Raw genomic sequence first — 112,774 nt, 5'->3', positions numbered from 1 at the left:
CCGATCGGCACCCCGGTGTCCACGCTGACCTGGGTGAGGCCCTGGGTGACGCCCTGGCACACATAGTCGAAGTGCGGGGTGCCGCCGCGGATCACGACGCCCAGGGCCACGACCGCGTCGAAGCCGCGGTCGGCGAGGGACTTGGCGACCACCGGCAGCTCCCAGCTGCCCGGCACCCGCAGCAGGGTCGGCTCGTCGATGCCCAGCTCGCGCAGGGCGCGCCGCGCCCCGTCGACGAGGCCGTCCATCACCTGGGCGTGCCACTGGGCGGCCACCACGGCCACGCGCAGGCCGCCGCTGTTCTCCACGGTCAGCTCGGGGGCTCCCTTACCGCTCACGTCTGCATCTCTCCTTGGTACGGGTGTTGCTCTGGTGCGGGTGTCGCTGGTGGTACGGGCCGCGGCTACTGGTTGCCGCAGGCGGACATCGGCTGGGGGCGGCCGCTCTCCAGCCACGGCAGGTCGTGGCCCATGCGGTCGCGCTTGGTGCGCAGATAGCGCAGGTTGTGCTCACCGGCCTGGACGGGCATCGGCTCCCGGCCGGCGACCCGCAGCCCGTGCCGGACCAGGGCCGCGGTCTTCTCCGGGTTGTTGGTCATCAGGCGCAGCGAGCGCACGCCGAGGTCGAGGAGGATGCGGGCGCCGGCGGCGTAGTCGCGGGCGTCGGCGGGCAGGCCGAGTTCGAGGTTGGCGTCGAGGGTGTCGCGGCCCAGCTCCTGCAGCTCGTACGCGCGCAGCTTGGACAGCAGCCCGATGCCGCGGCCCTCGTGGCCGCGCAGATAGACCACCACGCCGCGGCCCTCGGCGGTGATCCGCTCCAGGGAGGCGTGCAGCTGGGGGCCGCAGTCGCAGCGCTGCGAGCCGAGGACATCGCCGGTCAGGCACTCGGAGTGGATGCGGACGAGGACGTCCTCGCCGTCGCCGATGTCGCCCTGGACGAGGGCGATGTGCTCGACGCCGTCGGTGGTGGAGCGGTAGCCGTACGCCTGGAAGTCGCCGAAGGCGGTGGGCAGCCGGGTCTCGGCCTCGCGCCGCACGGTGGGCTCGATCGCCCTGCGGTAGGCGATCAGGGCCTCGATGGAGATGATCGCCAGCCCGTGCCGGCGGGCGAAGGAGACCAGTTCGGGCAGGCGCAGCATGGTGCCGTCCGCGCCCGCGATCTCGCAGATCGCGGCGGCCGGGCGCAGCCCCGCCAGCCGGGCGAGGTCGACGCCGGCCTCGGTGTGGCCGTCGCGGGTGAGCACGCCGCCGGCGCGGGGGCGCAGCGGGAAGATGTGGCCGGGGCGCGCGAAGTCGTCCGGGGCGCTGTGCGGATCGGCCAGCAGGCGCAGGGTGGTGGACCGGTCGGCGGCGGAGATGCCGGTGCCGACGCCGTGTTCGGCGGTGGCGTCGACCGAGACGGTGAAGGCGGTGCGCATGGACTCGGAGTTGTCCTCGACCATCTGCGGCAGCCGCAGCCGGTCGAGGTCGGCGGCGTCCAGGGTGGCGCAGATCAGCCCGCGGCACTCGCTCATCATGAAGGCGACGATCTCGGGGGTGGCCTTCTCGGCGGCGACGATGAGGTCGCCCTCGTTCTCCCGGTCCTCGTCGTCGACGACCACGACGGGGCGCCCGGCGGCGATCTCGGCGATGGCCCGCTCGACGGAGTCGAGCGCCACCTCGTCGGGCCATTCGGAGGCGTTCTGCGGGCTCGGGACGGCCTGCACGCTCTGCACGGGGGTCATGTGTCGCTTCCTGCTGTTCCTGCTGTCCGTGGGCTCCTGGACGTCGCCGGCCGGGGCGGTCATGCGACGGCCTCCCCGCCCGGGGCGGCCGGGGCGCCGGCGCCCTTGCCCAGCAGCCGCTCGACGTACTTGGCGAGCACGTCCACTTCGAGGTTGACCGGGTCGCCGGCCTGCTTGACGCCCAGGGTGGTCAGGGCGAGGGTCGTCGGGATGAGGCTGACGGTGAAGTAGTCGGGGCCCGCGTCGACGACGGTCAGGCTGATGCCGTCGACCGTGATGGAGCCCTTCTCGACGACATAGCGGCTCAGGTCGGCGGGGAGCGAGATCTTGACGATCTCCCAGTGCTCGGAGAGCTTGCGCTCGACGATGGTGCCGGTGCCGTCGACGTGACCCTGCACCAGGTGGCCGCCCAGGCGCCCGCCGAGCGCCATCGGGCGCTCCAGGTTGACGCGGGAGCCGACGGCGAGGGTGCCGAGGCTGGAGCGGTCCAGGGTCTCGGCCATGACGTCGGCGGAGAACCGGCCGTCCTCGAGGTCGACGACGGTGAGGCAGACGCCGTTGACGGCGATCGAGTCGCCGTGCTTGGCGCCTTCGGTGACGACGGGGCCGCTGACCAGGAAGCGGGACGCGTCGCCGAGGTTCTCGACGGCGACGATCTCGCCCAGTTCTTCGACGATTCCGGTGAACACTCAGCTCTCCTCGGGTGCGACGGGGACGGTGGGGGCCGGCACGGCGGTGACGCGCAGATCGGGGCCGAGCCTGATGACGTCGGTCAGCTCCAGGCGCAGCGCCTGGGTGATGGTGGTGATTTGGGCGTCGGCGAGGGCGGGGGTGCCGGCGCCGAGCAGTGCGGGGGCGAGATAGCCGACGACCTTGTCGACGGCGCGGGCGGCGAGGAAGGCCCCGGCGAGCGTGGGGCCGCCCTCCAGCAGGACCGAGCGGATCCCTCGCGCGTGGAGCTCGCCGAGCAGCGCGGGGATGTCCAGGCCGGGCCCGGAGGCGGCGCGGGGCAGCCGTACGGTCTCGGCGCCCGCCAGCCGTACGGCGGGGGCGTCTTCGGCGACGGCGACCAGGGTGGGCGCGGCGGAGTCCAGGACCCGGGCGTCCGGGGCGATGGTGGCCTTGGTGTCGAGGACGACGCGCAGCGGCTGCCGGGCGCCGTCCTGGCCGCGCACGGCGAGGTGCGGGTCATCGGCGCGCAGGGTGCCGGAGCCGACCACGACGGCGTCCGACTCGGCGCGCAGCCGGTGCACATCGGCGCGGGACTCGGGGGAGGTGATCCAGCGGCTGGTGCCGTCGGCGGCGGCGCTGCGCCCGTCCAGGGTCGCGGCGTACTTCCACAGCACGAAGGGGCGGCCGCGCCGCATCGACGTCAGCCACGCCTCGTTGACCGCGGCGGCTTCCTCGGCGAGCAGTCCGCTCTCGACGGCGGTCCCGGCGGCGGCCAGGGTGGCGGCCCCGCCGGCGGCCTTGGCGTTGGGGTCGGCGACCGCGTAGACGACGCGGGCGATCCCGGCGTCCAGCAGCGCCTGGGCGCAGGGGCCGGTGCGGCCGGTGTGGTTGCAGGGTTCGAGGGTGACGACGGCGGTGCCGCCGCGGGCCCGCTCTCCGGCCGCGCGCAGGGCGTGGACCTCGGCGTGCGGCCCGCCGGCCCGCTGGTGCCAGCCCTCGCCGGCGGTGCGGCCGTCGGCGTCGAGGATGACGCAACCGACCACGGGGTTGGGGCTGGTGTGGCCGAGGCCCCGGGCGGCGAGCGCTATGGCACGGCGCATCGCTTCGGCTTCGGCGGTGGTGGCCACCGGGTCCTCCTGCCTCTTCGGGCACGGACTCCGGGGCTGTCGAGATGACAGAAGCGGAAAGACGGCACCGGGGAACGCCTAGCCGGGATACGGTCCGTCGCGAAAGACGGGCCGCCGAGCGCGGCGCACCGGTGCACTACTCCCGCCGCGCACTGCCTCCCATCCGGACTTTCACCGTCGGTCCAGGAATTTCACCTGGTCAACCGGCCGCTGGCAGCGGACGGGTCGCGGACTGTAACCGCCGGTTCGGATTTTCACCGACCCCGGAGTGCGCTGACGTCACTGGTACGGCCCCAGTGTGCCATGGGACCTCGGCACAGCTGGAGCCGCGGGAGTGTGGCCTGCCTCACCCGTCCGTCAACCCGTGGTGGCGATGCTGTCAAGTTGCTCGACGGCCGGCCGCAGCGCCCACAGGTCGCCGCCGGGCGGCGCCTGGAGCGCGGGGAGCGCGGCCCTGGCCCTGCGGTCGCCCGCGTCGGCCGCCGCGTGCACGATGTCGCTGGCCGCGTAGGCGCGGAAGTCCAGCTCCGGGTACGGCCAGGGCTTGGCCCCGGTGGCCGCGGGGAGCAGCACGTCGACGGCCTTGAAGAGGTTCGCCCCGTTCGGCCCCGTGTAGTGCCACAGGTCCACGCCGACGTGGTCGCCGACGGCCGCGAGGCGGCTGAAGGCGACGAGGTTGAAGGTGGAGTAGTGGAAGCTGCGGGTGCGGGACAGCTCGCCGGGCTGGGTGCCGTCCGCCGCGATCTGGGCGTCCACGCGCTTGGTCCGGGCCTCGCGGACGACCTGGCGGGCGAGGTCCCGGTCGCCGACGGCGGTGGCGATGGCGGCGACCTGCATGTCGTAGAAGGTGCCGTGGTTGTTCTCGGCGGCGCCCTCCTCCTTGCCGAAGTCGCTGTTCACCAGCCAGTCCAGGAACTGCTCGTTCCAGGTGCGGAAGCCGGCGTGGTCGCCGCGGGTCCAGCCGGGGGCGCCGGTGTCGAGGATGGCGGCGGCGTCCAGCAGGCTGGTGAAGCCCTGGGAGAAGTCGATGATGCCGATCGAGCGGCCGTCGTACTTGCAGGGGATGAACTGGGCGTGTTTCAGGCTGGGGTTCATCCGGGTCGCGGGGTCGACGAACCAGGTGCGCAGGATCTCGGCGGCGTGCTCGGCGTAGCCGCGCTTGCCGGTGTAGTACCAGGCCAGGGAGAGCTCATAGGCGGACTCGAAGACCTTGCCCACCTCGGGACGGTCCATCATCTTGTCCACATCGGGGTTCCGTTGGCCATCCTTCTGAACATAGGGGCAGCCGTACGGATTGTCCTCGGTCTTCGGCTGGGTGGGCCACCAGTACGGGGCCTGGCTGAAGTAGTCGTGTTTGTCGCCGCTGGGCGGCACCTGGTCCTTGTCGGTGACCGTCCACGGGCCCTGGTCCATCCACTGGTCGGCCCGGTCGGTCAGATCGCGTACGGTCCGCTTCAGCCGCGCGTCGCCCAACTGCAGCTTCACCTTGGTCACGGCCAGCCGTGGGCCGTCGAGCACCACGGTCTTTGGCACCGGGGCCGGGTGACGGGCGGGCTCGGCGCCATGGGCCGAGGGGGCGGCGGGGAGGGCGAGGACGGCGAGGAGCGCGGACAGGGCGACGGCGGCGCGGGCGATCGGGCCGCGTGCCGGAGAGGTTGCACCCATCGAGGACCCCAATCAGCTATCTGAACAAAATTCAGGAGCACGATCGTGGCTCAGGCTATGCGGAGGCCATGCTCACGACAAGAGACCGCACACAACTCCGCAGCGGTGAGAGCGGCGGCGAGAAGGGCAGGAGAACGCGGGAGACGGGGCGAGGGGGGCGGTGCGGCATCCGGCCGCGGGGCCGCTAAGGGGCGCCGAACAGCTGGTTCTGGGCGGCGTCCATGGCGGTCAGGACCGCGCCGCGCAGCACCCCGCCGCCGCCCACCACCCCGGCCCGCACCTGGGTGCGCAGCGGCGACATGCGCCGTATCCGGTCCGCGACGCGGCCCGCCAGGGCGGTGCCCCCGGCCCGCCCCACCTCTCCGCCGAGCACCACACATCCCGGGTCGAGCACCGCGCACACCGCGGCCGCCCCCACCGCGATCCGGCCCGCGAGCGCGTCCAGGAACGGCTCGCCCCGCTCCCCCTCGTCCACCGCGGCCCGTACGACCGCCTCGGCCGCGGGCGCGTCGTCCGCCGCGTCGGCCGGCAGCCCCAGCTCGCGGGCGAGTTCACAGACCGCGGGGCTGCTCGCGAGCGAGTGGAAGCCGCCGTCGCAGCCGGTCGCGGACGGCAGCCCGGACGTCCCCGGCACCGGCATGAAGCCGATCTCCCCCGTCCCTCCGGAGGCTCCGCGTCTGAGCACCCGGTCGAGGACCACGGCCGCACCGACGCCGTGGCCCAGCCACAGCAGCACGAAGGTGTCCCGGTCGCGGACCACGCCGAGCCGCTGCTCGGCGACGGCGGCCAGATTGACCTCGTTCTCCAGCAGCACCGGCGCCCCGAGACCGGCGTGCAGGGCGGCGCTCAGCTCACGGTGCCAGCGGGGCAGGGCGTCGGTGGCGGCGAGCTCGCCGGTCGACGGGTCGACGAGCCCCGGGGCGCCGATGCCGATGTGGTGCAGCCGCTCGGCCCCGGCCTCCCGGGCGGTGCGCCGCACCAGGTCCACCGTGGCCTCGGCGGCCCGCGCGGGCTCGGCGTCGGCGGCGACCGGCAGCGACGCCTCGGCGCGGGGGTTGCCCAGCAGATCGGCCACGCACACCGCGACGCTCCGCGCGCGGACGTCCACGCCCGCCACATGCGCGCTGTCGGCGACGATGCCGTACACCCGGGCGTTGGGCCCCCGGCGCTCGGCGCCCGCCTCCCCCACCACCGCGATCAGCCCGGCGTCCCGCAGCCGCTCCACCAGGTCCGCGATGGTGGGCCGGGACAGCCCGGTCAGCGCCTTGAGCTGGCCGGCGGTCAGCGGCCCCTCGTCCTTGAGGAGGTGCAGGGCGAGGCGGTCGTTGATGGCCCGCGCCGTACTCGGGGAGGCGGTACGGCCCGCCAGGGGCGCGCGCGTCGACGTCATGGCGGGATCCTTTCAGAGGTACCACTCATAGGGACCCTATCTATCAGGGACCCTTCCTGATAGTTTCCGTGGTCGAAATCGCGCGTCTCGGGGTCTCAGGGAGGGTGGGCAGCAGGTATGGACAGCGATACGGACGCGAAAGCTCTTCGTCGGGCGCGGATGGCCGTGGCGGCCGTGTTCGCCGTCCACGGCGCGGTCACCGGCAACTTCGCCACCCGCGTCCCGTGGATCCAGGATCATGTGGACCTCGGCGCGGGCCTGCTCGGCCTCGCGCTGGTCTTCCCCGCGCTCGGGGCCTCCGTCGCGATGCCCCTGGCCGGGCGGATCAGCCACCGCTTCGGCGCCCGCGCCGCCCTGCGCGGACTGATCGCGCTGTGGTGTCTGTCGCTGGTGCTGCCCCCGCTCGCGCCCGGCCTGGTCTGGCTGTGCGCCGCGCTGTTCGTCTACGGCGCCTCCGCCGGGATGGCCGACGTCGCCATGAACGCCCTCGGCGTGGAGATCGAGACGCGTCTGGGCCGCTCCATCATGTCCGGGCTGCACGGCATGTGGAGCGTCGGAGCGCTCCTCGGCTCGGCGGCGGGCACGCTCGCCGCCCACGCCGACGCGGACGCCCGGCTGCACCTCGGTCTCGCCGCCGCCGCGCTCACCGCGATCGGCGCGGTCGCCTGCCACTGGGTGCTCGACCTGCGCAGCGCCCCCGAGGAGCACCCGCCGCCCCGCTTCGCCCTGCCGCCCCGCTCCGCGCTGATCATCGGGGCGGTCGGCTTCTGCGCGGTGTTCGCCGAGGGCGCGAGCCTGGACTGGTCGGCGGTCTATCTGCGGGACGTCCTGGACTCCTCCCCCGCCCTCGCCGCCGCCTGCACCACGGCCTTCTCCTGCACCATGGCCGCGGCCCGGCTCGTCGGCGACGCGGTGGTGGGCCGCTTCGGCGCGGTGCGGACCGTACGCACGGGCGGCGTCCTGTCCACGGCCGGCGGCGTGCTGGTCGTGACCGCAAGTGGTCCCGCCCTCGCCATCGCCGGATTCGGCCTGCTGGGCCTGGGCGTCGCGGTGGTCGTCCCGCTGGCCTTCGCGGCGGCGGGGCGCAGCGGGCCGAACCCCAGCCAGGCGATCGCGGGCGTCGCCACGATCACCTACACCTCGGGTCTGATCGCCCCGGCCGCGATGGGCTCGATCGCCGACGCGACCTCGCTGACGGCCTCGTTCGGCGTGGTGGCGGTGCTGGCGCTGGGGCTGGTGGCCGGGGCGGGCGTGCTGCGGAACGCATCGTCCGGGCACGCGGGCGCTGCGGCACCCGACGGCCACGCGGACTCCGCGGCGTCGAGCACCACGCCGCGCTGACGGGGCGCGGCACGCCGCCCGCGGGCGGGCGGTCGTTTCGGCCGGGGCCGAAGTTTGGAGGGCCCATGATGGGCGTATGTCCCAGCCCCATTCCCGCGGTCCGCAGCTCGCCCGGTTCGCCGCGCTGCTCGCCGACGAGACCCGCGCGTCGTTCTGTCTGGCGCTGCTCGACGGGCGGGCCTGGACCGCCGGGGAGCTGGCGCGCTTCGCCAAGGTGGCCCCGTCGACCGCGAGCGAGCATCTGAGCCGGCTCGTCGAGGGCGGCCTGCTGGCGCAGGAGCGGCAGGGCAGGCACCGCTACGTACGGCTGGCGGGGCCGCAGATCGCCCAGCTGATCGAGGACCTGTCCGGCCATGTCGCCCCGCCGCCCGCGCCCCGGACGCTGCGCGCCGCCAGCGCCGGTGAGGCCATGGCGCGGGCCCGCACCTGCTACGACCACCTCGCCGGGCGGCTCGGCACGGCGATCACCGACGCGATGCTGGAGCGGGGGCTGCTGCAGGGCGCGACGGGCTTCTCGCTGACCGACGCCGGTCTGGTCTGGTTCGGGGATCTGGGCGTCGATCTGTCGAGCGCGCCGCGCGGCCGGCGGCCGATGGCCCGCAGCTGTCTGGACTGGACCGAGCGCAGACCACATCTGGCGGGCGTGGCGGGGGCCGCGCTGTGCCGGCATGCGCTGGAGGCGGGGTGGTGTGTGCGGATCGGCAGCCAGCGGGCGCTGCGGGTCAGCGAGGAGGGGCGGCGGGCGCTGCACGAGCTGCTCGGGGTGCGGACCGCTGATCTTCAGCTGGACCACTGATCTTCAGGGGGACCGCTGATCTTCAGCTGGACCACTGATCTTCAGGGGGACCGCTGATCTTTAGGGGGATGAAACACACTTTCGACCCACTAACATTGCTGCGATCCCCCTGAGCAATGAAGTGGAGCACAACCATGGGCCTCGGCGTGCGCTGGACCCTGCACGGCGACGGGCGCACGCCCGCCCCCGGAGCCGTCGTCAAGCCGGATGAGCGGCTGTCCTGGCCCAGGACGGCGGGTCTTGGCGCTCAGCACGTCGTGGCGATGTTCGGGGCGAGCTTCGTGGCCCCAGTGCTCATGGGCCTCGACCCCAATCTCGCGATCATGATGTCCGGGGTCGCGACCATCCTGTTCCTGCTGGCGACCCGCGGGCGGGTGCCCAGCTATCTGGGCTGCAGCCTCTCCTTCGTCGGCGTGGCGGCCGTGATCAGGGCGCAGGGCGGGGGCAGCGCCGCCGTCACCGGCGCGATTCTGGTGGTCGGCGGGGTGCTGTTCCTCAGCGGCCTTGCGGTCCGTACGTTCGGCGCGCGCATCATCCACGCGGCGATGCCGCCGGTGGTCACGGGCGCGGTGGTGATGCTGATCGGCTTCAACCTCGCTCCGGTGACGGCGAACACCTATTGGCCCGCCGACCAGTGGACCGCGCTGCTGACCATGCTCTTCACCGGCCTCGCCGTGGTCTGTCTGCGCGGCTTCTGGTCGCGTGTAGCGATCTTCCTGGGCCTGGTCTTCGGCTATGTGATCTCCTGGATCTTCGACCGCGTCTTCGGCAAGATCCACTCGCTGGACGGCAGTGGACGGGTCACCGACCACTGGCGGCTCGATCTGTCCGGGGTGTCCAAGGCGGACTGGATCGGGCTGCCCTCCGTCCACGCGCCCAGCTTCCAGTGGTCGGCCATCCTGGTCGCCCTGCCGGTCGTCATCGCGCTGATCGCCGAGAACGCCGGGCATGTGAAGGCGGTCAGCGAGATGACCGGCGACCCGCTCGACGACACCCTCGGCACCGCCATCGCGGCGGACGGCGCGGCCTCCATGCTCTCCACGGCGGTCGGCGGCCCGGCCACCACCACGTACTCCGAGAACATCGGCGTCATGGCGGCCTCCCGCGTCTACTCCACCGCCGCCTACTGGGCCGCGGCCTGCTTCGCGCTCCTCTTCGGGCTGTGCCCCAAGTTCGGGGCGGTCGTCGCGGCGATACCCGGCGGTGTGCTGGGCGGGATCACCGTCATCCTGTACGGCATGATCGGGCTGCTCGGCGCCCAGATCTGGGTGCACAACAAGGTGGATCTGCGCAATCCGCTCAATCTGGTGCCGGTCGCGGCCGGTGTGGTCATCGGCGTCGGCGGGGTCGGCCTCAAGGTCAGCGACAACTTCGAGCTCAGCGGGATCGCGCTGGGCACGCTCGTCGTGCTCAGCGGTTACCACCTGCTGCGCGCGCTGGCCCCGGCCCATATGAAGCGGGAGGAACCGCTGCTGGACGCGGGCACCAGCGCGTACGACGACGAGCCGACGGCGGCCGAGACCACCACCAAGGCCTGAGGGCCCGAGGAGGGCGCGCGGCGCTAGTCGCGCGCCGCGAGGTCCTGGAGGCCCACCACCCGCAGCAGCTCAAGACGCTCATACGACTCGGTACCCGGGCGGGCCGAGTGGACGATGAGCCGCTGGGCGTGCTCGGAGCTCAGCAGCACCTCGCAGTCCAGCTCCAGCAGCCCCACCACCGGGTGCAGGAAACGCTTGACCGCCGAGCGCCGCACCGCGACCTCATGCGCCTCCCACAGCGCGGCGAATTCCTCGCTGGCCGCCCGCAGCTCGGCGACGAGCGCCGCCGGTGCGGGGTCGTCGGGGCGGGCGGCCAGCACGGCTCGCAGATTCGCGACATGGTTCCGCGCGTGCTCCTCCTGGTCCTCGGGCGGGCAGAGCCGGCGCGTGTCCGGATCGGTGAAGTAGCGGCGGATGACGTTGCGCTGCCCCGGCGGCCGGGCGCTGATGTCGCCGGACAGGGCGGCGGCCATCGCGTTCTGCGCCAGCACCTCGCCCCAGTCGTTGATCACCATCGCCGGGGTGTCGTACAGCCGGTCCAGGACCAGCAGCAGACCGGGCCGCACATGCCCGGAGGACGACCGGTCGCGCGGCGGCTCCTCCCCCACCAGATGGAAGAGGTGGTCGCGCTCGTCGTCGGTGAGCCGCAGCGCCCGGGCCAGCGCGGTCAGCATCTGCCGGGACGGGCGCGGGCCGCGGGCCTGCTCCAGCCGGGTGTAGTAGTCGGTGGACATACCGGTCAGCTGGGCCACCTCCTCGCGGCGCAGCCCGGGGGTGCGGCGGCGCGCGCCCGGGCCGAGCCCGACGTCGGCGGGTGAGAGCCGGGTGCGGCAGCGGCGCAGGAAGTCGGCGAGTTGAGTGCGGTCCACGCCTCAAGGATCGCCGGTCCCCGGCTCCTCAACCAGGGTCTGCCAATCCCTGGATCGGCGGTGCTCTCCCGGTCGGCTCTGGACTCCCGCAGGGTCGTGGTCGACGAACACCGATGAGAGGAGTCAGGACATGCTGACGTTGGTGACCGGGGTGACCGGCCAGGTGGGACGGCGGTTCACGCCACGGCTGCTGCAGTGGCGCGCGCCCGGCGACGAGGTGCGGGTGCTGGTGCGCGACGAGGCGAAGGGCGCGCCCTTCGCCGCGCTCGGCGCGCAGGTGGCGGTCGGCGATGTGCGTGAGGAGCAGGACGTGCGCAAGGCGCTGGCCGGGGTGGACGCGGTGGTCAATGTGGCGGCGGCGTTCCGGGGGGTGCCGGACGAGGAGGCGTGGGCGGTCAACCGCGACGCGGCCCTCGGGCTCGCCCGCGCCGCGCTGGAGGCGGGCGCCCCGCGCTTCGTCCAGGTCAGCACCAATCTGGTCTATGGCCTCGGGCGCGGTCGGCCGCTGGTGGAGGAGGACGAGACGGTGCCGGGCGGGGAGATGTGGGGCGCGTACCCCGCCTCCAAGGCCGAGGCCGAGCAGGGGCTGCTCGAGCTGCACCGCGAGCACGGTCTGGACCTCCGGATCGGCAGTCTGCCCTTCGTGTACGGGGAGGGCGACCCGCATCTGGCGGACTCGCTGCGGTGGGCGGCGCGGTGGGCGGGCCACCAGCGGCTGCAGATGGTGCATCACGCGGATGTGGCGCGGGGGCTGCTGCGGCTGCTGACCGTGCCGGGGGTGGCCGGGCGGAAGTACAACATCGTCGATGACGCGCCCGTCACGGCGGTGGATCTGCACCGGGTCAACGGCGTGCCGCTGCCCGAGGGCATGGCGGACCGCACCGACCCCGACCCCTGGTTCGGGGTGTGCTCCAACGCCCGGCTCCGCGCCGAGCTGGGCTGGCGGCCCCTGTACCCGACGCTGTGGACGGCCCTCGACGCGGGGGCGCTGTGAGGGGGGCACGGTGGTGACGAGACGGCGGTGACGGGGGCACGGCATACGAGACGGCGGTGACGGGGCTCGTTAGCCCGTTCCGGGGAAGCAGCGGCGTACCGCCGGACGGGCCGCGGCCGGGCTGCGACGCTTGCGTCCATGACGACGTCGGCCGAGCGGCGCGCGCCGCGGACCGTGGAGGGTGTCGTGGCGCGGATGCGCGCGCTCGGCGCCGCGCTGCCGCCCCGGGACGGGGTGGCGGTCTTCAACCGGGTGTATCTGGCGGTCACCGAGGAGGTCGGCCGCCGGCTCACGGACGGTTACTTCCAGGATCCCGCCGCCACCCAGGACCTGGATGTGCGCTTCGCCGCCCGCTATCTGACCGCGGTCGAGGCGGTGACGGCCGGGCGCCGGCCGCCCGCCTGCTGGCGGCCGCTGTTCCAGCTGCGCCGCCATCCCGGCGTCCGTCCGCTGCAGTTCGCGCTGGCCGGGATCAACGCGCACATCGGCCATGACCTGGCCCTCGCGCTCGTGGAGACCTGCCGGGAACGGAAGGTGGAACCGGAGGAGCTGGAGGGCGACTTCGACCGGGTCGGCACCCTGCTCACCGGTCTTGAGGAGCGGATCCGCGAGGACCTGATGCCCGGCCCCGATCTGCTGGACGTCGCCGATCCGCTCACCCATGTGGTGGGGGCGTGGAGCCTGGACAAGGCGCGGGGCGCCGCGTGGGCGGCGTTCCGCGCCCTGTGGGGGCTGCGCGGACTGCCGGAGCTGGCCGAGGAGTTCGTCGAGCGCGTCGACGAGAGCGTGGGGCTGGTGGGGCGTTTTCTGCTCACCCCGCTGCCCGGCGCCACCGCAGACGCACCGGCTCAGTCCTCGGGGAGTTCGACGGGCGCGATCTCGTCGTAGACATCGCCCGGGCCCGGGTTCTTCGGGTCCGTCCGCCCGCCGAAGTGGGTCATCACGCCCCACACCGCGTTGAGCGCGGTCTGTACGGCACCCTCGGCCCACCCCGCGGTCCAGGAGATGTCGTCGCCCGCGAGGAAGACGCCGCGCCGGTCGGCCGGGAGGCGGTCCTGCATGAAGTGGGTGAACAGACGGCGCTGGTAGCGGTAGTGGCCGGGGAGGTTGGCCTTGAACGCGCCCATGAAGTACGGCTCGTTCTCCCAGGAGACGGTGACCGGGCTGCCGATGATGTGCTTGCGGATGTCGACCTTCGGATAGATCTCCGACAGCGACTTGAGCATGACCTCCATGCGCTCGTTCGCGGACAGCGGCAGCCACTTGAGGCTGTCGTCGCACCAGGTGTACGAGAGGCAGATGACGGCCGGCCGGTCCGGCCCGTCGTCCAGCAGATAAGTGCCCCGGGTCATGCGGTCGGTGAGCGTCATGCTCATCACGTCCCGCCCGGTGACCTCGTCCTTGTCCAGCCAGAAGGGGCGGTCCACCGGCACGAACAGCTTGCTGGACTCCATGTAGTGGGTGCGCTCCATCGCCGTCCAGTGGTCGATGGGGAAGAGCGAGTCATCGCAGTCGATCTTCGAGAGCAGCATCCAGGACTGCGCGGTGAAGACCACCGCCTTGTAGGAGCGGATGTCGCCCGCCGCGTCGGTGACGACGACGCGGTCCCCCGCCGCGCGGTGCAGCCGGGTGACGGCCGGGCGCGGCCGGCCGCCGTGCAGGGAGGCCAGCGAGGTGCCCGGCGCCCAGTGCACGAGCTTGCGCGGCTCGCGCTCCCACAGCCGCAGCGGCAGCTGCTGGCTGCCGCCCACGATGCCGCGGTGGTCGTCGTCCGCGCCGGTGTAGACGACGCGCAGGATCTCCAGGATGGAGTTCGGGAAGTCGGTGTCCCAGCCGCCGGTGCCGAAACCGACCTGACCGAAGATCTCCCGGTGCCGGAAGGAGGCGAAGGCCGGGGAGTCGCAGAGATAGCCGTAGAAGGTCTGGTTGTCGAGGAGCGCGACCAGGCGGGACCAGATCTCCCGGATCCGCGGGACGTCGCGCTCGCGGATGGCGCGCTGCATGGCGGAGAAGTCGGCGCCCTCCTCCAGGCAGGCGTTCCAGGCGTCCATCACCTGGTGGTAGACCTCGGGCAGGTCCTCCAGCGTGCGCGCGTAATGCGACTCGCCCTTCAGGTCGACGACGGTCGAGGGGGTGGCGGGCGCGAGGGGGTTGGGGAAGGGCCGGGTCTCAAGGCCCACCAGGTCGATGTAGTGCTGGAGGGCGGTGGAGCCGGGCGGGAAGCGCATCGCGCCCATCTCGGCGGTCAGCGACGGGTCACAGCCCTCGAAGCCGACGGTGCGCAGCCGCCCGCCGATCCGGTCGGCTTCGTAGACGACCGGCTTCAGGCCCATCTTCATCAGCTCGTACGCGGTGACGATGCCGGACAGCCCGCCGCCGATCACCGCGACCTCGGTGCCGTGCTCGGTCGCGGGGATCTGGCCGAGGCCCGCGGGGTGGGCGAGGTAGTCGTCGTAGGCGTAGGGGAAGTCCGGGCCGAACATGGTCAGCGGCGGATCGGGCTGCCGGTCGTCCTGCTGGTCGTCCTGCTGGGCGTGGACGGCGGTGGGCACCATGGACGTCATCGGGTACGGACTCCTTGCGGGGGTGAGCGAGGGCGCGCGCGGGGCGGCGGTGTGCGGAGGGCGCGAAGGGGCGGGGTCAGGTCAGGGGCGTGTACAGCTCGGGCCTGCGGTCGCCCAGATACGGGTTCGCGGTGCGCGAGGCGGCGAGCAGCCCCGGGTCCACCTCGCCGAAGGCCAGCTCCTCGCCGCGCCCGGCGCGGGCCTTGACCGTGCCGTCGGGCCCGGCCAGGCAGCTGAGACCGATGAAATCGAAGTCACCCTCGGGCCCGGTGCGGTTGACGTACGCGATGTACAGCTGGCTCTCGAACGCCCGGACCGGGACGAGGGCTTCGGCCACGAACTGGAAGGGGTGCATCTGGGCGGTGGGCACCAGCAGCAGATCGGTCCCGGCCAGGGCGTGGGCCCGGACGTTCTCGGGGAACTCCACGTCGTAGCAGATCATGATGCCCAGGCGTACGCCGCCGAGCTCGGCCTGGACGACGGGGGTGTCGCCGGGGGTGAACCACGCGCGCTCGAAGTCGCCGAAGAGGTGGGTCTTGCGGTAGTTCGCGAGCTCCGCGCCGTCGGGGCCGACCAGTCGCGCGGAGTTGAAGACCGCGTCCCCCGCGCCGCCCGCGCGCTCCGGGTAGCCGTAGAGGACGGCCAGCCCGTGGGCGGCGGCGATACGGGCCACCGCCCGGCCGCCCGGCCCGTCGGCCGGCTCGGCCAGCCGCCGCACGCCGTCGCCGATCGCGTATCCGGTGAGGAACAGCTCCGGGGCGATCAGCAGCCCGGCCCCGGCCGCCGCGGCGCGCCCGGCCGCCTCGTCGAGGACCTTGAGGTTATGGGCGGTCTCGCCGGGGTGTCCTGAGCTCTGGAGCAGGGCGGTGCGCAGCGCGGGCATGGGCGAACCTCGGGAGGGAGGGGGAGCTGGGAGGGAAGGAGCCACGTAACGGCACAAAGACGGTACGTCGGCCCGAGATCGGCGGACAAGGCGCGACCGTTGCGCACCGGGCGTCGATTCATGACGTCTTCCGGGCCCACCGCGGCGATTCGTTGCGCCGCCCCCCTCCGGCTACGCCGGAGCCCCCGAGCCGAAGCGGCGCAGGAGGGGCGAGAGGACCAGGACGGACTTGGTGCGCTCGACGAAGGGCTCGCCCGCGATCCGCTCCAGGACGCGTTCGAAGTGCCGCATGTCGGAGGCGAAGACCTGGACGATGGCGTCCGCGTCGCCGGTGACGGTCGACGCGGAGACCACCTCGGGGTAGCGGGTCAGCCCCCGGTGGATGTCCTCGGGCGAGGTGTTGCGGCGGCAGTAGAGCTCGATGAAGCCCTCGGTCTCCCAGCCGAGGGCGGCCGGGTCGACCCGTACGGTGAAGCCGGTGATCGCCCCCTCGGCCCGCAGCCGGTCCACCCGTCGCTTGACGGCGGGGGCGGAGAGGCCGACCTCCTCCCCTATGTCGGCGTAGCTGCGGCGGGCGTCCTCGGCGAGGGCGTGGACGATGCGTTCGTCCAGATCGTTCAGTCGCACTGCGGGGATGTCACTTTTCTGCCGTGGCCAGTCGGGAGCGGCGCATGCCGTATGCGAAGTACAGCACAAGGCCGACGGCCATCCAGACGCCGAAGACCATCCAGGTCACCCGGTCCAGGCTGCCCATCATCCACAGGCACAGCCCGAAGCCGACGAGCGGGAACAGCGGCGCCAGCGGCACCCGGAAGGTGCGCTCCATCGCGGGCCGGGTCCGGCGCAGCACGATCACGGCGATGTTGACCAGCGCGAAGGCGAAGAGGGTGCCGATGCTGGTGGCGTCGGCGAGCTGGCCGAGCGGAATGGCGGCGGCCAGCACCCCGCAGAACAGGGAGACGATCACGGTGTTGGCGCGCGGCACCCCGCTGCCCGGGTGCACCCGGGAGAAGACCCCCGGCACCAGCCCGTCCCGGGACATCGCGAAGAGGATGCGGGTCTGCCCGTACAGGACGGTCAGCACCACCGAGGCGATGGCCACGACCGCCCCCGCCGCCAGCAGCACGGCCCAGAAGCTCTGCCCGGTCACCTCCTTCATGATCCCGGCGAGCGCGGCCTCGGAGCCCGCGAACCGCTTCCAGGGCAGCGCGCCCACCGCCACGGCCGCGACCAGGCAGTACAGGGCGGTGACGATCACCAGCGAGAGCATGATCGCGCGCGGCAGGTCACGCTGCGGGTTCTTGGCCTCCTCGCCGGCCGTGGAGGCGGCGTCGAAGCCGATGTACGAGAAGAAGAGGGTGGCCCCGGCGGCGCTGACGCCCGCCATGCCCAGCGGCATGAACGGCGTGTAGTTCCCGGCGCGGACGCCGGTGAAGGCGACGGCGCAGAACAGCACCAGGGCGGCGATCTTCACCCCGACCATGATCGCGTTGGCCCGGGCGCTCTCCTTGGCCCCGCCCAGCAGGAACGCCATGGCCAGCAGGACGACCAGCAGCGCGGGCAGGTTGAACAGACCGCCGTCGCCGGGCGGGGCGGCCAGCGCGTCGGGGATGGTGACGCCGAGCGTGCCGTCGAGGAGTTCGTTCAGGTACTGGCCCCAGCCGACCGCGACGGCGGCCACCGACACCCCGTACTCCAGGATCAGACACCAGCCGCAGACCCAGGCGACCAGCTCACCGAGGGTGGCGTAGGCGTAGGAGTACGAGGACCCGGAGACCGGGATGGTGCCCGCCAGCTCGGCGTACGACAGGGCGGAGAACAGCGCGGTCAGCCCCGCGATCACAAAGGAGACGATCACCGCGGGCCCGGCGTCCGGCACGGCCTCGCCGAGCACCACGAAGATGCCGGTGCCCAGCGTCGCACCGATGCTGATCATGGTCAGCTGCCACATGCCGAGCGCGCGCCGCAGCTTCCCGCCCTCGCCCTGACCGCCCTCGGCGACCAGCAGCTCGACGGGCTTGCGCCGCGTCAGCCGGGAGGAGAGACCCCCGGACCCGAGTCCCCGGGAGCCGGGCGTCCGAGTGCCGGGCCCCGGCCCGGATCGCTCGGCGGTGGGCAGGGCTGCGCCGTGGTCCAGCAAGTGAATGACTCCTTATCGCTGCCGGCCGGGTGGTCGGATGGCGGTGACCGGCGGCGTACACACAGCGCACCATTGTTGCGCATACCCGTACGAACGTTGCACACGGGGTGGCTGTACGGCGAATCGTTGCGGGAGGCCGGGCCGAGCCGACGCGCGTTTCACCCGAATGCCACGATACGGCACCAATTTGGCCCTCGTTGGTGGGAACGTGACCCCAGACAGCCTGCAGAGCACCGATCATGACCCTCACGGCCCGGACGGCGGGTGCCGCCCCGGAGGCCACGGGGGCGAGGATGAGCGGCTTCCGCTCGAGTACTGCGCCCGGGTGTGGGAGGACTTCCTGCGGACCCTGAACCGCATCGAGACCGACTTCGTCCACCGCTGCGGCACCACGGAACCGGGCGTACAGGCATGACATACACCGAGCCGAGGCCGGGCGGCTACGGCCCCCCGCACCCCGCCGGCCACCGGTCCGCTCCCGGCGAGCGGTTCGACATGGCCCCCGCCGACTCGCTGGGCTTCCCGCTGCCGGACCCCGAGACGATCGAGAGCCGGTGGGATCTGGAGGGGGACCTGGCGCGGCTGCTGCAGACCTCCGCCCCCGCCTCCTCCCCCTTCGAGTCGCCCCTCGACTCGTCCGTCGGCCCGCCCGATGGCTCCCTGCTCGACCAGCCTGCCGAGCGGACCACCGGCAGCTTCCCCGCCGCCCGGGCCCCCGCGCACGTCCGCGGCCGCGGGCGGCGCCGCCGGGTCCGCTTCCGGCTGCCGACCATGCCGTGGCTGCAACTGATCAGCCTGATCTTCGCGGCGGTCACCACGGTGATCGTGGCCATGCTGAGCGTGCTCGGCGGGATGATCTCCTACGGCCCGCTGCGCTATCTGGCCTCCCCCAGCACCTCGGAGTCCATGGCGGCGTGGTGGCCGCTGCTGGTCTACGGGCCCTGGCTGGTCGCCTCGCTGTCGGTGCTGCGCGCCGCCCTGCACCACCGGGGCGCGGCGCACTCCTGGGCGGTGGTGGTGCTCTTCTCCACCATCGCGGTCTTCCTCTGTGTCGCGCACGCGCCCAAGGACCCGCCCAGCATGGCCGTCGCCGGGCTGCCGCCCGTCGCCGCGCTGGTCTCGTTCCACCAGCTGGTGCGCCAGATCACCCTGACCAGCCCACCGCGCCACGCCCTGCCCCGCAACCGGGGCGCGGAGCCGCGCGACAAGCCCCGCGCGTGAACGGTCCCCGCTCGTCCGAGCGGGGACCACGGCGCTACCGGCGCGGGGCTCAGTCCCAGCTGGCGTGGAGGGGCTTGCCCTCGGCGTAGCCCGCGGCGCTCTGCACGCCGACGACGGCCCGCTGGTGGAACTCCTCGACCGTGCCCGCGCCCGCGTAGGTGCAGGAGCTGCGCACGCCCGCGACGATCGAGTCGATCAGGTCCTCGACGCCCGGCCGGGCCGGGTCCAGGAACATCCGGGAGGTGGAGATGCCCTCCTCGAACAGCGCCTTGCGGGCCCGGTCGTACGCCGACTCCTCGCTGGTGCGGTTGCGCACGGCGCGGGCGGAGGCCATGCCGAAGCTCTCCTTGTACGGCCGACCGTCGGCGGTGTGCTGCAGATCGCCCGGCGACTCGTACGTCCCGGCGAACCACGAGCCGATCATCACATTGGACGCGCCCGCGGCCAGCGCCATCGCGACGTCGCGCGGGTGCCGTACACCGCCGTCCGCCCACACGTGCTTGCCGAACTTCCGCGCCTCGGCGGCGCACTCGAACACCGCGGAGAACTGCGGCCGCCCCACGCCCGTCATCATGCGGGTGGTGCACATGGCGCCGGGGCCCACCCCCACCTTCACGATGTCGGCGCCCGCCTCGATCAGATCGCGCACGCCCTCGGCGGCGACGACGTTGCCCGCGACCACCGGCACCCCCGGGTCGAGCGCCCGGACCGCCTTCAGCGCGCTGATCATCGACTCCTGGTGGCCGTGCGCGGTGTCCACCACCAGCGTGTCCACCCCCGCCGCGAGCAGCGCCTTGGCGCGCCCCGCCACATCGCCGTTGACCCCGACGGCGGCGGCGATCCGCAGCCGGCCGTCCGCGTCCACCGCGGGCCGGTAGAGCGTCGCGCGCAGCGCGCCCTTGCGGGTCAGGATGCCGACCAGCTGCCCGTCCGCGTCGACCGCGGGGGCGAGCTTGCGGTGTGCGGCGTCGAGGCGGTTGAAGGCCTCGCGCGGGTCGATGTCCGCGTCGAGCACCAGCGGCTCCCGGGACATCACCTCGGTCAGCTGGGTGAAGCGGTCCACGCCGGTCAGATCGGACTCGGTGACCACGCCCACCGGGCGGCCGTCCTCCACGACCACGCCCGCGCCGTGGGCCCGCTTGGGCAGCAGCGACAGCGCGTCGGCGACGGTCCCGCTGGGGCCGAGCACGATCGGCGTGTCCAGCACGAGGTGGCGCCGCTTGACCCAGCCGACCACATCGGTGACCACGTCCAGCGGGATGTCCTGCGGTATGACGACCATCCCGCCGCGGCGGGCGACGGTCTCGGCCATGCGGCGCCCGGCGATCGCGGTCATGTTGGCCACCACGACCGGGATGGTGGTGCCGCTGCCGTCGGACGAGGACAGGTCCACGTCCTGACGCGAGACGACCGCGGAGCGGCTGGGCACCATGAAGACGTCGTCGTAGGTCAGGTCGTAGGGAACCGGAGATGACTCGACGTGGCGACCCGTGCCGGGCTCGATGAAACGCATAAGTCTCACATTTTCACGCGAAACGGCGCAGGCCTCACCCGCAGACACAGCAAAACGCCCCCGCGTTATTCGTTCCTCCGTGTCGGAGGGTGTCGGAGGGTGCGGAGACCGTGCCGGGCAGTGGCACCTGCCTTACCCCGAAATATTACCGCCCGCGCCGGCGGTCCGTCCGGGCCGCAGCGGCAGGGCCAGGGACAGGTACTTACCGTCCTCCTCCAGACAGATGCCGTGTTCGACGGCGGTCCGCAGGAAAGCCTCCACGGCCTGTGCGGCGACCGGCTCGCCGTCCGGACCCGCGGGCTCCCCCGGCGCGGCGAGTTCGCGGTGCACCCGTGAGGCGCTGCGGGGCGCGTCGCCGACCAGTTCGTACGCCCGCGCCCGCCAGCCGTCGAGCGTCGTCTTGCGCCGGCGGCCGCCCCGGGTGTCGAGCAGGGTGAGCCAGCCCGGTCCGCGCCGGTACGCCAGCATCGGGCGGTCGTCCGACTGCCACGCCCGCTGCCAGCCCTCCACGGCCTCGGCGAGGCGCGCGACGACGTCGGGCGCGGCGACGTCGGGCGCCTCGTAGTCGAAGAAGTAGGCGATGCGCCCGTGGTCGAGTCCTGGCACGGGGTAGGCGAACCGGTAGGCGCTCTTGGGCGTGATGCCGGCCATGCCGAAGGAGGGGTCGGTGAAGTAGGGGCTTCGGATCCTGTCGTGGACCGCTTCCATTTTCTTGTGAACGCCCCGGCCCTGTTCAACGCCGTGGCCACCGCGGTAGCTGGCGGCACATCCTCATCGGCTGGAAAGAGATCTACTACCCGGCGTTCGGGCAGATGACGGGCCGGCACCAACACCGCCCTGGCCGACTACCCCGGCGACGAGCCCACGCTCTACCAGCGCCTGTCCCACCAGCCCGAACGCGAGGCGCTGTTCCACGCCGCGATGAGCGCGTTCACCCTGCGGTCGCTGCCCGCGCTCCTCGACCACCCCGAACTCTCCTCCGTCCGGCACCTGCTGGACGTCGGCGGCGGCGACGCGACGACCACCTCGCACCTCGTGCGGCGCCACCCCGACCTGCGGGTCACCGTCTTCGACCTGCCGAGCGTCTCCGGGCTCGCCGAGGACACCACGGCCGATCTGGGCGACCGCGTGCGGCACCATCCCGGAGACCTGTTCGAGGACGACTTCCCCACCGGGGTCGACGGCGTCCTGTTCAGCCATCTCCTGGAGATCTTCTCCGGTGAGCAGATCGTCGCCCTGCTCACCAAGGCCTACCAGGCCCTGCCGGCGGGCGGCCGGGTCTTCGTCTACGGGTACCACGTGTCCGACGACGAGACCGCGGGCATCTTCTCCGCCCGGCTCTCCCTCTACCTCAACGTCCTCGCCAGCGGCCAGGGAATGGCCTATCCGGCCAGAGACTACGAGAACTGGCTGGGCATGGCCGGTTTCGAGGACGTGCGGACCACCTCGGGCCTACCGTACGAACACGGGCTGACCTACGGCGTCAAGAAGTAGTATCCGACTCCGCCGTATCCACCGCTCCCTGGCTCATGTCCGGGGCCACTTGCTGGCCCATGTCCGAGGCCACGCGACCACTGTTGGGTGACATGCGTCCCATCCCAGATCCCCGTCCGGGCACCCCGGACACACGCTCGCCACTTCGCTATCTGGTCCACCTCATCGCCGACCGCCGGGGCAGCGTCCTGCTCGCCACGGTCAGCGGGATCGTCTGCGCCCTCGCCCAGGGACTCGTCCCCGCCGCGGTCGGCCGGGGCGTCGACGCCGGTCTCATCCCCCGGCAGCGGGACGAACTGCTGCTGTGGGGCGGCACGGTCCTGGCCCTGGGCGTCGTCCAGGCGCTCTCCGGGATGCTGCGCGACCGCAGCTCGGAGAACAACCGGTTCGGCGCCGGCTATCTGACCATGCAGTACGTCACCCGGCACGCCACCAGGCTCGGCGCCACCCTGCCGAAGCAGGTGTCCACCGGCCAGGTGGTCAGTGTCGGTGCCGCCGACATCACCCGCATCGGGGCGGCCCTGGAGAGCACCGCCCGGGGCAGCGGCGCGGTCGTCTCGACCGTCGTCGTCGCCGGGATCATGCTCGCCACATCCTGGCAACTGGGCCTGGTGACCCTGGCCGGTGTGCCCCTGATGGCCTGGCTCATGACCCTGCTCATGCGGCGTCTGCACGGTCGCCAGCGGGAACTGCGGGAGAGCCAGGGAGCGATGACCGACCTGGCCATGGACATCGTCGACGGCCTGCGCGTCCTGCGCGGCATCGGGGGCGAGGAGGTCTTCGCCCGGCGCTATCGGGAGGCGTCCCAGCGGGTGCGGCACCACGGGGTGCGCGTCGCCGGCGTGGGGTCCTGGATATCCGCCGCGCGGATCCTGCTGCCCGGACTGCTCGTCACCGTGATCGTCACGCTGGGCGCACACTACGTCGAGACCGGCCGGATCGGCGCCGGAGCGCTGGTGTCCTTCTACGGTTTCGCGGTGTTCCTCGCCGACCAGCTGAGCCGTATCACGGGCATGATCGACCAGCTCACCCGCGCCCTGGTGGCCGCCCGCCAGGTGACCGACTTCCTGACCCTGGAACCCGAGCCGACGACGGGCACCGCCACCGCTCCCGCCGACGCGGCCGAGCTGACCGACCCGGAGTCGGGGCTTGTCCTGCCCGCGGGGCGGTTCGTGGGCGTCGTCTGCACCGAGCAGGAGGACGCGGCCCTGCTCGCCGACCGGCTCGGCCGGTACACCGACTCAAAGGTCACCTACGGAGGCGTGGCGCTGTCCGCGCTGCCCCTGGCCGAGGTCCGCCGCCTGATCCTGGTCGCGGACAACGACTCGCCGCTCTTCTCCGGGCCGCTGCGCACCGAACTCGACCCCCGCGACCGGGCCCTGGGCGACGAGCGGCTGGTACGGCAGGCCCTGGACGACGCCTCGGCGCTCGACGTCCTGGACACGCTGCCCGGCGGCGCCGACGGGGACATCGGCGTCGGCGGGCGGGAGTTCTCCGGCGGCCAGCAGCAACGGCTGCGGCTCGCCCGGGCCCTGCTGGCCGACCCCGAGGTGCTGATCCTGATCGAACCGAGCAACGCCGTCGACGCCCACACCGAGGGCCGGATAGCCGCCCGCCTGGCGGCACACCGCTCCGGCCGGACGACCGCGGTGTTCACCACGAGCCCGATCCTGCTGGACCACACGGACCAGGCCGTACTGGTGGACGGCGGACAGGCCGTCGCCACCGGTCCGCACCACGAGCTGCTGGCCGATCCCCGCTACCGGTCCGTGGTCACCCGGGAGGTGGTCACCACATGAGCGTTGCTGGACTGAGGAGCCGCGCAGCGACAGAGCAAGCCCGCGCAGCGAAGCGCGCCGAGACCGAGCAGGAGGGAAGGGCATGACAACGCTGCCCGTCGCCGAGGCCGCCGAGGTGCGGGCCTACGCCCGGCGCCTCGCCCTGCTCCATCCACGCCAACTGGCCGCCTCGCTCCTGCTGTACTCCCTGGCCGCGGCCACCGGCCTGGTCGCTCCCTGGATGCTCGGCGACCTGGTCCAGGACGCCGGACGCCACGCGGGCACCGCCGCCACCGCGGGAGCCGTCATCTGTGCCGCGGTGGCGGCCCAGGCCCTGCTGGAACGCTGTGCGACCATCACCTCGACACGGCTCAGCGAAAAGATCCTCGCCCGGCTGCGGGAGGACTTCGTCAAGAAGGTGCTGGAGCTGCCGCTGGCGACGGTGGAGCGGGCCGGCGCCGGGGACCTGGTCGCGCGGACCACACGGGACATCGACGTCCTGGCGCGCACCGTGCAGCGCGCGGCTCCCGACACCCTGATCGCCCTGTGCACCATTCTGCTCACCCTGGGCGCGATCGCCCTGGCCGGCCCCCTGCTCCTGCTGCCCAGCCTGGTGGCCGTCCCGGTCCTGTGGGCGTCGACCCGCTGGTACCTCAGGCGCGCCCGGCCCGGGTATCTGCGCGCGAGCGCGTCGTACTCACGGCTCACCGAGGGGCTGACGGAAACCGTCGACGGGGCGAGGACGGTGGAGGGGCTCGCCATCGCGGACCGGCGCCTGGCCCGGACCGACCGTGACATCGCCGAGTCCTACGCCGCCGAACGCCACACCCTCTGGCTGCGCAGCGTGTACCTGCCGTTCGCGGACACCGCCTACATGCTCCCGGTGGCGGCCACCCTCGTCGTCGGCGGCCTGTTCTACGTCAACGGCGCGGTGAGCCTCGGGGCCGCGATCGCCGCCACCCTGTACGTCCAGCAGATCATCGGGCCCGTCGACCAACTGCTCTACTGGATGGACGAGTTGCAGGTGGGCGGCGCGTCCCTGGCCCGCATCCTGGGGGTGGGCCATGCGCTGCCCGACCGGCACACCGAGGCCGGGCAGGACGGCGTGCACACGCCCGCCGGCCAGGAGATCGAGGTCCGCGGTGTGCACTACGCGTACCGGGAGGGGCACGACGTCCTGCGGGAGGTGAACCTGGTCGTCCGGCCCGGGGAACGGCTGGCGATCGTCGGTCCCTCCGGCGCGGGCAAGTCCACCCTCGGCCGGCTGCTCGCCGGAATCCACACCCCGCGAACCGGCTCCGTCACCGTCGGCGGCGTACCCCTCGACGCGCTTCCCCTGACGGAGCTGCGGCGCCAGGTCGCCCTCGTCAGCCAGGAGCACCACGTCTTCCGCGGCACCCTGCGCGACAACCTGCTCATCGCCAAGCCGGAGGCCGGCGACGACGAGCTGGAGAAGGCCCTGAAGACGATCGACGCGTGGGAGTGGGCCTCGGCCCTCGGCCTCGACACGGAGGTGGGTTCGGGTGCGGCGCGGCTGTCGCCGGCTCAGGCCCAGCAGCTGGCGCTGGCCCGTCTGGTGCTCGCCGACCCGCACACCCTGGTGCTGGACGAGGCGACGGCCCAGCTCGACCCCCGGACCGCGCGTCACCTCGAGCGGTCCCTCGCGGCCGTACTGGAGGGGCGGACCGTCATCGCGATCGCGCACCGGCTGCACACCGCCCACGACGCCGACCGGGTCGTCGTCCTGGACGGCGGTCGCATCACCGAAGCCGGTCCGCACCGGGAACTGATCGGCCGCAGCGGCCCCTACGCGGCCCTGTGGGAGTCGTGGCACGGGCCGGACGGGGGCGCGGCGGAGCGGACCGGCGGCGCGTGAGTCCGCGGAGGTGTCCGCGGCTTCGGCCGGGCGGCGGGATGGGTGAGGAGGCGGTCGGCCACGTCCGCTCAGTCGGATATTGACGACCAGGCGAGCCAGTGCTGCACATGTTTGATACCGGACCCGACATCGACGGAGGGGGTCCAGCCCAGTTCGGTCTGCGTACGGGCCGGCGACAGAAGGGGCGGGGCGGCGCGGCTGTCCTCGTACGGAGGCGCCGGCGCCCGCGTCACGGTCCGGCAGATGATGTCCCACAGTCCGGCACCGCTGAGGCTGTCGGGGTTGCAGAACGCGACGCAGATGGTCTCGGACAAGCTGTTCACCTCCGCCGACACCGCATGGGCCCGGCACGGCACCCGCTTCTCGGTGGTCCGCTACGGCAATGTGATGGGCAGCCGCGGCTCGGTCGTCCCGCTCTTCCGCAAGCTGGCGCGCGAGGGGGCCAGCCTGCCGATCACCGACAAACGGATGACACGGTTCTGTATCCCCCTCGCCCAGGCGGTGAGATTCGTCGTGGACTGCTTCGACGAGATGCGCGGCGGAGAGCTGTTCGTCCCCCGCATCCCGAGCATGAAGGTCACCGACCTGGTCGAGGCCATCGCCCCCGGCTGCCCGAACTGCGAGGTGGGCATCCGCCCCGGCGAGAAGCTGCACGAAGAGATGATCGCCAGGGAGGACAGCCACCGGGCCTTCCGGGGCAAGGACCGGTACGTGGTCGTGCCCACGGTGGGAGGGGAGGAGTACGTCCCTCCGGAGGGCAGTCGCCCCGTGCCGGAGGGATTCGCGTACCGGTCGAACACCAATGACCTGTGGCTGTCCGTCGACGAGCTGCGCGCACTGCTCGACGTGGACGCCGTGTGAGGTCTACGGCCCGTCCGGGTCCGCCCGGTCCAGCGCGGGGCGCGGGCCGGGGCCGGTCTCCAGCAGCAAGTGGTCGGCGGCCGCGGTGTCCGTGACCAGGCTGGTGACCAGCCCGGAGCGGAGCACCGCGCCGATCGCGGGGGCCTTGCGGCGGCCCCCCGCGATGGCGACGACCTCCGGGATCCGCCGCAGCCGGTCGGCCTCGACCGTGATGCAGCGCTCGCCCAGGTCCCGGCCGATGCGCCGGCCCTCGGCGTCGAAGAGGTGGGCCGACATCTCGGCGGCGGCGCCGAGGCCCGCGTAGTGGGCCCGCTCCTGCTCGGTCAGCATGTCGTACACCGTCGAGATACCGGCCTCCCACGAGCCGATGGAGACGGCGGCGACGGTGACCTTGTCGAAGTACTCGAAGGCGCGGGCGATGCCGGTCTGGCCGCGCAGCACGTCCGCGGTGGCCGTGTCGGGCAGCAGCATGGGCGCGTAGATGGGGTGCGCCTCGCCGCCGGAGACGGCGGCGGCGCGCCGGACCGCCTCGACCGAGCCGCGCTCGGCGGTGCCCGCGTCGTACACGCCGGTGAGCTGGACGACGGTGCACGGGGGCAGCCGGTGCAGGGCCGCGGCCATGTGGATCGTGGACCGCCCCCAGGCCAGGCCCAGCACATCGCCCTCGGTCACCAGCTCGCCCAGCAGATCCGCGGCGACCTCGCCGAGGTTCTCCGGGTCCGGGGTGTCGGCCTCGGCGTCGGCCGGGGACTCGACGACGACCGCGTGGCGCAGCCCGTACCGGGCGCGCAGCGCGTCGGAGCGCTCCGCGTCGAGCTCGGCGGGCACCCGGATCTCAATGCGCACCAGATCGCGCTCGAGCGCGGTCTCCAGCACCCGCGCCACCTTGAAGCGGCTGACGCCGAACTCCTCGGCGATCTGGATCTTGGACTTGCCTTCGAGGTAGAAGCGGCGCGCCATGGCCGCCGCCTGCACCAGTTCGGCGGGTCCCATCCGCGTGCCTGAACGGCCCGTCGACACCGCGGTCTCCTCACTGCTTCCCATGTACCGGACTCACCGTTCATCCTGTCAGAAACGGCGGACTTGATCTGCCCTTTACCCATGAGTTCATCGCGCGGTCGCGGGCCCGTCTTCCGCACGCCGCGCGATGGGGGTGGCCTGGCGGGCCAGACCACGCAGCTCCTGCACCGCCTTGGCCGGGTCCTGTGCCCCGTAGACCGCGGACCCGGCGACGAACACATCGGCTCCGGCCTCGGCGCACCGCTCGATCGTAGAGGCCGAGACCCCGCCGTCCACCTGCAGCCAGATCTCCAGGCCGTGCTTGGAGATCAGCTCGCGGGTGCGCCGGATCTTCGGCAGCATGATGTCGAGGAACGCCTGCCCGCCGAAGCCCGGCTCAACCGTCATCACCAGCACCATGTCCAGCTCGGGCAGCAGGTCCTCGTACTGGTCGATGGGGGTGGCGGGCTTGAGCGCCAGCGACGCCCGGGCGCCCTTGGCCCGGATCTCGCGGGCCAGCCGTACGGGGGCGGCGGCGGCCTCGGCGTGGAAGGTCACCGAGCCCGCGCCCGCCTCGACGTACTGCGGGGCCCACCGGTCCGGGTCCTCGATCATCAGATGGCAGTCCAGCGGCGTGTCCGTCGCCTTGCCCAGCGCCTCGACCACCGGCACGCCGAGAGTCAGGTTGGGAACGAAGTGGTTGTCCATCACATCGACATGGAGCCAGTCGGCACCCTCGACGGCCTTGGCTTCCTCCGCGAGTCGGGAGAAGTCGGCGGACAGGATGCTGGGATTGATCTGCACGGCCATGGCACCAGCCTGCCACGACCGCCGCCGGTCCATGGACCCGGGTGATCACAGTCATGACGCGACACGGCACCTCCGCGACACCGCACCGGCCCCGGCTCGTCCGGGGCGCCCTGTCCGTGGCCCTGGCCGCGGGGCTGCTGGTGGCACCGGCCGCCGGGGCGGGGGCCGCCCCGGCGGCGGCATGGCGGCCGGTGTGCACCTCCGCCCGGCCGGGCCTGGCCACCAGGCTCTCCACGGACATCGCCACGGCGCTGCGCGGCAGACCCGAGGCGGCCGCGGTCGCCCTGCGCGACCCCGCCACCCACACGGTGTGCACCCTGCGCGCGGACCGGGCCTTCGACTCCGCGAGCGTGGTCAAGGTGACCGTCCTGGCCGCCTTGCTGTGGGACGCGGACCAGCACCACCGGCAGCTCACCCCGCGGGAGTCCGCCCTGGCCACCGCCATGATCACCAAGTCGGACAACGCCGCCACCAGCACGCTGTGGCGGCAGCTGGGCGCCGGGAGGGTCGCGGCGTTTCTGCGGGCCGCGCGGATGCCCCGGACCGTCCCCGGCGCCGACAACCACTGGGGCCTGACCCAGATCACCGCGCGCGACGAGATGAGGCTCCTGGACCTGGTGACCACCCCGAACCCGGTGCTGAGCGACGGCGCCCGCGCGTACGTCCTCGATCTGATGGGCAAGGTGGTGCCCTCCCAGCGCTGGGGCACCCCGGCGGGCGCCCCGGACACCGTGCGGGTCCATGTGAAGAACGGCTGGCTGTCCCGCGCCGCACACGGCTGGCGGGTGCACAGCATCGGCGTCTTCACGGGCGGCGGCCCCGGCTACACCCTCACCGTGCTGACCCAGGACAACCGCACCATGGCCGCCGGAGTCGCCACCGTCGAGGCCGTCGCCCGCGCCGTGCACCGGGACCTCCGGCCCTGATGTCCGGACGCATCGTCAGTCCGTACGCCGCAGCAGCGCCAGATACATCGCGTCCGTGCCGTGCACATGCGGCCACAGCTGCACATCCGGGCCGTCCCCGAGCTCGGGCACCCCGGGCATCAGCGGCCGGGCGTCGATCCACTCGGCGGCGGGCGCGGAGCCGCCGCGGCCCTTGAGGACGTCCTCGACCACGGCCCGCGTCTCGGCGAGGTGCGGCGAACAGGTCGCATAGCCGACCACACCGCCCACGCGCACCGCGGTCAGCGCCTCGCGCAGCAGCCCCCGCTGCAGCGGCGCGAAGCCCGCCAGGTCCTCGGGGCGGCGCCGCCAGCGCGCCTCGGGGCGGCGGCGCAGGGCGCCGAGGCCGGTGCAGGGCACGTCCACCAGGGCCCGGTCGAAGGTGCCGGGGCGCCACGGCGGCCGGGTGCCGTCCGCCGCGATCACCTGGTACGGGCCGGGGTTGCCCGCCAGCGCCCGCTCCACCAGGCCCGCCCGGTGCGGCTGCTTCTCCGAGGCGAGCAGCGCGGCGCCCCGCTCCGCGGCCAGCGCGCCGAGCAGCGCCGCCTTGCCGCCGGGGCCCGCGCAGCCGTCCAGCCAGCGCTCGTCCGGCCCGGTGAGCGGCGCGCCGGCCAGCGCCAGGGCGACCAGCTGGCTGCCCTCGTCCTGCACCCCCGCGCGCCCCTCGCGGACCGCGTCCAGCGCCCCCGGCTCGCCGCCCTCGGCGAGCCGCACGGCGTACGGGGACCAGCGGCCCGGCAGCGCGGAGCCCTCGCCGACCGCCGCCGTCAGCTCCTCGGTCGTGCTGCGGCCCGGCCGGGCGACGAGGGTGACCTCGGGCCGTTCGTTGTCGGCCTCCAGCAGATCCTCGACCCCGGCGCTGCCGCCGCCCAGCGCGTCCCACAGGGCGGAGACGATCCACCGCGGATGCGAGTGGACGATGGCCAGGTGCTCCTCGGGGTCCTCGTCGTACGGCGGGGCGACCTTCTCCAGCCAGCCGTCGAGGTCATCGGCCGCGATCTTGCGCAGCACGGCGTTGACGAACTTCGCCCGCCCGTCGCCGAGCACCACCCGCGCCAGCTCGACGCTCGCCGAGACGGCGGCGTGGGTGGGGATACGGGTGCCGAGCAGCTGGTGCGCGCCGAGGCTGAGCACATCCAGCACGGGCGGGTCCACCTCGCGCAGCGGCCGGTCCACGCACTCGGCGATGATCGCGTCGTAGGTGCCCTGGCGGCGCAGTGTGCCGTAGACGAGCTCGGTGGCCAGCGCGGCGTCCCGCGCGTCGAAGGGCTTGGCCTCCGTGCTGTCCTGGCGGGCCTTGCGCAGCAGCGGCGGCAGGACGAGGTTCGCGTACGCGTCGCGCTCGTCGACGGCCCGCAGCGCCTCGAAGGCGAGGATCCGGACGGGGTCCTTCTTCGGGCGCCGGTAGGACGTGCCGGGGGCGCTGCGGCGGGGACGGCCGGGCTGGGGACTCACGGGAAATGTGCTCCGGGGAGGGATGGGGCTTCGAGGTGTCCCAGCCTACGGCCGGGGCCGGGTTCAGTTCAGGGCGCCCTTGGCCGCCTGGGCCGGAGCTTCGATCAGCGCCGTCGCGTCATGCTGCTCGAACTGGGTGCGGTACAGCTCCTCGTAGCGCCCGCCAGCCGCGAGCAGCGCGGTGTGCGTACCGCGCTCCACGATCCGCCCGTCCTCGACGACCAGGATGAGGTCCGCGGCCCGTACGGTGGACAGCCGGTGGGCGATGACCACCGCGGTCCGCCCGTCCAGCGCCTCGGCGAGCGCCTCCTGGACCGCCGCCTCGGAGGTGGAGTCCAGGTGGGCGGTGGCCTCGTCGAGGATCACCACACGGGGGCGGGCCAGCAGCAGCCGGGCGATGGTCAGCCGCTGGCGCTCGCCGCCGGACAGCCGGTAGCCGCGCTCGCCGACCACGGTGTCCAGGCCGTCGGGCAGGGCCGCGATCAGCCCGTCGAGGCGGGCCCGGCGCAGCACCTCCCACAGCTCCTCCTCCGTCGCCCCGGGCCGGGCCAGCAGCAGGTTGGCGCGGATCGAGTCGTGGAAGAGGTGGCCGTCCTGGGTGACCATGCCGAGGGTGCGGCGGATGGACTCGGCCGTCAGGTCGCGGACGTCCACGCCCGACAGCCGCACCGCGCCGCCGTCGGCGTCGTAGAGCCTGGGCAGCAGCTGCGCGATGGTCGACTTCCCGGCGCCCGAGGAGCCCACCAGCGCGACCATCTGCCCTGGTTCGGCGCGGAAGGACACCGAGTGCAGCACCTGCTCCCCGCCCCGGGTGTCCAGGGTCGCCACCTCTTCCAGGGAGGCGAGGGAGATTTTGTCCGCCGACGGGTAGCCGAAGTCCACGTGGTCGAACTCCACCGACACGGGCCCGTCGGGCACCGGCCGGGCGTCCGGCTTCTCGGCGATCAGCGGCGTGAGGTCCAGCACCTCGAAGACCCGCTCGAAGCTGACCAGGGCGCTCATCACCTCCACCCGGGCGCCGGCCAGCGCGGTCAGCGGCGCGTACAGCCGGGTGAGCAGCAGCGCGAGGGCGACGACGGCGCCGGGGTCGAGCCGGCCGCGCAGCGCGTAGTAGCCGCCGAGGCCGTAGACGAGGGCGAGGGCCAGGGCGGAGACGAGGGTCAGGGCGGTGACGAAGGAGGTCTGCACCATCGCGGTGCGCACCCCGATGTCGCGCACCCGCCGGGCCCGCGCCGCGAACTCGGCGGACTCCTCGTCGGGCCGGCCGAAGAGCTTGACGAGCGTGGCGCCGGGCGCGGAGAAGCGCTCGGTCATCTGGGTGCCCATGGTGGCGTTGTGGTCGGCCGCCTCGCGCCGCAGCCGCGCCAGCTTGCCGCCGACGCGCCGGGCGGGCAGCAGGAACATCGGCAGAAGCACCAGTGCGAGCAGGGTGATCTGCCAGGAGATGCCGAACATCACCGCGAGCGTGAGCAGCAGGGTCACCAGATTGCCCACCACCCCGGAGAGGGTGTCGCTGAACGCCCGCTGCGCGCCGATGACATCGTTGTTGAGCCGGCTGACCAGGGCGCCGGTGCGGGTGCGGGTGAAGAAGGCGATGGGCAGGCGCTGTACGTGGTCGTACACGGCGGTGCGCAGGTCGAGGATGAGCCCTTCGCCGATGTTCGCCGACATCCAGCGGGTGAACAGCCCGAGCGCGGCCTCGGCGACCGCGATGACGGCGATGAGCGCCGCGAGACCGAGGACGGTGCCCTGGCTGGAGCGGTGCACGATCGCGTCGACGACCCGGCCGGCGAGCAGCGGGGTGGCGACCGCGAGCACGGCCGTGACGACGCTGCTGACCAGGAAGAAGGCGAGGCGGCGGCGGTGGGGTCGGGCGAAGCCGCCGATACGCCGCAGGGTCTCGCGGGAGAAGGGACGTCTGTCGTCGTTGGCCATCGCGGTCCGGTAGAGCGAATGCATGGCGGTGGCTTCCATGTCCATCGCGCACCTCCGTGGGTCTCGGGGTGCCGTCCCTGGATCGCGGCTCTTGCGGACCGGCGGCACACCTCAGGACCGTAAGACTTGAACCATTGTTGAGGTCAACTCACTCCGTCCCGCGCTCGAAGCACGGGACGCGATACGCGCTATCCGCCCAGCCGCTCGCCCTGGGCGATCCGCACCCCGCGCGCCCAGTCGGCCCCGGGCATCGGCCGCTTGCCCTGCGGCCGCACCCACGACAGCTCCACGGCGTGGCTGCCCGTGCCTGCGTACACGGCCTTCTTCGTGACAGCGAGTTCGCCGGGCGCCAGGTCCGTACGGTCCGTCACCAGCGCCGCCGCGTTCACCTTCAGCCGCTCCCCGCGGAAGGTGGTCCACGCCCCCGGCGCGGGGGCGCAGGCCCGTACCAGCCGGTCGACGCGGAGCGCGGGCGCGGCCCAGTCGATCTCCGCGTCCTCGACGTTGATCTTCGGCGCGAGCGAGACGCCCTCGGCGGGCTGCGGCTCGGCGCGCAGGGTGCCGTCCTCGATGCCGTCCATGGTGGCGGCCAGCAGCCCGGCCCCGGCCAGGGACAGCCGCGTCAGCAGATCGCCGCTGGTGTCCGTGGGCCGTACGTCCTCCGTCACCACCCCGTACACCGGACCGGAGTCCAGGCCCTCCTCGATCAGGAAGGTCGAGGCGCCGGTCACCTCGTCGCCCGCCAGCACCGCGTGCTGCACGGGGGCCGCGCCGCGCCAGGCCGGCAGCAGCGAGAAGTGCAGATTGACCCATCCGTGCGCGGGGATCTCCAGCGCCGCCTTGGGCAGCAGCGCGCCGTAGGCGACCACCGGGCAGCAGTCCGGCGCGATCCCGCGCAGCCGGTCCAGGAACTCCGGGTCGCGCGGCTTGGCCGGCTTGAGCACCTCGATCCCCGCCTCCGCCGCGCGCTCGGCGACCGGACTGGCCACCAGCCGCCGGCCGCGCCCGGCCGGTGCGTCCGGCCGGGTGACGACGGCCACCACCTCATGCCGGTCGGACGCGATCAGCGCGTCCAGGGCGGGCAGGGCGACCTCGGGAGTACCGGCGAAGACGAGCCTCATGGGTGGCGAACTACCTCTCAACGCGCAGCGGGAACAGCGCACCAGTCTAGGCGCCGCGCTCCGGGGGGCGTACGAAAGCGGTGGCGCACGCCCCCGGACCGTGACCGACGGGCGGGTGCCGCGTTGGTCAAGGCAGTCAAGGCAGATTGACCGCGTCGGGCCGCTGCGGCGGCCCGACGCGTTTCCGACTTCCCGTCCCCTGTCTTCGAGTATCAAACGCCGGATTCGAGAGGCTTGTTCATGGCCGACCACGCAACCCACGACGCCCAGGCACGGGCCAGCCTGCACCTCCTGGTCCGGGACATCGAGCGGGTCCGCCGACAGGTGGACGCGCTGCGCACGCTCACCGCCCAGCTCGGCAATGTCTACCGTCCGCGGCGCAGCGGCCCGTCCGCGGGCTTCGTCGTCTACGGGCGCGCCCCGGCGCCCACGGTGCGCCTGGCCCAGGAGCTGCGGGACAGCGTCGAGACGCTGGTCACCGCCGCCGTGGACTTCGACCGCTCGCTCGGCTTCTCCTGGGACGCGGTGGGCTCGGCGCTCGGCGTCACCAAGCAGGCGGTGCACCGGCGTTACGGGGCGCGCCGGGCCGCCGCGCAGAGCGCCGCCGCCGCCGAGGGCGCCGAGGCGTCGGTGCGCACCGCGGAGCCGGGCGCCCTGCCGGCGGTGCCCGCGGCGCGCTCGATGCCACCGCAGCCCGCCCCGGCGCTGCGCGAGGAGCCCCGCCCGGGCGCGCTCCCCAACCCGCGCAACGGCTGAGACCCCGCGGGTCACGTCGCGGCGCGTCAGCCGATGTCGAGGGGGTCGATCCGCACCGCCGGGTCCCTCTCGCCCCGGGCCATCCGCTGCGCCTTCGCCGCCTTGACCGCGGCCGCGAGGGCGCTGCCCTGTCCGGGGCGCACACGCAGCAGCGCCCGCTGCCACTCCTCCCCCGGCGGCGGCTGACCGGGGCGGCGCGGACGGCCGGGCTCGGTCAGGGGCAGCGGCACCGGGCCAAGGGTCTCGGTGCCCTCCGGAAGCCGGGCCGCGGCGATCAGCTCGGCTACCGCCTCGGCGGGGCCGGCGACCGAGGCCATCCGGGAGACCGGCGGAAAGCCCAGCAGGGCCCGCTCGGCCAGCTCCCGCGCCGCGTAACCGGCCGGGTCCCAGCGCACCAGCGCCTGCACCGGCCGCTGCGTCGGCTCGGCCGTCACCACGACAAGGCCGCCGTTCCCCTGGCCCCGCACCAGCGCCGCCGCGTCCAGCCAGCGGCGCAGCGCTTCCTCGCCCGCCCGCAGGTCGGGGCGGCCGAGCAGGGCCCAGCCGTCGAGCAGCAGCGCCGCCGCGTACCCGCCGTCGGCGACCGGCTCGGCGCCCGGGGTGCTGACCACGAGCGCCGGGCGGTCCGGCACCCGGTCCAGCACATGGTCGCGCCCGGAGGTCCGTACCGGCACCGCCGGGAACGCCCGGCCCAGCTCCTCGGCGGTCCGCCGGGCGCCGACGATCCGCGCCCGCAGCCGCACACCACCGCATTCGGCGCACCGCCAGGAGGTCTCGGCCCGGCCGCACCAGCCGCACGCCAGCCGGTCCGCGTCCCGGGCCTCCAGGGGCCCTGCGCAGTGCGCGCAGCGCGCGGGCTCGCGACAGCGCTCGCAGGCCAGCCGGGGTACGTATCCACGGCGCGGCACCTGCACCAGCACCGGGCCCCGGGTCAGCGCCTCCCGTACGGTCTGCCAGGCGAGCGTGGGCAGCCGGGCGGCGCGCGCCTCCGCGTCCCGGGCGACCTCGCCCTCGTCGACCGTACGGATCAGCGGGGCAGCGGCGCGGACCTGCTCTCGGTCGGCCTCCAGGGGTCTGGCCCAGCCGTTCTCCACCAGTTGGGCGGCCTCCACCGTGCGGCCGAGATCGCCCAGCAGAAAGCCCGTCCGCTCATGGACCGCGCGCAGCAGCAGGACGTCGCGGGCGTGCGGGCACGGCGCGTGGTCATCGCTGTGGCTCTGGTCGCCGTCGTCCCAGATCCCCACCAGCCCCAGGTCCCTGACAGGCGCGAACATGGCAGCCCGGGTGCCCACCACGGCCCTGACCGAGCCCCGGCTGACGGCCAGCCACCGCCGGTAGCGCTCCTCGGGCCCGAGGTCCGCGGTGAGCAGCACATGCCGCCCCGTCCCGCCGAGCACTTCGGTGAGCGCCGCGTCGACCCGCGCGGCCGTCCGCCCGTCGGGGACGACGACGAGCGCGCCGCGCCCCGAGGCGAGGGTGGCGGCCACCGCGAGGGCCCATTCGCGCGGCCAGTGCGGCCCGGGCAGCGCGGTCCACACCGCCCGCGGCGTCCCGCCGCCCGCGAGCGCGTCCAGAAACCGGGGTCCGGCCGGATAGCGCTCCCAGCTCCCGGCCGCGGGAGCCGCCGGGGGCGGCAGCGGCGGCGGGGAGGGCTCGCTCTCGGCCCGCGCGTTCCGCTTGGGCACGGCCAGCTGCAGCACGTCGGCGAGCGACCCCGCGTACCGGTCGGCGACCGCCCGGCACAGCGCGAGCAGCCCGGGCCCCAGCACCGGCTCCGGCGAGAGCACCTGCGCGAGGGCGGCCAGCGGCCCCCGGTAGTCGGACTCGGCGACCCGCTCGACGATGTACCCGTCGAGCAGCCCCCCGCCCTCCCGGCGCCCCTCGCGCACCTTCCCCGTGCCGGCCCCGAACCGCACCCGCACCCGCACGCCCGGCCTGGCCTCGGCGTCCATCTCGGCGGGCACGGCGTAGTCCCACAGCTTGTCCAGGTGCACCGGGCCCTTGTCCACCAGCACCTTGGCCACCGGCAGCTCCCGCGCCAGCGCGGCCCCCCGCCATGTCCGCGGCTTGGCCTTCGGCGCCTTGGCCTTGCGCACGCTCTCGCGGATGAGCGCGAGCTGCTCCCCCCGCGGCTCCCCCGCCGCGGGCCCCGGCCGCCCGTTGTCGCTGCTCACAGCTCCAGTCTTAGCAGACGACACGGACACCGGCCCGGGCTTGCCCCTTTCATCAGGGCGCCCGGGCCGGTGTCCGATTCGGTACAGGGGGCCCTTACAGACCCACGGCCGTGCGGAGCGCGTCCACCCGGTCGGTGCGCTCCCAGGTGAAGTCCTCCAGCTCACGGCCGAAGTGGCCGTACGCCGCCGTCGCGGCGTAGATCGGGCGCAGCAGGTGGAGGTCGCGGATGATCGCGGCCGGGCGGAGGTCGAAGACCTCGGAGATGGCCTGCTCGATCTTCTCGGGGTCGATCGTGGCCGTGCCGAAGGTCTCGACGAACAGGCCGACCGGCTCGGCCTTGCCGATCGCGTAGGCGACCTGCACCTCGCAGCGCGAGGCCAGGCCGGCCGCGACGACGTTCTTGGCGACCCAGCGCATGGCGTACGCGGCGGAGCGGTCGACCTTGGACGGGTCCTTGCCGGAGAAGGCGCCGCCGCCGTGGCGGGCCATGCCGCCGTAGGTGTCGATGATGATCTTCCGGCCGGTGAGGCCGGCGTCACCCATGGGGCCGCCGATCTCGAACCGTCCGGTGGGGTTGACCAGCAGGCGGTAGCCGTCGGTGTCCAGCTTGATGCCGTCCTCGACGAGCCCGTTCAGGACGTGCTCGACCACGAACTCCCGGATGTCCGGTGCCAGCAGCGAGTCGAGGTCGATGTCGGAGGCGTGCTGCGAGGAGACGACCACCGTGTCCAGGCGGACCGGCTTGTTGCCGTCGTACTCGATGGTGACCTGCGTCTTGCCGTCCGGGCGCAGGTAGGGGATGGTCCCGTTCTTGCGCACCTCGGTGAGGCGGCGGGAGAGCCGGTGGGCCAGGTTGATCGGCAGCGGCATCAGCTCGGGGGTCTCGTCGCAGGCGAAGCCGAACATCAGGCCCTGGTCGCCCGCGCCCTGCTTGTCCAGCTCGTCGTCATCGCCCTCGACCCGGGCCTCGTACGCCGCGTCGACACCCTGCGCGATGTCCGGGGACTGGGAGCCGATCGACACCGAGACGCCGCACGAGGCTCCGTCGAAGCCCTTCTTCGACGAGTCGTAGCCGATCTCGAGGATCTTGTTGCGCACGAGCGTGGCGATCGGTGCGTACGCCTTGGTCGTCACCTCACCGGCCACATGCACCAGGCCGGTGGTGATCAAAGTCTCGACGGCGACCCGGGAGGTCGGGTCCTCCTTCAGGAGCGCGTCGAGGATGGTGTCGCTGATCTGGTCAGCGATCTTGTCGGGGTGACCCTCGGTCACTGATTCCGAGGTGAACAGGCGGCGGGACACATCGCTCCCTGGGGTTGCAGCGGCTGCTGGCTGATCATGGGTGGGACCGCTCGGGAGCTGCGCCCGGTGCGGTTCCTCGGCCAGTTTATCCGGCATGGTTACCGGTCGAGCATCCCCGTCCCACAGGACGGGCAGGCCGTGACGTGGAACATACCTCTCCCTGACCGGAAATTCAGCCTTGTCAGGGAGGCAGGAAAATGTCATTCCCTCCGTTGGCCCGATGCTGACCGATCGGCCGGCCCGGCGCCGGCCGTGCGGGGCGCCGATCAGCCGAGGCGGGGGGCGACCAGATCCCAGACCGTGTCGGCGAGGACCTCCTTGGGCCCGTACGGCACCGGTGTCTCGGTGCCGTCGGCCGCCAGGACGACGGCCTCGTTGGCCTCCGAGCCGAAGGTCTTGTGCTCCCCGACCTCGTTGACGACCAGCAGGTCACAGCCCTTGCGGGCGAGCTTGGCGCGCCCGTTGGCGAGCACGTCGTCGGTTTCGGCGGCGAAGCCCACGACGATCTGCCCGGGCCGGGCGCGGTCGGCGGAGATCTCCGCGAGCACGTCCGGGTTGCGGACCAGGGCGATCGGGTCGGGCTCCCGGCCGTCCCGCTTCTTGATCTTTCCCTCGGCGTAGGTCGCGGGCCGGAAGTCGGCGACGGCCGCGGCCATCACCACGGCGTCGGCGTCGGCGGCGGCCTTGACCACCGCCTCGCGCAGCTGCAGCGCGGTGCCCACCCGCACCACATCGGCGCCGGCCGGGTCGGGCAGCGCGCTGTTGGCCGAGACCAAGGTCACCCGGGCGCCGCGGGCGACGGCGGCCCGGGCCAGGGCGTAGCCCTGCTTGCCGGAGGAGCGGTTGCCGAGGAAGCGCACCGGGTCCAGGGGCTCACGGGTGCCCCCGGCGCTCACCACGACATGGCGTCCGGCGAGGTCGAGGCGGCGCTCCCCGGCGCCGCCGGCGAGCACCCGGCGGCAGACCTCGAAGATCTCTTCCGGCTCGGGCAGCCGCCCCTTGCCGGTGTCCACGCCGGTCAGCCGCCCGACGGCGGGCTCGATGACGACGGCCCCACGGCGGCGCAGCGTGGCCACGTTCTCCTGGGTGGCCGGGTGCTCCCACATCTCGGTGTGCATGGCGGGCGCGAAGACGACCGGGCACCGGGCGGTGAGCAGCGTGTTGGTGAGCAGGTCGTCGGCGAGGCCGTGGGCGGCCTTGGCGAGCAGGTCGGCGGTGGCGGGGGCGACCACGACGAGGTCCGCGGACTGGCCGATGCGCACGTGCGGGACCTCGTGGACGGAGTCCCAGACCTCGGTGGCGACCGGGTTGCCGGACAGGGCCGACCAGGTCGCCGCCCCGATGAAGTGGAGCGCCGAGGCGGTCGGCACGACCCGTACCTGATGGCCTGACTCGGTGAGGCGGCGCAGCAGCTCACACGCCTTGTAGGCGGCGATCCCGCCGCTGACCCCCAGGACGACCTTGGGCTTGTCCATCGCTCGCCTCTCCGCCACGCGCGGCCCCGTTGCGTACGTACCCATGACACACCACGGGCCCGGCGGTCATGCCGCCAGGCCCGTGGTGGGAGTTCCAACTACTGGACCGGGCTACTGGGCCGGGCCCTCGATGGCCTCGGAGGTCAGCAGGCCGGCGTTGATCTCGCGGAGCGCGATCGACAGCGGCTTCTCGTGGACGTGGGTGTCCACCAGCGGACCGACGTACTCGAGCAGGCCCTCGCCGAGCTGCGAGTAGTACGCGTTGATCTGGCGGGCGCGCTTGGCCGCGTAGATCACCAGGCTGTACTTGGAGTCGGTGGCCTCGAGCAGCTCATCAATCGGCGGGTTGATGATGCCCTCGGGCGCGGTGATGGGAGAGGACACTCTCTGCCTTCCGAACGGGTGATGAAGAAGTGAGAAATTCGATCAGTGTTTTGATGACTGGCGACCGGCGCTTCGGCCGGGGCCGGCGCGGTGGAGGCCAGGGAAGATCAAACGACTCGCATCAAGGTTAGCAGCTCTTGCGCCACGTCCTCGACGGAGGTATTGACCAAGGTCACATCGAACTCGGGCTCGGCGGCCAGCTCGGTCTTCGCGGCCTCCAGCCTGCGCTCGATCACCTCGGGCGGCTCGGTCCCCCGGCCGGTGAGCCGGCGCACCAGCTCCTCCCAGCTCGGTGGGGCGAGGAAGACCAGCTGCGCGTCCGGCATGGACTCGCGGACCTGGCGGGCGCCCTGCAGGTCGATCTCCAGCAGCACCGGCTCCCCCGCGGCGAGGCGGTCCTGGACCGCCTCGCGCGGAGTGCCGTAGCGGTTGCCCGCGAACTCGGCCCACTCCAGCAGCTCACCGTTGGCGATGAGCTTGTCGAATTCCCCGTCGTCCACGAAGAAGTACTGGACACCGTGGCGCTCGCCGGGGCGCGGCTTGCGGGTGGTGGCCGAGACCGAGAGCCACACCTCAGGGTGTGCCTTGCGCATATGAGCGACGACCGTGCTCTTGCCGACCCCGGAAGGGCCGGAGAGCACGGTCAGCCGCGGACGTGCGTCCGGGGGTACGGGGGTCGCCCCCCGGGAGTGTGCTGCCATGCAGCGATTATCCAGGTTCCCCGGAGTGCCTGGAAACGTCAGCCGGCGGCGCCGCCGAACTCACGCTCAAGCGATGCGATCTGGTTGGAGCCCAGACCGCGGACACGACGGCTCTCGGAAATGCCGAGCCGCTCCATGATCTGCTTGGCGCGGACCTTGCCGACGCCAGGCAGGGACTCCAGGAGAGCGGACACCTTCATCTTGCCGATGACATCGTTCTCCTGGCCCTGCTTGATGACCTCGTGCAGGGAAGCGCCGGAGTGCTTGAGCCGATTCTTGACCTCGGCGCGCTCCCGGCGAGCCGCGGCGGCCTTTTCGAGCGCGGCTGCGCGCTGTTCAGGGGTAAGGGGCGGAAGAGCCACGCCTACGTCACCTCGGATGTCGAACTGTCGGATACGGACCGGTGAGGAACCTAGTCGCCCCTCACCTGGGGAGCAACGCGCAACGCAGCTGCGCGTTGGCTCTGATCGGAGACTAGCGGCCCATTCCGCTCCAGTCAGCGAGAACAGACGAAAAGTCCTGGTCAGACTCGCTCGACTTGGACATTTAGGGGCAAAATAACCCGGTTATTCGGCCACCGCGCGCACTTGATCAGCCATTCGGAGCGCCGCCGAGGCCAGCGAAGCCGGGTCGGGACCGTGCCGGAGCACCCCCCGGCTGACGCTCGGGACCACATTCCGCACCGCCGCGCCGAAGACCCCCGGAAGGTCCTCGGGCGTCGCGCCCTGGGCGCCGATGCCCGGAGCCAGCAGCGGGCCGCCGATCGCCAGATCCGCCCCGGCCTCCCCCGCCGCGCCCCCCAGCGTCGCCCCGACGACCGCGCCGTAGGAGCCGAGGAGGCCCGCGCGGGCCTCCTCCGCGTTCTCCGCCCTGAGGTGATCGAGCACCGTGGCGGCGACCGTCGCCCCGCCGGCCCGCACCGCGTGCTGCACCTCGGCGCCCTCCGGGTTGGAGGTCAGCGCCAGGACGAAGACCCCCGATCCGCTCGCCCGCGCCGCGTCCAGCGCCGGGCGCAGCGAGCCGAACCCCAGATACGGGCTGACGGTGACGGCGTCCGAGAACAGCGGGCTGCCGGGGTCCAGGTACGCCGAGGCGTACGCGGCCATCGTGGAGCCGATGTCGCCGCGCTTGGCGTCCATCAGCACCAGCGCCCCCGCGGCCCGGGCGTCCGCGACGGCCCGCTCCAGCACCGCGATGCCGCGCGAGCCGAAGCGCTCGAAGAACGCGGACTGCGGCTTGAGGACCGCGACCCGCTCGGCGAGGGCGTCCACGACCGTACGGGTGAACCGCTCCAGGCCCGCGATGTCGTCCCCGAGCCCCCAGTCGGCGAGCAGCGAGGCGTGCGGGTCGATCCCGACGCACAGCGGGCCGCGGGCGTCCATGGCGCCGCGCAGGCGCGCACCGAAGGGGGTCATGCGTTCTCCTTGTCGGCCTGGTCGGCCTGGTCGGCCTGGCCGGCCTGGCCGGCCGTGTGGGCCTCGGCGCCGACCGCGTCGGCGAGCGTGGCGTACGGGCTCGCCGCGAGCCTGGCCGCGAGGCCGCGGTGGATGCGGCGGCTCCAGAACGGGCCCTCGTAGATGAAACCGCTGTAGCCCTGGACCAGCGTGGCCCCGGCCAGGATCCGCTCCCAGGCGTCGTCGGCGGTCTCGATCCCACCCACGCCCACCAGCGTGATCCGGTCGCCGACCCGGGCGTACAGGCGGCGCAGCACCTCCAGGGAGCGCTCTTTGAGGGGCGCCCCGGACAGGCCGCCGGTCTCACCGGTGAGCTCGGCCCCGGAGCGCAGGCCGAGGCCGTCGCGGGCGATGGTGGTGTTGGTGGCGATGACGCCGTCCAGGCCCAGCTCGACCGCGAGGTCGGCGACCGCGTCCACGTCCTCGTCGGCGAGGTCGGGCGCGATCTTGACCAGGAGCGGCACCCGGCGGCCGGGGACCGTGCGGTCCGCGGCCTCGCGCACGGCGCTCAGCAGGGGCCGCAGCTGGTCCACGGCCTGGAGGTCGCGCAGCCCGGGGGTGTTGGGCGAGGAGACGTTGACGACGAGGTAGTCGGCGTGGCCGGCCAGCCGCTCGGTGGAGGTCACATAGTCGGCGACGGCTTCCGCCTCCGGGACGACCTTGGTCTTGCCGATGTTGACGCCGACCGTGGTCCGGAAGGCGGGGCGGCCGGCGCGACGGGCCGCGAGGCGGGCGGCCACGGCCGCCGAGCCCTCGTTGTTGAAGCCCATCCGGTTGATCAGCGCCCGGTCCGCGACCAGGCGGAAGAGTCGCTTCCTGGGGTTGCCGGGCTGCGGCTGGGCGGTGACCGTGCCGATCTCCACATGGTCGAAGCCGACCATGGCCATGCCGTCGATGCCGACGGCGTTCTTGTCGAATCCGGCCGCGAGCCCGAAGGGCCCGTGCATGCGCAGGCCGAACGCCTCGGTGCGCAGCGCCCGGTGGCGCGGAGCGAGGAGGGCCGCGACGAAGGTCCTCAGGACCGGGACGCGGGCGGCCAGCCGGATCCAGCCGAAGGCCAGGTGGTGCGCCCGCTCCGGGTCCATGTGGCGGAAGACGAGACGGAAGAAAAGCTGGTACATGGCGGACTTTCTGCGCGTCCCGCGCGCCGGCGGCGCACGGGAGAGGCGCGGGACGGGCGCGGGAGGGGACGGTGGGGGACGCCGGGACGGGCGTGGGGGACGCCGGCGGGCGGAGCCCCGGCGTCCCCCACCCGCCGCTACTGCTCCCGGGCCGCGGTCAGGTGCTCCGCGTGCTCCTGCAGGGACCGGACGCCGACCGCGCCCCGGCCGAGCGCCTCGATGCCCTGGACGGCGGCCGCCAGGGCCTGGACCGTGGTCAGGCAGGGGATGCCGCGGGCCACGGCCGCCGTGCGGATCTCATAGCCGTCCAGGCGGCCGCCGGTGCCGTAGGGGGTGTTGACGATCAGGTCGACCTCGCCGTCGTGGATGAGCCGGACGATGGTCTTCTCGCCGCCCGGCCCCTCGCCCTCGCTCTGCTTGCGCACCACGGTCGCGTTGATGCCGTTGCGCTTGAGCACCTCGGCGGTGCCGGAGGTGGCCAGCAGCTCGAAACCGAGGGCGACCAGCTCACGGGCCGGGAAGATCATCGAGCGCTTGTCGCGGTTGGCGACGGACACGAACGCCCGGCCCTTGGTGGGCAGCGCCCCGTACGCCCCGGCCTGCGACTTGGCGTACGCCGCGCCGAAGACCGAGTCGATGCCCATGACCTCGCCGGTGGAGCGCATCTCCGGGCCGAGGACGGTGTCCACACCGCGCCCGGAGGCGTCGCGGAACCGGCTCCACGGCATCACGGCCTCCTTGACGGAGATCGGCGCGTCCAGCGGGAGCGTGCCGCCGTCACCGCTGCTCGGCAGCAGTCCCTCGGCGCGCAGCTCGGCGATGGTCGCGCCCAGCGAGATGCGGGCGGCGGCCTTGGCGAGCGGCACGGCGGTGGCCTTGGAGGTGAAGGGGACCGTGCGGGAGGCGCGCGGGTTCGCCTCCAGGACGTAGAGAATGTCCCCGGCCATGGCGAACTGGATGTTGATCAGCCCGCGCACCCCGACGCCGCGCGCGATGGCCTCGGTGGAGGACCGCAGCCGCTTGATGTCGAAGCCGCCGAGGGTGATCGGGGGCAGCGCGCAGGCCGAGTCGCCGGAGTGGATGCCGGCCTCCTCGATGTGCTCCATGACGCCGCCGAGGTAGAGCTCCTGGCCGTCGTAGAGCGCGTCCACGTCGATCTCGATGGCGTCGTCGAGGAAGCGGTCGATGAGGACCGGGTGCTCGGAGATCAGCCCGGCGTGCCGCTCCAGATAGGCCGCGAGCGAGGGCTCGTCGTAGACGATCTCCATGCCGCGGCCGCCCAGGACGTACGAGGGGCGGACCATGACCGGGTAGCCGATCTCGGCGGCGATGCCCTTGGCCTCCTCGAAGGAGAAGGCGGTGCCGTACTTGGGCGCGGGCAGCCCGGCCTCGGTCAGCACCCGGCCGAAGGCGCCGCGCTCCTCCGCGAGGTTGATCGCCTCGGGCGAGGTGCCGACGATGGGCACGCCGTTGTCCTTGAGCGCCTGGGCCAGGCCGAGGGGGGTCTGGCCGCCGAGCTGGACGACGACGCCCGCGACCGGGCCCGCCTGCTGCTCGGCGTGGACGATCTCCAGCACGTCCTCCAGGGTGAGCGGCTCGAAGTAGAGCCGGTCGGAGGTGTCGTAGTCGGTGGAGACGGTCTCCGGGTTGCAGTTGACCATGACGGTCTCGTAGCCCGCGTCGTGCAGCGCGAAGGAGGCGTGCACACACGAGTAGTCGAACTCGATGCCCTGGCCGATCCGGTTGGGGCCCGAGCCCAGGATGATCACCGCGGGCTTCTCACGCGGCGCGACCTCGGACTCCTCGTCGTAGGAGGAGTAGAAGTACGGGGTCCTGGCGGCGAACTCGGCGGCGCAGGTGTCCACGGTCTTGTAGACGGGGCGCACCCCCAGCGCATGCCGCACCTCGCGGACCACGTCCTCGCGCAGCGAGCGGATGGCCGCGATCTGGGCGTCGGAGAAGCCGTGCCGCTTGGCCTCGGCCAGCAGCTCCGGCTCCAGCTTCTCGGCGCCCGCGAGCTCGTCGGCGATCTCCTTGATCAGGAAGAGCTGGTCGACGAACCACGGGTCGATCTTCGTGGCCTCGAAGACCTCTTCCTGCGTGGCCCCGGCCCGGATGGCCCGCATGACCGTGTTGATACGGCCGTCGGTCGGGCGCCGGGCCTCCTCCAGCAGGGCGGCCTTGTCGCCGGGGTCGCCCACGAACGAGAACTGGCTGCCCTTCTTCTCCAGCGAGCGCAGCGCCTTCTGCAGCGCCTCGGTAAAGTTGCGGCCGATCGCCATGGCCTCGCCCACCGACTTCATGGTGGTGGTGAGGGTGGAGTCGGCGCTCGGGAACTTCTCGAAGGCGAACCGCGGGGCCTTGACGACCACGTAGTCGAGCGTCGGCTCGAAGGAGGCCGGGGTCTCCTGCGTGATGTCGTTCGGGATCTCGTCGAGGGTGTAGCCGACGGCGAGCTTGGCCGCGATCTTGGCGATGGGGAAGCCGGTGGCCTTGGAGGCCAGGGCCGAGGAGCGCGAGACGCGCGGGTTCATCTCGATGACGATGACCCGGCCGTCGGCGGGGTTGACCGCGAACTGGATGTTGCAGCCGCCGGTGTCGACGCCGACCTCGCGGATGACGGCGATGCCGATGTCGCGCAGGACCTGGTACTCGCGGTCGGTGAGGGTCATCGCGGGCGCGACGGTGATCGAGTCTCCGGTGTGCACGCCCATCGGGTCGAAGTTCTCGATGGAGCAGACGACCACGACGTTGTCGTGTTTGTCGCGCATCAGCTCCAGCTCGTACTCCTTCCAGCCGAGGATGGACTCTTCGAGCAGCACCTCGGTGGTGGGCGAGAGCGCCAGGCCCTGGCCGGCGATGCGGCGCAGCTCCTCCTCGTCGTGGGCGAAGCCGGAGCCGGCGCCGCCCATGGTGAAGGAGGGGCGCACGACGACGGGGTAGCCGCCGAGCTGGTCGACGCCCGCGAGGACGTCGTCCATGGAGTGGCAGATGACCGAGCGGGCGGACTCGCCGTGGCCGATCTTGGCGCGGACGGCCTCCACGACGTCCTTGAAGAGGTCGCGGTCCTCGCCCTTGTGGATGGCCTCGACGTTGGCGCCGATCAGCTCGACGCCGTACTTCTCGAGCGTGCCCGCCTCGTGCAGGGAGATCGCGGTGTTGAGCGCGGTCTGCCCGCCGAGGGTGGGCAGCAGCGCGTCGGGGCGCTCCTTGGCGATGATCTTCTCGACGAACTCCGGGGTGATCGGCTCGACGTACGTCGCGTCGGCGATCTCCGGGTCGGTCATGATCGTGGCCGGGTTGGAGTTGACCAGGACGACCCGCAGCCCCTCCGCCTTGAGGACGCGGCAGGCCTGGGTGCCGGAGTAGTCGAACTCGGCGGCCTGGCCGATGACGATCGGGCCGGAGCCGATGACCAGAACGGACTGGATGTCGGTGCGCTTAGGCACGCTGGCCCTCCATCAGGGAGACAAAGCGGTCGAACAGGTAGGCCGCGTCGTGCGGGCCCGCGGCGGCCTCGGGGTGGTACTGGACGCTGAACGCGGGGCGGTCGAGCAGCTGGAGGCCCTCGACCACGTTGTCGTTGAGGCACACATGGGAGACCACGACCCGCCCGTAGGGGGTGTCGGAGGGCCCGTCCAGCGGGGCGTCGACGGCGAAGCCGTGGTTGTGCGCGGTGACCTCGACCTTGCCGGTGGTGCGGTCCTGGACCGGCTGGTTGATGCCGCGGTGGCCGTACTTGAGCTTGTACGTGCCGAAGCCGAGCGCGCGGCCGAGGATCTGGTTGCCGAAGCAGATGCCGAACAGCGGGGTGGAGCGCTCCAGGACGGCCCTCATCACGGAGACCGGGTGGTCGGCGGTGGCCGGGTCGCCCGGGCCGTTGGAGAAGAACACCCCGTCCGGGTTGACCGCGTACACGTCGTCAGCCGTCGCGGTCGCGGGCAGGACGTGCACCTCGATGCCGCGCTCGGCCATCCGGTGCGGGGTCATGCCCTTGATGCCGAGGTCGACCGCGGCGACGGTGAACCGCTTGGTGCCGATCGCGGGGACGACATAACGCTCCGTGGCGGCGACCTCGCCGCTCAGGTCCGCGCCCTTCATCTGCGGTACGGCCCGCACCTTGGCCAGCAGCGCGGCCTCGTCGGCGATCTCCTGCCCGGAGAAGATGCCGACGCGCATGGCGCCGCGCTCGCGCAGATGGCGGGTGAGGGCGCGGGTGTCGATCCCGCTGATGCCGACGACGCCCTGGGCGGCCAGCTCCTCGTCCAGGGAGCGGCGCGAGCGCCAGTTGGAGGGCACCCGGGCGGGGTCGCGGACCACATAGCCGGAGACCCAGATCCGATTCGACTCGGGGTCCTCGTCGTTGACGCCGGTGTTGCCGACGTGCGGGGCGGTCATGACGACGACCTGCCGGTGGTACGAGGGGTCGGTCAGGGTCTCCTGGTAGCCGGTCATGCCGGTGGAGAAGACCGCCTCGCCGAAGGTCTCCCCCACGGCCCCGTAGGCCCGGCCGCGGAAGGTGCGGCCGTCCTCCAGGACGAGGACTGCGGGGCGCGTGTTCATTGCAGCTCCCCTGTTGGAGGTGGTCATCGTGCGCCTTCCGTGTCGTGCGAGGGGGCGGCCGCTTCGCTGGGGCCGCCGGAGAGTTCGGTGAGGGCGTCCACCCACGCGGCGTGCTCGGCGGCGTGGTCGGAGCGGAAGCCGGAGTCGATCAGGCGGTCGCCCAGCTGCCAGGTGATCACCAGCAGGCCGCCCTCGGTGAGGACCTTGCCGGCGATGCCCTTGTCGAGCCGGGCGCCGCGGAGGCTGCCGGCCGGGATGAAGAAGTCACGCGCCCCCGGCCGTACGACGGTGACGCCCTGCTCGGTCAGGGTGAGCTCGGCGCGGCTGCGGGTGCCCAGGCCCTGGGCGACGATCCGGTCGAGCCACTGCCCGGCGGTGGTCGAGCCGTGGTAGCGGCCGGACAGGGCGAGCCGGGCCGGCCCGGGCTCCGCCGGGGCCTGCGGCAGCTCGGGCAGGTCGCCCTGGAGCGTGCCCCGCCACTTCCAGCCCTCGCGCATCAGCCAGTAGACGAGCGCGATGAGGAACAGCAGCCCGGCCACCCAGCCGATGCGCGCCGCCCAGTCCGTCACGTCCTGGGACTTCTGCTCGGCCGCGAGGCCCCCGAGGGGGCCCGCCGCCGCGTTGATGAGAGGTGTCACGCCAGTTTCCCGTCCACGACCGTCGCCCGGCCCCGCAGGAAGGTGTACGTCACTCGGCCCGGCAGTTCACGGCCCTCGTAGGGGGTGTTGCGGCTGCGGGAGGCGAAGCCCGCGGGGTTCACCACACCACGGTATGCGGAGTCGAGCAGGGTGAGGTTGGCGGGCTCCCCGGGGGCGATGGGGCGCCCGTGGCCGGCCAGCCGGCCGATGGCCGAGGGGCGGTGCGACATCCGGTCGGCGACGCCCGCCCAGTCCAGCAGGCCGGTGTCGACCATGGTGTGCTGGACGACGGAGAGCGCGGTCTCCAGGCCGACCATGCCCATGGCCGCCGCGCCCCACTCGCAGTCCTTGTCCTCGTGCGGATGCGGGGCGTGGTCGGTGGCGACGCAGTCGATGGTGCCGTCGGCCAGCGCCTCGCGCAGCGCCATGACGTCGGCCTCGGTGCGCAGCGGCGGGTTCACCTTGTAGACGGGGTTGTAGGAGCGTACGAGCTCGTCGGTGAGCAGCAGGTGGTGCGGGGTGACCTCGGCGGTGACGTTCCAGCCCTTGGACTTGGCCCAGCGGACGATCTCGACCGAGCCCGCGGTGGACAGGTGGCAGATGTGCACCCGGGAGCCGACGTGCGCGGCGAGCAGCACATCGCGGGCGATGATCGACTCCTCGGCGACGGCCGGCCAGCCGCCGAGCCCGAGCTCGGCGGAGACCACGCCCTCGTTCATCTGGGCGCCCTCGGTCAGCCGCGGCTCCTGGGCGTGCTGGGCGATGACGCCGTCGAAGGCCTTCACGTACTCCAGGGCACGGCGCATGATCACCGCGTCGTCCACGCACTTGCCGTCGTCGGAGAAGACCCGCACGCCCGCGGCGGAGTCGTGCATGGCGCCGAGCTCGGCGAGCTTCTTGCCCTCCAGGCCGACGGTGACGGCGCCGACGGGCTGCACATCGCAGTAGCCGGACTCCTTGCCCAGCCGCCACACCTGCTCGACGACGCCCGCGGTGTCGGCGACGGGGAAGGTGTTGGCCATGGCGTGGACGGCCGTGTAGCCGCCCGCGGCGGCCGCGCGGGTGCCGGTGAGGACGGTCTCGGAGTCCTCGCGGCCGGGCTCGCGCAGATGGGTGTGGAGGTCGACGAGGCCGGGCAGCAGGATCTGTCCCGTGGCGTCGATCACGGTGGCGTCGCCCGCCTCGACGCCGGTGCCGACGGCGGCGATCCGCTCGCCCTCGATCAGCACGTCCCGCTCCTCGCCGCCGAGGACCTTCGCACCGCGGAGGAGGGTCTTGTGGGTGTCGCTCATGGTTACTTGCTCTCCTCGGTGGCGGTGCGGGACGTGGCGACGGCGGGTTCGTTCCCGCCGAGCAGCAGGTACAGGACGGCCATGCGGATCGAGACGCCGTTGGCGACCTGCTCGACGGCGGTGCAGCGGTCGGAGTCCGCGACCTCGGCGGTGATCTCCATGCCGCGGTTCATGGGGCCGGGATGCATGACGATGGCGTGCTCGGGCATGCGGGCCATCCGGTCGCCGTCCAGCCCGTAGCGGCGCGCGTACTCGCGCTCGGTGGGGAAGAAGGCGGCGTTCATCCGCTCGCGCTGGACGCGCAGCATCATCACGGCGTCGGACTTGCCGACCACCGCGTCCAGGTCGTACGAGACCTCGCACGGCCAGCTCTCGACGGCGAACGGCACCAGGGTCGGCGGGGCGACCAGGGTCACCTCGGCGCCCAGGGTGGACAGCAGATGGACGTTGGAGCGGGCGACCCGGCTGTGCAGGACGTCGCCGACGATCGTGATCCGGCGCCCGGCCAGGTCCTGCCCGGTGCCCGAGGTCAGATGGCGGCGCATGGTAAAGGCGTCCAGCAGCGCCTGGGTGGGGTGCTCGTGGGTGCCGTCCCCGGCGTTGACGACCGAGCCGCCGATCCAGCCGGAGGTGGCCAGCCGGTGCGGGGCGCCGGATGCGTGGTGGCGGATGACGACGGCGTCGGCGCCCATCGCCTCCAGGGTGAGCGCGGTGTCCTTCAGGGACTCGCCCTTGGAGACCGAGGAGCCCTTGGCGGAGAAGTTGATCACGTCGGCGGACAGCCGCTTGGCGGCCGCCTCGAACGAGATGCGGGTGCGGGTGGAGTCCTCGAAGAACAGGTTGACGACGGTGCGGCCGCGCAGGGTCGGCAGTTTCTTGATCGGCCGGTCGGCGATACGGGCCAGCTCCTCGGCGGTGTCGAGGATCAGGACGGCGTCGTCGCGCGTGAGATCGGCGGCCGAGATGAGGTGGCGCTTCATCCGGTTGCTCCGTGGGTGAGGGAGATGTTCAGGCGTACGGCGGGCAGGCGGGGCGTCGTCGTGGCCGGCGTACCGGGCCCGCGGCGGTCGCCGACCGGTGGTGCCGGCTGAGTCCGTGGGCGGCCGTGGGGCCGTGGTTCCGTGCCGCGGCGGCTCCGGCCGGGGCTACTGCCCGTCCGCGGGGGTGGTCCCGCGCACGCCGAGGAGCACGCTGTCGCGGCCGTCCTCCTCGGTGAGCTGGACCTTGACCGTCTCCCGCAACGACGTGGGGAGGTTCTTGCCGACGTAGTCGGCGCGGATCGGCAGCTCCCGGTGGCCGCGGTCGACCAGGACCGCGAGCTGGACGGCGCGCGGCCGGCCGATGTCGCCCAGGGCGTCGAGGGCGGCGCGGATGGTGCGGCCCGAGAAGAGCACATCGTCGACCAGCACCACCAGACGGCCGTCGATGCCGTCGCCGGGGATGTCGGTGCGGGCGAGCGCGCGGGCCGGGCGCAGCCGCAGGTCGTCGCGGTACATGGTGATGTCGAGCGAGCCGACCGGCACCTGGCCGGGCGCCTTGCCGGTGATCTCCCCCAGCCGTGTGGCCAGCCGCCGGGCGAGGTGCACACCACGGGTCGGAATGCCGAGGAGCACCACGTCGTCGGCGCCCTTGGCGCGCTCGACGATCTCGTGGGCGATGCGGGTCAGAACACGGGCGATGTCCGGTGCCTCGAGCACGGAGCGCGCCGCGGCTGCCGTGTCTGCTGCGTCAGTGGTGTGTGCGTCCATACGAAACGGACCTCCTTCTCCGCCTCACGGGACGGACCTTAAAGGACGTCGGAATTGCGCCATTCACAGTAGCAGGAACGGCACCCCGGTCCGGCATCGCCCCTGGCGGAGCCCCCCTGCGCCCCGTTCGGCTTGACGAATGGAGATTACGCTGCGTAACCTCACAGTGAGTTACCAGTCTTCGTCCGGGGAGCTTTATGTCCAGCGAATACGCCAAACAGCTCGGAGCCAAGCTCCGTGCCATCCGCACCCAGCAGGGCCTCTCCCTCCACGGTGTCGAGGAGAAGTCCCAGGGCCGCTGGAAGGCCGTCGTGGTCGGCTCGTACGAGCGCGGGGACCGTGCCGTGACCGTGCAGCGCCTCGCCGAGCTGGCCGACTTCTACGGCGTCCCGGTCCAGGAGCTGCTTCCGGGCACCAGCCCGGCGGGGGCCGCCGAGCCGCCGCCGAAGCTGGTGCTGGACCTCGAGCGGCTGGCCCATGTGCCGGTCGAGAAGGCGGGGCCGCTGCAGCGGTACGCCGCGACGATCCAGAGCCAGCGCGGGGATTACAACGGCAAGGTGCTGTCGATCCGCCAGGACGATCTGCGCACCCTCGCCGTGATCTACGACCAGTCGCCTTCGGTGCTCACCGAGCAGCTGATCAGCTGGGGCGTGCTGGGCGCCGATGCGCGCCGAGCGGTCCAGCACGAGGACGTCTGACGCCGCGCGCGGCCTCTTGGGAGTCACCAGAAGAGCGACATCGACCAGCAGAAACGTACCGCCGGGGGCGGTGGAACCACTCGGTTCCACCGCCCCCGGCGGCTTTGTGCGCTCGGGTTGGGCTCAGGCCTCCGTAGGCCGGCGCAGGCTCGGCTTCAGCTCCTTGAAGCGGCCGAGAAGACCGTTGACAAAGGCCGGCGAGTCATCGGTGGAGAACTCCTTGGCGAGCTGCACCGCCTCGTCGATCACGACGGCGTCCGGAGTCTCGTCCTCCCACACCAGCTCGTAAGCGCCGAGCCGCAGGATGTTCCGGTCGACGACCGGCATCCGGTCCAGCGTCCAGCTCACCGCGTAGGTGGAGATCAGCTCGTCGATCCGGTCGGTGTACCGGGCGTACCCCTCGACGAGCTGCATCGTGTATTCGCTGACCGGCGGCTGCCGGTCGTCGGTTCGGGCGTGCCGGATCCAGTCCGCGAGAACCGTCTGCACGGAGGTGCCACGCTGATCGGCCTCGAACAGGATCTGGAAGGCCCGCTTGCGGGCCTTGTTGCGGGCGGCCACGGTTAGCTGTTCACCCGACCGAGGTACTCACCGGAGCGGGTGTCGACCTTGATCTTCTCACCGGTGGTGATGAACAGCGGGACACCGATCTCATAGCCGGTCTCCAGCTTGGCGGGCTTGGTGCCGCCGGTGGAGCGGTCGCCCTGGACGCCGGGCTCGGTGTACTCGATCACCAGCTCGACGGCGGCCGGCAGCTCGACGTACAGCGGGTTGCCCTCGTACATCGCCACGACGGCCTCGAACCCCTCGAGCAGGTAGCGGGCGTTGTCGCCGACGACCTCGGGGGTGATGTAGATCTGGTCGTAGGTGTCCATGTCCATGAACACGAAGCTCTCGCCGTCCTTGTACGAGAACTGCATGCCGCGCTTGTCGACATTGGCCGTCTCGACCTTCACACCGGCGTTGAAGGTCTTGTCGACGACCTTGCCGGACAGCACGTTCTTGAGCTTGGTGCGGACGAAAGCAGGGCCCTTGCCGGGCTTGACGTGCTGGAACTCAACGACGGACCAGAGCTGGCCCCCGTCGAGCTTGAGCACCATGCCGTTCTTGAGGTCGTTCGTGGATGCCACGGTTGCGGGATCTCCTGGACTACAGCTGGTGGGGACCACAAAGATGCGACGCGCGGAATTTCAGAGCGCGAGCAGCTCCTTGGTCGTGATGGTGAGTAGCTCGGGTCCGCCGTCCGCCTCGGAGCGGACGACGAGCGTGTCGTCGATCCGGACACCGCCCCGGCCCGGGAGGTGGACCCCCGGTTCGACAGTGACCGGCACACAAGCGTCCAGTTTACCCATGGCCGAGGGTGCCAGCCGAGGGTCCTCGTCGATTTCCAGGCCCACGCCGTGTCCCATCCGCGGTCCCAGCCCCTCGCCGAACCCCGCGGAGTCCAGCACCTGCCGGGTCGCCCGGTCCACATCGCGGCAGGCCGCGCCGGGTACCAGCGCCTCCCGCCCGGCCCGCTGCGCCGCGAAGACCGCGTCGTACAGCTCCACCTGCCAGGTGGCCGGAGACGGGCCGATGACAAACGTACGCCCCACCTCGCAGCGGTAGCCGCGGTAGTCGGCGCCCAGGCCGATGGTGAGGAAGTCACCCTCCTCGACCCGCCGGTCGGTGGGTGTGTGCCCGGCCCGGCCCGAGTTCGGCCCGGTGGCCACGACCGTGGGGAAGGCCGGGCCGTTTGCGCCGTGGTCCACCAGCCGGCGCTCCAGCTCCAGCGCCAGATGCCGCTCGGTCCGGCCGACCAGGATCGACTCGAGCAGCTCGCCGAGCGCCTGGTCGGCGAGCTCGGCGGCGATCCGCAGACAGGAGATCTCCTCGTCGTCCTTGACCAGCCGCAGCTGCTCCACGGCCCGGCCCAGGTCCAGCAGCCGCAGCCGGGGGGCGGCCGCGGCGAGCGACCGGTGGCGGGCGACGGTCAGATGGTGCTCCTCGACGGCCAGCGACTCGGCGCCGTCCGCGGCGGCCAGGTCGGCGGCGGCAGCGGCGGGGTCGCCGTCCTGGCCGGGCAGTACGAGAATCCGCAGGTCCTCGGGGTGCGGCGAACCGCCGGGCAGCGGCTCCCAGAACGGCGTCAGGGGCGCCACCAGCACGTCCTGGACCGGCCCCAGCAGCAGCACGGCCCCGGGCGGCACACCGCCGCCGCACAGATAGCGCACATTGGCCGACCTGGAGACGAGCGCGGCCTCACCGCCCGCCGCCGCGCACTGATCGCGCAGCCGGGCTCGTCGGGCCGCGTACGCCTGGGACATGCTCCCGAGCCTACGCAGTACCGCGCCCGACGGCCGGTCGAGCGGGTCCGAATGGCCCCGCCCCCCGGGGGCACCTCCCAGCGGTAGCTGGGGGAGAACCGAGCCCTGAAAAAGGCGAACCGAGCCCCTAAAAAAGCGGCGGGCTCGCGATGCTGCGGGCGACGACCTCGTCGAGCATGCGGGCCGTGGTCTCCACGTCATACGTGGAGTTGTCGATGATCGGCAGGCCCGACCCGTACCAGCCGGCCATCCGGCCGTGGATCCGGGCCACTTCCTCGTCGCTCAGCCGACGGTTGCCGCTGCGGGCCGCGTTCCGCTCGAGGACGACCTCGAGGCCCGGCAGCACCACGACCGGCAGCAGTCCGGGGCCGACGTGGCGCTTCCAGCCGCCGAGGCCCACGACCGGGCGGTCCGGGAAGACGGCGTCGTCCAGGATGCAGGAGATCCCGTTGGCCAGGAAGTTACGGGCGGCGAAGCCGCAGGTGCGGCGGGCGAGACGGTACTGCGCCTCGGAGTTCTCGTTCCACCCCGACTGCGGATTGGCGAAACCGGACCTGACCCACTCGCGGACGTCGTCCAGGCTGATGTGCGCGGTCGGCACCCGCCGGCGGTCGGCCCAGTGGCGGGCGACGGTCGTCTTGCCCGCCCCGGCCGGGCCGATCAGCAGCACCGCCACCGCCGCCTGCGAGGCGTCGGCCATCGCCGCGCCGCCCGCCGGCGGGTGCGGCAGCGGCACCGGGCCGCCGGGCGGAAGCTGGATGTGGCCGGTGGCACCCGAGGGGTCCATGGGCGGCGGGGCCGGCGTCGGGTGGAGCGGGGCCGGGGGAACGGGAGGGACAGGGTGGGGACCAGGGTGCTGGGCCGGGTGGTGACCCGTGCTCTGGGCCCATCCGGCGCCGCCCGCGCCGGGGGCTTGCCCGGGCTGATGGGGCGGTGGCAGCGGAGCTCCCACTGAGTGCTGCATCCGGTGGCACTCCGTCTCGTGCAGGCGGTCTGTTACGGGCAACTGTCGCGTGAAGACGCGGCGGTGAAGCCGGTTCTACCGAACGGTACCCGCCCCGGCCGCCACCGTGTGAACGGCCGGGGAATACGGTGTGTGCCCAGCGAACGCCGTCATCCGGCCAATTCGTCCGCCAAGGCACGCAATGCGAGGCGATACGACCCGATTCCGAACCCGGCGACGGTGCCACTGGCGACCGCGGCGATGACAGAGTTGTGACGGAACTCCTCCCGCGCGTGCGGGTTGGAGATATGCACCTCGACCAGCGGTGCGGTGCGCTGCGCCGCCGCGTCCCGCATGCCGTACGAGTAGTGCGTGAAGGCACCGGGGTTGATGACGACCGGGATCGAGCCGTCCGCCGCCTCGTGCAGCCAGCGGATCATCTCGCCCTCGTCGTTCGTCTCCCGCACGTCCACCTCGAAGCCCAGCTCCGCGCCGAGCTTCGCGCACTCCTCCACCAGACCGGCGTAGGAGGTCGCCCCGTAGACGTCCGGCTCGCGGCTGCCGAGCCGCCCCAGGTTGGGGCCGTTGAGGACGAGCACCTTGCGGCTCACGCGGACACCTCTCCGTAGGCCGCGAGCAGCACCGCCGGGTCCGGGCCCTCCAGCACCGTGGGCTTGGCCAGGCCGTCGAGGACGATGAAGCGCAGCAGGTCGCCGCGGGACTTCTTGTCGACCTTCATGGTCTCCAGCAGCCGGGGCCACTGGTCGCCGCGGTAGGTCAGCGGCAGGCCGACGGAGCCCAGCACCGCGCGGTGCCGGTCGGCCGTGGCGTCGTCCAGGCGCCCGGCGAGGCGGCCGAGTTCGGCGGCGAAGACCATGCCGACGGAGACCGCCGCGCCGTGCCGCCACTTGTAGCGCTCGTTCTTCTCGATGGCGTGGGCGAGGGTGTGGCCGTAGTTGAGGATCTCCCGCAGCCCCGCCTCCTTGAGGTCGGAGGAGACGACCTCGGCCTTCACCCGGATGGAGCGCTCGATGAGCTCGGCGGTGTGCGGTCCGGCGGGGGTGCGGGCCGCCGCCGGGTCCGCCTCGATGAGCTCCAGGATCGCCGGGTCGGCGATGAAGCCCGCCTTGATGATCTCGGCGAGGCCGCTGACGTAGTCGTGGACCGGCAGCGACTCGAGCGCGGCCAGGTCGCACAGCACCCCGGTCGGCGGGTGGAAGGCGCCGACCAGGTTCTTGCCCTCGGCGGTGTTGATACCGGTCTTGCCGCCGACCGCCGCGTCCACCATGCCGAGCACGGTCGTCGGGACGGCGATCCAGCGCACCCCGCGCAGCCAGGTCGCGGCGACGAAGCCCGCGAGGTCGGTGGAGGCGCCGCCGCCGACGCCGATGATCACATCGCTGCGGGTGAATCCGGTCTGGCCGAGCGCCTTCCAGCAGTACGCGGCGACCTCGGCGGTCTTGGCCTCCTCCGCGTTGGGCAGCTGGATCGCGATGGCCTCGTAGCCCTGCCCGAGGAGGTCCTGGCGGATGGCCTCGCCGGTCTCGGCCAGCGCCTCCGGGTGCAGCACGGCGACGCGCTTGGCTGCGGGGCCGATCAGGCCGGGCAGCTCGCCGAGCAGCCGGTGGCCGACCAGGACCTCGTAGGGCTCGCTGCCCGCGGTGCCGCCGACCTGGATACGGGTGGGTGTGTCGGTGCTCATGCGTCCTTCAACTCCAGTGCGTCGAGGACCGCGTCGGCGACGTCCTCGGGGGTACGGCCCTCGGTCGACACGACCGCGCGGGCCACCTCGGTGTACAGCGGACGGCGCTGTTCCATGAGCTCGCGCCAGCGCTGCCGCGGGTTGACGGCGAGCAGCGGGCGCGGGGCGTCGAGGCCGGTGCGCTTGACCGCCTCGGCGACGCCCATCTCCAGGAAGACCACCGGCAGGTCGGACAGCAGGGCGCGGGTGGAGTCGTCCAGGATCGCGCCGCCGCCGAGGGCCAGCACCCCGCGGTGCCCGGCGACCGCGGCGCGCACGGCCTGCCGCTCCAGCTCGCGGAAGTGCGGCTCGCCCTCGTCGATGAAGATCTCGGAGATCGGCTTGCCGGCCGTCTCGACGATGTCGGTGTCGGTGTCCCGGAAGCCGGTGCCGAGCCGCTCGGCGAGCACCTGCCCGACGGTGGACTTCCCCACGCCCATGGGCCCGACCAGCACGATCGCCGGCCCGTTCGCTCCCGGGCCGCTCGGCCGGCCGCTCACTTGATGGCCAGGTTGTCGAGGAAGCCCTTCACGTTGCGCCGGGTCTCGGTGACCGAGTCGCCGCCGAACTTCTCCGCGACGGCGTCCGCGAGGACCAGCGCCACCATCGCCTCCGCGACGATGCCCGCGGCCGGGACCGCGCACACGTCCGAGCGCTGGTGGTGGGCCTGGGTCGGCTCGCCCGTCGTGACGTCCACCGTGGCCAGCGCCCGCGGCACGGTCGCGATCGGCTTCATCGCGGCGCGCACCCGCAGCAGCTCGCCCGTGGTCAGCCCGCCCTCGGTGCCTCCGGAGCGGCCGGAGGCCCGCCTGATGCCGTCCTCACCGGGCACGATCTCGTCGTGCGCCTTGGAGCCCGGCACCCGGGCCAGGCCGAAGCCGTCGCCGACCTCGACACCCTTGATGGCCTGGATGCCCATCAGCGCGGCGGCCAGGCGGGCGTCGAGCCGCCGGTCCCAGTGGACGTGCGAGCCCAGCCCCACCGGCACGCCGTACGCCAGCACCTCGACGACGCCGCCGAGCGTGTCGCCGTCCTTGTGGGCCTGGTCGATCTCGGCGACCATCGCCTTGCTCGCGTCGGCGTCCAGGCAGCGCACCGGGTCGGCGTCCAGCCGCTCCACGTCCGCCGGGGTCGGGTAGACCCCGTACGGGGCCTTGGCCGCGGCCAGCTCGACGACGTGGGAGACGATCTCGATACCCGTCGTCTCCTTCAGGTAGGAGCGGGCGACCGTGCCGAGCGCGACGCGCGCGGCGGTCTCGCGGGCGCTGGCCCGCTCCAGGATCGGCCGGGCCTCGTCGAAGCCGTACTTCTGCATGCCGGCCAGGTCCGCGTGGCCGGGGCGCGGCCGGGTCAGCGGCGCGTTACGGGCCAGCCCGGCGAGCTCTTCCGGGTCCACCGGGTCGGCCGCCATGACCTGCTCCCACTTGGGCCACTCGGTGTTTCCGACCATGATGGCCACCGGGGAGCCGAGGGTGAGGCCGTGGCGCACGCCGCCGAGGAAGGTGACCTCGTCGCGCTCGAACTTCATCCGCGCACCGCGGCCGTAGCCGAGCCGCCGGCGGGCGAGGGCGTCCGCCACCATGTCGGTGGTGATCGGCACACCGGCGGGCAGCCCCTCCAGCGTCGCCACGAGTGCGGGGCCGTGCGACTCCCCCGCGGTCAGCCAGCGCAACCTGCTCAACGGTGCTCCTCATGCTCGCGCCTCGACGTACGGCGGCATGGCCCGGGCAGCGCGCGGCCCCGGCCCGCCACCTCCGATCCTCCCACGTCCCAGAAGCCCTGGGGCCGCCGGTCCAACAGGCGGGACCGGACTCAGCGCCCGCGGGCGGCGAGAGCCGCCTCGCCCGCTTCCCGCATCGTGGCCAGGGGGGCCGGGGACCGCCCCGTCATCAGCTCGACCTGCAGTACCGCCTGGTGCACCAGCAGGTCCAGGCCGCTGACGACCGCGCCGCCGCGCGCCGCCCAGGCGGCCGCGAGCCTGGTCGGCCACGGGTCGTACAGCACGTCGAAGAGGGCACCGGGGCGGTCGGGGACGGACGCGGCCAGCGCGTCCGTGGTGCCGGCGGGGGTGGTGGCGATCACCAGGGGCGCACGGAACGCCTCGGCCGCGTCACCCCAGTCCGCCGTGCGGACCGCCACCCCCAGCCGCTCGCCCCACTGCCGCATCTCCGCGGCCCGCGCCTCGCTGCGCACATACGCGGTGACCTCGCCCTCGCAGATCCGGGACAGCGCGGCCAGGGCCGAGGAGGCCGTGGCCCCGGCGCCCAGGACGGCGGCGCCGGCCACCCGCTCGACACCGCGCTCGCGCAGCGCCGCGACCATGCCGGGGATGTCGGTGTTGTCGCCGGCCCGGCGGCCGTCGTCGGTGAAGACGACCGTGTTGACCGCTTCCACCGACGCCGCCGTGTCGGTGATCTCGTCGAGCAGCGGGATGACCGCGCGCTTGAGCGGCATGGTCAGGGACAGCCCCGCCCAGGGGCGGTCACCGGCCGCCGCGTCCAGCCGCTCGAAGAAGCCGGGCAGCGCGGCCTCGTCCACCTCGTGGCGGTCGTAGGCCCACCCGGACAGGCCCAGCTTGTCGTAGGCGGCCCGGTGCAGCACCGGGGACAGGGAGTGGGCGATCGGCGAGCCGAGCACCGCGGCCCTGCGGTTTTCCGACATCTTTCCTCAGCTGTTCTTGCGCTGCTTGTTGAACTGGTCGTAGAGCTTCCGGTGCTCGGCGTAGGTCTTGGTGAACTTCGTCGTCTTGCCGTCGAGCGAGATGAAGTAGTACCAGCCGTCGTCGGTGGGATTCATCGCCGCCTTCAGCGCGTCCTCCCCCGGGTTGCCGATCGGCCCCGGCGTCAGCCCCCGGTAGAAGTACGTGTTGTAGGGGTTGTCGTAGTTCTTGATCTCCTGGAGCGAGATATCGATCTTGCTCTGGTTCTTGATGTAGTTGTACGTCGAGTCGAATTCCAGCTTGCCGTTGGTCTGGGCGTTGCCGGGAACGAGCCGGTTGTAGACCACCTCGGCCATCTTGCGGAAGTCGTCGTGGGTGACGCCCTCCGCTTGGACCAGGCTGGCGACGGTGACGAGTTGGAGCGGCGACTTCAGGCCCAGCTCCTTGGCCTTGCCCTCGAGGTCGTAGTGGGCGTAGCTCTTCTTCGCCTGGGCGACCATCTTCCGCAGGACGTCCTCGGGCTTGGTGTCCTTGCCGGCGCTGTAGCGGGAGGGGTAAAGGAATCCTTCCAGCGGATCCTTGATCTTGGGGTTGTCGTCGGCCCAGTCGGGCAGCCCGAGGTTCTTGGCCTCTTTGAGAGCGACGTTCTTGGTCGTGCCCGCCTTGAGGCCGATCTTCTTGTCGATCGCGGCGTAGATCTGCGCGTTGCGCATGCCCTCCGTGACGATCAGGCCGTTGCTGCTCGCCGGGTCGACCATCAGCTTCACGGCCTCCGCCGCGGACATGTGCTTGCGCAGCGTGTACGAGCCGGGCTGGATGCTGCCGCCCTTGTCGTTCGCGTTGGCGGCCTCGATGAAGGCGTCCGTGCTCTTGACGACCCCCTTGTCCTTGAGGATGTTCCCCATGGCGGTCACGCTCGCCTCTTCGGGGATCTCCACCGTGACCTCGCCGCTGCCCTTGCCCGAGTAGTCCGGCGCCGGGCCGAAGCGGCTCTGCCAGAACTGGTAGGCGAAGTAGCCGCCTCCGCCGACGACGCCGACCAGCACCACGGTCACGAAGAGGCAGGCGACCCCGCTGCGGCGCTTGGGGGGCTTTTTGTTCCGGCGCCCGCGCCCCTCGTCCTCGTCGGCGTCTTCGTCGTCGTACTCGTCATCGGCGCGGTCGTCGCGGTCGTCGCGGAGGGTGCCGCCTTTGCCGTCGCCGTCCCGGAAGAAGGGGTGGTCGTCGCCGGGTTCGTCGTGCTCGGTCTGCTCGGCCTGGTCGGCGACGGGCTCCTGAGGCCGGCGGGCCTGGGGAGCCTGGGAGCCGTCCCAGTCGCCGTTGCCGTACGGCTGCTGGGGGTGCTGAGGCTGCTGCGGATAGCCGCCCGTGTCGTGTCCGTCCCAGTGCTGTTGCTGTTGCTGGTGCTGCTGCGGCTGCTGGGTCTCCTGCTGGTAGCCCTGGGGGTACTGCTGGTGGGCGTACGGGTCCTGTGCGTACGGGTCCTGGCCGTAGCCCTCGTGCCCGTAACCCTCTTGCCCGTAGCCGTCGTTGCCGTAACCCTGCTGGGGATACTGCTCCTGCTGGTGACCGCCCTGGCCGTAGGGGTCCTGACCGTAGCCGTCGTGGCCGTAGGGGTCCTGGCCGTAGCCGCCGTGGCCCTGGGAGCCGTGCTGGGCGTACGGATCCTGTGCGTAGGCCTCCTGGGCGTACGGATCGTGACCGGTCACCGTCTGGTGACCGCCCCACCCCTGATCCCCGTACAGCGGGTCTTGAGGATCCCACGGTTGGGAGCCGGTACCCCGGCCGTAGTCAGTCATCGAACCCCTAGCGACGCACGGCGGCAGCCGAGGTGTCACCCGTGTCTCGCGCCAGGCGACGGCTGCCATGGCCGCGCGGAACGTTACCGTATCGCGATCAGATGACCACTTCGACGGCCTCGCCCGGCGCCCGCCCGGAGACACGCTCGGTCTCCAGTGCGCTTTGCAGGATGACGACGGCGGCTGCCTGGTCAACCACCGAACGGCCTTTTTTGGACGTCACGCCGGAGGCCCGCAGCCCCTGGGCCGCTGTGACGGTCGTCATACGCTCGTCGACCAGCCGGACGGGGACCGGCGCGACGCGGCGCGCCAGCTCCCGTGCGAAGGTGCGCACCTTGGCCGCGGCCGGCCCCTCCCGCCCGCTGAGCGAGCGGGGAAGGCCGACCACCACCTCGATCGGCTCGTACTCCTCGACGACGGCCGCCAGCCGCTTGTGGGCGGCCGGGATGTCCCGCCCCGGCACGGTCTCCACCGGGGTGGCGAGGATCCCGTCGGGGTCGCAGGAGGCGACCCCGATCCGGGCGTCCCCGACGTCGATCGCGATGCGCCTGCCGCGTCGCACGGCGGTCAGGCGGCTTCCGCGACAAGCCGCTCGACGGCGGCCGCGGCCTCGTCGACGGCCTCCGGGTTCTGGCCGCCGCCCTGGGCGACGTCCGGCTTGCCGCCGCCTCCGCCGCCGAGGGTCTTGGCGGCGGCGCGGACCAGCTCGCCGGCCTTGATGCCGCGCTCGCGGGCGGCCTCGTTGGTGGCGATGACGGTCAGCGGCCGCCCGTTCGCGACGGAGAACAGGGCGACGACGGCCGGGCGGTCGCCCGGAATGCGCCCGCGCACGTCCAGCACCAGCTTGCGCAGGTCGTCGGCGGCCGTGCCGTCCGGCACCTGGCCGGTGACCAGGGCCACGCCCCGTACGTCCTTGGCGCCCGCGGCCAGCCCGGCGGCGGCCTGCAGGACCTTCTCGGCGCGGAACCGCTCGATCTCCTTCTCGGCCTCCTTGAGCTTGGCCAGCATCCCGGAGATCTTCTCGGGCAGCTCCTCCGGCCGGCCCTTGACCAGGTCGGTGAGTTGGGAGACGACGGTGTGCTCGCGGGCGAGGAAGTTGTACGCGTCCACGCCGACCAGGGCCTCGACGCGGCGCACGCCGGAGCCGATCGAGGACTCGCCGAGCAGCTTCACCAGACCCAGCTGGGCGGTGTTGTGCACATGCGTACCACCGCACAGCTCCTTGGAGAAGTCGCCGATGGTCACCACGCGCACCCGGTCGCCGTACTTCTCGCCGAACTCGGCGATGGCGCCCTGCTTCTTGGCCTCCTCCATGCTCATCACCTCGGCGGTGACATCGAGCTCACGGGAAAGGACCTCGTTGATCTTCTGCTCGACGTCGCTGAGGACCGTGCCGGGCACGGCCGTCGGAGAGCCGAAGTCGAAGCGGAAGCGGCCGGGCGAGTTCTCCGAACCGGCCTGGGCGGCGGTCGGGCCCAGGGCGTCGCGCAGCGCCTGGTGGGTGAGGTGGGTGGCGCTGTGGGCGCGGGCGATGGCGCGCCGGCGCCTGACGTCGATCTGGGCGTACGCCGCGGCGCCCACGGTCACCTCGCCCACCTGGACGGTGCCCTTGTGCACGCTGACCCCGGGCACCGGCTGCTGGACGTCGCGCACCTCGACGACGGCGCCGGAGTCCAGCCGGATCCGGCCGGAGTCGGCGAGCTGGCCGCCGCCCTCGGCGTAGAAGGGCGTGCGGTCGAGGACGACCTCGACCTCGTCGCCCTCGGTCGCGGCGGGCGAGGGCAGGCCGTCGACCAGCAGGCCGACGACGGTGGACTCGCCCTCGGTGTCGGTGTAGCCGGTGAAGACGGTGGAGCCGGCGGTGTCGGCGACCTCGCGGTAGGCGGACAGGTCGGCGTGGCCGGTCTTCTTGGCCTTGGCGTCGGCCTTGGCCCGCTCCCGCTGCTCCTTCATCAGGCGGCGGAAGCCCTCCTCGTCCACCGACAGGCCCTGCTCGGCGGCCATCTCGAGGGTGAGGTCGATCGGGAAGCCCCAGGTGTCGTGGAGCAGGAACGCCTTGTCGCCGGAGAGCACCGTGCCGCCGGCCGCCTTGGTGTCGGTGACGGCGGTGTCGAGGATGTTGGTGCCGGCCTTCAGCGTCTTCAGGAAGGCGGCCTCCTCGGCGAGGGCGACGGTCTCGATGCGCTTGCGGTCGGTCAGCAGCTCCGGGTACTGCTGGCCCATCGTCTTCAGGACGACGTCGACGAGCTCGCCCACGACCGGCTCGGTGGCGCCCAGGATGCGCATGTTGCGGATGGCGCGGCGCATGATGCGGCGCAGCACATAGCCGCGGCCCTCGTTGCCGGGGGTGACGCCGTCGCCGATGAGCATCACGGAGGTGCGCATGTGGTCGGCGACCACGCGCAGCGAGACGTCGGAGTCGTGGGCGGCGCCGTAGGCCACGCCGGTGAGCTCGGTGGCCTTGTCGATGACGACGCGCAGGGTGTCGGTCTCGTACATGTTCTGCACGCCCTGGAGGAGCATGGCGAGGCGCTCGAGGCCGAGACCGGTGTCGATGTTCTTGGAGGGCAGGTCGCCGAGGATCGGGAAGTCCTCCTTGCCCTCGCCCGCGCCCCGCTCGTACTGCATGAAGACCAGGTTCCAGATCTCCACGTACCGCTCGTCGTTGACGGCCGGGCCGCCCTCGACGCCGAACTCGGGGCCGCGGTCGTAGTTGATCTCGGAACAGGGGCCGCAGGGGCCGGGGACGCCCATGGACCAGAAGTTGGGGCCCATGCCCAGGCGCTGGATGCGCTCGGCGGGGACGCCGATGACCTCACGCCAGATGCGCTCGGCCTCGTCGTCCTCCTTGTAGACGGTGATCCAGAGCTTCTCGGGCTCCAGGCCGTAGCCGCCCTCCTCCACGGAGGTGGTCAGCAGCTCCCACGCGAACTTTATGGCGCCTTCTTTGAAGTACTCGCCGAAGGAGAAGTTGCCGCACATCTGGAAGAACGTGCCGTGGCGGGTGGTCTTGCCGACCTCTTCGATGTCCGGCGTGCGCACGCACTTCTGCACGCTCACAGCGCGCTTGTAGGGCGGTTCGACCTCGCCGAGGAAGTACGGCTTGAAGGGCACCATGCCGGCGTTGACCAGCAGCAGGGTCGGGTCGTCCGCGATGAGCGACGCCGAAGGCACGACGGTGTGCCCGCGCTCTTCGAAGAAGCGCAGCCAGCGGCGGCGGATTTCAGCCGACTCCATCAGTGGTCCTCATTTCCGGCTTTTGGGTGGTTGTACGAGTAATTCTGCGTGAGCTGGGCGGGTCCGCGCTGGGCGGGCAGCTGCTTGCGGTCGTGCGCGGGCGCCGCGCTCAGGCCCAGGGCGTCCTTGAGCGCCGCCTCCCGGTCGGCCATGCCGTCGCGTACGTCGAGCGCGAACACCTTGATCCGCCGCCCCGCGAGCACCGCCCGGTCGGCGGCCTGCGCCGCCAGGCTCTCCGGGGTCAGCTGATTGAGCTTGCGGTTGACCTTGGTGGTGGCCCACACACCGGCTGCGACCCCGGTGGTGAACCAGAACGTACGGCGGAACATTCCGGTCTCTCAGCCCTTCGATGGACGGTTGCGACGGCCGCCCCGGCGGGCGGACGGCAGGGTCTTGCCGACGACGACGGCGTGCGTGGTCTCGCCGTCCGGGTGCGGCTGCCCCTTGCGGCCGATCGCGCGCCGCACGCCGTAGCCGAAGGCGGCGACCTTCACCAGCGGCCCGCCGAAGGCCGAGGAGACGGTCGAGGAGAGCGCGGAGGCGTTGGAGGTGACCTCCTGCACGTCCGCCGCGATCGAGTCCACGCGGGCGAGCTGGGTGTTGGCCGAGCGCACGGTCGCGGACGCCTCGCTGAGCAGCGGCACGGCTTGCTCGGTGACCTCGGCGACCAGCTTGGTGGCCGCCTTGAGCGTCTGCGCGAGTCTCACCAGCGCGAGGGCGAGGAAGGACACGAGAATCGCCCAGAAGACGGCCACGAGGATCCCGGCCACCTCTCCACCGGACACGTTGCACGCTCCCTGCTGCTGCTCTTCGTGGGTAGGTCGTCCGTCGGGCCGCCGTCACGGGCGGGTGGGTCGGCATCCGAGACGGGCGGCAGGTATCGACCTTATCGCGCCGGACACCCGTGCCCGAACCGCATTACGGTCGCCCGGAAACGCCTCGCGGGTCCCCGTCGACGATGTCGAAGGGAACCCGCGGGGTGAGTGTGCGCGCCGGCGCTCGTACGGCCGGCGCCGCCCGGCTGAATCAGCGGGCGTAGTACTCGACGACCAGCTGCTCGTCGCAGATCACCGGGATCTCCTTGCGGTTCGGGTCCCGGTCCAGGCGGAAGGCCAGGGCCTGCAGGTTGACCTGCAGGTAGCGGGGGGTCTCGCCGTCCAGGGCGTAGCCGCCCTCGCGCGCCACCTGGAAGGGGTGCTTGTCGCGGCTGCGCTCGCGGACCATCACCACGTCGTCCGGGCGGACCCGGAAGGACGGCTTGTCGACCTTGCGGCCGTTGACCTCGATGTGGCCGTGGACCACCATCTGGCGGGCCTGGTAGATGGTGCGGGCCAGACCGGACCGCAGGACGAGCGCGTCCAGACGGCGCTCAAGCTCGATGACCAGGGCCTCGCCCGTCTTGCCTTCGGCCTTCCGGGCGCGGTCGTAGGCGCGGACCATCTGGCGCTCGCTGATGTCGTACTGAGCGCGCAGACGCTGCTTCTCGAGCAGCCGGACCTTGTAGTCGCTGTTCTGCTTGCGGCCACGGCCGTGCTCGCCCGGCGGGTAGGGGCGAGCCTCGAAGTACTTGACGGCCTTCGGGGTCAGCGCGACGCCGAGCGCTCGCGACTTCTTGACCTTGGGACGCGACTGGTTGGGCACGGGGAACGAACCTCCGATATAAGTTAGGTGAGCCTTACCTTAGCCGAGGAGGACGCATGTTTCGACCTGGGATCCCCCTGCCCAGCACTGGTCAGAGCGCCGAGGAGGGTCAGCCGCGTCCCGGGGAGGAAGCTCCGCGGCCATCGGCAGCGGAGCGGGTGCGTACTCTCGTGGAATCCAAGGCTACGGCGTCGCTCACCATTCCCGGCACCGGGACCGTCGAGAGCATGGCCGACCTCGGCGCCCACGCCCCCGCCGCCCGCGCCGTCTCCCCCGACGGCGATGTGCTCCTGCTGGTCCCCGGCGGCTCGGCCGCCGCCCGCGCCGCGGCATACGCCCACGACGACGAGGTGACCTGCGTGATGGAGATCACGGATGTCGCCCCGGTCGCGGTCGCCCACCGGATCCGCGGCCGCGCCTGGGTCGGGGGGTGGCTCACGCCCGTACGCGGCCGGGAGCGTGCGGCGACCGCGGCCCTGCTGGCCCACCGACACCCGCTCGGCAAACTGCTCGGCATCGGCGAGGCGCTGGCCGGGGGCGACGGCGCATGGGCGCTGCTGCGGCTGGAGGTCGGCGAGGCGGGCGTGGACGACCTGTGGGGCGCGGACGCGGTCGAGTCGGAGGAGTTCGCGCGGGCCGACCCCGACCCGCTCGCCCCGCACGAGGCCGAGCTCCTGCAGCATCTGCACGCGGCGCACGACAACCAGATGCACACCCTGTGCTCCCTCCTCGGCGGCCACCCGGCCCGCGCCTGCGGCCCGCGCGGCCGCGCGATCCCCGTGGCCCTCGACCGCTTCGGCCTCCGCGTACGCTTCCCCGACGCCCCGGGCAACCCCTTCGACGCGCGCTTCGACTTCCCGGAGCCGGTGCGGAACATCTCCGAACTCCGCCGCGCGATGCACGCGCTCTTCGAGGCGGCGACGGACTAGCCGGGGCGCCCCGAACCCCCAGCAGCCGGACCGCCGGACCCCGCCTCATCGGGGCCGGCCGGGGCAGCCTGGTCGGCCGGGGCGGAACCATCGGCGGGGCCGGGCCGAGCGGAGGGCTCCGCGGGCGCGGGCTGCGCCGCACGTGGCGCGGGCGGCTCCGGCGGCGTCGGCTGGGGCGGGCGGGGGGGCGGGGGCTCGCCGCGGAGGCGGGCGCGCACTCGCTCCACCACATCCGCGTACCGCGCCTCCGCCCCGTACCGCGTCGGCTCGTAGTACCGCTTGCCGTGGATCTTGTCCGGCGCGTACTGCTGCGCCGCGATCCCCCCGGGCAGGTCGTGCGGGTAGAGATACCCCTGTGCGTGGCCGAGCTTCTCGGCGCCCTTGTAGTGGCCGTCGCGCAGATGCGGCGGGACCGGACCGGCCAGCCCCGCGCGGACGTCGGCGAGGGCGTCGCCGATCGCGCGCGTGACCGCGTTGGACTTCGGGGCCAGCGCGAGCGCCACCGTGGCGTGGCCGAGGGTCAGCGCCGCCTCGGGGAAGCCGATCAGCGCGACCGCCTGGGCGGCGGCCACCGCCGTCTGCAGCGCGGTCGGGTCGGCGAGCCCGATGTCCTCGCTCGCGGAGATCATCAGCCGCCGGGCGATGAACCGCGGGTCCTCGCCCGCCTCGATCATCCGGGCCAGATAGTGCAGCGCCGCGTCGACGTCCGAGCCGCGGATGGACTTGATCAGGGCGCTGGCCACGTCGTAGTGCTGGTCGCCCGCGCGGTCGTACTTGACCGCGGCGCGGTCGACCGCCTCCTCCAGCGTGGTGAGGGTGATCGCGGCCTCGCCCTTGGCCAGCGCCGCGCCCGCGCCCGCCTCCAGGGCGGTCAGCGCGCGCCGCGCGTCGCCGCCGGCGATCCGCAGCAGATGGCCCTCGGCGTCCTCGGGGAGCGTCACCGCCCCGCCGAGGCCGCGCTCGTCGGTCAGGGCGCGCCCCAGCAGCCCACGCAGGTCGTCGTCGGTCAGCGGCTCCAGGGTGAGCAGCAGCGAGCGGGACAGCAGGGGGGAGATGACCGAGAAGTACGGATTCTCCGTCGTGGCCGCGATGAGCGTGACCCAGCGGTTCTCGACGGCGGGCAGCAGCGAGTCCTGCTGGGCCTTGCTGAAGCGGTGGATCTCGTCGAGGAAGAGCACGGTCTCCCGCCCGTACGCCCCGGAGGAGCGGCGGGCGCCGTCGATGACGGCCCGCACCTCCTTCACGCCCGCGGTGATCGCCGAGAGCTCGACAAAGCGCTTTTGGGTGGCCTGGCTGACGACGTACGCCAGGGTCGTCTTGCCGATGCCGGGCGGGCCCCACAGGATGACAGAGGACGGCCCGGCCGGGCCGCCGCTGCCCTCGCCGACGAGCCGCCGCAGCGGGGAGCCGGGCCGCAGCAGATGCTGCTGGCCCACGACCTCGTCGAGCGTGCGCGGGCGCATGCGCACGGCCAGGGGGCTGCTGGCCGGGTCCTTCTCCTGGCGTTCCTCTGCGGCGGCGGTGAACAGGTCTGGCTCCACGCGGGAAGCCTATGTCACCCCACTGACAGCGCCGCCGGGCGCTGTGACGGACCGTGCCGGACCGCGCCCGTCGCCCCGCGCCCGTCGGCGAACCGCGTCAGGCCTGGCCGCCGGTCCAGAAGGTCCACCACCGGGTCAGGATCAGCATGCCGATGACGCCGACCCACAGCACCGGCACCACCCAGTGGAACTCCAGCAGTCCCCGCCGGAGCCCGTCCGGTGCGGGCAGGAACCCGTGCTTGATGTTCTTGCCGGTGACGTAGCAGAACATCACGATGGTGGCGACCCAGGCGAGGCAGCACCACAGGCACAGCGAGCCGATGACGTACAGCGACTGGTACTGCAGCCAGGTGCAGAATCCGACGCCGAAGAGGGTGCCCGCGTTGAACGTCAGCCAGTACCAGCGCGGGAAGCGGGCCCCGGCCAGCAGGGACATGCCTACGCAGATCACGATCCCGTAGGCGACCAGGCCGAGCATCGGGTTCGGGAAGCCGAAGGCCTGGGCCTGCTCGCTCTCCATGATGTTGCCGCAGGAGACGATCGGGTTGAGGCTGCAGCCGGGCGTGAACTGCGTGCCGTTGGCCTTGGCCTCGAGGATCTTGTTCTTGTCGATCGTGATGACCCACGCGGCGAGCAGCCCGAGCGCACCGGTGACCACGAGCAGCAGGGCGAAGGCGCGACCGCCCCCGACCGCGCCCCGCGCGTCATCCCTCTGCCGTGCCTCGTCGGAGTGCACCTCGTCCACCGCTGTCGTCGCCATATCGCCGTTCCGTCGTCCCACCGAGTCCATGTGTCGCCCCCGTCAGGCACGGACATTCTGCCGCATCGGGGACGTCCGGACCGCCCCTCGCCGAAATGCGGCACGGCCCCGCCCATCCTCCTCCGCCCCCTGTTCGACGGGCATAAGCCGCCTCAGCAGGGCGCGCGGAGGGCTCACTGACCGCCGCCATCGCCTTTCTTTCACAGAGTGAATCCGCGCCCGCCGAGTTGACGGCGGGCGCGGATTCTTCGGCGGATGCGTCGGCTGACTCGTCGGCAGATTCTTCGGCTGACGCCGGCGGGTCAGCCGAGGCGGGCGCGGACCGCCTCGACCAGGCCGTCCAGCGGGACCGCCGTCTGCTCACCGGACTCGAGGTCCTTGAGCTGGACGACGCCCTCCGCGAGATCCCGCTCCCCCGCGATGACCGCGAGCCGCGCCCCGCTGCGGTTCGCGGCCTTCATCGCCGCCTTCACACCCTTGCCGCCGTACGCGAAGTCGGTCGCGACCCCCGCCCGGCGCAGCCCGGTGACCGCGCCGAAGAGCACCTTGCGCGCCTCCTCGCCGAGCGGCACCGCGAACACGCTGGTGGCGGACGGCAGGTCGAGCTCGACGCCCTCGGCCTCCAGCGCCAGCACCGTACGGTCCACGCCGAGCGCCCAGCCCACCGAGGGCAGGGCCGGCCCGCCGATCATCTCCGACAGGCCGTCGTAGCGGCCGCCGCCGCCGACCGCGGACTGCGAGCCGAGGCCGTCGTGGACGAACTCGAAGGTGGTGCGGGTGTAGTAGTCCAGGCCGCGCACCAGCTTGGGGTCGTCCTCGAAGGCCACGCCCTCGGCGGTCAGCAGCTCGCGCACCTGCTCGTGGTACTGCTTGCACGCCTCGCACAGGTGGTCGCCGAGCAGCGGCGCGCCGGCCAGCTGCTTCTGCACCGCTTCGCGCTTGTCGTCCAGGACCCGCAGCGGGTTGATCTCGATCCGGCGCCGGGTGTCCTCGTCCAGCTCGAGGCCGCGCAGGAAGTCCTGCAGGGCGGCCCGGTAGGCGGGGCGGCAAGTGGCGTCGCCCAGGGAGTTCAGCAGGATCCGGAAGTTCCGCAGCCCCAGCGAGCGGTACGCGTCGTGGGCCAGGACGATCAGCTCGGCGTCGAGCGCCGGGTCCTCGGCCCCGATCGCCTCCGCGCCGACCTGCGAGAAGTGGCGGTAGCGGCCCTTCTGGGGGCGCTCGTAGCGGTAGTAGGAGCCGGAGTACCAGAGCTTGACCGGCAGGTTGCCGGCCTTGTGGAGGTTGGCCTCCAGCGCGGCGCGCAGCACGGAGGCGGTGCCCTCGGGGCGCAGCGCGAGCTGATCGCCGCCCTTGGTGGTGAGGGTGTACATCTCCTTGGTGACGATGTCGGTGGACTCGCCGACGCCGCGTGCGAAGAGCTCGACGTTCTCGAAGCCGGGCGTCTCCACATAGCCGTAGCCGGAGCGCTTGAGCGGGGCGGCGATGGCGTCGCGCACCGCGAGATAGGCCGCGGAGTCCGGCGGGATCAGGTCATAGGTGCCCCGGGGGGCCTTGAAGGTGCTCACGGAAGGTCTCTCGTCACATTCCTCGTCGCGGAGCGGGCGCCGGGGCGCCGTCTCCGAGGCCGGCGGCCACCTGCCGCAGGAACGGGTTGGTGGCGCGCTCGCGGCCGATGCTGGTCTGGGGGCCGTGGCCGGACAGCACCACGGTCGAGTCGTCGAGCGGCAGGACCACACGGGCCAGGGACTCGAGGATCTCGGCGTGGTCGCCGCCGGGCATATCGGTGCGTCCGATGGAGCCGGCGAAGAGCAGGTCGCCCGCGAAGAAGACGGACGGGATGTCCGCCCGCTCGGGCAGCCGGAAGGTCACCGACCCCTTGGTATGGCCCGGGGCGTGCGCGACGGAGAACTCGAGACCGGCCAGATCCAGCCGCGCGCCGTCGGTCAGCTCCTTGACGTCGTCCGGCTCCCCGACGGTCAGCTCGCCCAGGAGCGGCATCCCGATGGATCGTCCCAAGGCCTTCTCGGGGTCGCTCATCATGTAGCGGTCGGCCGGGTGGATCCAGGCCGGCACGTCATGGGCGCCGCAGACCGGGACCACCGAGGCGACGTGGTCGATATGGCCGTGGGTGAGGACGACGGCGACGGGCTTGAGCCGATGCTTGGCGAGTGCTTCCTCGACGCCCTGGGCCGCCCGATGGCCCGGGTCGATGATCACGCACTCCTCACCGGCGGCCGGGGCGACCAGGTAGCAGTTGGTCCCCCAGGCCCCGGCGGGGAACCCGGCAATGAGCACGATCGTCCTTAAAAGTCGTCCGGCAGAGTTGGATGTCGGCCGTTCAGAGCCTACCGGCGGCGCTCCCGCCACAGCGAACCCGTATACGGTACGGCCGAGTCATCACATACGTCAGCGACGGCATACGGCATGAGGGAGACGACCCGGTGGTCAGTAACGAGCAGCGTCGGCGGCAGCTCGCACGGGAGAAGTACCTCCGGCAGCAGCAGCGCCGGGAGGCGGCCCGGCACAAGCAGCGCCGCCGCTATGTGGTGATCGCGTCCACGCTGGCCGTGGTCCTGGCGGCGGGCGGGGTGGTGGCCACCGTGAGCGCGCTTTCCGGCGGGGACGGAGACAAGAGGAACTCCGACAAAGCAGACAAGGCCTCTGAGCCCACGATGCCCACGCCCTCCCCCACCCCCACGACCAAGGCGCCGGACCCGTGCGCCAAGGGGGCCAAGGAGGCCGGGGACAAGAAGCCGAAGACCATGTCGTGGAAGAAGGAGCCGGCGCTCACCATCGACCAGTCGGCCACGTACGCCATGAAGCTGGAGACCACCTGCGGCGACATGACCGTCACCATGGACGCGGCCAAGGCCCCGCACACCGTGAACTCCTTCAGTTTCCTGGCCGGGAAGGGGTACTTCGACCACACCAAGTGCCACCGGCTGACGCCTCAGGGGATCTTTGTGCTCCAGTGCGGTGACCCGATGGGCACCGGCATGGGCGACCCCGGCTACAGCATCCCTGACGAGAACCTGAAGGACCCGAGGATCAAGGGAAACAAGTACCCCGCCGGCACGGTCGCGATGGCCAACTCGTACGACCCGCAGACCAAGAAGGGCAAGAACAGCGGCGGCAGCCAGTTCTTCCTGGTCTACAAGGACAGCGAGCTCCCGCCGTACTACACGCCCTTCGGGACCCTCGACAAGGAGAGCATGCAGGTCCTCAAGAAGATCGCCGACGCGGGCGCGGCGGCGCCGGACCCGCAGACCGGGAACACCGCTCCGAACGCCACCGTGCTGATCAACAAGGCGACGGTCGGCAAGTCCTGACCGCCTCCGGCGCTCGTACTGCGAAATTTCGGTCGCGCAGGATACGGACAGCCGGGCCACCGTTCGCCTATGTTGGCGTTGTGCAGGGTGTCTGCCGCAGCCGGCGGACCCTGCTGCGAGGCCGGTCCGGGTGGATCCCGGCCGGAAGAAACTGTGGACGATGCCGGCGGGCCGCGCGCCCGCCCCGGCATCATGTGGAGGAGGCGCTGTGAGCAGCGAGCCTTGGGGCCGCGTCGACGAGGCGGGGACCGTGTACGTGCGTACGGCCGACGGCGAGCAGGTCGTCGGATCGTGGCAGGCGGGTTCTCCTGAAGAGGCCCTCGCCTACTTCGAGCGCAAGTACGACGGCCTGGTCGTCGAGATCGAGCTCCTCGAGCGCCGGGTGCAGACCACGGACCTGTCGGCCAAGGACGCCACCGCGGCCATCGAGCACATCCGCCATCAGGTCGACGAGCACCACGTGGTCGGCGACCTGGACGCGCTCAGGAAGCGGCTCGACAAGCTCACGAGCGATGTCGAGGCGCGCCGGGAGGAGCGCCGCGCGGCCAAGGCGGTCCAGGCCGACGAGGCCCGCCGGGCCAAGGAGGCGCTGGTCACCGAGGCCGAGGAGCTGGCCGCCAGCGAGCAGTGGCGTTCCGCCGGAGAGCGGCTGCGCGCGCTGGTCGACACCTGGAAGGGCCTGCCGCGCCTGGACCGCCGCACCGACGACGAGCTGTGGCACCGCTTCTCGCATGCCCGCTCAGCGTTCTCCAAGCGGCGCAAGGCGCACTTCGCGTCCCTGGACGCGCAGCGCGAGACGGCCCGGCAGACCAAGGAGAAGCTGGTCGCCGAGGCCGAGTCGCTGTCCGACTCCACGGACTGGGGTCCGACCGCCGCCCGGTACCGGGAGCTGATGGCGGAGTGGAAGGCGGCGGGCCGCGCCCAGCGCGAGGCGGAGGACGACCTGTGGAACCGGTTCCGCGGTGCGCAGGACGTCTTCTTCCAGGCGCGCAGCCAGGTCTTCGCCGAGCGGGACGCCGAGCAGCGGGAGAATCTGACCCGCAAGGAGGAGCTGGTCGTCGAGGCGGAGAAGCTGCTCCCGATCTCCGATCTGAAGTCGGCTCGCGCGGCCTTCCGCTCGGTCAACGAGCGGTGGGAGGCCATCGGCCATGTGCCGCGGGACGCCCGGGCGCGGATCGAGGGCCGGCTGCACGCGGTGGAGCGCGCCATTCAGGACGCCGAGGAGGCCGAGTGGCGGCGCACCAACCCTGAGGCGCGGGCGCGCGCCCAGGGGCTGACCGGCCAGCTCCAGGACGCCGTGGACAAGCTGCGCGGGCAGATCGACGCCGCGCGCGCGGCGGGCAACAACGCCAAGGCCGACAAGCTGGCCAAGGAGCTGGAGGGCCGGCAGGCGCTGCTGGACCAGGCGCTCAAGGGCCTGGAGGAGTTCGGCGGCTGACGTTTGGCACATCAGCCACCAATTGAGGAACCCCGATGGCGAGTAACCACCTCCGCGAGAGCGGCGGCGGTTTAGCCGCAAAGAGGTGCCCCCGGCAGCCGGACGTCCGGCTCGGTCACGCGGCCGTAGGGAAACGGCTCCGGTGCGCTGCGCACCGGGGCCGTTCGCCCTTTCTCGGCCAGGTCCAGGGCGTGCTTGAGCACTTCGCACGCCTGGATGTGGTTGCCGGACTCCTGCAGCAGATCGGCGAGTCTGCGGCAGACGAGGACCGCTTCGGGGCCGAAGCTGCGGTGCGTCTGGTGGAACGCCTGCTCCAGTACCTCGATCGCCTCCCGGGTCTGTCCCGTGTCGGCGAGCAGTTCCGAGAGCTCCAGCTGCACCGCGAAGGTGCTGTCCTCCCCCTGCGGCGTACGCTCCCGCAGCGCCAGCCGCAGCACGGGCAGCGCGTCGCGGTGCCGGCCCACGGCGCGCAGCCTGCGGGCCAGGCCGAGGCCGGCGGAGACCATGGCCGCGCGCACATCGGAGTCCATCACGGGCCCCGCCGGGGAGCGCACCGTGTCACGGGCCCGGTTGCGGACGAGCGGGAGCCGCCCGATGTGGTTCTCCTGGCAGCGCTGGGGCAGTGGCCGGTTCTTCGCCCCGAGCCGCTGGTGGAGCGCCCCGTAGAGGGTGTCGAGATCGATCAGCTCGGGTCCGCGGCTGATGCCGAGCCGCAGAATGTCCAGCAGTTCCCCGGTGAAGGCGGTGTGCGGCTCGCCGTCGGGCGCCAGCGCCACGCGGTCGCGGGGCGAGGCGGTGAGCACATACGCGCCGTCGACCGCCACATGGGCCGGGAGGGCGTTGTCGCCGCCGCCGAGGGTGCGGGCGGCGCGGCCGCTGAAGCAGCAGTCGAGGATCAGCACCCGGCGGCGGGCGGTGGAGGCCCGGATGGCCGCGCGCAGGTGCTCGTAGGCCACCGCCGTGTAGCCCGTGTTGTCGCGGGAGCCGCTGAGCGCGAGGAAGAGGTCCGCCGAGTCGCTGTCGCGCAGGCCGTGGCCCGAGAAGTACACGAGCAGGGTGTCCGTGGCCTCCTGCCCGGCCCGGTGCACGGGGTCGAGCATCGAGGGCGCGTCCTGGGGGTCGGCCACCACCGTGCGGTGCTCCCCGGGGAGGCCCCACAGCATGGGGTCGCCGAGCGCTTCGGCGAGATCGCGGAGGTTCGCGGCGACGGCCGGGAGCTGTTCCAGGTGCTCGTACGCGGAGGTGCCGATGAGCACGGCTCTGGACGCGGCCGGGTCAGGCAGCTGAGTCATCGCCCCCGGTCCCCCCGCCGGTCTCGGGCGCCTCAAGCAGCGCGACGATCCGGCGCACGGTGTCCTCGTCGGCGGCCGCCTCCGGCGGGATGTCCACCTCGATGTCGCCGCGGCGCAGGGTGAGCGCGGGCCGGGTGCGCCGGGCGTCGCGCCACTGGAGGACGGAGACGGCGAGGGCCGCGCTGGACAGGCCGGTGCCGAGCACGAGCTGCAGCACGTCGAAGCCGGTGCCCATGTGGCCGGGCACGGCCGGCCCCGCGCCACCCATCCGGCCGCCCACCCGCCGCTCCAGCGACTCGTCCTCGCGCAGCCAGCGGAGCAGCGACCGGAGTTCGGTTTCCTGGTCGGCGCCGTCGGCCGACACTCTCAGCTCAGCCACGTCTGTCGTCCCTCCCCGTTTCGATGTGGGTGCTCACCTGCGCGAAAAGCGCCAGCGCCGCCCCGCCGGCGCCCAGCCGCGCCAGACACACCGCCTGCCAGTACTGGCTCGTCAGGGTGGTGGGGTGGTCGTCGCCCAGCGCCCGGGAGCACACCTTGGTCACGGCGGTGAGCATGCGCACCGCCTCCTGGAGTTCGCCCCGCTGGACGAGATTGACCGCCTCGCGCAGCCGGGACACCGCGTTCTCCGCCGTCATGCTGGCCATGACCACCTGCCGGGTGGCATCGCTGAGCGACAGGGGCGCCGCATGGCCCGGGACCCCGGTGGCCTCCGGCCCCAGCCGCTCGGCGAGCGAGGGTTCGACGTCCAAGGACGCGGAGGCCAACGTCTGGTCGGCCATGGCGAGCGCCTGCTCGCGCACACAGCGCTGGACCAGGTCGACCACGCGCGCCTCCATCTCGGAGGAGGCCGCGAGGGTGGCCTGGAGCCCCGCGGCGTCCTCGGGGCGCGTCCGCGGATCCCAGGCGCAGAGGATGTCGACGAGGTAGGCCAGCCGGTCGGGGATCCCGCGGCGGCCGTACAGCTGCGGCACACCGTGGTCGAGGGCCCGCTCCACGACCGCCCCGATGTCCTCCACCGGGCCGAGCGGCGGCTCGCCGGTGAGCATCAGGTACAGGCACAGGCCCAGGCCGTAGAGGTCCGACCGGGGTGTGGTCCGCTCGCCCCGCATGGCCTCGGGCGCCATGTACTGCGGGGTGCCGACCAGCCCGCCGGCCCGGGTGATGCCCGCCCCCTCCATCAGCCTGGCCAGCCCGAAGTCCTGAAGGACCACGCGCCCCGACAGGGTGATGCGTACGTTCGACGGTTTGACGTCGCGGTGGAGCACGCCCGCCGTGTGGGCCGCGGCCAGCGCGGCGCTCATCCCCGAGGCGATCCAGCGGGCCACGTCCGGCTCCAGCGGCCCGCACACGTCCACCAGCCGCTGGAGCTCCACGCCCTCCAGCAGCTCCATGACCAGATAGGGCCCGCTGTCATGGCGGCCGGTGTCGTACACGGCCACCACATTGGGGTGGCTGATCCGGGCCAGGGCCTGGGCCTCCAGGTGGAAGCGCTCCAGCCGCTCGTCCCCGTCCGGCCCCTCCGCCGCGGCCGACGGCAGGACCTTGACCGCCACCCGGCGGTCCAGCGTCGAGTCCAGCGCCTCGTAGACCACGCCCATCCCGCCGAGGCCGATCCTCCGTAACAGCCGGTAACGGCCGCCCAGCAGATCCCGGTCCGTCATCCCGCCCCCGTCCCGCCCGGCTCAGCGCTGGCGCGCCGAGGTCACCCGGTACACGTCGTAGACGCCCTCGACGCCCCGTACGGCCTTCAGGACATGGCCCAGGTGCTTGGGGTCGCCCATCTCGAAGGTGAAGCGCGAGGTGGCCACCCGGTCGCGGGAGGTCTGCACGGCGGCGGACAGGATGTTGACGTGCTGGTCGGACAGGACGCGCGTGACATCGGACAGCAGCCGGGACCGGTCCAGGGCCTCGACCTGGATGGCGACCAGGAAGACGGAGGACTGGGTGGGCGCCCACTCGACGTCGAGCATCCGCTCCGGCTGCTGGGAGAGCGAGTCGACGTTGACGCAGTCGGCCCGGTGGACGGAGACGCCGCTGCCGCGGGTGACGAAGCCGATGATGGGGTCGCCGGGGACGGGCGTACAGCAGCGGGCCAGCTTGACCCATACGTCCTCGACGCCCTTGACCACGACGCCCGGGTCGGCGCTGGAGCGGCGCTTGCCGCGGCCGCGGATCGGCGGCGCGGTCTCGGCGATGTCCTCGTTGGCCGCCTCCTCGCCGCCGAGGGCCTGCACCAGCTTGCCGACGACGTTCTGCGCGGAGACATGGCCCTCGCCGATGGCCGCGTACAGCGAGGAGATGTCGGGGTAGCGCATCTCATGGGCCAGGGTGACCAGCGAGTCGCCGGTCAGGATCCGCTGGATCGGCAGGTTCTGCTTGCGCATGGCCCGCACGATGGCGTCCTTGCCCTGTTCGATGGCCTCGTCGCGGCGCTCCTTGGAGAACCAGGCGCGGATCTTGTTGCGGGCGCGCGGGGACTTGACGAAGCCCAGCCAGTCCCGGGACGGCCCGGCCCCGGGCGCCTTGGAGGTGAAGACCTCCACCAGGTCGCCGTTGTCGAGGGTCGACTCGAGCGGCACGAGCCGCCCGTTGACCCGGGCCCCTATGGTGCGGTGGCCGACCTCGGTGTGCACGGCGTACGCGAAGTCCACCGGGGTGGCCCCGGCCGGCAGCGCTATGACATCGCCCTTGGGCGTGAAGACGAAGACCTCGTTGCGGGACAGGTCGAAGCGCAGCGACTCCAGGAACTCGCCCGGGTCCTCGGTCTCCTTCTGCCAGTCCAGCAGCTGCCGCAGCCACGCCATGTCGTTGACGGCGTCGTCCTTGCCGGGCTTGCGGGGCACGTCGGTGCGCACCTTGGAGGCGCCGGCGACGGCCTCCTGCTTGTACTTCCAGTGGGCGGCGATGCCGTACTCGGCGCGGCGGTGCATGTCGAAGGTGCGGATCTGCAGCTCGACCGGCTTGCCGCTGGGCCCGATGACCGTCGTGTGCAGCGACTGGTACATGTTGAACTTGGGCATCGCGATGTAGTCCTTGAACCGCCCGGGCACCGGGTTCCACCGCGCGTGGATGGTCCCGAGCGCCGCGTAGCAGTCGCGGACGGTGTCGACGAGCACCCGGATGCCCACCAGGTCGTAGATCTCGGCGAAGTCGCGGCCGCGCACGATCATCTTCTGGTAGACGGAGTAGTAGTGCTTCGGGCGGCCGGTGACGGTCGCCTTGATGCGGGCCGCGCGCAGATCGCCCTGGACCTGGTCGGTGACGATGGCGAGGTATTCGTCCCGCTTGGGGGCCCGCTCGGCGACCAGCCGCACGATTTCGTCGTACATCTTGGGGTAGAGGATCGCGAAGGCGAGGTCCTCCAGCTCCCACTTGATCGTGTTCATGCCCAGGCGATGGGCGAGCGGGGCGTAGATCTCCAGCGTCTCGCGGGCCTTCTTCTCCTGCTTCTCCCGCTTGAGGTAGCGCATGGTGCGCATGTTGTGCAGCCGGTCGGCGAGCTTGATGACCAGGACGCGCGGGTCCTTGGCCATGGCGACGACCATCTTGCGCACGGTCTCGGCCTGCGCCGCCTCGCCGAACTTGACCTTGTCCAGCTTGGTGACGCCGTCCACGAGCAGGGCGACCTGATCGCCGAAGTCGCGGCGCAGGGTGTCCAGGCCGTACTCGGTGTCCTCGACGGTGTCATGCAGCAGACCGGCCATCAGCGTGGCCGGATCCATACCCAGCTCGGCCAGGATCGTGGTCACCGCGAGGGGATGGGTGATGTACGGATCGCCGCTCTTGCGCTTCTGACCGCGGTGCCAGCGCTCCGCGACCTGGTACGCGCGCTCGATCTGGCGCAGGGTCGAGGCGTCGGCCTTGGGATCGTTGCCACGCACGATGCGCAGCAGCGGCTCCAGGACGGGGTTGTACGGGCTGGAGCGCTGCACGCCGAGGCGGGCGAGCCGGGCGCGGACCCGGTTGGAGGAGCCTCCCCTGGGGGCGGGGCTCTGCAGGGGGCGGGGGGCCGGCGCGGGCGGTCGTGAGCTGCTCGTACGCTCCGCCGGGGGGCGCGGGGCGGAGGGCTCCGGCCGCGGGGGCGTCTCGCCGCTGTTCTTGGGCACCTCGGGGGCCGCCGTGGACTTGGCAACGGCGGTCGGCTCTGCCGGTTGCGCGGCGGAGAGCGGCTGGGCCTCGTCTGGCAAGAGCACTCCTCAGGCGGTCCGGTCCTCAAAGAGGCCAGGATGCCATGGTATCGATCCCGCCACTCCACTTGCCTCCCGGCCGCCTCGTCGCCCGGGTCGGCCCCGGCACGCGTGAGGGTGGGGAGCCAGGTGATCCGGCTTCCCCACCCTCGGGTGATGGCACGGCTCAGACCGTGATCAGGGCCTCCAGTGGCGCGCTGTGGAGCGTCGGCAGGAGGCGGCCACGGCCGTCGAGGAAGCCGAGCTCCAGCAGCACCGCGACCCCGGCGACCTCGGCGCCGGCCCGGCGGATGAGCCGCAGCGAGGCCTCGGCGGTGCCGCCGGTGGCGAGCACGTCGTCGATCACCAGGACGCGGTCGCCGGGCTCCAGCGCGTCGGCGTGGATCTCGATCTCGGCGGTGCCGTACTCCAGCTCGTACGCCTGGCCCAGGGTCGCTCCGGGGAGCTTGCCCGCCTTGCGCACGGGGACGAAGCCGATCCCGGCGCGCACGGCGGCCGGGGCGGCCAGGATGAAGCCGCGCGCCTCAAGGCCCACCACCTTGGTGGCGCCGTGCTTGGCGCACAGCTCGGCCAGCGCGTGGGTCAGCGCGCCGAAGGCGGTGGCGTCGGCCAGCAGCGGGGTGATGTCCTTGAACATCACCCCCGGCTTCGGATAGTCCGGCACATCCAGGATCCGGCTGAGCAGCAGCCCGCGCAGCTCCTCGCCGTCGAGTCCGCCGAGCCCGTCGGTCGCGGGGTCGGCCGTCCCGGCGCTCATCGGCGCTTCCCCGACGGTCGGCCGCGGCCCCGGCCGCGCGAGGCCGGCTGGCGGCGCTGGCCCGCGCCCGCGGCCGCGGGGGTGGGCTGGTCGCCGTCCTCGGCGCGCGGCTGCGGGGTGACGTCCTGCGGCTGCTGCTCGGCGCCGGTGTCGGCCTTGGCCGCGGCAGAGGCGCGCTTGGCGCGCACCCGCTTGGCCAGGGCCTTCATCTGCGGGTCGCGCTCCTTGAGGTCGGCCACCAGCGGGGTGGCGATGAAGATCGAGGAGTACGCACCGGCCGCGAGGCCGACGAACAGGGCCAGCGAGATGTCGTTGAGCATGCCCGCGCCCAGCGCCCCGCCACCGATGAACAGCAGCGCGCCGACCGGCAGCAGCGCCACGACCGTGGTGTTGATGGAGCGCACCAGGGTCGAGTTGAGGCTGCGGTTGGCGATCTCGCTGTAGGTGAAGCGGGTCTGCTTGGTGAGGTCCTTCGACGCTTCCTTGAGACCGTCGAAGACGACGACGGTGTCATAGAGCGAATAACCGAGGATGGTCAGCAGACCGATCACGGTGCCCGGGGTGACCTCGAAGCCGACCAGCGCGTACACCCCGACCGTGATGGTGAGGTCGTGGATGAGCGCGATCAGTGCGGCGAGCGCCATGCGCCACTCGAAGGCGATGGCGAGATAGATCACCACCAGGACCATGAAGATCGCCAGACCCTTCCAGGCCTTGCTGGCGATCTCCTCACCCCAGCTGGGGCCGACCAGCTGGGTGTCGATCTTGTCGGTCTTGACGTGCAGCTCCTGGGCCAGCTTCTCCTGGACCGGCAGGGCCTCCTTGGTGCCCAGCTCGCTGATCTGAATCCGCAGCCCGCCACGGCCGAGCTCCTGGACGACCGCGGTGTGCCCGCCGGCCGCCGACTCCGCCACCTCACGCGCCTGGGAGGCCGAGACGCTGGTCTTGGGGGTGGTGAAGACCGCTCCGCCGGAGAACTCGATGCCCATGTTGAGCCCGCGCACCGCCAGGCCCACGATCGCCGTGATGGTGATCAGTATCGAGATGCCGTACCAGATCTTCCGCTTGCCGACGAAGTCGTAGCCGACCTCGCCTCGGTAGAGCTTGGCGCCGAGAGTGCCGAGTCGCGACATCTCACGCCTCCTTCGGGTCGGCGGGGGCGGGGGCGGTGGTGCGGCGGCCGCGGCGCAGCGGCGGCTTGGCGCCCAGGCGCTGCGGGTCCAGGCCGGACCACGGGTGACCGCTCGCGAAGAACTTGCGCCGGGCGAGGATCGTCATCAGCGGCTTGGTGAACAGGAACACCACCACGATGTCCAGCAGCGTGGTGAGGCCCAGCGTGAAGGCGAAGCCCTGCACCTTGCCGACCGTCACGGTGTAGAGCACCGCGGCCGCGAGGAACGACACGAAGTCGGACACCAGGATGGTGCGCCGGGCACGTGGCCAGCCGCGCTCGACGGCCGGGCGCAGCGTGCGGCCCTCGCGGATCTCGTCCCTTATGCGCTCGAAGTAGACGATGAAGGAGTCGGCCGTGATACCGATGGCGACGATCGCGCCACAGACGGCCGGCAGGTTCAGCGCGAAGCCGATGCCCGGGCCGAGCAGCACCATGATCGTGTACGTCAGGGCCGCGGAGACCCCGAGGCTGGCGATGGCCACGAGGGCCAGGCCGCGGTAGTACACCACCAGGTAGAGCACCACGAGCGCGAGGCCGATGGCGCCGGCGATCAGACCGGCCTCCAGCTGCTCGCCGCCGAGCGCGGCGGAGACGGTGGTCTCGTCCGCGATGTCGAAGGACAGCGGCAGGGCACCGTAGGACAGGACGTTGGCCAGCTCCGAGGTGTTCTTCTGGTCGAAGTCCGGGCCGGAGATCTGGGCCCGGCCACCGGTGATGGACTCGTCGACCCGGGGGTCGGAGTAGACCTCACCGTCCAGGACGATCGCGAACTGGTTCTGCGGCGGCTGCTGCTTGGCCAGCTCGCCGGTCACCTTGGCCCACTTCTTGCCGCCCTTGTCGGTGAAGTTGAGCTCGACGATCCAGCCCCCGCCGCCCTGGCTGTCGTAGACGGAGGCGGCGTCCTTGACGTCGGTGCCCTCCACCTGGGACGGGCCGAGGATGAACTTGCGCGAGCCGTCCCGGTCACAGGCGACGACGGAGTCGCTCGGCTTGGCGCCGGCGGCCTTCTCCCGGGCCTTGGCCCGGTCCGCCGGGGTGGTGCACTCCAGGTCCGCGAGTTGCTTGGTCAGATCGTCGGCCTTGGAGGAGTCGCCCTTGGAGGTCTTCGTCGCGTTGGGGGTCTCCGGCGCCTTGGGGCTCTTGGAAGCGCCCGGGCTCTCCGACGCGCTCGGCGTCTTGTCGGCCTTCAGGCCCTCGGAGACGGCCCGCCCCTGGCTGCTGCTGGAGGCGCCGGATGCGCTCGGGGTACCAGTCGCGCTCGAGGTGGCCGTGGCGGTCGGGGTGGACGACGGCTTGCCCTTGTCGTCCTTGCCCTTGTCGTTCTTGCCCGTGCCGGTCGCGGTCGGCGTGGGGCTGGGGGTGGGCTTGGTCTTCTTGCCGTCGGTGTAGGTCACCACCGGGCGGAAGTAGAGCTGGGCGGTGGTGCCGACCTGCGTACGGGCCTGTTTCGCGTTCATCCCCTTGGGGATGTTCACGATGATGTGCTTGTCGCCCTGCGTCTGGACCTCGGCCTCGGACACACCCAGACCGTTGACCCGCCGCTCGATGATGTTGACGGCGGTGTTCATGTTGTCCGAGTTGATCGCGTTGGGCTTGCCCGGCTGGTTCTTGGCCTCCAGCGTGAAGCTGGTGCCTCCCGCCAGGTCGATGCCCAGCCGTGGCTTGGTATGACCGGAGATGAACATCCCCGCGGTGAGCGCCACGATGGCGACCAGGATCGCGGCCAGGGCGCGCCCGGGCCTGCCCTGTGACCCGGAGGACCTGCGGCCCTTCTTCGGTGCTGCCACCTTCTCGTAATCTCCCTGTCCAACCGCCCGGTATCGGGTGTGCGCCGGGCGGCCACGAAGTCTTGTGGGACGGACCCCCGCCGGAGCCTAGACCGTCGGGGAACCGCGGCGCGCCGAGCGGTGGCGCGCCGCGGCTCCCAAAGCGGTGCTACTTGGCGTCGGCGTCGCCGTCCCGCTTGTCCTCCTTCGGCGCGTCGGCAGCGGCCGACGGCTTGCTGAGGTCGGTCTTCTTGCCCTCGTCCGCCGCCTCGGCGTCGGCCGTCTCACCCTCGGCCGTCTCACCCTCGGCCTCGGTGAGCGAGGAGGCGTCGTCGGGGACGACAGGGGCGTCGTCGACAGCGTCGTCAGGGTCGATCCCGTGGACGATCCGGTTGTACTCGGCGTCGTCGAGGACGGCTCCCACCGCGTTCTTCGCGTAGAAGGCGTGCACGCCGGGAGCGACCTCGAGGAGGACCGTGTCGTCGTGGACCTCCTTGACCGTGGCGTACATGCCGCCGATGGTCCGCACGCCGGTGCCCGGGCCCATCTGGTCACGCATCTGTGCGGCCTGGCGCTGCTTGTTCTTGGCCGACCGGGTCATCAGGAACATGGCCCCGATGAGCACGATGAACGGCAGGAGAGTCATATACACGGGACGGAGATTCCTTCACACGACCGCGGGGACGCGGCCTGGACTATGGGGTGGTCATGCCGCACCGGTCACGGACGGCATACGAACGGCATCGGCGGAGTCTAAGCGAGCCCGCGCCTATGGAACAACGCCCGGCACGGCATGTGGGTTCCTGACCCGACCATAATCGGCTATCAGCCGTCTCAGGCCGCTCAGCTCCGTCTCCAGCCTCCTTGAGCCCCTCAACCCTTCTCAGCCCTCGAATAGTCCCTGCTGGGCCGCGCCGCCCTGCTGCGGCGGGGTCAGGCCCAGGTGGGTCCAGGCCGCGGGGGTGGCGACCCGGCCCCTGGGCGTACGCGCCAGCAGCCCCTCGCGGACCAGGAAGGGCTCGGCGACCTCCTCGACCGTCTCCCGCTCCTCCCCCACCGCGACCGCCAGGGTCGACAGCCCGACCGGGCCACCGCCGAACAGCTTGAGCAGGGCGGTCAGCACCGCGCGGTCCAGCCGGTCCAGGCCGCGCCGGTCCACGTCGTACACATCCAGGGCGCGGTGCGCGATCTCGCGGTTGATCACCCCGTCCGCCTTGACCTGGGCGTAGTCCCGCACCCGGCGCAGCAGGCGGTTGGCGATGCGCGGGGTGCCGCGGGAGCGCCCGGCGATCTCGCCCGCACCCTCGGGCTCGATCGCGACGTCCAGCAGCCCGGCGGAGCGGTGGATGACGCGCTCCAGCTCGGCCGGGGCGTAGAACTCCATATGTCCGGTGAAGCCGAAGCGGTCGCGCAGGGGGGGCGGCAGCAGTCCGGCCCGGGTGGTGGCGCCGACCAGAGTGAACGGCGGCAGCTCCAGGGGGATGGCGGTGGCGCCGGGGCCCTTGCCGACGATCACATCGACGCGGAAGTCCTCCATCGCCATGTACAGCATCTCCTCGGCGGGCCGTGACATGCGGTGGATCTCGTCGAGGAACAGCACCTCCCCCTCGGCGAGCGAGGACAGGATCGCGGCCAGGTCGCCGGCGTGCTGGATGGCGGGGCCCGAGGTGATCCGGATGGGGGCGCCCATCTCGGCGGCGATGATCATCGACAGGGTGGTCTTGCCGAGGCCGGGCGCGCCGGACAGCAGCACATGATCGGCCGTCCCACCGCGCTGCCGGGCCGCCTTGAGGACCAGGTCCAGCTGCTCGCGGACCCGCTCCTGGCCGACGAACTCGCCCAGGTCCTTGGGGCGCAGCGCGGCCTCGACCGCCTGGTCCTCGCCGTCGGCGTCGGCGCCCACCAGCCGGCCGGTGCGGGCGTCGTCGGCGGTGGCCGGTGCGGTCTCGTCCCAGTTCACGAAAGTCTCGCCTCGCGATGTCGTATCGGGCAGTGCGGCCGGGCGCACGGGGCGGTCGCCGGGCCCGGGTCAGGGTCTGCAGGGCGGCCCGTGGTCAGCGGGCCCGGTTCAGGGTCTGCAGGGCGGCCCGCAGCAGCTGCGCCACCTGCGGGGAGCCGCCCGCGGCCACGGCGGCCTCGGCCTGCGGGGTGACGGCCGCGACCGCGTCCTCGGCCTCCCTCGGCGCGTATCCGAGGCCGACGAGCGCGGTGTGCAGCTGATCGCTCCAGCCCGGGGCGGCGGCGGCCACCCGGCCGGGGCGGCCCACCGGCTCGCCGAGCCGGTCCTTCAGCTCGAGCAGCAGCCGCTGCGCCCCCTTCTTGCCGATGCCGGGGACCGCGGTCAGCGCCTTCTCGTCGCCGGTGGCGACGGCGAGCCGCAGCGCGTCGGGCGAGTGGACGGCCAGCATGGCCTGGGCGAGCCTGGGGCCGACGCCGCTCGCGGTCTGCAGCAGCTCGAAGACCTGGCGCTCGTCGTCGTCCGCGAAGCCGTAGAGGGTGAGCGAGTCCTCACGGACCACGAGGGAGGTGGCCAGCCGGGCGGGCTGGCCGACACGCAGCCCGGACAGCGTGTTGGGAGTGCACTGGACGGCCATGCCGACCCCGCCGACCTCGACGACGGCGGTGTCCGGGCCGACGGCCGCGACCGGGCCGGAGACGAACGCGATCATGAAATACGGCCTTTCGTGGTGCGGTGGGCGGCGACGGCCTGCTGGAGCCGGTTCATCGCGGGCGCCCGCCAGATGTGGCAGATGGCGAGCGCCAGCGCGTCGGCCGCGTCGGCGGGTTTCGGTGGGGCGTCGAGCCGCAGCAGCCGGGTGACCATCGAGCCGACCTGCGCCTTGTCGGCGCGCCCTGACCCGGTCACGGCCGCCTTGACCTCGCTCGGCGTGTGGAGCGCGACCGGCAGCCCACGCCGCGCGGCGCAGAGCATCGCGACCGCGCTCGCCTGGGCGGTGCCCATGACGGTCTGCACATTGTGCTGGCTGAACACCCGCTCCACCGCCACGACTTCGGGCCGGTGGGCCTCCAGCCACTCCTCGAGGCCGCGCTCGACCTCGACGAGGCGGTCGCCGATCGGGGCGTCCGCCGGAGTCCGTATGACGCCGACCCCGAGCATGCGCAGCGGCCGGCCCGCGACCCCGTCGACCACGCCGACACCGCACCGGGTCAGCCCCGGGTCCACGCCCAGCACCCGCACCGCGCCCCTCCCCATCGCCGCTGTACCGGCCTTCTCCCGGCCTTCGATCACCTGCTCGGCAGACTAGCGGGAGCCACCGACAACGACGGGCCGGTGGGGTGTGTGTCCCCGCCGGCCCGTGTGCCGCTGATGCTGCCTCAGGCGTCCACCTTGGCCATGACCTCGTCGGAGACGTCGAAGTTGGCGAAGACGTTCTGCACGTCGTCGCTGTCCTCCAGCGCGTCGATCAGCTTGAAGATCTTCCGCGCCGCCTCCTCCTCCAGCTGGACCTGCATGGTGGGGACGAAGTTGGCCTCGGCCGAGTCGTAGTCGATGCCCTCCTTCTGGAGCGCGGTGCGGACCGCGACCAGGTCGGTGGCCTCGCTGATCACCTCGAAGGACTCGCCGAGGTCGTTGACCTCCTCGGCGCCCGCGTCCAGCACCGCGCCCAGCACGTCGTCCTCGGTCAGCTCACCCTTGGGGACGATCACCACGCCCTTGCGGTTGAACAGGTACGAGACCGACCCCGGGTCCGCCATGGACCCGCCGTTGCGCGTCATGGCGACGCGCACGTCGGACGCGGCGCGGTTGCGGTTGTCGGTCAGGCACTCGATGAGCACCGCGACGCCGTTCGGCCCGTAGCCCTCGTACATGATCGTCTCGTAGTCGGCGCCACCCGCCTCGAGCCCCGCACCGCGCTTGACCGCGCTGTCGATGTTCTTGTTCGGCACCGACTGCTTCTTCGCCTTCTGGATGGCGTCGAAGAGGGTGGGGTTGCCGTCGGGGTCCGCGCCGCCGGTGCGGGCCGCGACCTCGATGTTCTTGATGAGCTTGGCGAAGAGCTTGCCGCGCTTGGCGTCGATCACGGCCTTCTTGTGCTTCGTCGTAGCCCATTTAGAGTGGCCGGACATCCGCCTGTCTCCTTCGCTTAACCCATTGCTGTACGAACGCCTGAGATCCTACCGGGACGGCGTCATCCAGCCGACCGCACCATTTCCACGAACAGCGCGTGTACCCGGTGATCGCCGGTCAGTTCGGGGTGGAACGACGTCGCGAGCACGTTGCCCTGCCGGACGGCGACGGCATGGTCCCCGTACGTCGCGAGCACCTCGACCCCCGCGCCCACGGACTCGACCCACGGCGCCCGGATGAAGACGCCCTCGACCGGGCCGCCCTCGACGCCCGCGACGTCGATCGCGGCCTCGAAGGACTCGTTCTGGCGGCCGAAGGCGTTGCGGCGGACGGTCATGTCGATGCCGCCGAAGGTCTCCTGGTCGTCCCGGCCGTCGAGGATCTTGTCCGCGACCATGATCATGCCCGCGCAGGTGCCGTACACCGGCATCCCGGCGCGCACCCGCTGCCGCAGCGGCTCCAGCACCCCGAAGACAACGGCGAGCTTGGACATGGTGGTGGACTCCCCGCCGGGGATCACCAGGCCTTCGACCTCGGCGAGCTCTTCGGCCCGGCGGACCGGCCGGGCCTCGGCGCCGGCCGCGGCGAGCGCGGCGAGGTGTTCGCGGACATCGCCCTGAAGGGCGAGCACTCCGATGGACATGGGACCTCTCGGGACGGAGCGGGAAAGAGGCAGGCGGACGGCCCGTGCGGGCCGTCCACCGGCAAGCGGTCGGTTGGGGTTGCCGGCCGGTCCGTTACCAGCCGCGGTTGGCGTAGCGCTCGCCCTCGGGCAGGGTGTCGCAGTTGATGCCGACCATGGCCTCGCCCAGGTTGCGGGAGACGTCCGCGATGACCTTGGGGTCGTCGTAGAAGGTGGTGGCCTTCACGATCGCGGCGGCGCGCTTGGCCGGGTCGCCGGACTTGAAGATGCCGGACCCGACGAAGACGCCCTCGGCGCCGAGCTGGCGCATCAGCGCGGCGTCGGCCGGGGTGGCCACACCGCCGGCGGAGAACAGCACGACCGGCAGCTTGCCGAGCTCGGCGACCTCGGCGACCAGCTCGTACGGGGCGCGCAGCTCCTTGGCCGCGGCGTACAGCTCGTGGTTGTCCAGGCCCTTCAGCCGGGCGATCTCGCCCTTGATCTGGCGCAGGTGGCGGACCGCCTCCACGACGTTGCCGGTGCCGGCCTCGCCCTTCGAACGGATCATGGCCGCGCCCTCGGCGATACGGCGCAGCGCCTCGCCCAGGTTGGTGGCGCCACAGACGAACGGTGTGGTGAAGGACCACTTGTCGCTGTGGTTGACCTCGTCGGCGGGGGTGAGGACCTCGGACTCGTCGATGTAGTCCACGCCGAGGGCCTGCAGCACCTGCGCCTCGACGAAGTGCCCGATCCGGGACTTGGCCATCACCGGGATGGAGACCGCGTTGATGATCCCCTCGATCATGTCCGGGTCGGACATGCGGGCCACGCCGCCGTCCTTGCGGATGTCGGCCGGGACGCGCTCGAGGGCCATGACCGCGACGGCGCCCGCGTCCTCAGCGATCTTCGCTTCCTCGGGCGTGACGACGTCCATGATCACGCCGCCCTTGAGCTGCTCGGCCATGCCGCGCTTGACGCGCGCGGTGCCGGTCTCCGGGGTCTGGGGCGTGCTGGCGGGCGTGATGGACACGTTTGACCTCACTCGATGATGAATGTGTGATGAGCCCATCGTAGGGCCGTTCGACAGACACAAGCCGTCCGGGTGCTCCCCGGACAAGGGCCAATCGCGGGCCGGTGGCCTCAGCCCGCCCGGGCCGCGAAGGCGGCCGGAGGCTCGTCGTCCATCTCGAAGGCCATCGGGAACGGCGCATGGCCCGCGAGCCGGAACCAGCGCACTTTGCGGTGCCGGCGCAGCGCCCGCGCCGCGCGGACCGCGTCGTTGTGGAACCTCCTGGCCATCGGCACCCGCCGCACGGCCTCCGCCAGCTCGCCCAGCGCCGCCTCGCCCCCCGGTGCCTCCCGCACCACCTCGACCTGTGCGCCCTCCGCGAACACCGCGCGCAGCGCCTGGCTCAGCTCGCTCTCGGCGACCTCGCGCTGCTCCTCCTCCGCCTGCCGCGCCGCGTGCGCGGCCTGGTACAGCACGATCGAGGACGCCGGATCCAGCACCCCGGCGGTGGCCAGCTCCTGCGCGACAGAGGCCCGGCGCAGCAGCTGCGCGTCGAGCGCCGCCCGCGCCGCGTCCAGCCGGCTGTGCAGCCGGTCCAGCCGCCCGGCGGTCCAGCTCAGATAGACGGCGACGAGGACCAGTGCGGCCGCGATCCAGATCAAAGTGGTCACGCCGCGCCAGGCTACCGCCTACGGCGCAAACCCCCGCCCACCCGGCGGCGCCCGGCCTCGGGCGGACCCTAGTCCCGGGCGAGCCCCAGCCGGGCCCACAGCCCGCCGCGCTCATCGGCGGCCACCGACGCCGCCCCGTCCGCCACCGTCTCGTACACCGCCACGATGTCCGCCCCGACGGTGTCCCAGTCGAAGCGGCGCACATGCCTGCTTCCCCGCTCCCGCAGCTGTGCCCGCCGCTCCGGGTCGCCCAGCAGCCGGATCGCGGCCTCGGCCAGCGCGTCCGCGTCCTCATTGGCGAACAGCTGCCCCGCCGCTCCCCCGTCCAGCACCTGCGCGAACGCGTCCAGATCGCTGGCCAGCACGGGCGCGCCCGCCGACATGGCCTCGACGAGGATGATCCCGAAGCTCTCCCCGCCCGTGTTCGGCGCGACGTACACATCCACGCTGCGCAGCAGCCGCGCCTTGTCCTCGTCGCTCACCATGCCGAGGAACTCCACCCGGCCGCGCATCCGCTCGGGCAGCGTGGCCACGGCCTCCTTCTCGTCGCCGCGCCCGGCGACCAGCAGCCGCGTCCGGGGCCGGGCGGCGAGGATCTTCGGCAGGGCGCGCATCAGGACCGGCAGGCCCTTCCTGGGCTCGTCGATGCGGCCCATGAACCCGATCGTCTCCCCCTGCCACTCGCTCTTGGGCTCGGCGTCGGCGAAGAAGCGCACATCGACGCCGTTGGGGATGACGACCGCGTCCCCGCCCAGATGCTCGACCAGCGTCCGCCGCGCGTACTCGCTCACCGCGATCCGGGCGCTGATCTTCTCCAGCGCGGGCTGCAGGATCGGATACGCGGCGATCATCGCCCGGGAACGAGGGTTCGAGGTGTGAAAGGTGGCGACGATGGGCCCCTGGGCCGCCCAGCAGGCGAGCAGGCCGAGCGAGGGAGAGGCGGGCTCATGGATGTGGATCACGTCGAACGCGCCGTCGTGCAGCCAGCGCCGCACCCGCGCCGCCGAGAGGAAGCCGAAGTTGAGCCGCGCGACCGAGCCGTTGTACGGCACCGGCACGGCACGCCCGGCGGAGACCGCATACGGCGGCAGGGGCGTGTCGTCGTCCGCGGGCGCCAGCACCGACACCCCGTGCCCCAGCCGGATCAGATGCTCGGCCAGGTCACGGATGTGGAACTGGACGCCGCCGGGGACGTCCCACGAGTACGGGCAGACGATCCCGATCCTCAACGGTTCTCCGTTCCGGAGCTGTCGTCGGCGCCCTGAGCGCCACCGGGACGCGGTTCGAGATCCGCCAGCCACAGCCGCTGCAGCATGTGCCAGTCCTGCGGATGCTCGGCGATCCCGGAGGCGAACACGTCGGCGAGCTCCTGCGTCATGGCCGCGGCCTGCTCCGCGCCGGTGCCCATCGGGGGGACCTCGACGGGCGGGTGCACCCGTCCCCGCATGACCGGGGACGCGTCGTACCAGAGGGTGACCGGCAGCAACAGCGCACCCGTCCTTGCCGCCAGTATGGCGGGCCCGGCGGGCATCTTGGCCGACTCACCGAAGAACTTCACCTCGACGCCCGACGCCGACAGGTCCCGGTCAGCGACCAGGCACACGAGCCCGCCCTCCCGCAGCCGCCGCGCCAGCGTCCCGAAGGCGCTGCCGCCGGTGTGCGGAAGCACCTCCATGCCCAGGCCCTCCCGGTAGGCCACGAAGCGGTCGTACAGCGTTTCGGGCTTCAGCCGCTCCGCGACCGTGGTGAACGGCACGCCGAGCTCGGTGGTGACCCATGCCCCGGCCAGGTCCCAGTTGGCCATGTGCGGCAGCGCCAGCACCACCCCGCGGCCGCTCGCCAGACCGTCCAGCAGGTGGTGCAGTCCTTCGGGGTCGAAGCCGCCGCGGACGCGCTGCTCGCTCCAGGCCGGCAGCCGGAAGGACTCCATCCAGTAGCGCAGATACGAGCGCATCCCGGCCCGGGACAGCTCGGCCAGGCGCCGCGGGGAGGCGTCCGGGACGACACGGGCGAGATTGGACTCCAGGCGCAGCACCCCCTTGCCGCGCCGCTTCCACGCCACATCGGCGATCCGCTGCCCGAGCGCCACGGCGACCGGTTCGGGGAGCTTCTTGACCGTGCTCCAGCCGAGCCCGTACAGCGCGTCGGTCAGCTTCTCGCTCACCGCGTCTCGCCTCCCTGGACCACCGCCCGGTCCGCGGCGTCCGCCTCGGCGGCCTCACGGCGCACCGTCACCACGCGCTGGATCAAGGTCACCGCGCTGCCGACGGCCACGATCCACAGCGCGATCGGCAGCAGAATGTCGATATGCGGCACACCGAACTTGTGCAGTCCGGAGAAGCCGCAGGCCACCAGCGAGATCACCAGCCGCTCGGCGCGTTCGACGAGCCCGTTGACCTTGACCGGCAGGCCGATGCTCTCGCCCCTGGCCTTGGTGTACGAGACGACCTGGCCGCTGGCCAGACAGAAGATCGTCACCGCACACAGCACATTGTCGTCCCCGCGCCCGGCGTACCACAGCGCCAGACCGCCGAAGATCGCGCCGTCGGCGACCCGGTCGAGCGTGGAGTCGAGAAAGGCCCCCCAGCGGCTGGAGCGCCCCAGCTGCCGCGCCATATTGCCGTCGACCAGGTCCGAGAAGACGAACAGGGTGATGACGACCGTGCCCCAGAAGAACTCCCCCCGCGGATAGAAGACCAGGGCACCCGCGACCACACCGCCCGTCCCGGCGAGGGTCACCGCGTCGGGGCTGACCCCCAGGCGGATGAGCAGGGCGGCGAACGGGGTGAGAACACGCGTGAAGAATGCACGCGCGTACTTGTTCAGCATGACCTTCCCGGGGGTCGAAACGGGCCGGGTGGTCAACAGGCCACCGGCTGGCCCATCGTAGTCACGCCCCAGGGGGCCACCGCGCATGCGTCGGGCAACGCCCGGATGTGCGACGTATGGACGCACCATGACCTCGGTGGAAAGCTCGAAGTATCGCAGATGTCGACCTGGAGGCGAGACATGGGCGACAAAACGAGCACGCAATCAGGGGCCGCCGGCAGGGCGGCGACGGCCGACCGGCCCAACTCTGTGCGGAACGTGGTGCTGGTCGGCCACAGCGGTTCCGGCAAGACGACTCTGGTGGAGGCCCTGGCGCTGGCGACCGGCGCGATCAACCGGGCCGGCCGGGTCGAGGACGGCGGATGCCTGTCCGACTACGACGAGATCGAGCACCGGCAGCAGCGCTCGGTCCAGCTGTCCCTCGTCCCCGTCGAATGGGACGGGGTGAAGATCAACCTTCTGGATACCCCGGGGTACGCCGACTTCGTCGGGGAGCTGAGGGCCGGTCTGCGGGCAGCGGACGCGGCCCTCTTCATCGTCTCGGCGTCCCAGGACGCCCTGGGCATCGCGGGCGCGACCCGCATGGTGTGGGACGAGTGCGCGGCGGTCGGGATGCCGCGCGCCCTGGTCATCACGCACCTGGAGGCGGCGCGCGCGTCCTTCGAGGAGATGACCGAGCTGTGCCGGCAGACGTTCGGCGGCGATGACCCCGACGCGGTGCTGCCGCTGTATCTGCCGCTGCGCGGCGCTCCCGGGCCAGATGGGCACGCCCCGGTCACGGGGCTGATCGATCTGCTCTCGCAGCAGGTCTACGACTACGCCTCGGGCGTACGGACCGAGGCGGCGCCGACCCCCGACCAGCTGCCGCTGATCGAGGAGGCCCGCAACCGGCTCATCGAGGGGATCATCTCCGAGAGCGAGGACGAGACCCTCATGGACCGCTATCTCGGCGGTGAGGAGATCGACGTCAAGACCCTCATCGGGGACCTGGAGAAGGCCGTGGCGCGCGGCTCCTTCCACCCCGTGCTGGCCGCCGCGCCCGCCGCCGAGGGATCGAAGCAGGGTCTGGGCACCACCGAGCTGCTCGAGCTGATCACGGGCGGCTTCCCGACCCCCCTGGAGCGGGAGGCTCCCGTCGTCACCACCCCGGAGGGCAAACCCTGCCCGCGGCTGATCTGCGACCCCGAGGGCCCGCTGGCCGCCGAGGTCGTCAAGACCTCCTCGGACCCGTATGTCGGCCGGATCTCCCTGGTGCGGGTCTTCTCCGGGACGCTGCGCCCGGACGAGACCGTCCATGTGTCCGGGCACGGCCTGGAGGACCGCGGCCATGAGGACCACGACGTGGACGAGCGGGTCGGCGCCCTCTCCGCACCCTTCGGCAAGGCACAGCGCATGCTCAGCCAGGCCATCGCGGGCGATCTGGCCTGCGTCGCCAAGCTGAACCGCGCGGAGACCGGCGACACCCTCTCGGCCAAGGACCAGCCGCTGCTGATGGAGCCCTGGGAGATGCCCGACCCGCTGCTGCCCGTCGCGATCCGGGCCCACAGCAAGGCCGACGAGGACAAGCTCTCCCAGGGCCTCGGGCGGCTGGTCGCCGAGGACCCGACGATGCGCCTGGAGCAGAACCAGGACACCCACCAGGTGGTGCTGTGGTGTCTGGGCGAGGCCCACATGGACGTCGCGCTGGAGCGGCTGCGCTCCCGGTACGGCGTACAGGTGGACGCCGTGCCGTACAAGGTGTCGCTGCGCGAGACGTTCGGGGCCCGGTCCGCCGGGCGCGGGCGCCACGTCAAGCAGTCGGGCGGGCACGGACAGTACGCGATCTGCGAGATCGAGGTGGAGCCGCTGCCCGAGGGCTCCGGCATCGAGTTCGTGGACAAGGTCGTCGGCGGGGCGGTGCCCCGGCAGTTCATCCCGTCCGTCGAAAAGGGCGTGCGCGCGCAGGCGGCGCGGGGGGTGGCCGCGGGCTATCCCCTGGTCGATGTGCGGGTGACCCTGCTGGACGGCAAGGCGCATTCGGTGGACTCCTCGGACGCCGCCTTCCAGACGGCGGGCGCGCTCGCGCTGCGCGAGGCCGCCGCCGACACCCGGATCCATCTGCTGGAGCCGGTGGTGGAGGTGTCGGTGCTGGTGTCCGACGAGTACGTCGGCGCGGTGATGAGCGATCTGTCGGGGCGGCGCGGCCGGGTCGTGGGCACCGAGCAGTCGGGCGGCGGCCAGACGCTGATCCGGGCCGAGGTCCCGGAGATCGAGATCGGCCGCTACGCGGTCGACCTGCGGTCGCTGTCGCACGGCACCGGACGGTTCAGCCGCTCCTACGCCCGGCACGAGCCGATGCCCGCACAGGTCGCCGACCGGGTCCGGGAACAGGCCGAAGGCTGAGGCACCTTCGCCGAACGCCCGCCCCAACTCGCTTGGGGCGGGCGGCTGTCCACAGGCCCGGTCGGTTTGTCGGGTCGGATGGGGCGGTTGTCCACAGGCAGGCGACGCACTGGCGACAGGGACCGCACACCCCCGATACGCTGAGGTCGCAGCTCAAGCAGCATGCGGTATTGGGGGCGTTGGTGACGGCGGACGTATTCGACTTCAGCCCGGGGGCGCAGGTTCCGCTCTCCGGTGCGGCAGGCCAGACCGCGGCGACGCAGGCGCTCGCCTCGGCCGCCTACCGCGACAGCGAGGTGGCCAAGCTTCTCGAGGCCAACTCGGAGTGGACGGTCTCCGAGGTCAAGCCACCGAAGATCTCTCTGTTCGAGCCCAACCTGGGCGAGGCGTTCTCGCGCGCCGTGCAGCTGCGGATGCTCGGCAGCGGCCGCAAGCAGGTGATCCAGTCCTTCGGCATGGAGCCGCAGACGGTGGTCGAGCACTGCCTGGCGGCCAACCGCATCCGCAAGACCCGGGACGCCCGGCTCACCGCCGTCATGGTGATCTTCGGGCTGCTCTTCCTCCCCGGGGTGCTGCTGTGGCTCGGCGCCTTCCAGCTGCGGCGCACCATCGCCGGGTCCAAGGACAAGCGGATGGGGGCGCTGGGCACCGTCTTCCTGGCCGCGCTGGCCGTGGTCGTCCTGATCTTCCTGATCAAGCTGCCCTTCGACGGATTCTGGGGCCTGTATCTGCGCGGCGTGGTCGTCGCCCCCGTCATCGGGTGGTACGTGGCCAAGCAGATCAGCGAGCGCACGGCGAAGAACCTGCGGGAGGCCTGGGACGGCCTGCTGTCGGGCGGCGCGATCGGCGCCAAGGTGCCGGAGACCGTGCCGAACCACCCCGGCCAGACCTCGGCCGAGGAGCTGCGCAAGGCACTGCACAAGCTCACCGCCGAGCAGCACAGCAACGTCGTCTTCTACGCAGGGCCCAAGGGGATACTCGGCATGGGCACGCGCTGGGGCAGCTGGCAGCTCGCCGAGGAGCTGGTGTCGGCCGATCCGGACAAGGAGATCGACCCGTTCCGCAGCTGGGACGTGATACGCGCGATCCACGACCAGTTGCGGCTACTGGAGCGCACCCCGCTGCACACCGGTGGCTTCCCCACCCCCTCCGTGCGCCACTGGGTGGTCTCGGCGATCGGCGAGAAGGCCGGGGCGGTGGAGCGCGGCGGCACCTCCGAGGAGGAGGGCTTCCAGATAAAGGGCGTCGAACTCCAGCGGATCTGCGACGAGCAGCAGTTCGGCGCCAATGACCGGCACTATCTGGGCGTGCAGTTCGTCCTCTGGGACGGCCAGTTGGTGATCACCCTGCTGATCACGGTGACCCTGCTGCACAAGACCATGCGAATCGAGGTCACCGGCCATGCGCTGGGCCCGGTGAACCCCCTGTTCACCACCAAGCCGTCCGCGCCCTCCAAGACGGTCAGCAAGACCTTCAGGTTCTGGGAGACCAAGTCCGTCCCGCTGCCGCTGGTGGACGCGAAGGAGGTGGTGCGGCAGGCCGTCCGCGCCCCCTTCACCTGGTATCCGCCGCTGCTGGACTACCTGGGCGGCAAGCTGGTCCTGCCCGAGCCGTTCGGCCTGCGCCACGCCTGGGCCGACAAGCCCTGGCGGCACCGCTTCATGGCGGATGACGCGCTGCGCGCCGCCACCCCCGTGCTGCGGGTGGTCCACGAAGCGGCGATCGGCGTGCTCAAGCACCACGGCGTGGACACCGAGCGCTTCGGCAGCCGTTCCCTGGCCCTCAGCGGCCAGGTCCAGGACCCGGCCCCGAAGAAGGCCGACCTCTACGACGCGTAAGCCTGTACGCCGCGTGAGCGGTGACGGCCCCGGGTCCCGGCAGCGCTGCCGGGGCCCGGGGCCGCCGCCGTGGCAGACCCGGAGATCACGCCCCGGGCCAGGCGTCGGCGAGCATCCGGCGGGTGTCGGCCAGCAGTTGGGGCAGCACCTTGGTGTGGCCGACCACGGGCATGAAGTTGGTGTCCCCGCCCCAGCGCGGCACGACATGCTGGTGGAGATGGGCGGCGATTCCGGCGCCCGCGACTGCCCCTTGGTTCATGCCGATGTTGAAACCGTGCGCGCCCGAGGCGGTACGCAGCGCGACCATGGCGGCCTTGGTGAACTCCGCGAGCTCGACGGTCTCGTCGGCGTCCAGCTCGGTGTAGTCCGCGACATGCCGGAAGGGGACGACCATGAGGTGTCCGCCGTTGTACGGGTACAGGTTCAGCACGGCGTAGACATGCCGGCCCCGAGCGAGGATCAGTCCGTCCTCATCGGACTTCTCCGGAATGGAGCAGAAGGGGCAGCCGTCCCCGGCGCCCGGCCCGGTGGGCTTGTTCTCGCCTTGGATGTACGCCATCCGGTGGGGTGTCCACAGGCGCTGGAACGCGTCGGGCGTTCCCACTCCGATCTGCTGCTCCGGCTCACTCGTCATGCGGGCCAGCATATTCGTCCACGGGCGGTGAGGATGCGGAGAGGGGCGACCCCGCCCGGGGCCGCCCCTCGACTGCACACCCCCGCGTCAGCGGGGGCCGCCTCACACCTGGACCCGGCGCTCCACCGCGTCAAGGATCTCCGCGATCGCCTGGTCACGCGGAATGCCGTTCTTCTGCGAGCCGTCCCGGTAGCGGAAGCTGACCGCCCCGGCCGCCATGTCGTCGTCACCAGCGATGATCATGAACGGCACCTTGGCCTTCTGCGCGTTCCTGATCTTCTTCTGCATCCGGTCCGAGGACGAGTCGACCTCGACCCGCAGCCCCTTCGCCTTGGCCTGGGCCGCGAACTCCTCCAGGTACGGCACATGGCTGTCGCCGATCGGGATGCCCACCGCCTGGACCGGGGCGAGCCAGACCGGGAAGGCGCCCGCGTAGTGCTCGAGCAGCACCGCGAAGAAGCGCTCGATGGATCCGAACAGGGCCCGGTGGAGCATGATCGGCTGCTGCCGCGAGCCGTCCGCCGCCGTGTACTCCAGCTCGAACCGGGCGGGCTGGTTGAAGTCGACCTGGATGGTCGACATCTGCCAGGTCCGGCCGATGGCGTCCTTCGCCTGGACCGAGATCTTGGGCCCGTAGTAGGCCGCGCCGCCCGGGTCCATGACCAGCTCCAGGCCCTGCTTCTCGGCAGCCTGCCGCAGCAGGTCGGTGGCCTCGGCCCACTGCTCGTCCGACCCGATGAACTTGTCGCTGTCGTCCCGGGTGGACAGCTCCAGGTAGAAGTCGCTCAGACCGTAGTCGCGGAGCAGGTCGAGCACGAAGGTGAGCAGGGAGTCCAGCTCGTCGGGCGCCTGCTCCCTGGTGCAGTAGATGTGCGAGTCGTCCTGGGTGAAGCCGCGGGCCCGGGTGAGGCCGTGGACGACGCCCGACTTCTCGTAGCGGTAGACCGTGCCGAACTCGAACAGCCGCAGCGGCAGCTCTCGGTAGGACCGCCCGCGCGCCCTGAAGATCAGGTTGTGCATCGGGCAGTTCATGGCCTTGAGGTAGTAGTCCTGCCCCTCGAACTCCATGGGGGGGAACATGCCCTCCATGTAGTGCGGCAGGTGCCCCGAGGTCTCGAACAGCTTGGCCTTGGTGATGTGCGGGGTGTTGACGAACTCGTAGCCGGCCTCTTCGTGCCGCTTGCGCGAGTACGCCTCCATCTCCCGGCGGATGATCCCGCCCTTGGGGTGGAACACCGCCAGGCCCGAGCCCAGCTCGTCGGGGAAGGAGAACAGGTCCAGTTCGGAGCCCAGCTTGCGGTGGTCGCGCTTCTCGGCCTCCACCAGGAAGTCCAGATACGCCTTGAGCTCGTCCTTGGTCGGCCAGGCGGTGCCGTAGATCCGCTGCAGCTGCGGGTTCTTCTCGCTGCCCCGCCAGTACGCGGCGGCGCTGCGCATCAGCTTGAACGCCGGGATGTTCCGGGTGGTCGGCAGGTGCGGCCCCCGGCACAGGTCCTTCCAGCACAGCTCGCCGCTCTTCGCGTCGAGGTTGTCGTAGATGGTCAGCTCACCGGCGCCGACCTCGGCGGACGCGCCCTCGGCGGCATCCGCGGCCGACCCCTTGAGCCCGATCAGCTCCAGCTTGTACGGCTCGGCCGCCAGCTCCTCGCGGGCGGCCTCGTCGGTGACGGGACGGCGGGAGAACCGCTGGCCCCGCTTGATGATCTCCTGCATCTTCTTCTCGATGCGCTTGAGATCGTCCGGGTGGAACGGGGTCTCGACGTCGAAGTCGTAGTAGAAGCCGTCCTTGATCGGCGGGCCGATGCCGAGCTTGGCCTCCGGGAAGAGCTCCTGCACCGCCTGCGCCATGACATGCGCGGTGGAGTGGCGCAGGATGTCCAGACCGTCCTGGCTGGTGATCCCGACCGGCTCGACCTCGTCGCCCTCGGCCAGCTCGTACGCCAGGTCCTTCAGCTGCCCGGCGACGCGCGCGGCCACGATCGAGCGGTCGCCGTCGAACAGGTCCGCCGCCGTAGTGCCCGTGGTCACCACGCGCTCTTCCCGCTCGGAATCGCGTTGGATGCTCACACGGACGTCTGACACCGGTCTCTCCTGACTGATGGATCACTCGGGGCAGCGATTGCTGCGCAGCGTGAATCGTACCGAGCCGGAGGGCCGGACCGCGAAACGGTTACGGGCAGCGATCGCCACCCCGGCTCGCGGTCAGGGCTCGGGGCAGCCGTCGCCGTGCTCCTCCTCGGGCCCGCCGCAGGCCTCCTCGAAGAAGGCCGCGACGCCCAGGTTCTCGTGCAGCGACTTCAGCAGCCGGTCCCGCTCGGCCTCGTCGACCTGCACCGGGGTGACGTCCCTGGCGCCGGTGATCCGCCGGAACCCACCCCGGCTCTCCAGCCTGCCGCTCACCCGGATGGGCAGCCCCACCAGATGCGCGTGTCCGGCGATCCGGTAGTCGTCCTCCTCCAGCGCGACCCGCACCTGCGCGACCTCGGCGCCGGCGAGCACCCGCAGCCGGACCGACCCGGGGCCGCCCGGTCCGGTGCGGCGCAGCCGCACCACCGCGCCGGTGACCCGCACCGGCACCGACGGCTCGGCCTGCTCGTAGCGGGCGCCGGCCTCCCGCAGGGCCGGCAGATCGCCGGGGCTGAACTCCACCGGCTCCGGCCGGACCGCCGAGCCGTGCGGCGGGCCGGCCCCGGGCGACCACTCCAGCGCCACCCGGGCCCCCTCCGTCCCCTCGACGAGGGCGACGACGGCCTCGGTCAGCTCACGGCTCACACCCGCCTCCACGGCGGCGTCGAAGGCCTCCATTCCGCCGGTGGCCCGCTGGTAGTCCACCGCGTCACGGAGCGCGTACAGCGCGCGCAGCAGCGTCCCGGTGACGGCCCGCCCGTGCTCCACCGGCACGAAGACGGTCAGCTCGCGCCCGCCGGGGCCGGCCGGCCCGATCAGGACGTGCTCCAGCCACGCCTCGGCCTCACGGCGGTGCCGCTCCCCGTAGTAGCCCGCCCGCCCCCGGGCGGCGAGCGCACCGGCCAGCAGGGTGGCGCGGGCGGCGGCGCGCAGCCGCTCCTGCGCGGTCCAGTCGGGGGCGCCGGTGCGGGGCTCGGGCACCTCGCGCCGCCAGCGGATCTCGTCGCTGGGCACCGCCAGTCCGATCAGCACCTCGCGGGCGGACGGCGCGGCGCTGCGGGCCAGCGCGGTCACCGCCTCGCCGAGGAGATCGCCGCTGTCGGGGAACTCCCGGCTCTCGGGCACCAGCAGGCTGGTGCCGCCGGTCAGGTCGCCGGGCGGCGTCCAGCGCGCGTACCGCCCCACCGCTCCCCCGCGCCGCCGCCAGCCGTGCCGGGCCAGCAGGGCGCCGAGCACGGCCGGGTCCACCTCGTCCGGCGACGGAGCGGGCACGGCGGGCGCGGGCTCCTCGGTCGGGCGGTACCGGTCCATCAGGGTCTCCCTCCCGCCCCGACCCGGGTCATGATCTCGCAGAGCGCGCGGTCGTCGAAGACCCGCGAGGTCGGAATCCGCACGGTGGTCCGGCGGCTGCCCGTGACGGGGTGGCCGGCCAGGTTGGTCCAGTAGCAGCAGTGGCGCAGCGCCAGGCGGTCGTGGCCGGCGCGCACCCAGTCGTCCCGGGCGCGCGGCACGATCATCACGACGAGGATCTTGTGGACCGAGACCGGGCTGCGGGCCAGCTTGATCAGGTGGTCGTTGTCGAGGGTGAAGGAGAAGGTCGGCCCGGGCGGGCGGGGGGCGATCTGGTACGTGGCCTTGAGCTGCACCTTGATCGTCACTTCGTCGTCGACGGTGTGCCCGCGCGCGCTGTGGCTGACGTGCCAGTCGATGCCGTGGTCGGGGAAGGGCTGCGCCAAGGAGCAGCCGGCGGCCGCCGCGACCGCGTGCAGATAGCCGACCTGCAGGGTCTCCATGCAGGCGGTGGTGGCGAGGGAGCCTCGCGGCGGTGCGATCCGCCCGGACAGCAGACCGCTCGCCGGCGTGGCCGGGTCGGGCTGCGCGAGCGCCATGTCGTCGAGCGCCTTCCGGTATTGCCGGGTTGGTACACATGTGTTGTCTCCGCGTCAGGTCCTCGGCAAACGGCGGCGGTTCGGTCCACTCTCGACGGGTATCACCAGGTGGGGCGGGGTCGTAGAAGCCATTTGGTGAGCGAGCACGAGGAGTTGAGGCCATGCCGTCCTGGTTCGAGGGGCCTCTCGCCGCATTCGACACGGAGACCACGGGAATCGACGTGGAGCAGGACCGGATCGTCTCGGCCGCGCTGGTGGTGCAGCGCGGCGCCGGGAGTCTGCCGGAGGTCAGGCGCTGGCTGGTGAGCCCGGGGATACCGGTGCCGGAGGCGGCGAGCGCGATACACGGGTTGACCGACGCGCATCTGCAGCGGCACGGCAGGTGGCCGGCCCCGGTGGTGGACGAGGTGGCGCGGGCGCTGGCCGAGCAGGCCTCGCGGGGCACTCCGGTGGTGGTGATGAACGCGCCGTTCGATCTGACCCTGCTGGACCGGGAGTTGAAGCGTCACCGCAATGCGAGCCTGGCCACGTATGTCTCCCTGCGCTCGCTGGCCGTCCTGGACCCCCGGGTGCTGGACAAACACCTCGACCGGTATCGCAAGGGCCGCCGCACGCTCACCGATCTGTGTGCCCATTACGGCGTGGAGTTGACGGGCGCGCATGACGCGGCGGCGGACGCCACGGCCGCCCTGGAAGTGGTGCGGGCGGTGGGCCGCCGCTTCACCTCCCGGCTGGGCACGATGACGCCCGCGGAGCTGCACGACCGGCAGACGGTGTGGTACGCGGCGCAGGCCCGCGGTCTGCAGGCGTGGTTCGCGCTCAACGGCTCGCAGGAGGTCTGCGACCCGGCCTGGCCGCTGCGCCCGGAGCTGCCCGCCGCGGCGTAGGAGCGGCCGCGAGGCGCCGTCCGTCGCGCCTGCCGCGGCCCGGTGTTTGGCCGCCGGCCGCCGGGATACCCGCCCGCGGCGTCGGCACCTCCCCGGGGTCAGGTCCGGCCCCCGCCGGCGCGGAAGGAGGAGGCAGCATGGGTGAGCATCACCACCAGGCCGAAACGGCGGCCGAGGAGCTGACAGAAGAGGCCGAGGAGGCGCAGACGGCGACCGGGGACGACGGCGGGGAGCAGTCGGCCGGTGGCAAGGGTGGCGACCCGATCACCCCGAACGTCGAGGCGAACGAGGACGCCATCGAGCGGTCGCGGTGACCCCGCTCGCGCCGCGGCGAGCGCCGTGGCGAGCGGCGCCGTCACGCCCCACACCGTCAGGAACAGCGGAGCGAGAAGGGGTGGCCCGCCGGGTCGGAGTAGAGGCGGACGTCGTGCGGGCCGCCGTTGTCCTTGGTGTCCAGCGGCCGCGCCCCCAGGTCGATCACCTGCCGCTCGGCGGCGTCCATGTCGCCCTGGGCCACGAACAGTTCGAGGTGTGCCTGCTGGGAGTCGTCCGGGCGCGGCCAGGTAGGCGGCGCGTAGCCGTGGTCGCGGCAGAAGACCATCCGCGCCCCGCTCTCCGCGACGACCTCGACCCGGTCGGCGTTGGTCACCGTACGGATCTCCGCGCCGAGCACGGTCGCGTAGAACTCGGCGAGTTCCACGGGCTCGGCACAGTCCAGAGCCAGGACGGCTGCTTCCACGACGGCCATGGGTTCCCCTCCCGTTCAGGCGATCAGCGAGGCTTTCGGGTACCCGCCCTCGGGTGCGGCAAGCATGGGGTCTTCGATCCGGGCCCGGCCGCCCGGCACGCGTCGAGGCCGGGCCGCCTGCTGGCGGCCCGGCCTCGTGGGGTGGGCGATACTGGGTTCGAACCAGTGACCTCTTCGGTGTGAACGAAGCGCTCTCCCACTGAGCTAATCGCCCCGGGTGTCCCGCTGGGGTCCTCCCCGGTGGAACGACCTGAACAATACAGGTCGCGGTGGGTTCCGTTCAAACCGAATGCGCACCGGGCGGCCCCGCGGCCAGGTAGGCCCGCAGCCCTCGCCGCCCGCCCCGCATCATCAGCGCGTGGTTGAGGCGGAAGAGGGGGCGGCCGGGGAGCGCGAAGAGGCGCAGGAGCGGCTTGCGGGCCACCACCTCCTGCTCGAAGAGGGCGCGTGCGCCGGTGCCGCGCGCCGTCACGGTCCAGCGCACCCACCCCTCCAGATCCCCGGAGAGCACCAGCTCCAGCACCCCGGCCGCAGGGTCCCGGCGCGCCTCGCCGACCGTGACGACCAGGTCGTACGGGACCACGGAGCGGAAGCGGGCGGTACCGGTCCGCTCGCCGGTCCTGGCCGCCTCGCGGACCTGCGGCCACCACCGGGGGTAGTCGTCGCCCGCGGCGAGCAGCCGGTAGACGGCGGCGGGCGGGGCGTCGAGGTCCCAGCGGCTGTGGAAGCGGTAACGGCACCAGTCCATTCCTCCAGTCTGCGGCGGACCCGGCCCGGGAGCGGCCCATCTGCCCATCGGCCCGCCGGGCCGCTCCCGTCCGGCTCAGCCCGGCAGCCTGTCCCCGATCAGCGCGAGGTTCTGGATCGCGGCCAGCCCGTACTGGGCGGTGGAGTTGGTGGACACCCAGGCGGCCTCGACCCCGGGCTGCAGCACATCGGGCCCCTCCAGCTCGACCGTCCTCCAGTCGGTCGTGGCGTCGGGATAGCCGTCGCCCTCGGAGAACTTCTGCCATGCGCGCTTGATCAGCGCCTCGTCCTTCAGCTGCGCCCCCGCGTAGGCGTCGAGCCGCGAGTGGCCCTGGAAGAGCAGCAGCGAGCCGAAGTCCGTGCCGTAGCGGGCCTTCTGCTCGGCCTTGGTGGCGTTGAAGTAGCGGCAGTAGTCCAGCCACGCCTCCTTGAACGCGGGCAGGTCGATCAGGTCGATCAGCTCGGCGCACATCTCGACGAGGCCGAAGACCGCGGACAGGTGGGAGACGCTGACCTTCGCCTCGGTCTCGACGGCGTACTTGCCGGTGGACAGGTCATAGAGTCCGGAGCCCTGGACGAAGCCGTTGGGCTGGGCCGCGATGGTCTCCATCGTGCCGCGCAGCCTGGCCTCGGCCTTGTCGGCCTTGGGGCCGCGCCGCTCCCATTCGGTGAGCCACGCCCCGGCGAGCCCGCTCCAGTCGGTGCCGAAGCCGATGGACAGGGCGTGCGGGTCCGGCTCGTAGTCGGGGTCGGTGCGGACCTTGCGCAGCGGGTCGAGGACGAGGAAGGTCTCGTCGGAGTCGACGAGGGCGCTCATGATGTCGCCGACGCGCTCGTCGGCGGTGAGGTAGTAGTAGGGGCGCCGGTAGACGGCGGTGGAGATGCGCTGCTGCTTGGCGCTGTCCGCGAAGTGCTGTACGCCGTGCCGGGTGCCCAGGCCGGCCCATTTCCCGAGGTGATAGGCGTCCACTTCGCCCGTGTGGCGGGTCATGGCTTCCGCGAAGCGGAAGATGTCGGCACGGCCGGAGCGCAGATAGGCGTACCAGAGCCACAGATCGGGTGACAGCTCGGAGTTGTCCCAGGCGTATCCCCCGACGTCGTACCGCCACTGGTGCCGGTCCTCGTCGTAGGTGTGCATGATGTCGCCGTAGTCCCAGAAGCCGTACCAGCGGCGCTGCTCGACCTGGCCCTTGTGGTAGGTGAAGAGGAAGTCCAGATGGTCCTCGATCTTCGCCTTGGCGGCGGTCGAGCGGTCCACGGGCGCGAACAGGCCGCCGAAGACCTTGGCGCGGGCCAGATGGGCGGGGGCCGCGGCCAGTTGCGGCGGGGTGCGGACGGCGGCGGCCTGGGCGACCAGCGTCTTCGCGCTCGGCGTGGCTCCGTTGGCCCAGAACATCAGCTCGCTGGTGCGCGCGATGCCGTACGGGGTGCCGAACTCCGGCTCGTAGTCCTCGTAGGTGATGTTGAGGCCTTCGAGCTGTTCGGCGTAGGTGTCCTGGCCCATGCCGTCGTGGTAGAAGCGCAGATCCATCGGCTGGGCCTCGGGCGACCACAGCCACAGCGTGACCTCGGCCTCGTCACCCGCGGCGCCCCGGATGTCGAGCTGGGCGGGGAACTTCTCCCAGAAGTCGCGCAGTCCGAAGGACAGTCCGCCGCTGACGCCGCCCACATAGCCGAAGCCGCTCGCCCGGCGCCCGCCCCCCGCGGGAATCCAGCCGTGGCCCGGCTTGGTGCGCTTGCGCAGCGTGAATCCGTCGGCGGACAGCTGGGAGAGGGTGTAGTCGCCCCAGGTGGGGATGAGGTGCAGCCGGGTGGTCACCCGCTGGTCCCAGGTGGCGGGGTCGGGCAGCTTCTCGCCCTTGAACTGGGCCTTGCGGACGGCCGCGCCCGGGTCGCGGCGCAGCCCGGTGACGCCCTTGACCGCCTCGGTCACCAACCCCTTGCCCTCGCCCGCGATCCGGATGTGCCGGTCGTACGCCTCGTCGCGCATCGGCACGGAGAAGCGCACGCCCAGGCCGCGGATGAAGTCCCCTGACGCCTGACCGGCGGCCTGGTCCCCGTCGAAGGTGATGGTGTGGACCATGCGGAAGGAGTCGGCGCCCGCGTAGAAGTAGAGCCGGACGCTGAAGGGGAGCCAGCCGCGGCTGCCCTTGCGGTGTTTGCCGTCGATGCGGACGACCGCGCGGACGGGGCCCTTCTGCTCGACCTTGGCGCCGCTGATCTCGCCGTCGAACCGCTCCCAGGCCGCGCTGCCGTGGTCGCCGTCGTCGATGTCGCCCTGGCGGAGCAGGACGAGCCGGCCGTCGCGGGCGATCTCGGTGCCGCCCCGGGTGACGGACCGTACGAGCTTCCTGCCGTCCTTGCCGATCACGGCCTTGATCACCCCGGTGTCCACGGTGATCTTGCCGCCGCTCTCGGAGACGGTGACCCTCTCGGCGGGCGCGGCGGGTTCGCCGGCCGTCAGGCGGTACGCGGTGGCGCCGTCGAGCCCCTCCGCCGCCGCGTGGGCGGTCCACTTGAGCGAGCCGTCGGGCCAGTAGGCGGTGGCCCAGGTCTGCAGGGGCACGTCCTTGCCGTCGGCCGTGGCCAGCGCGAACGTCCGGTCCGCCGGCTGGGCGCCCTTGGGCCAGGGCACCCCGAAGGTGCTGCCCGCGGCCGCGCCCGGACCGCCGTCCTCCAGCCAGGTGATGTCCACGGGATCGTCCGCCGCCTTGTCGGCCGTGTCGGCCTTGCCGGCGGCCGCGGCCTGCTGGGCGTTGTCCGCGAGCAGCCAGGAGAAGGGGGTTGCGGCGCCGGCGACGGCGGCCGCCTTGAGCACATCGCGTCGGGGGATGGGAGACATGCGCAACCTTTCAACGGTGGTCAGGTGCGGTGCATGACGTGCATGGCTCAATGGGGTCCTGCTGCCAGGCGCGGGCGGACCACCGTCAGGCCCCGGCGCGCCGCGCCGCTCGACTTTTTCGTCTCCGGGGCGCTTCAGCCTCCCCCAGCCTTCGGCCGGGGGTGCCCCCTGTCGACGGTCGACCGTGCTCGGCTGCCCGCGCGGCGGAGCCGCATGTCAACTGCAGCCTCGCAGCCTGCGCGCGCTCTCCCTTTCGACAGCGGCGCGCCCCTTCGACTCCACCGCGACGGCGCAGGCCACGAGCGCGCCGACCGCGGGCGCGGCCAGCGGAAGCAGTTGCCAGGTCGCGACGGTGACCACCGCGAGCCCGCCGACGAGCAGCAGCGAACCGCCCAGCTCGGCGCCGAGGCCGCGGCGTACGGCGCCCTGGGCCACGGCGGACCAGCCGAGGCCGGGCCGCCATCGCGCGGCCGTACGCAGCCCGAGCACGATCACCGCGAGCGTCCCCGCCACGCTCACGGCGATCAGCGCGGGCCCGCCGGGCAGGGCCCCGGAGCGGGCCACGCGCAGATCGAAGGCGAGCAGCGCGAGGGCCGCCCACCACAGGAGGGAGAACCGCCAGCCGCTGCGCGTCGCCTCCCGCAGACCGGACAGGAAGTCCCGCACGGTGGACCGCTCGCCGTCCAGGTGGCGGCGCAGATGGGCGCACCCGGCCGCGAAGGCGGGCAGCAGGGTGACCGCGGGCAGGGCGGCGAGCACCACCCACACCCCGGTCAGCAGGGACTCGGCGAACACCGAGAAGAGGAACATCCGCCCCTCCCGCCCGGCCGTCCGCCGCCCGGTCCGTGACCGCGCGCTCGCCTCCCGTACGTCCATGGCGCCGCCCCTCAGCCCTTCAGCCCGGAGGTCGCCGCGCCCTCGACCAGATAGCGCTGGAAGGCGAGGAAGAACAGGAGCACCGGTGCCAGCGCCACCAGCGACATGGCGACCATGCCGCCGTAGTCCGCGACGCTGTCCTGGTCGATGAACATCTTCAGGGCGAGCGAGACCGTGTACTTGTCCTGGGTGTTCAGATAGAGCAGCGGTCCGATGAAGTCGTTCCAGGACCAGATGAAGCTGAAGATCGCGCTGGTGATCAGGGCGGGGCGGCACAGCGGCAGCACGATGTTCCAGTAGATGCGCAGATGGCCGCAGCCGTCGATGCGGGCCGCCTCGTCCAGCTCCCTGGGGAGGTTGCGCATGAACTGCATCAGCAGGAAGACGAAGAAGGCGTCCACGGCCAGGTATTTGCCGAGGAGCAGCGGTATGAACGTGTTGATCCAGTCCAGTTTCTGGAAGAGCACGTACTGCGGGATGATCAGCACCTGGAAGGGCAGCAGCAGCGTGGCGATCATGACCGAGAACAGCAGGTTGCGCCCCGCGAAGCGGATCCTGGCGAAGGCGTAGGCCGCCAGCGAGCAGGAGAACAGCACCCCGACCACCGAACCCACCGCGATGATCAGCGAGTTGTAGAAGAAGCTGGTGATCGGGATGTCGGCAATGCCCTCCGACAGCCGCCGGTAGTTGTCGGTGATGGGGTCGGTGGGCAGCAGCTGCAGACTGCCCACGATCTTGTCCCCGGGCTTGAACGAGGCCCCGATCACCCACACCACGGGGTAGAGGATCACGGCCAGCAGCGCGAGCGCGCCCACGTGCCAGCCCACGGACCGTACCCTGCGCCGGGCCACCATGCTCACCGGGCATCCTCCTCGTAGTGCACCCAGCCGCGCTGGGTCTTGAACAGCACCACCGTCACCAGTCCGATGCCGAGCATCAGCATCCACGCCATCGCGGAGGCGTAGCCCATGCGCATCTGGCGGAAGCCCTGCTCGTACAGGTACCAGGTGTAGACCAGCAGCGAGTCGGCGGGACCGCCCGCCCCGGAGCCCCCGGTGCCGCCGATGACCACCGCCGAGGTGAAGACCTGGAACGAGTGGATGATCTCCAGCAGCAGATTGAAGAAGAGCACCGGGGAGATCATCGGCAGGGTGATGGAACGGAACCGGCGCCAGCGGCCCGCGCCGTCCATCTCCGCGGCCTCGTACAGCTCGCGGGGCACCTGCTTCAGCCCGGCCAGGAAGATCACCATCGGGGCGCCGAACTGCCAGACGGTCAGCGTGATGAGCGTGGGCAGCATCCAGTCCGGGTCGCCGATCCAGCCGCCCACGTCCCAGCCGAAGAGACTCATCGACTTGTCGACGATCGCATCGTCCTGGAAGATCGACCGCCAGACGATGCCGATGCTGACGCTGGCGCCGATCAGGGACGGGGCGTAGAAGGCCGAACGGTAGAAGCCCTGCCCCTTGCGCGGCTTGACCAGCAGCAGCGCCACGCCGAGCGCGAACAGCAGCTTCAACGGGGTGCCGATGAGCACGTACTTCACCGTCACATCGACCGAGGTCCACCACCGGTCGTCCCGGAACATCTCCCGGAAGTTCTTCAGGCCCACCCACTTGGGAGAGTCGAAGAGGTTGTAGTCGGTGAACGCCAGATAGAGCGAGACGAGCATCGGGCCGAGGGTGAGCAGCAGGATCCCGATGCACCACGGCGTCAGGAAGAGATACCCGGCCAGCGTCTCCCGGCGCCCCCGCCGCCGCGCGAGGGCGGCGGCGGGGGGAGCGGAGTGCGGGTCCTCGGCCTTCCGCCGGGCGGATCCCTTCCCGCCGAGGTCGTCAGCCGCGGAGGTCTTGGTGGGGGTCACGGAAGATCTCCTCAGGAGCCGAGCGCGGTCTTCGCCTCGCTGAAGAACTGGTCGACGGCGTCGTCCACCGAGGTCTTGCCCTGCGAAACCTGGCCGTAGATGCGCAGGAACGCGGCCTCCGCGACATCCGCGCCGGCCGGGTGCGGAGTGATCGGCTCCAGCTTGTCGGTGACGCTCTCCTCGTACTGCGCGATCTTGGCGTTCACACCGGTGGGCTTGAACGCGTCGTACTGCGCGTTGGTGGGCAGCACCCCGCGGTTGTAGCCCATGATCTTGCCGACCTCGGGGTCATGGGTCATGAAGTCGATGAACTTCGCGACTTCCTTGGGGTGCTGGGTGCGCGCGGAGCCGCTGAGCATCAGCGAGGAGAGGTACTGACCCGTCTTCTTCCCGTCCAGGGTCGGGATCGGGCCGAGGTCGAGCTCGGTCTTGGTCTCGGCCCCGAAACGGACCAGGAAGTTGTCCCAGGTGAACTCGGCGGCGGCGAGGTCGGCGCTGATGGTGGCCTTGGGCTTGACCTGCTCGCTCTTCTTGGCCGGGACCAGCACCCCGTCCTTGTTCTTCCCGTACCAGTCGCCCCACCACTTCTTGAGGTCGTCCTCGGTGAACCCGAGCTTCTTGTCCTCGGTGAAGAAGGCCTTGCCCTCCTGGCGCAGATACAGGTCGTAGAGGTACATCACCCCGGCGTTGTCGCCGGCGCCGAAGAGGGATCCCTTGTCCTTCTGGCTGATCTTCTCGACGGCGGAGAAGTACTGGTCCCAGGTCCATCCGTCCTTGGGGGTCACCCCGACCTTCTTGAACTCGGCGGGGTTGTAGAACATGGCGAAGGTGTTGGCGCCGACCGGCACTCCGTAGAGCTTGCCGTCGACCTCACCGGCCTTCTCCAGGCCGGCCCGGAAGTCCTTCATACTGAGGTTTCCGGCCTTCACCTGCTGGTTGAGGTCGAGCAGGATGTTCTTCTCACCGTACTTGCGCAGGAACGCGACGGAATTCTGGAAGACGTCGGGCGGGTTTCCGCCCGCGGCCTGGGTATTGAACTTGCTCCAGAAGTCGGCGTACTCGGCGAAGTCCGTCTTCACCTCGATGTTCGGATACTTCTTCTCGAACAGCGCGACCGTCTTCTGGATCATCTCGGCGCGGTCCTTCGCTCCCCACCAGGCATAGCGGATGGTCACCTTGCCATCGCCCGAGCCTCCGCCGTTCCCACCGCATCCCGAGGCCAGCAGCCCCAGCCCGAGCAGACCCACCGCGGCCGCTCGCAGCCCTCTGCTCCCCCGCACCCATCGAGCACTCATGACACGCCCCTCCCGGGCAGGTCGTCCGACTGCCCAACGAGCCTTGACACAACGGTCCTTGAAACGTTTTAGGCAAGCGCTTGCTGGGCTAAGTTAGGGACGTAGTCGGCGGACGTCAACGGTTCGGACAGGATCAGTCGAAGCGCTTCACCGAAGCGTCTGGATCCGGCCGTCACTGCGCGTGACAACACCGAGGGCCCGGAGGCATCAGCCTCCGGGCCCTCGGTTCCAGGGTGGGCGATACTGGGTTCGAACCAGTGACCTCTTCGGTGTGAACGAAGCGCTCTCCCACTGAGCTAATCGCCCTGGCGCACGCCCAACATTAGCGCATGCCGTACCGTGCCCATGACCAGCGCACCGAGCCATGCACCGGCCGCGCTCACGGCTGGCCGCGCCCCGCTCGCGACCAGCCGGCCGCGCCCGTCACTCCTTGATCTTCCAGGGCATGACGAGCCCGAACTTCCACACATAGACCGCGACGGCCGCGGCGCAGATCACCACGGCGATCGTGGTCAGAATGAGATTCCGCTTGCGCACCCGGGGGTCCAGGGCGCGCTGCGCCGCCTCCGTGACCTTCCGCTTGGTCCAGCGCAGCACCAACTGCGCCCAGACGAACTCGGTGGCCCAGATCGCCATACCAGCGAAGATCACCAACCACCCAGGGCCGGGCAGCGGCAGCATGATGATGCCGATGACCACCACCGCGAGCCCGACCAGGAACACCCCGACCTGCCAGCTCAGATGGAGCGCCCGGGACCTCTTGATGAACTGCGGCGCCCGCGAGCCGAAGGCCGGCTCCTCGGACCCGCTCTCCCCCGCCGCGGCCCGGGGGGCCGCCGATTCGGCGACTTCCTGCCGCTCGTCACTCTCCGCGTTCATGTGACCCAACTTACCTGATCGAAAAGAGTCACCGAAATGGCGGTACCGACCGCTCGGAGACTCCGCTGCTAGAGCTACTAGAAGGACCACAAAACGGGCAGAGGGGTTTACAACGGCACCGTAGGTGGCATGTCGATTTCGCCGACGTGCGAACCCCCGAGCGCACACTGAGCGAAAGGCCCTGGCGCTTATGAACACCACGGTCAGCTGCGAGCTGCACCTGCGCCTCGTTGTGTCGAGCGAGTCCTCACTGCCTGTACCCGCGGGCCTGCGGTACGACACGGCCGATCCCTACGCCGTGCACGCCACCTTCCACACCGGAGCCGAAGAGACGGTCGAATGGGTCTTCGCCCGCGACCTGCTCGCCGAGGGCCTGCACCGGCCCACAGGCACCGGCGATGTCCGCGTGTGGCCGTCCCGCAGCCATGGGCAGGGAGTCGTCTGCATCGCCCTGAGCTCCCCGGAGGGTGAGGCTCTACTCGAAGCCCCGGCGCGGGCCCTGGAGTCGTTCCTGAAGCGAACCGACGCCGCGGTGCCACCCGGCACCGAACACCGTCATTTCGACCTCGACACAGAACTCTCCCACATCCTGGCGGAGAGCTGAGCCCCGGCGAGCGCTGATCGCGGCCGTCCGACTCGGGGAGACGGCGCGAGCCCGGCCGCGGCATGAAGGCAGCGACATCAACGGCATCAACGGCATCAACGGCATCTCGACAACGGCATATGGCAGGCGGCGGTGGCCGCGGCGGCGGCCAAGGCCGCCTCGCAGGTCGCCTACGGCGGCACCAAGGACGGCAAGGTGATCTTCGACAGCCTCTGCGCGGGCTGCCACAAGTCCGGCGCCGGCGGCGCCCCGACCCTGGACGCCTCGCACTGGGCGGCGCGCCTGCCCAAGGGCAAGGACACCCTGCACAAGCACGCCATCGAGGGCTTCACCGGCACCTCCGGCGTGATGCCGGCCAAGGGCGGCAACCCGGCCCTGACCAACGAACAGGTCAGCGCGACGGTCGACTGGATGCTCGACAACATC

The 112,774-nt window shown here is 72.1% G+C and carries 105 protein-coding genes, 2 tRNA genes and 1 riboswitch (1 of these 108 cut by a window edge); of the genes, 23 read left to right on the top strand and 84 right to left on the bottom strand.

The genetic code is table 11. The features are described 5' to 3' along the window. The 6 genes from ribH to ACFZDL_RS33925 all read right to left on the bottom strand — a co-directional run. Positions 1-338, bottom strand: partial view of a 6,7-dimethyl-8-ribityllumazine synthase gene (gene ribH / locus ACFZDL_RS33950; protein ID WP_353591453.1) — the 5' portion only. The gene continues 136 nt to the left of window position 1, outside the view; 338 of the gene's 474 nt are visible here — the first part of the coding sequence; the start codon lies at positions 336-338; its stop codon lies off the left edge, out of view. 65 nt (positions 339-403) lie between these two features. Beyond that, positions 404-1,723, bottom strand: a complete 1,320-nt coding sequence (locus tag ACFZDL_RS33945; protein ID WP_353591664.1) for a bifunctional 3,4-dihydroxy-2-butanone-4-phosphate synthase/GTP cyclohydrolase II — start codon at positions 1,721-1,723, stop codon at positions 404-406. Positions 1,724-1,782: 59 nt separating this feature from the next. Further along, a complete protein-coding gene (locus tag ACFZDL_RS33940; RefSeq protein WP_353591454.1) occupies positions 1,783-2,412 on the bottom strand; it encodes a riboflavin synthase in 630 nt (209 codons plus the stop codon). Further along, positions 2,413-3,522 (bottom strand): bifunctional diaminohydroxyphosphoribosylaminopyrimidine deaminase/5-amino-6-(5-phosphoribosylamino)uracil reductase RibD, encoded by a 1,110-nt coding sequence (gene ribD / locus ACFZDL_RS33935; RefSeq protein ID WP_353591455.1) that lies wholly within the window; start codon positions 3,520-3,522, stop codon positions 2,413-2,415. It lies immediately after the preceding gene. Positions 3,523-3,667: 145 nt separating this feature from the next. Continuing rightward, positions 3,668-3,798: riboswitch (FMN riboswitch) on the bottom strand. Positions 3,799-3,879: 81 nt separating this feature from the next. Continuing rightward, positions 3,880-5,187, bottom strand: coding sequence for an alginate lyase family protein (locus tag ACFZDL_RS33930; protein ID WP_353591456.1), 1,308 nt, complete (start codon positions 5,185-5,187; stop codon positions 3,880-3,882). A 184-nt stretch (positions 5,188-5,371) separates the two neighbouring features. After that, positions 5,372-6,577, bottom strand: coding sequence for an ROK family transcriptional regulator (locus ACFZDL_RS33925; protein WP_353591457.1), 1,206 nt, complete (start codon positions 6,575-6,577; stop codon positions 5,372-5,374). Between the two features lie 117 nt (positions 6,578-6,694). Here ACFZDL_RS33925 and ACFZDL_RS33920 point away from each other — a divergent pair, with 117 nt between their 5' ends. The 3 genes from ACFZDL_RS33920 to ACFZDL_RS33910 all read left to right on the top strand — a co-directional run bounded on the left by ACFZDL_RS33920 (position 6,695) and on the right by ACFZDL_RS33910 (position 10,252). Next, positions 6,695-7,918, top strand: a complete 1,224-nt coding sequence (locus ACFZDL_RS33920; protein ID WP_353591458.1) for an MFS transporter — start codon at positions 6,695-6,697, stop codon at positions 7,916-7,918. Between the two features lie 76 nt (positions 7,919-7,994). After that, positions 7,995-8,714, top strand: a complete 720-nt coding sequence (locus ACFZDL_RS33915; protein ID WP_353591459.1) for a winged helix-turn-helix domain-containing protein — start codon at positions 7,995-7,997, stop codon at positions 8,712-8,714. A 134-nt stretch (positions 8,715-8,848) separates the two neighbouring features. Further along, entirely contained in the window at positions 8,849-10,252 is a 1,404-nt protein-coding gene (locus ACFZDL_RS33910; protein WP_353591460.1) for a solute carrier family 23 protein, read from the top strand. Between the two features lie 23 nt (positions 10,253-10,275). Here the strand turns inward: ACFZDL_RS33910 and ACFZDL_RS33905 are convergent, their stop codons facing one another. Next, on the bottom strand, positions 10,276-11,121 hold the full coding sequence (locus ACFZDL_RS33905; protein ID WP_353591461.1) for a helix-turn-helix transcriptional regulator: 846 nt from the start codon (positions 11,119-11,121) through the stop codon (positions 10,276-10,278). Positions 11,122-11,251: 130 nt separating this feature from the next. Here ACFZDL_RS33905 and ACFZDL_RS33900 point away from each other — a divergent pair, with 130 nt between their 5' ends. Both ACFZDL_RS33900 and ACFZDL_RS33895 read left to right on the top strand, forming a co-directional pair. Beyond that, the gene (locus ACFZDL_RS33900) at positions 11,252-12,115 is read left to right on the top strand and encodes an NAD(P)-dependent oxidoreductase (RefSeq protein ID WP_353591462.1); all 864 of its coding nucleotides are present in this window, start codon (positions 11,252-11,254) and stop codon (positions 12,113-12,115) included. Positions 12,116-12,253: 138 nt separating this feature from the next. Further along, the gene (locus tag ACFZDL_RS33895) at positions 12,254-13,003 is read left to right on the top strand and encodes a DUF5995 family protein (protein WP_353591463.1); all 750 of its coding nucleotides are present in this window, start codon (positions 12,254-12,256) and stop codon (positions 13,001-13,003) included. Here the strand turns inward: ACFZDL_RS33895 and ACFZDL_RS33890 are convergent. From ACFZDL_RS33890 to ACFZDL_RS33875, 4 genes are all read right to left on the bottom strand, one after another. Then, positions 12,964-14,679, bottom strand: a complete 1,716-nt coding sequence (locus ACFZDL_RS33890; RefSeq protein ID WP_353591465.1) for an NAD(P)/FAD-dependent oxidoreductase — start codon at positions 14,677-14,679, stop codon at positions 12,964-12,966. The two genes, ACFZDL_RS33895 and ACFZDL_RS33890, sit on opposite strands and share 40 nt — an antisense overlap. Before the next feature lie 76 nt (positions 14,680-14,755). Continuing rightward, on the bottom strand, positions 14,756-15,562 hold the full coding sequence (locus ACFZDL_RS33885) for a carbon-nitrogen hydrolase family protein (RefSeq protein WP_353591466.1): 807 nt from the start codon (positions 15,560-15,562) through the stop codon (positions 14,756-14,758). 171 nt (positions 15,563-15,733) lie between these two features. Then, the gene (locus ACFZDL_RS33880) at positions 15,734-16,189 is read right to left on the bottom strand and encodes an Lrp/AsnC family transcriptional regulator (RefSeq protein WP_353591467.1); all 456 of its coding nucleotides are present in this window, start codon (positions 16,187-16,189) and stop codon (positions 15,734-15,736) included. Between the two features lie 10 nt (positions 16,190-16,199). Further along, positions 16,200-17,702 (bottom strand): amino acid permease, encoded by a 1,503-nt coding sequence (locus ACFZDL_RS33875; protein ID WP_353591468.1) that lies wholly within the window; start codon positions 17,700-17,702, stop codon positions 16,200-16,202. A 208-nt stretch (positions 17,703-17,910) separates the two neighbouring features. Here ACFZDL_RS33875 and ACFZDL_RS33870 point away from each other — a divergent pair, with 208 nt between their 5' ends. Next, positions 17,911-18,117, top strand: coding sequence for a hypothetical protein (locus tag ACFZDL_RS33870; RefSeq protein ID WP_353591469.1), 207 nt, complete (start codon positions 17,911-17,913; stop codon positions 18,115-18,117). Continuing rightward, positions 18,114-18,923 carry a DUF2637 domain-containing protein gene (locus ACFZDL_RS33865; protein ID WP_353591470.1) on the top strand — a complete coding sequence of 270 codons (810 nt, stop codon included), beginning with the start codon at positions 18,114-18,116 and terminating at the stop codon, positions 18,921-18,923. The genes ACFZDL_RS33870 and ACFZDL_RS33865 overlap by 4 nt, the downstream gene beginning before the upstream one ends. 49 nt (positions 18,924-18,972) lie before the next feature. On the opposite strand, the gene ACFZDL_RS33860 is transcribed toward ACFZDL_RS33865, so the two are convergent. Further along, the gene (locus ACFZDL_RS33860) at positions 18,973-20,436 is read right to left on the bottom strand and encodes a GuaB1 family IMP dehydrogenase-related protein (protein ID WP_353591471.1); all 1,464 of its coding nucleotides are present in this window, start codon (positions 20,434-20,436) and stop codon (positions 18,973-18,975) included. A 132-nt stretch (positions 20,437-20,568) separates the two neighbouring features. Beyond that, positions 20,569-21,144, bottom strand: a complete 576-nt coding sequence (locus ACFZDL_RS33855) for a hypothetical protein (RefSeq protein WP_353591472.1) — start codon at positions 21,142-21,144, stop codon at positions 20,569-20,571. 213 nt (positions 21,145-21,357) lie between these two features. On the opposite strand from ACFZDL_RS33855, the gene ACFZDL_RS33850 reads away from it, so the two are divergent. From ACFZDL_RS33850 to ACFZDL_RS33840, 3 genes are all read left to right on the top strand, one after another. Beyond that, positions 21,358-21,930 (top strand): methyltransferase, encoded by a 573-nt coding sequence (locus ACFZDL_RS33850; RefSeq protein ID WP_391193242.1) that lies wholly within the window; start codon positions 21,358-21,360, stop codon positions 21,928-21,930. Positions 21,931-22,022: 92 nt separating this feature from the next. After that, positions 22,023-23,729 carry an ABC transporter ATP-binding protein gene (locus ACFZDL_RS33845; RefSeq protein WP_353591473.1) on the top strand — a complete coding sequence of 569 codons (1,707 nt, stop codon included), beginning with the start codon at positions 22,023-22,025 and terminating at the stop codon, positions 23,727-23,729. Positions 23,730-23,811: 82 nt separating this feature from the next. Further along, complete coding sequence (locus tag ACFZDL_RS33840; protein ID WP_353591474.1) at positions 23,812-25,584, top strand: ABC transporter ATP-binding protein; 1,773 nt, start codon at positions 23,812-23,814, stop codon at positions 25,582-25,584. Between the two features lie 68 nt (positions 25,585-25,652). Here the strand turns inward: ACFZDL_RS33840 and ACFZDL_RS33835 are convergent, their stop codons facing one another. Beyond that, a complete protein-coding gene (locus ACFZDL_RS33835) occupies positions 25,653-25,898 on the bottom strand; it encodes a hypothetical protein (protein WP_353591475.1) in 246 nt (81 codons plus the stop codon). On the opposite strand from ACFZDL_RS33835, the gene ACFZDL_RS33830 reads away from it, so the two are divergent. Beyond that, on the top strand, positions 25,885-26,445 hold the full coding sequence (locus ACFZDL_RS33830) for a polysaccharide biosynthesis protein (RefSeq protein ID WP_353591476.1): 561 nt from the start codon (positions 25,885-25,887) through the stop codon (positions 26,443-26,445). The genes ACFZDL_RS33835 and ACFZDL_RS33830 overlap by 14 nt on opposite strands. Positions 26,446-26,448: 3 nt before the next feature. Here ACFZDL_RS33830 and ACFZDL_RS33825 read toward each other — a convergent pair whose 3' ends face one another. Together ACFZDL_RS33825 and rpe are read right to left on the bottom strand one after the other, a co-directional pair. After that, the gene (locus ACFZDL_RS33825; RefSeq protein WP_353591477.1) at positions 26,449-27,489 is read right to left on the bottom strand and encodes a sugar-binding domain-containing protein; all 1,041 of its coding nucleotides are present in this window, start codon (positions 27,487-27,489) and stop codon (positions 26,449-26,451) included. 63 nt (positions 27,490-27,552) lie between these two features. After that, positions 27,553-28,254 (bottom strand): ribulose-phosphate 3-epimerase, encoded by a 702-nt coding sequence (gene rpe, locus ACFZDL_RS33820; RefSeq protein ID WP_353591478.1) that lies wholly within the window; start codon positions 28,252-28,254, stop codon positions 27,553-27,555. A gap of 53 nt (positions 28,255-28,307) precedes the next feature. Here rpe and ACFZDL_RS33815 point away from each other — a divergent pair, with 53 nt between their 5' ends. Next, complete coding sequence (locus ACFZDL_RS33815) at positions 28,308-29,180, top strand: serine hydrolase (protein ID WP_353591479.1); 873 nt, start codon at positions 28,308-28,310, stop codon at positions 29,178-29,180. A 15-nt stretch (positions 29,181-29,195) separates the two neighbouring features. On the opposite strand, the gene ACFZDL_RS33810 is transcribed toward ACFZDL_RS33815, so the two are convergent. The 3 genes from ACFZDL_RS33810 to fmt all read right to left on the bottom strand — a co-directional run bounded on the left by ACFZDL_RS33810 (position 29,196) and on the right by fmt (position 33,709). Beyond that, entirely contained in the window at positions 29,196-30,653 is a 1,458-nt protein-coding gene (locus tag ACFZDL_RS33810; RefSeq protein ID WP_353591480.1) for a transcription antitermination factor NusB, read from the bottom strand. Between the two features lie 63 nt (positions 30,654-30,716). Continuing rightward, on the bottom strand, positions 30,717-32,633 hold the full coding sequence (locus ACFZDL_RS33805) for an ABC transporter ATP-binding protein (protein WP_353591481.1): 1,917 nt from the start codon (positions 32,631-32,633) through the stop codon (positions 30,717-30,719). Between the two features lie 143 nt (positions 32,634-32,776). Next, a complete protein-coding gene (gene fmt, locus ACFZDL_RS33800) occupies positions 32,777-33,709 on the bottom strand; it encodes a methionyl-tRNA formyltransferase (RefSeq protein WP_353591482.1) in 933 nt (310 codons plus the stop codon). Positions 33,710-33,949: 240 nt separating this feature from the next. Here fmt and ACFZDL_RS33795 point away from each other — a divergent pair, with 240 nt between their 5' ends. After that, positions 33,950-34,465 carry a hypothetical protein gene (locus ACFZDL_RS33795; protein ID WP_353591483.1) on the top strand — a complete coding sequence of 172 codons (516 nt, stop codon included), beginning with the start codon at positions 33,950-33,952 and terminating at the stop codon, positions 34,463-34,465. Between the two features lie 26 nt (positions 34,466-34,491). Here the strand turns inward: ACFZDL_RS33795 and ACFZDL_RS33790 are convergent, their stop codons facing one another. The 14 genes from ACFZDL_RS33790 to pyrR all read right to left on the bottom strand — a co-directional run bounded on the left by ACFZDL_RS33790 (position 34,492) and on the right by pyrR (position 51,318). Beyond that, positions 34,492-36,639 (bottom strand): primosomal protein N', encoded by a 2,148-nt coding sequence (locus ACFZDL_RS33790; RefSeq protein WP_353591485.1) that lies wholly within the window; start codon positions 36,637-36,639, stop codon positions 34,492-34,494. A gap of 94 nt (positions 36,640-36,733) precedes the next feature. Then, positions 36,734-37,942 carry a methionine adenosyltransferase gene (metK, locus tag ACFZDL_RS33785; RefSeq protein WP_353591486.1) on the bottom strand — a complete coding sequence of 403 codons (1,209 nt, stop codon included), beginning with the start codon at positions 37,940-37,942 and terminating at the stop codon, positions 36,734-36,736. 266 nt (positions 37,943-38,208) lie between these two features. After that, positions 38,209-39,417, bottom strand: coding sequence for a bifunctional phosphopantothenoylcysteine decarboxylase/phosphopantothenate--cysteine ligase CoaBC (coaBC, locus tag ACFZDL_RS33780; RefSeq protein WP_353591487.1), 1,209 nt, complete (start codon positions 39,415-39,417; stop codon positions 38,209-38,211). A gap of 111 nt (positions 39,418-39,528) precedes the next feature. Then, the gene (gene rpoZ, locus ACFZDL_RS33775) at positions 39,529-39,801 is read right to left on the bottom strand and encodes a DNA-directed RNA polymerase subunit omega (protein ID WP_319692041.1); all 273 of its coding nucleotides are present in this window, start codon (positions 39,799-39,801) and stop codon (positions 39,529-39,531) included. Between the two features lie 107 nt (positions 39,802-39,908). Beyond that, positions 39,909-40,502 (bottom strand): guanylate kinase, encoded by a 594-nt coding sequence (gmk, locus tag ACFZDL_RS33770; RefSeq protein ID WP_319692040.1) that lies wholly within the window; start codon positions 40,500-40,502, stop codon positions 39,909-39,911. 38 nt (positions 40,503-40,540) lie between these two features. Then, positions 40,541-40,864, bottom strand: a complete 324-nt coding sequence (locus ACFZDL_RS33765) for an integration host factor (protein WP_009713618.1) — start codon at positions 40,862-40,864, stop codon at positions 40,541-40,543. A gap of 204 nt (positions 40,865-41,068) precedes the next feature. Continuing rightward, entirely contained in the window at positions 41,069-41,917 is an 849-nt protein-coding gene (gene pyrF / locus ACFZDL_RS33760; protein WP_353591488.1) for an orotidine-5'-phosphate decarboxylase, read from the bottom strand. Then, complete coding sequence (locus ACFZDL_RS33755) at positions 41,914-43,077, bottom strand: quinone-dependent dihydroorotate dehydrogenase (protein ID WP_353591489.1); 1,164 nt, start codon at positions 43,075-43,077, stop codon at positions 41,914-41,916. The genes pyrF and ACFZDL_RS33755 overlap by 4 nt, the downstream gene beginning before the upstream one ends. A 137-nt stretch (positions 43,078-43,214) precedes the next feature. Next, the gene (carB, locus tag ACFZDL_RS33750; protein WP_353591490.1) at positions 43,215-46,526 is read right to left on the bottom strand and encodes a carbamoyl-phosphate synthase large subunit; all 3,312 of its coding nucleotides are present in this window, start codon (positions 46,524-46,526) and stop codon (positions 43,215-43,217) included. Further along, a complete protein-coding gene (gene carA, locus ACFZDL_RS33745) occupies positions 46,519-47,667 on the bottom strand; it encodes a glutamine-hydrolyzing carbamoyl-phosphate synthase small subunit (RefSeq protein ID WP_353591491.1) in 1,149 nt (382 codons plus the stop codon). The genes carB and carA overlap by 8 nt, the downstream gene beginning before the upstream one ends. Then, positions 47,664-48,278, bottom strand: a complete 615-nt coding sequence (locus ACFZDL_RS33740) for a hypothetical protein (RefSeq protein WP_353591492.1) — start codon at positions 48,276-48,278, stop codon at positions 47,664-47,666. The genes carA and ACFZDL_RS33740 overlap by 4 nt, the downstream gene beginning before the upstream one ends. Continuing rightward, positions 48,275-49,570: a dihydroorotase gene (locus ACFZDL_RS33735; protein WP_353591493.1), complete on the bottom strand. Its 1,296-nt coding sequence runs from the start codon at positions 49,568-49,570 to the stop codon at positions 48,275-48,277. Before ACFZDL_RS33735 ends, ACFZDL_RS33740 begins: the two co-directional genes overlap by 4 nt. A gap of 2 nt (positions 49,571-49,572) precedes the next feature. Then, positions 49,573-50,550 (bottom strand): aspartate carbamoyltransferase catalytic subunit, encoded by a 978-nt coding sequence (locus tag ACFZDL_RS33730; RefSeq protein WP_353591494.1) that lies wholly within the window; start codon positions 50,548-50,550, stop codon positions 49,573-49,575. A gap of 165 nt (positions 50,551-50,715) precedes the next feature. After that, positions 50,716-51,318, bottom strand: coding sequence for a bifunctional pyr operon transcriptional regulator/uracil phosphoribosyltransferase PyrR (gene pyrR / locus ACFZDL_RS33725; protein ID WP_353591495.1), 603 nt, complete (start codon positions 51,316-51,318; stop codon positions 50,716-50,718). Between the two features lie 197 nt (positions 51,319-51,515). Between pyrR and bldD the strand changes: the two genes are divergently transcribed. Continuing rightward, complete coding sequence (gene bldD / locus ACFZDL_RS33720; RefSeq protein WP_014056259.1) at positions 51,516-52,016, top strand: transcriptional regulator BldD; 501 nt, start codon at positions 51,516-51,518, stop codon at positions 52,014-52,016. A 123-nt stretch (positions 52,017-52,139) separates the two neighbouring features. Here the strand turns inward: bldD and nusB are convergent, their stop codons facing one another. The 15 genes from nusB to rpsD form a co-directional block, all read right to left on the bottom strand. Then, entirely contained in the window at positions 52,140-52,577 is a 438-nt protein-coding gene (gene nusB, locus ACFZDL_RS33715) for a transcription antitermination factor NusB (protein WP_353591496.1), read from the bottom strand. Between the two features lie 2 nt (positions 52,578-52,579). Beyond that, positions 52,580-53,146: an elongation factor P gene (efp, locus tag ACFZDL_RS33710; RefSeq protein WP_353591497.1), complete on the bottom strand. Its 567-nt coding sequence runs from the start codon at positions 53,144-53,146 to the stop codon at positions 52,580-52,582. A 60-nt stretch (positions 53,147-53,206) separates the two neighbouring features. Beyond that, positions 53,207-54,322 (bottom strand): aminopeptidase P family protein, encoded by a 1,116-nt coding sequence (locus tag ACFZDL_RS33705; RefSeq protein WP_353591498.1) that lies wholly within the window; start codon positions 54,320-54,322, stop codon positions 53,207-53,209. A gap of 127 nt (positions 54,323-54,449) precedes the next feature. Beyond that, positions 54,450-55,286: a Pro-rich N-terminal domain-containing protein gene (locus ACFZDL_RS33700; protein ID WP_353591499.1), complete on the bottom strand. Its 837-nt coding sequence runs from the start codon at positions 55,284-55,286 to the stop codon at positions 54,450-54,452. A 149-nt stretch (positions 55,287-55,435) separates the two neighbouring features. Further along, positions 55,436-55,876, bottom strand: a complete 441-nt coding sequence (gene aroQ / locus ACFZDL_RS33695) for a type II 3-dehydroquinate dehydratase (RefSeq protein WP_353591500.1) — start codon at positions 55,874-55,876, stop codon at positions 55,436-55,438. Next, positions 55,873-56,967: a 3-dehydroquinate synthase gene (gene aroB, locus ACFZDL_RS33690; RefSeq protein ID WP_353591501.1), complete on the bottom strand. Its 1,095-nt coding sequence runs from the start codon at positions 56,965-56,967 to the stop codon at positions 55,873-55,875. The genes aroQ and aroB overlap by 4 nt, the downstream gene beginning before the upstream one ends. Next, the gene (locus ACFZDL_RS33685; protein WP_353591666.1) at positions 56,964-57,446 is read right to left on the bottom strand and encodes a shikimate kinase; all 483 of its coding nucleotides are present in this window, start codon (positions 57,444-57,446) and stop codon (positions 56,964-56,966) included. Before ACFZDL_RS33685 ends, aroB begins: the two co-directional genes overlap by 4 nt. A gap of 56 nt (positions 57,447-57,502) precedes the next feature. Continuing rightward, positions 57,503-58,687 (bottom strand): chorismate synthase, encoded by a 1,185-nt coding sequence (aroC, locus tag ACFZDL_RS33680; RefSeq protein ID WP_353591502.1) that lies wholly within the window; start codon positions 58,685-58,687, stop codon positions 57,503-57,505. 131 nt (positions 58,688-58,818) lie between these two features. After that, entirely contained in the window at positions 58,819-59,667 is an 849-nt protein-coding gene (locus ACFZDL_RS33675; protein WP_353591503.1) for a shikimate dehydrogenase, read from the bottom strand. A gap of 6 nt (positions 59,668-59,673) precedes the next feature. After that, on the bottom strand, positions 59,674-61,464 hold the full coding sequence (mltG, locus tag ACFZDL_RS33670) for an endolytic transglycosylase MltG (RefSeq protein WP_353591504.1): 1,791 nt from the start codon (positions 61,462-61,464) through the stop codon (positions 59,674-59,676). A gap of 97 nt (positions 61,465-61,561) precedes the next feature. Next, positions 61,562-62,035: a Holliday junction resolvase RuvX gene (gene ruvX / locus ACFZDL_RS33665; protein ID WP_089510379.1), complete on the bottom strand. Its 474-nt coding sequence runs from the start codon at positions 62,033-62,035 to the stop codon at positions 61,562-61,564. Beyond that, positions 62,032-64,701 (bottom strand): alanine--tRNA ligase, encoded by a 2,670-nt coding sequence (alaS, locus tag ACFZDL_RS33660; protein ID WP_353591505.1) that lies wholly within the window; start codon positions 64,699-64,701, stop codon positions 62,032-62,034. Before alaS ends, ruvX begins: the two co-directional genes overlap by 4 nt. Beyond that, positions 64,701-65,030, bottom strand: coding sequence for a DUF6167 family protein (locus ACFZDL_RS33655; protein WP_353591506.1), 330 nt, complete (start codon positions 65,028-65,030; stop codon positions 64,701-64,703). The genes alaS and ACFZDL_RS33655 overlap by 1 nt, the downstream gene beginning before the upstream one ends. A 9-nt stretch (positions 65,031-65,039) precedes the next feature. Beyond that, the gene (locus tag ACFZDL_RS33650; protein ID WP_353591667.1) at positions 65,040-65,471 is read right to left on the bottom strand and encodes a DUF948 domain-containing protein; all 432 of its coding nucleotides are present in this window, start codon (positions 65,469-65,471) and stop codon (positions 65,040-65,042) included. Between the two features lie 256 nt (positions 65,472-65,727). After that, positions 65,728-66,342 (bottom strand): 30S ribosomal protein S4, encoded by a 615-nt coding sequence (gene rpsD, locus ACFZDL_RS33645; RefSeq protein WP_353591507.1) that lies wholly within the window; start codon positions 66,340-66,342, stop codon positions 65,728-65,730. Between the two features lie 170 nt (positions 66,343-66,512). Between rpsD and ACFZDL_RS33640 the strand changes: the two genes are divergently transcribed. Further along, entirely contained in the window at positions 66,513-67,271 is a 759-nt protein-coding gene (locus ACFZDL_RS33640) for a DUF2470 domain-containing protein (protein WP_353591508.1), read from the top strand. Here ACFZDL_RS33640 and ACFZDL_RS33635 read toward each other — a convergent pair. The 4 genes from ACFZDL_RS33635 to ACFZDL_RS33620 form a co-directional block, all read right to left on the bottom strand. Continuing rightward, positions 67,268-68,812, bottom strand: coding sequence for a replication-associated recombination protein A (locus ACFZDL_RS33635; RefSeq protein ID WP_353591509.1), 1,545 nt, complete (start codon positions 68,810-68,812; stop codon positions 67,268-67,270). The two genes, ACFZDL_RS33640 and ACFZDL_RS33635, sit on opposite strands and share 4 nt — an antisense overlap. 97 nt (positions 68,813-68,909) lie before the next feature. Next, positions 68,910-69,572: a vitamin K epoxide reductase family protein gene (locus tag ACFZDL_RS33630; RefSeq protein WP_353591510.1), complete on the bottom strand. Its 663-nt coding sequence runs from the start codon at positions 69,570-69,572 to the stop codon at positions 68,910-68,912. A 302-nt stretch (positions 69,573-69,874) separates the two neighbouring features. After that, positions 69,875-71,137: a histidine--tRNA ligase gene (hisS, locus tag ACFZDL_RS33625; RefSeq protein ID WP_353591511.1), complete on the bottom strand. Its 1,263-nt coding sequence runs from the start codon at positions 71,135-71,137 to the stop codon at positions 69,875-69,877. Between the two features lie 13 nt (positions 71,138-71,150). Then, positions 71,151-71,867, bottom strand: a complete 717-nt coding sequence (locus ACFZDL_RS33620) for an MBL fold metallo-hydrolase (RefSeq protein ID WP_353591512.1) — start codon at positions 71,865-71,867, stop codon at positions 71,151-71,153. Between the two features lie 146 nt (positions 71,868-72,013). On the opposite strand from ACFZDL_RS33620, the gene ACFZDL_RS33615 reads away from it, so the two are divergent. Together ACFZDL_RS33615 and ACFZDL_RS33610 are read left to right on the top strand one after the other, a co-directional pair. Further along, positions 72,014-72,901, top strand: a complete 888-nt coding sequence (locus ACFZDL_RS33615) for a peptidylprolyl isomerase (RefSeq protein ID WP_353591513.1) — start codon at positions 72,014-72,016, stop codon at positions 72,899-72,901. Between the two features lie 208 nt (positions 72,902-73,109). After that, positions 73,110-74,339: a DUF349 domain-containing protein gene (locus ACFZDL_RS33610; RefSeq protein ID WP_353591514.1), complete on the top strand. Its 1,230-nt coding sequence runs from the start codon at positions 73,110-73,112 to the stop codon at positions 74,337-74,339. 71 nt (positions 74,340-74,410) lie between these two features. On the opposite strand, the gene ACFZDL_RS33605 is transcribed toward ACFZDL_RS33610, so the two are convergent. The 18 genes from ACFZDL_RS33605 to pgsA form a co-directional block, all read right to left on the bottom strand. Then, the gene (locus ACFZDL_RS33605; protein WP_353591515.1) at positions 74,411-75,631 is read right to left on the bottom strand and encodes a caspase family protein; all 1,221 of its coding nucleotides are present in this window, start codon (positions 75,629-75,631) and stop codon (positions 74,411-74,413) included. After that, entirely contained in the window at positions 75,615-76,010 is a 396-nt protein-coding gene (locus ACFZDL_RS33600; RefSeq protein ID WP_353591516.1) for a hypothetical protein, read from the bottom strand. Before ACFZDL_RS33600 ends, ACFZDL_RS33605 begins: the two co-directional genes overlap by 17 nt. Beyond that, positions 76,003-77,292: a serine/threonine-protein kinase gene (locus ACFZDL_RS33595; protein ID WP_353591517.1), complete on the bottom strand. Its 1,290-nt coding sequence runs from the start codon at positions 77,290-77,292 to the stop codon at positions 76,003-76,005. Before ACFZDL_RS33595 ends, ACFZDL_RS33600 begins: the two co-directional genes overlap by 8 nt. Positions 77,293-77,313: 21 nt before the next feature. Then, positions 77,314-79,818, bottom strand: a complete 2,505-nt coding sequence (locus ACFZDL_RS33590) for a bifunctional (p)ppGpp synthetase/guanosine-3',5'-bis(diphosphate) 3'-pyrophosphohydrolase (protein ID WP_353591518.1) — start codon at positions 79,816-79,818, stop codon at positions 77,314-77,316. A 166-nt stretch (positions 79,819-79,984) separates the two neighbouring features. After that, complete coding sequence (locus ACFZDL_RS33585; protein WP_353591519.1) at positions 79,985-80,575, bottom strand: adenine phosphoribosyltransferase; 591 nt, start codon at positions 80,573-80,575, stop codon at positions 79,985-79,987. Continuing rightward, entirely contained in the window at positions 80,572-81,708 is a 1,137-nt protein-coding gene (secF, locus tag ACFZDL_RS33580) for a protein translocase subunit SecF (RefSeq protein WP_353591520.1), read from the bottom strand. The genes ACFZDL_RS33585 and secF overlap by 4 nt, the downstream gene beginning before the upstream one ends. A 1-nt stretch (position 81,709) precedes the next feature. Further along, positions 81,710-83,536, bottom strand: coding sequence for a protein translocase subunit SecD (secD, locus tag ACFZDL_RS33575; RefSeq protein ID WP_353591521.1), 1,827 nt, complete (start codon positions 83,534-83,536; stop codon positions 81,710-81,712). A 148-nt stretch (positions 83,537-83,684) separates the two neighbouring features. After that, a complete protein-coding gene (gene yajC / locus ACFZDL_RS33570) occupies positions 83,685-84,161 on the bottom strand; it encodes a preprotein translocase subunit YajC (protein ID WP_353591668.1) in 477 nt (158 codons plus the stop codon). Between the two features lie 237 nt (positions 84,162-84,398). Next, positions 84,399-85,475, bottom strand: coding sequence for a Holliday junction branch migration DNA helicase RuvB (gene ruvB, locus ACFZDL_RS33565; RefSeq protein WP_353591522.1), 1,077 nt, complete (start codon positions 85,473-85,475; stop codon positions 84,399-84,401). A gap of 94 nt (positions 85,476-85,569) precedes the next feature. Further along, the gene (ruvA, locus tag ACFZDL_RS33560; protein WP_353591523.1) at positions 85,570-86,184 is read right to left on the bottom strand and encodes a Holliday junction branch migration protein RuvA; all 615 of its coding nucleotides are present in this window, start codon (positions 86,182-86,184) and stop codon (positions 85,570-85,572) included. Continuing rightward, a complete protein-coding gene (ruvC, locus tag ACFZDL_RS33555) occupies positions 86,181-86,714 on the bottom strand; it encodes a crossover junction endodeoxyribonuclease RuvC (protein ID WP_353591669.1) in 534 nt (177 codons plus the stop codon). Before ruvC ends, ruvA begins: the two co-directional genes overlap by 4 nt. 137 nt (positions 86,715-86,851) lie before the next feature. After that, the gene (locus ACFZDL_RS33550) at positions 86,852-87,604 is read right to left on the bottom strand and encodes a YebC/PmpR family DNA-binding transcriptional regulator (protein WP_353591524.1); all 753 of its coding nucleotides are present in this window, start codon (positions 87,602-87,604) and stop codon (positions 86,852-86,854) included. Between the two features lie 62 nt (positions 87,605-87,666). After that, complete coding sequence (pdxT, locus tag ACFZDL_RS33545; protein ID WP_353591525.1) at positions 87,667-88,248, bottom strand: pyridoxal 5'-phosphate synthase glutaminase subunit PdxT; 582 nt, start codon at positions 88,246-88,248, stop codon at positions 87,667-87,669. A 94-nt stretch (positions 88,249-88,342) separates the two neighbouring features. Then, the gene (gene pdxS, locus ACFZDL_RS33540) at positions 88,343-89,257 is read right to left on the bottom strand and encodes a pyridoxal 5'-phosphate synthase lyase subunit PdxS (RefSeq protein ID WP_353591526.1); all 915 of its coding nucleotides are present in this window, start codon (positions 89,255-89,257) and stop codon (positions 88,343-88,345) included. A gap of 110 nt (positions 89,258-89,367) precedes the next feature. Continuing rightward, on the bottom strand, positions 89,368-89,907 hold the full coding sequence (locus ACFZDL_RS33535) for a hypothetical protein (protein WP_353591527.1): 540 nt from the start codon (positions 89,905-89,907) through the stop codon (positions 89,368-89,370). A gap of 68 nt (positions 89,908-89,975) precedes the next feature. Then, positions 89,976-91,136, bottom strand: a complete 1,161-nt coding sequence (locus tag ACFZDL_RS33530) for a glycosyltransferase family 4 protein (RefSeq protein ID WP_353591528.1) — start codon at positions 91,134-91,136, stop codon at positions 89,976-89,978. Then, entirely contained in the window at positions 91,133-92,071 is a 939-nt protein-coding gene (locus ACFZDL_RS33525) for a phosphatidylinositol mannoside acyltransferase (protein ID WP_353591529.1), read from the bottom strand. Before ACFZDL_RS33525 ends, ACFZDL_RS33530 begins: the two co-directional genes overlap by 4 nt. Beyond that, the gene (gene pgsA / locus ACFZDL_RS33520; protein WP_353591530.1) at positions 92,068-92,736 is read right to left on the bottom strand and encodes a phosphatidylinositol phosphate synthase; all 669 of its coding nucleotides are present in this window, start codon (positions 92,734-92,736) and stop codon (positions 92,068-92,070) included. Before pgsA ends, ACFZDL_RS33525 begins: the two co-directional genes overlap by 4 nt. A 180-nt stretch (positions 92,737-92,916) precedes the next feature. Here pgsA and ACFZDL_RS33515 point away from each other — a divergent pair, with 180 nt between their 5' ends. Further along, positions 92,917-95,118 carry an elongation factor G-like protein EF-G2 gene (locus tag ACFZDL_RS33515; RefSeq protein ID WP_353591531.1) on the top strand — a complete coding sequence of 734 codons (2,202 nt, stop codon included), beginning with the start codon at positions 92,917-92,919 and terminating at the stop codon, positions 95,116-95,118. A gap of 182 nt (positions 95,119-95,300) precedes the next feature. After that, entirely contained in the window at positions 95,301-96,956 is a 1,656-nt protein-coding gene (locus ACFZDL_RS33510) for a hypothetical protein (RefSeq protein WP_353591532.1), read from the top strand. An 85-nt stretch (positions 96,957-97,041) separates the two neighbouring features. Here ACFZDL_RS33510 and ACFZDL_RS33505 read toward each other — a convergent pair whose 3' ends face one another. The 4 genes from ACFZDL_RS33505 to ACFZDL_RS33490 all read right to left on the bottom strand — a co-directional run bounded on the left by ACFZDL_RS33505 (position 97,042) and on the right by ACFZDL_RS33490 (position 101,606). Then, positions 97,042-97,602 carry an HIT domain-containing protein gene (locus ACFZDL_RS33505; RefSeq protein ID WP_353591533.1) on the bottom strand — a complete coding sequence of 187 codons (561 nt, stop codon included), beginning with the start codon at positions 97,600-97,602 and terminating at the stop codon, positions 97,042-97,044. A 90-nt stretch (positions 97,603-97,692) separates the two neighbouring features. After that, positions 97,693-99,672, bottom strand: a complete 1,980-nt coding sequence (gene thrS / locus ACFZDL_RS33500) for a threonine--tRNA ligase (protein ID WP_353591534.1) — start codon at positions 99,670-99,672, stop codon at positions 97,693-97,695. A 120-nt stretch (positions 99,673-99,792) separates the two neighbouring features. Continuing rightward, positions 99,793-101,028, bottom strand: a complete 1,236-nt coding sequence (locus ACFZDL_RS33495) for a hypothetical protein (protein WP_353591535.1) — start codon at positions 101,026-101,028, stop codon at positions 99,793-99,795. Continuing rightward, positions 101,028-101,606, bottom strand: coding sequence for a DUF4365 domain-containing protein (locus ACFZDL_RS33490; protein ID WP_353591536.1), 579 nt, complete (start codon positions 101,604-101,606; stop codon positions 101,028-101,030). The genes ACFZDL_RS33495 and ACFZDL_RS33490 overlap by 1 nt, the downstream gene beginning before the upstream one ends. A gap of 161 nt (positions 101,607-101,767) precedes the next feature. On the opposite strand from ACFZDL_RS33490, the gene ACFZDL_RS33485 reads away from it, so the two are divergent. Together ACFZDL_RS33485 and ACFZDL_RS33480 are read left to right on the top strand one after the other, a co-directional pair. Continuing rightward, a complete protein-coding gene (locus ACFZDL_RS33485) occupies positions 101,768-102,493 on the top strand; it encodes a 3'-5' exonuclease (RefSeq protein ID WP_353591537.1) in 726 nt (241 codons plus the stop codon). A 137-nt stretch (positions 102,494-102,630) separates the two neighbouring features. After that, positions 102,631-102,807 carry a hypothetical protein gene (locus tag ACFZDL_RS33480; RefSeq protein WP_353591538.1) on the top strand — a complete coding sequence of 59 codons (177 nt, stop codon included), beginning with the start codon at positions 102,631-102,633 and terminating at the stop codon, positions 102,805-102,807. Positions 102,808-102,863: 56 nt separating this feature from the next. Here ACFZDL_RS33480 and ACFZDL_RS33475 read toward each other — a convergent pair whose 3' ends face one another. The 10 genes from ACFZDL_RS33475 to ACFZDL_RS33430 all read right to left on the bottom strand — a co-directional run bounded on the left by ACFZDL_RS33475 (position 102,864) and on the right by ACFZDL_RS33430 (position 111,744). Further along, positions 102,864-103,241: a VOC family protein gene (locus ACFZDL_RS33475; protein WP_353591539.1), complete on the bottom strand. Its 378-nt coding sequence runs from the start codon at positions 103,239-103,241 to the stop codon at positions 102,864-102,866. A 142-nt stretch (positions 103,242-103,383) separates the two neighbouring features. Continuing rightward, a tRNA-Val gene (locus ACFZDL_RS33470) sits at positions 103,384-103,455 on the bottom strand. A gap of 66 nt (positions 103,456-103,521) precedes the next feature. Then, the gene (locus tag ACFZDL_RS33465; protein WP_353591540.1) at positions 103,522-103,989 is read right to left on the bottom strand and encodes an SRPBCC family protein; all 468 of its coding nucleotides are present in this window, start codon (positions 103,987-103,989) and stop codon (positions 103,522-103,524) included. Positions 103,990-104,064: 75 nt separating this feature from the next. After that, a complete protein-coding gene (locus tag ACFZDL_RS33460; RefSeq protein WP_353591541.1) occupies positions 104,065-106,830 on the bottom strand; it encodes a Tat pathway signal sequence domain protein in 2,766 nt (921 codons plus the stop codon). Between the two features lie 216 nt (positions 106,831-107,046). Continuing rightward, complete coding sequence (locus tag ACFZDL_RS33455) at positions 107,047-107,706, bottom strand: hypothetical protein (protein ID WP_353591542.1); 660 nt, start codon at positions 107,704-107,706, stop codon at positions 107,047-107,049. Positions 107,707-107,717: 11 nt separating this feature from the next. Next, complete coding sequence (locus ACFZDL_RS33450) at positions 107,718-108,560, bottom strand: carbohydrate ABC transporter permease (RefSeq protein WP_353591670.1); 843 nt, start codon at positions 108,558-108,560, stop codon at positions 107,718-107,720. Positions 108,561-108,562: 2 nt separating this feature from the next. Beyond that, positions 108,563-109,570: a sugar ABC transporter permease gene (locus ACFZDL_RS33445; protein ID WP_353591543.1), complete on the bottom strand. Its 1,008-nt coding sequence runs from the start codon at positions 109,568-109,570 to the stop codon at positions 108,563-108,565. A gap of 11 nt (positions 109,571-109,581) precedes the next feature. Continuing rightward, positions 109,582-110,865, bottom strand: a complete 1,284-nt coding sequence (locus tag ACFZDL_RS33440; RefSeq protein ID WP_353591544.1) for a sugar ABC transporter substrate-binding protein — start codon at positions 110,863-110,865, stop codon at positions 109,582-109,584. A gap of 234 nt (positions 110,866-111,099) precedes the next feature. Continuing rightward, positions 111,100-111,171 (bottom strand) — tRNA-Val (locus ACFZDL_RS33435). 117 nt (positions 111,172-111,288) lie between these two features. After that, entirely contained in the window at positions 111,289-111,744 is a 456-nt protein-coding gene (locus ACFZDL_RS33430; RefSeq protein ID WP_353591545.1) for a TIGR02611 family protein, read from the bottom strand. A 190-nt stretch (positions 111,745-111,934) separates the two neighbouring features. On the opposite strand from ACFZDL_RS33430, the gene ACFZDL_RS33425 reads away from it, so the two are divergent. Together ACFZDL_RS33425 and ACFZDL_RS33420 are read left to right on the top strand one after the other, a co-directional pair. Then, positions 111,935-112,348 carry an SsgA family sporulation/cell division regulator gene (locus ACFZDL_RS33425; protein ID WP_003959770.1) on the top strand — a complete coding sequence of 138 codons (414 nt, stop codon included), beginning with the start codon at positions 111,935-111,937 and terminating at the stop codon, positions 112,346-112,348. Positions 112,349-112,480: 132 nt separating this feature from the next. Beyond that, positions 112,481-112,774 (top strand): c-type cytochrome (locus ACFZDL_RS33420; RefSeq protein WP_391193227.1); only part of this gene is annotated, 294 nt, incomplete at its 3' end.

Origin of the sequence: Streptomyces sp. NPDC007917, assembly GCF_042959105.1 — a bacterium.
Lineage (GTDB): Bacteria > Actinomycetota > Actinomycetes > Streptomycetales > Streptomycetaceae > Streptomyces.
This window is presented reverse-complemented; position numbering and strand designations above follow the sequence as displayed.

What these genes read in the sequence shown, in the direction of transcription:
- ACFZDL_RS33945 (WP_353591664.1), bottom strand. Translation starts at nt 1,723, where the DNA reads ATGACCCCCGTGCAGAGCGTGCAGGCCGTCCCGAGCCCGCAGAACGCC.
- ACFZDL_RS33930 (WP_353591456.1), bottom strand. Translation starts at nt 5,187, where the DNA reads ATGGGTGCAACCTCTCCGGCACGCGGCCCGATCGCCCGCGCCGCCGTC.
- ACFZDL_RS33925 (WP_353591457.1), bottom strand. Translation starts at nt 6,577, where the DNA reads ATGACGTCGACGCGCGCGCCCCTGGCGGGCCGTACCGCCTCCCCGAGT.
- ACFZDL_RS33920 (WP_353591458.1), top strand. Translation starts at nt 6,695, where the DNA reads ATGGACAGCGATACGGACGCGAAAGCTCTTCGTCGGGCGCGGATGGCC.
- ACFZDL_RS33915 (WP_353591459.1), top strand. Translation starts at nt 7,995, where the DNA reads ATGTCCCAGCCCCATTCCCGCGGTCCGCAGCTCGCCCGGTTCGCCGCG.
- ACFZDL_RS33910 (WP_353591460.1), top strand. Translation starts at nt 8,849, where the DNA reads ATGGGCCTCGGCGTGCGCTGGACCCTGCACGGCGACGGGCGCACGCCC.
- ACFZDL_RS33900 (WP_353591462.1), top strand. Translation starts at nt 11,252, where the DNA reads ATGCTGACGTTGGTGACCGGGGTGACCGGCCAGGTGGGACGGCGGTTC.
- ACFZDL_RS33895 (WP_353591463.1), top strand. Translation starts at nt 12,254, where the DNA reads ATGACGACGTCGGCCGAGCGGCGCGCGCCGCGGACCGTGGAGGGTGTC.
- ACFZDL_RS33890 (WP_353591465.1), bottom strand. Translation starts at nt 14,679, where the DNA reads ATGACGTCCATGGTGCCCACCGCCGTCCACGCCCAGCAGGACGACCAG.
- ACFZDL_RS33885 (WP_353591466.1), bottom strand. Translation starts at nt 15,562, where the DNA reads ATGCCCGCGCTGCGCACCGCCCTGCTCCAGAGCTCAGGACACCCCGGC.
- ACFZDL_RS33865 (WP_353591470.1), top strand. Translation starts at nt 18,114, where the DNA reads ATGACATACACCGAGCCGAGGCCGGGCGGCTACGGCCCCCCGCACCCC.
- ACFZDL_RS33860 (WP_353591471.1), bottom strand. Translation starts at nt 20,436, where the DNA reads ATGCGTTTCATCGAGCCCGGCACGGGTCGCCACGTCGAGTCATCTCCG.
- ACFZDL_RS33855 (WP_353591472.1), bottom strand. Translation starts at nt 21,144, where the DNA reads ATGGAAGCGGTCCACGACAGGATCCGAAGCCCCTACTTCACCGACCCC.
- ACFZDL_RS33850 (WP_391193242.1), top strand. Translation starts at nt 21,358, where the DNA reads ATGAGCGCGTTCACCCTGCGGTCGCTGCCCGCGCTCCTCGACCACCCC.
- ACFZDL_RS33845 (WP_353591473.1), top strand. Translation starts at nt 22,023, where the DNA reads ATGCGTCCCATCCCAGATCCCCGTCCGGGCACCCCGGACACACGCTCG.
- ACFZDL_RS33840 (WP_353591474.1), top strand. Translation starts at nt 23,812, where the DNA reads ATGACAACGCTGCCCGTCGCCGAGGCCGCCGAGGTGCGGGCCTACGCC.
- ACFZDL_RS33830 (WP_353591476.1), top strand. Translation starts at nt 25,885, where the DNA reads ATGGTCTCGGACAAGCTGTTCACCTCCGCCGACACCGCATGGGCCCGG.
- ACFZDL_RS33825 (WP_353591477.1), bottom strand. Translation starts at nt 27,489, where the DNA reads ATGGGAAGCAGTGAGGAGACCGCGGTGTCGACGGGCCGTTCAGGCACG.
- rpe (WP_353591478.1), bottom strand. Translation starts at nt 28,254, where the DNA reads ATGGCCGTGCAGATCAATCCCAGCATCCTGTCCGCCGACTTCTCCCGA.
- ACFZDL_RS33815 (WP_353591479.1), top strand. Translation starts at nt 28,308, where the DNA reads ATGACGCGACACGGCACCTCCGCGACACCGCACCGGCCCCGGCTCGTC.
- ACFZDL_RS33805 (WP_353591481.1), bottom strand. Translation starts at nt 32,633, where the DNA reads ATGGACATGGAAGCCACCGCCATGCATTCGCTCTACCGGACCGCGATG.
- fmt (WP_353591482.1), bottom strand. Translation starts at nt 33,709, where the DNA reads ATGAGGCTCGTCTTCGCCGGTACTCCCGAGGTCGCCCTGCCCGCCCTG.
- ACFZDL_RS33795 (WP_353591483.1), top strand. Translation starts at nt 33,950, where the DNA reads ATGGCCGACCACGCAACCCACGACGCCCAGGCACGGGCCAGCCTGCAC.
- coaBC (WP_353591487.1), bottom strand. Translation starts at nt 39,417, where the DNA reads ATGGACAAGCCCAAGGTCGTCCTGGGGGTCAGCGGCGGGATCGCCGCC.
- gmk (WP_319692040.1), bottom strand. Translation starts at nt 40,502, where the DNA reads ATGGCAGCACACTCCCGGGGGGCGACCCCCGTACCCCCGGACGCACGT.
- pyrF (WP_353591488.1), bottom strand. Translation starts at nt 41,917, where the DNA reads ATGACCCCCTTCGGTGCGCGCCTGCGCGGCGCCATGGACGCCCGCGGC.
- ACFZDL_RS33755 (WP_353591489.1), bottom strand. Translation starts at nt 43,077, where the DNA reads ATGTACCAGCTTTTCTTCCGTCTCGTCTTCCGCCACATGGACCCGGAG.
- carA (WP_353591491.1), bottom strand. Translation starts at nt 47,667, where the DNA reads ATGACCACCTCCAACAGGGGAGCTGCAATGAACACGCGCCCCGCAGTC.
- ACFZDL_RS33735 (WP_353591493.1), bottom strand. Translation starts at nt 49,570, where the DNA reads ATGAGCGACACCCACAAGACCCTCCTCCGCGGTGCGAAGGTCCTCGGC.
- ACFZDL_RS33730 (WP_353591494.1), bottom strand. Translation starts at nt 50,550, where the DNA reads ATGAAGCGCCACCTCATCTCGGCCGCCGATCTCACGCGCGACGACGCC.
- pyrR (WP_353591495.1), bottom strand. Translation starts at nt 51,318, where the DNA reads ATGGACGCACACACCACTGACGCAGCAGACACGGCAGCCGCGGCGCGC.
- bldD (WP_014056259.1), top strand. Translation starts at nt 51,516, where the DNA reads ATGTCCAGCGAATACGCCAAACAGCTCGGAGCCAAGCTCCGTGCCATC.
- ACFZDL_RS33705 (WP_353591498.1), bottom strand. Translation starts at nt 54,322, where the DNA reads ATGTCCCAGGCGTACGCGGCCCGACGAGCCCGGCTGCGCGATCAGTGC.
- ACFZDL_RS33700 (WP_353591499.1), bottom strand. Translation starts at nt 55,286, where the DNA reads ATGCAGCACTCAGTGGGAGCTCCGCTGCCACCGCCCCATCAGCCCGGG.
- aroB (WP_353591501.1), bottom strand. Translation starts at nt 56,967, where the DNA reads ATGAGCACCGACACACCCACCCGTATCCAGGTCGGCGGCACCGCGGGC.
- ACFZDL_RS33685 (WP_353591666.1), bottom strand. Translation starts at nt 57,446, where the DNA reads ATGGGCGTGGGGAAGTCCACCGTCGGGCAGGTGCTCGCCGAGCGGCTC.
- ACFZDL_RS33675 (WP_353591503.1), bottom strand. Translation starts at nt 59,667, where the DNA reads ATGTCGGAAAACCGCAGGGCCGCGGTGCTCGGCTCGCCGATCGCCCAC.
- mltG (WP_353591504.1), bottom strand. Translation starts at nt 61,464, where the DNA reads ATGACTGACTACGGCCGGGGTACCGGCTCCCAACCGTGGGATCCTCAA.
- alaS (WP_353591505.1), bottom strand. Translation starts at nt 64,701, where the DNA reads ATGGAGTCGGCTGAAATCCGCCGCCGCTGGCTGCGCTTCTTCGAAGAG.
- ACFZDL_RS33655 (WP_353591506.1), bottom strand. Translation starts at nt 65,030, where the DNA reads ATGTTCCGCCGTACGTTCTGGTTCACCACCGGGGTCGCAGCCGGTGTG.
- ACFZDL_RS33630 (WP_353591510.1), bottom strand. Translation starts at nt 69,572, where the DNA reads ATGGCGACGACAGCGGTGGACGAGGTGCACTCCGACGAGGCACGGCAG.
- ACFZDL_RS33605 (WP_353591515.1), bottom strand. Translation starts at nt 75,631, where the DNA reads ATGACTCAGCTGCCTGACCCGGCCGCGTCCAGAGCCGTGCTCATCGGC.
- ACFZDL_RS33595 (WP_353591517.1), bottom strand. Translation starts at nt 77,292, where the DNA reads ATGACGGACCGGGATCTGCTGGGCGGCCGTTACCGGCTGTTACGGAGG.
- ACFZDL_RS33585 (WP_353591519.1), bottom strand. Translation starts at nt 80,575, where the DNA reads ATGAGCGCCGGGACGGCCGACCCCGCGACCGACGGGCTCGGCGGACTC.
- secF (WP_353591520.1), bottom strand. Translation starts at nt 81,708, where the DNA reads ATGTCGCGACTCGGCACTCTCGGCGCCAAGCTCTACCGAGGCGAGGTC.
- yajC (WP_353591668.1), bottom strand. Translation starts at nt 84,161, where the DNA reads ATGACTCTCCTGCCGTTCATCGTGCTCATCGGGGCCATGTTCCTGATG.
- ruvA (WP_353591523.1), bottom strand. Translation starts at nt 86,184, where the DNA reads ATGATCGCGTTCGTCTCCGGCCCGGTCGCGGCCGTCGGCCCGGACACC.
- ACFZDL_RS33550 (WP_353591524.1), bottom strand. Translation starts at nt 87,604, where the DNA reads ATGTCCGGCCACTCTAAATGGGCTACGACGAAGCACAAGAAGGCCGTG.
- pdxT (WP_353591525.1), bottom strand. Translation starts at nt 88,248, where the DNA reads ATGTCCATCGGAGTGCTCGCCCTTCAGGGCGATGTCCGCGAACACCTC.
- pgsA (WP_353591530.1), bottom strand. Translation starts at nt 92,736, where the DNA reads ATGCTGAACAAGTACGCGCGTGCATTCTTCACGCGTGTTCTCACCCCG.
- ACFZDL_RS33515 (WP_353591531.1), top strand. Translation starts at nt 92,917, where the DNA reads ATGGGCGACAAAACGAGCACGCAATCAGGGGCCGCCGGCAGGGCGGCG.
- ACFZDL_RS33505 (WP_353591533.1), bottom strand. Translation starts at nt 97,602, where the DNA reads ATGCTGGCCCGCATGACGAGTGAGCCGGAGCAGCAGATCGGAGTGGGA.
- ACFZDL_RS33495 (WP_353591535.1), bottom strand. Translation starts at nt 101,028, where the DNA reads ATGGACCGGTACCGCCCGACCGAGGAGCCCGCGCCCGCCGTGCCCGCT.
- ACFZDL_RS33490 (WP_353591536.1), bottom strand. Translation starts at nt 101,606, where the DNA reads ATGGCGCTCGCGCAGCCCGACCCGGCCACGCCGGCGAGCGGTCTGCTG.
- ACFZDL_RS33485 (WP_353591537.1), top strand. Translation starts at nt 101,768, where the DNA reads ATGCCGTCCTGGTTCGAGGGGCCTCTCGCCGCATTCGACACGGAGACC.
- ACFZDL_RS33480 (WP_353591538.1), top strand. Translation starts at nt 102,631, where the DNA reads ATGGGTGAGCATCACCACCAGGCCGAAACGGCGGCCGAGGAGCTGACA.
- ACFZDL_RS33475 (WP_353591539.1), bottom strand. Translation starts at nt 103,241, where the DNA reads ATGGCCGTCGTGGAAGCAGCCGTCCTGGCTCTGGACTGTGCCGAGCCC.
- ACFZDL_RS33465 (WP_353591540.1), bottom strand. Translation starts at nt 103,989, where the DNA reads ATGGACTGGTGCCGTTACCGCTTCCACAGCCGCTGGGACCTCGACGCC.
- ACFZDL_RS33460 (WP_353591541.1), bottom strand. Translation starts at nt 106,830, where the DNA reads ATGTCTCCCATCCCCCGACGCGATGTGCTCAAGGCGGCCGCCGTCGCC.
- ACFZDL_RS33455 (WP_353591542.1), bottom strand. Translation starts at nt 107,706, where the DNA reads ATGGACGTACGGGAGGCGAGCGCGCGGTCACGGACCGGGCGGCGGACG.
- ACFZDL_RS33450 (WP_353591670.1), bottom strand. Translation starts at nt 108,560, where the DNA reads ATGGTGGCCCGGCGCAGGGTACGGTCCGTGGGCTGGCACGTGGGCGCG.
- ACFZDL_RS33440 (WP_353591544.1), bottom strand. Translation starts at nt 110,865, where the DNA reads ATGAGTGCTCGATGGGTGCGGGGGAGCAGAGGGCTGCGAGCGGCCGCG.
- ACFZDL_RS33430 (WP_353591545.1), bottom strand. Translation starts at nt 111,744, where the DNA reads ATGAACGCGGAGAGTGACGAGCGGCAGGAAGTCGCCGAATCGGCGGCC.
- ACFZDL_RS33425 (WP_003959770.1), top strand. Translation starts at nt 111,935, where the DNA reads ATGAACACCACGGTCAGCTGCGAGCTGCACCTGCGCCTCGTTGTGTCG.